At 60.6% G+C, this 112,686-nt stretch carries 106 protein-coding genes, 5 tRNA genes and 1 pseudogene (1 of these 112 only partly in view); 43 read left to right on the top strand and 69 right to left on the bottom strand.

Annotation, left to right across the window (positions count from 1 at the left end; genetic code table 11):
• Positions 1 to 167: 167 nt before the first annotated feature.
• Positions 168 to 1,196 (top strand): zinc-binding dehydrogenase, encoded by a 1,029-nt coding sequence (locus WKI89_RS03130; protein WP_337867771.1) that lies wholly within the window; start codon positions 168 to 170, stop codon positions 1,194 to 1,196.
• Positions 1,197 to 1,290: 94 nt separating this feature from the next.
• Here the strand turns inward: WKI89_RS03130 and WKI89_RS03135 are convergent, their stop codons facing one another.
• Positions 1,291 to 1,470, bottom strand: a complete 180-nt coding sequence (locus tag WKI89_RS03135) for a hypothetical protein (protein ID WP_337867772.1) — start codon at positions 1,468 to 1,470, stop codon at positions 1,291 to 1,293.
• Positions 1,471 to 1,675: 205 nt separating this feature from the next.
• Between WKI89_RS03135 and WKI89_RS03140 the strand changes: the two genes are divergently transcribed.
• Positions 1,676 to 2,248 (top strand): NYN domain-containing protein, encoded by a 573-nt coding sequence (locus WKI89_RS03140; RefSeq protein ID WP_337867773.1) that lies wholly within the window; start codon positions 1,676 to 1,678, stop codon positions 2,246 to 2,248.
• A 134-nt stretch (positions 2,249 to 2,382) separates the two neighbouring features.
• Here WKI89_RS03140 and WKI89_RS03145 read toward each other — a convergent pair whose 3' ends face one another.
• The 3 genes from WKI89_RS03145 to WKI89_RS03155 form a co-directional block, all read right to left on the bottom strand.
• A complete protein-coding gene (locus WKI89_RS03145; RefSeq protein ID WP_337867774.1) occupies positions 2,383 to 2,670 on the bottom strand; it encodes a hypothetical protein in 288 nt (95 codons plus the stop codon).
• Between the two features lie 122 nt (positions 2,671 to 2,792).
• On the bottom strand, positions 2,793 to 3,281 hold the full coding sequence (locus tag WKI89_RS03150) for a YbaK/EbsC family protein (RefSeq protein WP_337867775.1): 489 nt from the start codon (positions 3,279 to 3,281) through the stop codon (positions 2,793 to 2,795).
• Between the two features lie 69 nt (positions 3,282 to 3,350).
• A complete protein-coding gene (locus tag WKI89_RS03155; RefSeq protein WP_337867918.1) occupies positions 3,351 to 4,472 on the bottom strand; it encodes a M20 family metallopeptidase in 1,122 nt (373 codons plus the stop codon).
• A 206-nt stretch (positions 4,473 to 4,678) separates the two neighbouring features.
• On the opposite strand from WKI89_RS03155, the gene WKI89_RS03160 reads away from it, so the two are divergent.
• The 4 genes from WKI89_RS03160 to WKI89_RS03175 all read left to right on the top strand — a co-directional run bounded on the left by WKI89_RS03160 (position 4,679) and on the right by WKI89_RS03175 (position 9,328).
• A complete protein-coding gene (locus tag WKI89_RS03160; RefSeq protein WP_337867776.1) occupies positions 4,679 to 6,520 on the top strand; it encodes an arginine--tRNA ligase in 1,842 nt (613 codons plus the stop codon).
• A 318-nt stretch (positions 6,521 to 6,838) separates the two neighbouring features.
• Positions 6,839 to 7,897: a trypsin-like peptidase domain-containing protein gene (locus tag WKI89_RS03165; RefSeq protein WP_337867919.1), complete on the top strand. Its 1,059-nt coding sequence runs from the start codon at positions 6,839 to 6,841 to the stop codon at positions 7,895 to 7,897.
• A gap of 92 nt (positions 7,898 to 7,989) precedes the next feature.
• Positions 7,990 to 8,643 (top strand): deoxynucleoside kinase, encoded by a 654-nt coding sequence (locus WKI89_RS03170; RefSeq protein WP_337867777.1) that lies wholly within the window; start codon positions 7,990 to 7,992, stop codon positions 8,641 to 8,643.
• A gap of 64 nt (positions 8,644 to 8,707) precedes the next feature.
• Complete coding sequence (locus WKI89_RS03175) at positions 8,708 to 9,328, top strand: deoxynucleoside kinase (protein WP_337867778.1); 621 nt, start codon at positions 8,708 to 8,710, stop codon at positions 9,326 to 9,328.
• A gap of 354 nt (positions 9,329 to 9,682) precedes the next feature.
• Here WKI89_RS03175 and WKI89_RS03180 read toward each other — a convergent pair whose 3' ends face one another.
• From WKI89_RS03180 to dnaB, 5 genes are all read right to left on the bottom strand, one after another.
• Positions 9,683 to 12,034: a hypothetical protein gene (locus tag WKI89_RS03180; RefSeq protein ID WP_337867779.1), complete on the bottom strand. Its 2,352-nt coding sequence runs from the start codon at positions 12,032 to 12,034 to the stop codon at positions 9,683 to 9,685.
• Position 12,035: 1 nt separating this feature from the next.
• Positions 12,036 to 12,380 carry a hypothetical protein gene (locus WKI89_RS03185; protein ID WP_337867780.1) on the bottom strand — a complete coding sequence of 115 codons (345 nt, stop codon included), beginning with the start codon at positions 12,378 to 12,380 and terminating at the stop codon, positions 12,036 to 12,038.
• A gap of 317 nt (positions 12,381 to 12,697) precedes the next feature.
• The gene (gene uvrA / locus WKI89_RS03190) at positions 12,698 to 15,637 is read right to left on the bottom strand and encodes an excinuclease ABC subunit UvrA (protein ID WP_337867781.1); all 2,940 of its coding nucleotides are present in this window, start codon (positions 15,635 to 15,637) and stop codon (positions 12,698 to 12,700) included.
• Positions 15,638 to 15,713: 76 nt separating this feature from the next.
• Complete coding sequence (locus WKI89_RS03195; RefSeq protein ID WP_337867782.1) at positions 15,714 to 16,316, bottom strand: hypothetical protein; 603 nt, start codon at positions 16,314 to 16,316, stop codon at positions 15,714 to 15,716.
• A gap of 36 nt (positions 16,317 to 16,352) precedes the next feature.
• Positions 16,353 to 17,705 carry a replicative DNA helicase gene (gene dnaB, locus WKI89_RS03200; RefSeq protein WP_337867783.1) on the bottom strand — a complete coding sequence of 451 codons (1,353 nt, stop codon included), beginning with the start codon at positions 17,703 to 17,705 and terminating at the stop codon, positions 16,353 to 16,355.
• A gap of 151 nt (positions 17,706 to 17,856) precedes the next feature.
• On the opposite strand from dnaB, the gene WKI89_RS03205 reads away from it, so the two are divergent.
• Positions 17,857 to 17,932: transfer RNA gene (locus WKI89_RS03205), tRNA-Asn, on the top strand.
• Between the two features lie 33 nt (positions 17,933 to 17,965).
• On the opposite strand, the gene WKI89_RS03210 is transcribed toward WKI89_RS03205, so the two are convergent.
• The 5 genes from WKI89_RS03210 to WKI89_RS03230 form a co-directional block, all read right to left on the bottom strand.
• Positions 17,966 to 18,709, bottom strand: a complete 744-nt coding sequence (locus WKI89_RS03210; RefSeq protein ID WP_337867784.1) for an amino acid ABC transporter ATP-binding protein — start codon at positions 18,707 to 18,709, stop codon at positions 17,966 to 17,968.
• A 32-nt stretch (positions 18,710 to 18,741) separates the two neighbouring features.
• On the bottom strand, positions 18,742 to 19,860 hold the full coding sequence (locus WKI89_RS03215; protein ID WP_337867920.1) for an amino acid ABC transporter permease: 1,119 nt from the start codon (positions 19,858 to 19,860) through the stop codon (positions 18,742 to 18,744).
• 180 nt (positions 19,861 to 20,040) lie between these two features.
• Entirely contained in the window at positions 20,041 to 20,880 is an 840-nt protein-coding gene (locus tag WKI89_RS03220; RefSeq protein ID WP_337867785.1) for an ABC transporter substrate-binding protein, read from the bottom strand.
• 64 nt (positions 20,881 to 20,944) lie between these two features.
• Complete coding sequence (locus tag WKI89_RS03225) at positions 20,945 to 21,295, bottom strand: type II toxin-antitoxin system PemK/MazF family toxin (protein WP_337867786.1); 351 nt, start codon at positions 21,293 to 21,295, stop codon at positions 20,945 to 20,947.
• Positions 21,289 to 21,525 carry a hypothetical protein gene (locus tag WKI89_RS03230; protein WP_337867787.1) on the bottom strand — a complete coding sequence of 79 codons (237 nt, stop codon included), beginning with the start codon at positions 21,523 to 21,525 and terminating at the stop codon, positions 21,289 to 21,291. The genes WKI89_RS03225 and WKI89_RS03230 overlap by 7 nt, the downstream gene beginning before the upstream one ends.
• An 87-nt stretch (positions 21,526 to 21,612) precedes the next feature.
• Between WKI89_RS03230 and lepA the strand changes: the two genes are divergently transcribed.
• Positions 21,613 to 23,412, top strand: a complete 1,800-nt coding sequence (gene lepA, locus WKI89_RS03235; RefSeq protein ID WP_337867788.1) for a translation elongation factor 4 — start codon at positions 21,613 to 21,615, stop codon at positions 23,410 to 23,412.
• A 15-nt stretch (positions 23,413 to 23,427) separates the two neighbouring features.
• Here lepA and WKI89_RS03240 read toward each other — a convergent pair whose 3' ends face one another.
• From WKI89_RS03240 to WKI89_RS03310, 15 genes are all read right to left on the bottom strand, one after another.
• On the bottom strand, positions 23,428 to 24,243 hold the full coding sequence (locus WKI89_RS03240) for a type II secretion system protein (RefSeq protein ID WP_337867789.1): 816 nt from the start codon (positions 24,241 to 24,243) through the stop codon (positions 23,428 to 23,430).
• Positions 24,244 to 24,250: 7 nt separating this feature from the next.
• Positions 24,251 to 24,625 carry a prepilin-type N-terminal cleavage/methylation domain-containing protein gene (locus WKI89_RS03245; RefSeq protein WP_337867790.1) on the bottom strand — a complete coding sequence of 125 codons (375 nt, stop codon included), beginning with the start codon at positions 24,623 to 24,625 and terminating at the stop codon, positions 24,251 to 24,253.
• Positions 24,615 to 25,067, bottom strand: a complete 453-nt coding sequence (locus tag WKI89_RS03250) for a prepilin-type N-terminal cleavage/methylation domain-containing protein (RefSeq protein ID WP_337867791.1) — start codon at positions 25,065 to 25,067, stop codon at positions 24,615 to 24,617. Before WKI89_RS03250 ends, WKI89_RS03245 begins: the two co-directional genes overlap by 11 nt.
• The gene (locus WKI89_RS03255; protein WP_337867792.1) at positions 25,064 to 27,211 is read right to left on the bottom strand and encodes a pilus assembly PilX N-terminal domain-containing protein; all 2,148 of its coding nucleotides are present in this window, start codon (positions 27,209 to 27,211) and stop codon (positions 25,064 to 25,066) included. Before WKI89_RS03255 ends, WKI89_RS03250 begins: the two co-directional genes overlap by 4 nt.
• 103 nt (positions 27,212 to 27,314) lie before the next feature.
• Entirely contained in the window at positions 27,315 to 27,899 is a 585-nt protein-coding gene (locus WKI89_RS03260) for a response regulator transcription factor (protein WP_337867793.1), read from the bottom strand.
• 876 nt (positions 27,900 to 28,775) lie between these two features.
• On the bottom strand, positions 28,776 to 29,558 hold the full coding sequence (locus tag WKI89_RS03265) for a prepilin-type N-terminal cleavage/methylation domain-containing protein (RefSeq protein WP_337867794.1): 783 nt from the start codon (positions 29,556 to 29,558) through the stop codon (positions 28,776 to 28,778).
• A gap of 12 nt (positions 29,559 to 29,570) precedes the next feature.
• Positions 29,571 to 30,011, bottom strand: coding sequence for a prepilin-type N-terminal cleavage/methylation domain-containing protein (locus WKI89_RS03270; RefSeq protein WP_337867795.1), 441 nt, complete (start codon positions 30,009 to 30,011; stop codon positions 29,571 to 29,573).
• A complete protein-coding gene (locus WKI89_RS03275) occupies positions 30,011 to 30,436 on the bottom strand; it encodes a prepilin-type N-terminal cleavage/methylation domain-containing protein (RefSeq protein ID WP_337867796.1) in 426 nt (141 codons plus the stop codon). The genes WKI89_RS03270 and WKI89_RS03275 overlap by 1 nt, the downstream gene beginning before the upstream one ends.
• Entirely contained in the window at positions 30,433 to 30,768 is a 336-nt protein-coding gene (locus tag WKI89_RS03280; RefSeq protein WP_337867797.1) for a hypothetical protein, read from the bottom strand. Before WKI89_RS03280 ends, WKI89_RS03275 begins: the two co-directional genes overlap by 4 nt.
• Positions 30,769 to 30,773: 5 nt before the next feature.
• Positions 30,774 to 33,017: a hypothetical protein gene (locus tag WKI89_RS03285; RefSeq protein ID WP_337867798.1), complete on the bottom strand. Its 2,244-nt coding sequence runs from the start codon at positions 33,015 to 33,017 to the stop codon at positions 30,774 to 30,776.
• Positions 33,018 to 33,361: 344 nt separating this feature from the next.
• Positions 33,362 to 34,351 carry an ATP-binding protein gene (locus WKI89_RS03290; RefSeq protein ID WP_337867799.1) on the bottom strand — a complete coding sequence of 330 codons (990 nt, stop codon included), beginning with the start codon at positions 34,349 to 34,351 and terminating at the stop codon, positions 33,362 to 33,364.
• Between the two features lie 143 nt (positions 34,352 to 34,494).
• Positions 34,495 to 36,165, bottom strand: a complete 1,671-nt coding sequence (locus WKI89_RS03295; protein ID WP_337867800.1) for a pilus assembly PilX N-terminal domain-containing protein — start codon at positions 36,163 to 36,165, stop codon at positions 34,495 to 34,497.
• Entirely contained in the window at positions 36,165 to 36,842 is a 678-nt protein-coding gene (locus WKI89_RS03300; protein ID WP_337867801.1) for a prepilin-type N-terminal cleavage/methylation domain-containing protein, read from the bottom strand. The genes WKI89_RS03295 and WKI89_RS03300 overlap by 1 nt, the downstream gene beginning before the upstream one ends.
• Positions 36,843 to 36,851: 9 nt before the next feature.
• Positions 36,852 to 37,298 carry a type II secretion system protein gene (locus WKI89_RS03305; protein WP_337867802.1) on the bottom strand — a complete coding sequence of 149 codons (447 nt, stop codon included), beginning with the start codon at positions 37,296 to 37,298 and terminating at the stop codon, positions 36,852 to 36,854.
• Positions 37,299 to 37,306: 8 nt separating this feature from the next.
• Positions 37,307 to 37,813 carry a GspH/FimT family pseudopilin gene (locus tag WKI89_RS03310; RefSeq protein ID WP_337867803.1) on the bottom strand — a complete coding sequence of 169 codons (507 nt, stop codon included), beginning with the start codon at positions 37,811 to 37,813 and terminating at the stop codon, positions 37,307 to 37,309.
• A gap of 344 nt (positions 37,814 to 38,157) precedes the next feature.
• Here WKI89_RS03310 and WKI89_RS03315 point away from each other — a divergent pair, with 344 nt between their 5' ends.
• Together WKI89_RS03315 and WKI89_RS03320 are read left to right on the top strand one after the other, a co-directional pair.
• On the top strand, positions 38,158 to 38,931 hold the full coding sequence (locus WKI89_RS03315; protein WP_337867804.1) for a methyltransferase domain-containing protein: 774 nt from the start codon (positions 38,158 to 38,160) through the stop codon (positions 38,929 to 38,931).
• Positions 38,932 to 38,967: 36 nt separating this feature from the next.
• Positions 38,968 to 39,210 carry a hypothetical protein gene (locus WKI89_RS03320; protein WP_337867805.1) on the top strand — a complete coding sequence of 81 codons (243 nt, stop codon included), beginning with the start codon at positions 38,968 to 38,970 and terminating at the stop codon, positions 39,208 to 39,210.
• 353 nt (positions 39,211 to 39,563) lie between these two features.
• On the opposite strand, the gene WKI89_RS03325 is transcribed toward WKI89_RS03320, so the two are convergent.
• The gene (locus WKI89_RS03325) at positions 39,564 to 40,094 is read right to left on the bottom strand and encodes a dihydrofolate reductase family protein (RefSeq protein ID WP_337867806.1); all 531 of its coding nucleotides are present in this window, start codon (positions 40,092 to 40,094) and stop codon (positions 39,564 to 39,566) included.
• Positions 40,095 to 40,867: 773 nt separating this feature from the next.
• Here WKI89_RS03325 and WKI89_RS03330 point away from each other — a divergent pair.
• Complete coding sequence (locus WKI89_RS03330) at positions 40,868 to 41,299, top strand: hypothetical protein (RefSeq protein ID WP_337867807.1); 432 nt, start codon at positions 40,868 to 40,870, stop codon at positions 41,297 to 41,299.
• A 171-nt stretch (positions 41,300 to 41,470) separates the two neighbouring features.
• Positions 41,471 to 42,829: an FAD-binding oxidoreductase gene (locus tag WKI89_RS03335; protein ID WP_337867808.1), complete on the top strand. Its 1,359-nt coding sequence runs from the start codon at positions 41,471 to 41,473 to the stop codon at positions 42,827 to 42,829.
• Between the two features lie 271 nt (positions 42,830 to 43,100).
• Here the strand turns inward: WKI89_RS03335 and WKI89_RS03340 are convergent, their stop codons facing one another.
• Both WKI89_RS03340 and WKI89_RS03345 read right to left on the bottom strand, forming a co-directional pair.
• The gene (locus WKI89_RS03340; protein WP_337867921.1) at positions 43,101 to 44,513 is read right to left on the bottom strand and encodes a gamma-aminobutyraldehyde dehydrogenase; all 1,413 of its coding nucleotides are present in this window, start codon (positions 44,511 to 44,513) and stop codon (positions 43,101 to 43,103) included.
• Between the two features lie 169 nt (positions 44,514 to 44,682).
• The gene (locus tag WKI89_RS03345) at positions 44,683 to 45,060 is read right to left on the bottom strand and encodes a LysR family transcriptional regulator (protein ID WP_337867809.1); all 378 of its coding nucleotides are present in this window, start codon (positions 45,058 to 45,060) and stop codon (positions 44,683 to 44,685) included.
• Between the two features lie 102 nt (positions 45,061 to 45,162).
• On the opposite strand from WKI89_RS03345, the gene WKI89_RS03350 reads away from it, so the two are divergent.
• The 3 genes from WKI89_RS03350 to WKI89_RS03360 all read left to right on the top strand — a co-directional run bounded on the left by WKI89_RS03350 (position 45,163) and on the right by WKI89_RS03360 (position 47,830).
• The gene (locus tag WKI89_RS03350) at positions 45,163 to 45,864 is read left to right on the top strand and encodes a M23 family metallopeptidase (protein ID WP_337867810.1); all 702 of its coding nucleotides are present in this window, start codon (positions 45,163 to 45,165) and stop codon (positions 45,862 to 45,864) included.
• Positions 45,865 to 46,032: 168 nt separating this feature from the next.
• The gene (locus tag WKI89_RS03355; protein ID WP_337867922.1) at positions 46,033 to 47,475 is read left to right on the top strand and encodes an NAD-dependent succinate-semialdehyde dehydrogenase; all 1,443 of its coding nucleotides are present in this window, start codon (positions 46,033 to 46,035) and stop codon (positions 47,473 to 47,475) included.
• A 73-nt stretch (positions 47,476 to 47,548) separates the two neighbouring features.
• The gene (locus WKI89_RS03360) at positions 47,549 to 47,830 is read left to right on the top strand and encodes a DUF427 domain-containing protein (RefSeq protein WP_337867811.1); all 282 of its coding nucleotides are present in this window, start codon (positions 47,549 to 47,551) and stop codon (positions 47,828 to 47,830) included.
• A gap of 518 nt (positions 47,831 to 48,348) precedes the next feature.
• Here WKI89_RS03360 and WKI89_RS03365 read toward each other — a convergent pair.
• Together WKI89_RS03365 and WKI89_RS03370 are read right to left on the bottom strand one after the other, a co-directional pair.
• Positions 48,349 to 51,045: an MDR family MFS transporter gene (locus WKI89_RS03365; protein WP_337867812.1), complete on the bottom strand. Its 2,697-nt coding sequence runs from the start codon at positions 51,043 to 51,045 to the stop codon at positions 48,349 to 48,351.
• A gap of 6 nt (positions 51,046 to 51,051) precedes the next feature.
• Complete coding sequence (locus WKI89_RS03370) at positions 51,052 to 51,474, bottom strand: MarR family transcriptional regulator (RefSeq protein WP_337867813.1); 423 nt, start codon at positions 51,472 to 51,474, stop codon at positions 51,052 to 51,054.
• Positions 51,475 to 51,583: 109 nt separating this feature from the next.
• Between WKI89_RS03370 and WKI89_RS03375 the strand changes: the two genes are divergently transcribed.
• Entirely contained in the window at positions 51,584 to 51,994 is a 411-nt protein-coding gene (locus WKI89_RS03375; protein ID WP_337867814.1) for a DUF3197 domain-containing protein, read from the top strand.
• Positions 51,995 to 52,003: 9 nt separating this feature from the next.
• Here WKI89_RS03375 and WKI89_RS03380 read toward each other — a convergent pair whose 3' ends face one another.
• The 7 genes from WKI89_RS03380 to WKI89_RS03410 all read right to left on the bottom strand — a co-directional run bounded on the left by WKI89_RS03380 (position 52,004) and on the right by WKI89_RS03410 (position 59,464).
• Positions 52,004 to 52,330 carry a metal-sulfur cluster assembly factor gene (locus WKI89_RS03380; RefSeq protein WP_337867815.1) on the bottom strand — a complete coding sequence of 109 codons (327 nt, stop codon included), beginning with the start codon at positions 52,328 to 52,330 and terminating at the stop codon, positions 52,004 to 52,006.
• An 82-nt stretch (positions 52,331 to 52,412) separates the two neighbouring features.
• Positions 52,413 to 53,231 carry an ABC transporter ATP-binding protein gene (locus WKI89_RS03385; RefSeq protein ID WP_337867816.1) on the bottom strand — a complete coding sequence of 273 codons (819 nt, stop codon included), beginning with the start codon at positions 53,229 to 53,231 and terminating at the stop codon, positions 52,413 to 52,415.
• Between the two features lie 57 nt (positions 53,232 to 53,288).
• On the bottom strand, positions 53,289 to 54,497 hold the full coding sequence (locus tag WKI89_RS03390) for an ABC transporter substrate-binding protein (RefSeq protein ID WP_337867817.1): 1,209 nt from the start codon (positions 54,495 to 54,497) through the stop codon (positions 53,289 to 53,291).
• 97 nt (positions 54,498 to 54,594) lie between these two features.
• Entirely contained in the window at positions 54,595 to 55,671 is a 1,077-nt protein-coding gene (locus WKI89_RS03395; RefSeq protein WP_337867818.1) for a branched-chain amino acid ABC transporter permease, read from the bottom strand.
• A 111-nt stretch (positions 55,672 to 55,782) separates the two neighbouring features.
• Entirely contained in the window at positions 55,783 to 56,691 is a 909-nt protein-coding gene (locus WKI89_RS03400; RefSeq protein WP_337867819.1) for a branched-chain amino acid ABC transporter permease, read from the bottom strand.
• Between the two features lies 1 nt (position 56,692).
• A complete protein-coding gene (locus WKI89_RS03405; protein ID WP_337867820.1) occupies positions 56,693 to 58,633 on the bottom strand; it encodes a long-chain fatty acid--CoA ligase in 1,941 nt (646 codons plus the stop codon).
• Between the two features lie 63 nt (positions 58,634 to 58,696).
• Positions 58,697 to 59,464, bottom strand: coding sequence for an ABC transporter ATP-binding protein (locus tag WKI89_RS03410; protein ID WP_337867821.1), 768 nt, complete (start codon positions 59,462 to 59,464; stop codon positions 58,697 to 58,699).
• 403 nt (positions 59,465 to 59,867) lie between these two features.
• Between WKI89_RS03410 and rpmH the strand changes: the two genes are divergently transcribed.
• The 8 genes from rpmH (at position 59,868) to WKI89_RS03450 (ending at position 64,787) form a co-directional block, all read left to right on the top strand.
• The gene (rpmH, locus tag WKI89_RS03415) at positions 59,868 to 60,026 is read left to right on the top strand and encodes a 50S ribosomal protein L34 (RefSeq protein WP_337867822.1); all 159 of its coding nucleotides are present in this window, start codon (positions 59,868 to 59,870) and stop codon (positions 60,024 to 60,026) included.
• 82 nt (positions 60,027 to 60,108) lie between these two features.
• Complete coding sequence (gene rnpA, locus WKI89_RS03420) at positions 60,109 to 60,441, top strand: ribonuclease P protein component (protein WP_013012432.1); 333 nt, start codon at positions 60,109 to 60,111, stop codon at positions 60,439 to 60,441.
• A 47-nt stretch (positions 60,442 to 60,488) separates the two neighbouring features.
• Positions 60,489 to 60,746 (top strand): membrane protein insertion efficiency factor YidD, encoded by a 258-nt coding sequence (gene yidD, locus WKI89_RS03425; protein WP_337867823.1) that lies wholly within the window; start codon positions 60,489 to 60,491, stop codon positions 60,744 to 60,746.
• Between the two features lie 16 nt (positions 60,747 to 60,762).
• A complete protein-coding gene (locus WKI89_RS03430) occupies positions 60,763 to 62,139 on the top strand; it encodes a YidC/Oxa1 family membrane protein insertase (protein WP_337867824.1) in 1,377 nt (458 codons plus the stop codon).
• Between the two features lie 124 nt (positions 62,140 to 62,263).
• The gene (locus WKI89_RS03435; RefSeq protein WP_337867825.1) at positions 62,264 to 62,878 is read left to right on the top strand and encodes a R3H domain-containing nucleic acid-binding protein; all 615 of its coding nucleotides are present in this window, start codon (positions 62,264 to 62,266) and stop codon (positions 62,876 to 62,878) included.
• Positions 62,865 to 63,761, top strand: coding sequence for a peptide chain release factor N(5)-glutamine methyltransferase (prmC, locus tag WKI89_RS03440; RefSeq protein ID WP_337867826.1), 897 nt, complete (start codon positions 62,865 to 62,867; stop codon positions 63,759 to 63,761). The genes WKI89_RS03435 and prmC overlap by 14 nt, the downstream gene beginning before the upstream one ends.
• Positions 63,762 to 63,791: 30 nt before the next feature.
• On the top strand, positions 63,792 to 64,568 hold the full coding sequence (locus WKI89_RS03445; protein WP_337867827.1) for an inositol monophosphatase family protein: 777 nt from the start codon (positions 63,792 to 63,794) through the stop codon (positions 64,566 to 64,568).
• Positions 64,569 to 64,589: 21 nt separating this feature from the next.
• Complete coding sequence (locus tag WKI89_RS03450; protein WP_337867828.1) at positions 64,590 to 64,787, top strand: hypothetical protein; 198 nt, start codon at positions 64,590 to 64,592, stop codon at positions 64,785 to 64,787.
• A 14-nt stretch (positions 64,788 to 64,801) separates the two neighbouring features.
• Here WKI89_RS03450 and purD read toward each other — a convergent pair whose 3' ends face one another.
• Entirely contained in the window at positions 64,802 to 66,043 is a 1,242-nt protein-coding gene (gene purD / locus WKI89_RS03455; RefSeq protein WP_337867829.1) for a phosphoribosylamine--glycine ligase, read from the bottom strand.
• 364 nt (positions 66,044 to 66,407) lie between these two features.
• On the opposite strand from purD, the gene WKI89_RS03460 reads away from it, so the two are divergent.
• A complete protein-coding gene (locus WKI89_RS03460) occupies positions 66,408 to 66,857 on the top strand; it encodes a DsrE family protein (RefSeq protein ID WP_337867923.1) in 450 nt (149 codons plus the stop codon).
• Positions 66,858 to 66,939: 82 nt separating this feature from the next.
• Here WKI89_RS03460 and purN read toward each other — a convergent pair whose 3' ends face one another.
• The 12 genes from purN to WKI89_RS03520 form a co-directional block, all read right to left on the bottom strand.
• Positions 66,940 to 67,539 carry a phosphoribosylglycinamide formyltransferase gene (gene purN / locus WKI89_RS03465; RefSeq protein WP_337867830.1) on the bottom strand — a complete coding sequence of 200 codons (600 nt, stop codon included), beginning with the start codon at positions 67,537 to 67,539 and terminating at the stop codon, positions 66,940 to 66,942.
• On the bottom strand, positions 67,536 to 68,189 hold the full coding sequence (locus tag WKI89_RS03470; RefSeq protein ID WP_337867831.1) for an HAD-IB family phosphatase: 654 nt from the start codon (positions 68,187 to 68,189) through the stop codon (positions 67,536 to 67,538). The genes purN and WKI89_RS03470 overlap by 4 nt, the downstream gene beginning before the upstream one ends.
• Positions 68,190 to 68,471: 282 nt before the next feature.
• Complete coding sequence (locus WKI89_RS03475) at positions 68,472 to 69,080, bottom strand: dihydrofolate reductase family protein (protein WP_337867832.1); 609 nt, start codon at positions 69,078 to 69,080, stop codon at positions 68,472 to 68,474.
• 81 nt (positions 69,081 to 69,161) lie between these two features.
• Positions 69,162 to 70,058 carry an MBL fold metallo-hydrolase gene (locus tag WKI89_RS03480; RefSeq protein ID WP_337867833.1) on the bottom strand — a complete coding sequence of 299 codons (897 nt, stop codon included), beginning with the start codon at positions 70,056 to 70,058 and terminating at the stop codon, positions 69,162 to 69,164.
• Positions 70,059 to 70,077: 19 nt separating this feature from the next.
• The gene (locus tag WKI89_RS03485; protein ID WP_337867834.1) at positions 70,078 to 71,439 is read right to left on the bottom strand and encodes a M20/M25/M40 family metallo-hydrolase; all 1,362 of its coding nucleotides are present in this window, start codon (positions 71,437 to 71,439) and stop codon (positions 70,078 to 70,080) included.
• A gap of 73 nt (positions 71,440 to 71,512) precedes the next feature.
• A complete protein-coding gene (locus WKI89_RS03490) occupies positions 71,513 to 71,971 on the bottom strand; it encodes an RES domain-containing protein (protein WP_337867835.1) in 459 nt (152 codons plus the stop codon).
• Positions 71,968 to 72,375, bottom strand: coding sequence for an antitoxin Xre/MbcA/ParS toxin-binding domain-containing protein (locus WKI89_RS03495; RefSeq protein ID WP_337867836.1), 408 nt, complete (start codon positions 72,373 to 72,375; stop codon positions 71,968 to 71,970). Before WKI89_RS03495 ends, WKI89_RS03490 begins: the two co-directional genes overlap by 4 nt.
• Before the next feature lie 71 nt (positions 72,376 to 72,446).
• The gene (locus tag WKI89_RS03500; protein WP_337867837.1) at positions 72,447 to 74,060 is read right to left on the bottom strand and encodes a long-chain fatty acid--CoA ligase; all 1,614 of its coding nucleotides are present in this window, start codon (positions 74,058 to 74,060) and stop codon (positions 72,447 to 72,449) included.
• Positions 74,061 to 74,503: 443 nt separating this feature from the next.
• The gene (locus WKI89_RS03505; protein WP_337867838.1) at positions 74,504 to 75,418 is read right to left on the bottom strand and encodes an MBL fold metallo-hydrolase; all 915 of its coding nucleotides are present in this window, start codon (positions 75,416 to 75,418) and stop codon (positions 74,504 to 74,506) included.
• 305 nt (positions 75,419 to 75,723) lie between these two features.
• Complete coding sequence (locus WKI89_RS03510; RefSeq protein WP_337867839.1) at positions 75,724 to 76,470, bottom strand: diguanylate cyclase; 747 nt, start codon at positions 76,468 to 76,470, stop codon at positions 75,724 to 75,726.
• 61 nt (positions 76,471 to 76,531) lie between these two features.
• Complete coding sequence (locus WKI89_RS03515) at positions 76,532 to 77,239, bottom strand: endonuclease V (protein ID WP_337867840.1); 708 nt, start codon at positions 77,237 to 77,239, stop codon at positions 76,532 to 76,534.
• Positions 77,240 to 77,487: 248 nt separating this feature from the next.
• Positions 77,488 to 77,563 (bottom strand) — tRNA-Arg (locus tag WKI89_RS03520).
• Positions 77,564 to 77,606: 43 nt separating this feature from the next.
• Here WKI89_RS03520 and WKI89_RS03525 point away from each other — a divergent pair.
• Positions 77,607 to 79,469: a peptidyl-prolyl cis-trans isomerase gene (locus WKI89_RS03525; RefSeq protein ID WP_337867841.1), complete on the top strand. Its 1,863-nt coding sequence runs from the start codon at positions 77,607 to 77,609 to the stop codon at positions 79,467 to 79,469.
• A 183-nt stretch (positions 79,470 to 79,652) separates the two neighbouring features.
• The gene (gene ndk / locus WKI89_RS03530; RefSeq protein ID WP_337867842.1) at positions 79,653 to 80,069 is read left to right on the top strand and encodes a nucleoside-diphosphate kinase; all 417 of its coding nucleotides are present in this window, start codon (positions 79,653 to 79,655) and stop codon (positions 80,067 to 80,069) included.
• Here the strand turns inward: ndk and uvrB are convergent.
• Entirely contained in the window at positions 80,066 to 82,069 is a 2,004-nt protein-coding gene (uvrB, locus tag WKI89_RS03535) for an excinuclease ABC subunit UvrB (protein WP_337867924.1), read from the bottom strand. The genes ndk and uvrB overlap by 4 nt on opposite strands.
• Positions 82,070 to 82,180: 111 nt before the next feature.
• Between uvrB and WKI89_RS03540 the strand changes: the two genes are divergently transcribed.
• Both WKI89_RS03540 and WKI89_RS03545 read left to right on the top strand, forming a co-directional pair.
• On the top strand, positions 82,181 to 82,420 hold the full coding sequence (locus WKI89_RS03540; RefSeq protein WP_337867843.1) for a CopG family transcriptional regulator: 240 nt from the start codon (positions 82,181 to 82,183) through the stop codon (positions 82,418 to 82,420).
• On the top strand, positions 82,420 to 82,827 hold the full coding sequence (locus WKI89_RS03545) for a PIN domain-containing protein (protein ID WP_337867844.1): 408 nt from the start codon (positions 82,420 to 82,422) through the stop codon (positions 82,825 to 82,827). The genes WKI89_RS03540 and WKI89_RS03545 overlap by 1 nt, the downstream gene beginning before the upstream one ends.
• Positions 82,828 to 82,873: 46 nt before the next feature.
• Here the strand turns inward: WKI89_RS03545 and WKI89_RS03550 are convergent, their stop codons facing one another.
• Positions 82,874 to 85,657 (bottom strand): S-layer homology domain-containing protein, encoded by a 2,784-nt coding sequence (locus tag WKI89_RS03550; RefSeq protein ID WP_337867845.1) that lies wholly within the window; start codon positions 85,655 to 85,657, stop codon positions 82,874 to 82,876.
• Between the two features lie 715 nt (positions 85,658 to 86,372).
• Here WKI89_RS03550 and glmS point away from each other — a divergent pair.
• A complete protein-coding gene (gene glmS / locus WKI89_RS03555) occupies positions 86,373 to 88,187 on the top strand; it encodes a glutamine--fructose-6-phosphate transaminase (isomerizing) (protein ID WP_337867846.1) in 1,815 nt (604 codons plus the stop codon).
• An 80-nt stretch (positions 88,188 to 88,267) separates the two neighbouring features.
• Complete coding sequence (locus WKI89_RS03560; protein WP_337867847.1) at positions 88,268 to 89,077, top strand: DUF72 domain-containing protein; 810 nt, start codon at positions 88,268 to 88,270, stop codon at positions 89,075 to 89,077.
• 5 nt (positions 89,078 to 89,082) lie between these two features.
• Here WKI89_RS03560 and WKI89_RS03565 read toward each other — a convergent pair whose 3' ends face one another.
• The 6 genes from WKI89_RS03565 to WKI89_RS03590 all read right to left on the bottom strand — a co-directional run bounded on the left by WKI89_RS03565 (position 89,083) and on the right by WKI89_RS03590 (position 93,595).
• A complete protein-coding gene (locus tag WKI89_RS03565) occupies positions 89,083 to 90,261 on the bottom strand; it encodes an MFS transporter (RefSeq protein WP_337867848.1) in 1,179 nt (392 codons plus the stop codon).
• A 388-nt stretch (positions 90,262 to 90,649) separates the two neighbouring features.
• Positions 90,650 to 90,744: transfer RNA gene (locus WKI89_RS03570), tRNA-Ser, on the bottom strand.
• Between the two features lie 215 nt (positions 90,745 to 90,959).
• Positions 90,960 to 91,049 (bottom strand) — tRNA-Ser (locus WKI89_RS03575).
• 54 nt (positions 91,050 to 91,103) lie between these two features.
• Complete coding sequence (locus WKI89_RS03580; protein ID WP_337867849.1) at positions 91,104 to 92,321, bottom strand: MFS transporter; 1,218 nt, start codon at positions 92,319 to 92,321, stop codon at positions 91,104 to 91,106.
• Between the two features lie 73 nt (positions 92,322 to 92,394).
• A tRNA-Arg gene (locus WKI89_RS03585) sits at positions 92,395 to 92,471 on the bottom strand.
• 119 nt (positions 92,472 to 92,590) lie between these two features.
• A complete protein-coding gene (locus WKI89_RS03590) occupies positions 92,591 to 93,595 on the bottom strand; it encodes a tagatose 1,6-diphosphate aldolase (protein ID WP_337867850.1) in 1,005 nt (334 codons plus the stop codon).
• A gap of 205 nt (positions 93,596 to 93,800) precedes the next feature.
• On the opposite strand from WKI89_RS03590, the pseudogene WKI89_RS03595 reads away from it, so the two are divergent.
• The 7 genes and pseudogenes from WKI89_RS03595 (at position 93,801) to WKI89_RS03625 (ending at position 101,450) form a co-directional block, all read left to right on the top strand.
• Positions 93,801 to 94,615: pseudogene (locus WKI89_RS03595) on the top strand (carbohydrate kinase).
• Positions 94,616 to 94,829: 214 nt separating this feature from the next.
• Positions 94,830 to 95,852 carry an ABC transporter substrate-binding protein gene (locus tag WKI89_RS03600; RefSeq protein ID WP_337867851.1) on the top strand — a complete coding sequence of 341 codons (1,023 nt, stop codon included), beginning with the start codon at positions 94,830 to 94,832 and terminating at the stop codon, positions 95,850 to 95,852.
• Positions 95,853 to 95,927: 75 nt separating this feature from the next.
• Positions 95,928 to 96,767 (top strand): ABC transporter permease, encoded by an 840-nt coding sequence (locus WKI89_RS03605; RefSeq protein WP_337867852.1) that lies wholly within the window; start codon positions 95,928 to 95,930, stop codon positions 96,765 to 96,767.
• The gene (locus WKI89_RS03610) at positions 96,764 to 97,543 is read left to right on the top strand and encodes an ABC transporter permease (RefSeq protein ID WP_337867853.1); all 780 of its coding nucleotides are present in this window, start codon (positions 96,764 to 96,766) and stop codon (positions 97,541 to 97,543) included. The genes WKI89_RS03605 and WKI89_RS03610 overlap by 4 nt, the downstream gene beginning before the upstream one ends.
• Before the next feature lie 2 nt (positions 97,544 to 97,545).
• Positions 97,546 to 98,544, top strand: a complete 999-nt coding sequence (locus WKI89_RS03615; protein WP_337867854.1) for an ABC transporter ATP-binding protein — start codon at positions 97,546 to 97,548, stop codon at positions 98,542 to 98,544.
• Between the two features lie 48 nt (positions 98,545 to 98,592).
• Positions 98,593 to 100,281: an adenine deaminase C-terminal domain-containing protein gene (locus tag WKI89_RS03620; protein ID WP_337867855.1), complete on the top strand. Its 1,689-nt coding sequence runs from the start codon at positions 98,593 to 98,595 to the stop codon at positions 100,279 to 100,281.
• A complete protein-coding gene (locus tag WKI89_RS03625; protein ID WP_337867856.1) occupies positions 100,278 to 101,450 on the top strand; it encodes a M20 family metallopeptidase in 1,173 nt (390 codons plus the stop codon). The genes WKI89_RS03620 and WKI89_RS03625 overlap by 4 nt, the downstream gene beginning before the upstream one ends.
• Positions 101,451 to 101,512: 62 nt before the next feature.
• Here WKI89_RS03625 and WKI89_RS03630 read toward each other — a convergent pair whose 3' ends face one another.
• From WKI89_RS03630 to WKI89_RS03640, 3 genes are read right to left on the bottom strand one after another with little or no spacing between them, the layout of a single operon-like run.
• Positions 101,513 to 102,442, bottom strand: coding sequence for a nucleoside hydrolase (locus WKI89_RS03630; protein ID WP_337867857.1), 930 nt, complete (start codon positions 102,440 to 102,442; stop codon positions 101,513 to 101,515).
• Between the two features lie 2 nt (positions 102,443 to 102,444).
• Positions 102,445 to 102,849, bottom strand: coding sequence for a cupin domain-containing protein (locus tag WKI89_RS03635; protein WP_337867858.1), 405 nt, complete (start codon positions 102,847 to 102,849; stop codon positions 102,445 to 102,447).
• A 28-nt stretch (positions 102,850 to 102,877) separates the two neighbouring features.
• On the bottom strand, positions 102,878 to 103,924 hold the full coding sequence (locus WKI89_RS03640) for an NADH:flavin oxidoreductase/NADH oxidase (protein ID WP_337867859.1): 1,047 nt from the start codon (positions 103,922 to 103,924) through the stop codon (positions 102,878 to 102,880).
• A gap of 207 nt (positions 103,925 to 104,131) precedes the next feature.
• Between WKI89_RS03640 and WKI89_RS03645 the strand changes: the two genes are divergently transcribed.
• The 5 genes from WKI89_RS03645 (at position 104,132) to WKI89_RS03665 (ending at position 107,874) form a co-directional block, all read left to right on the top strand.
• Entirely contained in the window at positions 104,132 to 105,277 is a 1,146-nt protein-coding gene (locus WKI89_RS03645) for an acyl-CoA dehydrogenase family protein (protein WP_337867925.1), read from the top strand.
• A gap of 89 nt (positions 105,278 to 105,366) precedes the next feature.
• The gene (locus tag WKI89_RS03650) at positions 105,367 to 106,113 is read left to right on the top strand and encodes an electron transfer flavoprotein subunit beta/FixA family protein (RefSeq protein ID WP_337867860.1); all 747 of its coding nucleotides are present in this window, start codon (positions 105,367 to 105,369) and stop codon (positions 106,111 to 106,113) included.
• Positions 106,114 to 106,132: 19 nt separating this feature from the next.
• Positions 106,133 to 107,074, top strand: a complete 942-nt coding sequence (locus WKI89_RS03655) for an electron transfer flavoprotein subunit alpha/FixB family protein (protein ID WP_337867861.1) — start codon at positions 106,133 to 106,135, stop codon at positions 107,072 to 107,074.
• A 189-nt stretch (positions 107,075 to 107,263) separates the two neighbouring features.
• Positions 107,264 to 107,530, top strand: coding sequence for a hypothetical protein (locus WKI89_RS03660; RefSeq protein ID WP_337867862.1), 267 nt, complete (start codon positions 107,264 to 107,266; stop codon positions 107,528 to 107,530).
• Positions 107,527 to 107,874 (top strand): type II toxin-antitoxin system PemK/MazF family toxin, encoded by a 348-nt coding sequence (locus WKI89_RS03665; RefSeq protein WP_337867863.1) that lies wholly within the window; start codon positions 107,527 to 107,529, stop codon positions 107,872 to 107,874. The genes WKI89_RS03660 and WKI89_RS03665 overlap by 4 nt, the downstream gene beginning before the upstream one ends.
• 43 nt (positions 107,875 to 107,917) lie before the next feature.
• On the opposite strand, the gene WKI89_RS03670 is transcribed toward WKI89_RS03665, so the two are convergent.
• The 4 genes from WKI89_RS03670 to WKI89_RS03685 form a co-directional block, all read right to left on the bottom strand.
• Positions 107,918 to 108,202: a nucleotidyltransferase family protein gene (locus WKI89_RS03670; RefSeq protein ID WP_337867864.1), complete on the bottom strand. Its 285-nt coding sequence runs from the start codon at positions 108,200 to 108,202 to the stop codon at positions 107,918 to 107,920.
• Positions 108,203 to 108,403: 201 nt separating this feature from the next.
• Positions 108,404 to 111,574 carry an ExeM/NucH family extracellular endonuclease gene (locus WKI89_RS03675; protein ID WP_337867865.1) on the bottom strand — a complete coding sequence of 1,057 codons (3,171 nt, stop codon included), beginning with the start codon at positions 111,572 to 111,574 and terminating at the stop codon, positions 108,404 to 108,406.
• A 181-nt stretch (positions 111,575 to 111,755) separates the two neighbouring features.
• Positions 111,756 to 112,472: a cytochrome c biogenesis CcdA family protein gene (locus tag WKI89_RS03680; protein WP_337867866.1), complete on the bottom strand. Its 717-nt coding sequence runs from the start codon at positions 112,470 to 112,472 to the stop codon at positions 111,756 to 111,758.
• An 84-nt stretch (positions 112,473 to 112,556) separates the two neighbouring features.
• A protein-coding gene (locus tag WKI89_RS03685; RefSeq protein ID WP_337867867.1) for a thioredoxin family protein crosses the window boundary here: on the bottom strand, positions 112,557 to 112,686 show its end. Its footprint extends 269 nt past the window's final position; only the last 130 of its 399 coding nucleotides appear in the window; the start codon falls outside the window, past its right edge; the stop codon is at positions 112,557 to 112,559.

Genomic DNA, 112,686 nt, shown 5'->3' on the forward strand with positions numbered 1-112,686 from the left:
CACCCAGACGTAGGTAGCCACCAGGAGGGTTTCTGCGTCAAGATAGTACAGGGGGTGCTCTCTGTGGGTTTCCATAGCACCCCCTCTTTTTTACATCCCCTGGGGTAGGTCAAGTAGCACACGAAGGGATTTGACGGTCTGTAGCCCCCAATGGCACAATCGCCCCTATGCAAGCCGTGTGGATGGAGTCCAGGGGCGGCCCTGAGGTTTTGCGTTACGGTGAGATGCCAGCGCCCTCGGTGGAAGCCGCACAGGTGCGGGTAGCGGTCAAGGCGGTTGCCCTCAACCACCTCGATGTCTGGGTACGTAAGGGGGTTGCCAGCCCCAAACTACCCCTTCCCCACATCCTGGGTTGCGACATTGCCGGGGTGGTGGAATCGGTGGGGGCCGGTGTGGAGGGGCTCCGTCTGGGCGATGCCGTGGTACTCAACCCTGGGGTCTCCTGTGGCCGGTGCGAGCGCTGCCTCGAGGGCCGGGACAACCTCTGTCCGCAGTACCAGATTCTGGGAGAGCATCGCTGGGGGGGGTATGCCGAACTGGTTACGGTTCCATCTGCCAACGTAGTGCCCAAACCCGCCGCGCTGGGCTGGGCCGAGGCCGCCTCGATACCGCTCACCTTCCTGACGGCCTGGCAGATGGTGGTGGATAAGCTCCAGGTCAGGCCCGGCGAGGACGTGCTGGTGATGGCTGCGGGGTCGGGGGTTTCGGTGGCGGCTATTCAGATTGCCAAGCTCTACGGGGCACGGGTGATTGCCACCGCCAGCAGCGAAGCCAAGCTGGCCAAAGCCCGCGCCCTGGGGGCAGATGAAACGGTCAACTACACCCACCCCGACTGGTTCAAGGAGGTGCGCAGGCTCACCGGGGGCAAGGGAGCCGATGCCGTGGTAGATCACACCGGAGCAGAGTACTGGGAAGGGGTCATCAAGGCCACAGCCTGGGGTGGGCGCATCAGTCTGGTAGGGGCTTCTTCGGGTTACGAGGCCACCACCCCGCTTTCGCACATCTTTTACCGCCAGCTTTCCATCTTTGGCTCCACCATGGCCTCCAAAAGCCGCCTCTTCCCCATTTTGAAATGGATCGGCGAGGGGAAGCTAAAGCCGGTTGTGGGAGCAACCCTACCGCTGGCCCAGGCCGCCGAGGGACACCGGCTGCTGGAGGGGCGCCAGGTATTTGGCAAGGTGGTTTTAGAGGTTTAGCGCTTTGGAAATTGGGTCAAGTTTTATTCACAGTCTTGTACCCAGTTTGCTTAACGCTGGCCCCAACCATTTGCTCAGGCTGCGCTTTGCGACCTCACAGACAGGCGGTCTGGTTTTTGTGGCTTTGTATGTAAATCAGCGCGGCCCGTACCGAATGGCGCGTAGCTTGCAGGGGTTTGCATGGGTGGGGATTCAGTAAATAGACCTCGACACCCTGCCACAGCAGGGCCTTGAAAAGCTCTTCTTTTTCCCGCCAGTCCTGGGTTTTTTGCACCTCGAGGCCAGCCAAATCCGTTACAGCGCTTGGAAATTGCCGCGCAATGTCGCATGATGTAAAGAGCAGAGCTAGGGGTGGCCCTGTCTGAACAAGCAACGGTCGCTCTAAGGGACCGATGTAGTAGATTGGGTCGTCTAGATGTACCATACACATCTAGCGTAGCGGATAACCCCTCCGCTAAATAGGAAGAGAGACAGAAACGATGAAAACGGCTTTGTTTATTGACGGCTCCTACATGTACGATGCGGCCAAGCGTTTGGGGTGGAACATTGATCACCGGAAGGCCATTGGGGTTTTCTCCACACCCGAAGACCTCTACAACGCCTTCTATTACGTGCCCGTCACCGACAGCAACGATGAGCGTCAGCAAAAATTTCTGGATGCCCTGGTGTTTATGGGCTACACCGTGCGCAGCCGCGAAGCCCACGGCGACCCCCGTTTCGAGGCCATGATCGCCACCGATTTGCTCATCACCGCGCCCCGTTGGGAACGGGCCGTGGTGGCCAGTGGCTCCGGCGACCTGGCCCATACCCTTTCGGCCTTGCGGGCCCAGGGCAAGGAGATTCATCTACTGGGTGTGCCCGAACTAACCGACCTCGAGCTGCGCAACCAGAGCGACCGCTACCTCGACCTTCGCGAGCTGCAATCCCAGCTCGAGCGCACCGGAGGCGGACGGCGCGCCTATCCCAGCGTCAGCGAGGAAAGCTTTAGCTCCGAAGAACAGCCCGGCGTCGCGCGGCGGCTGATGGAGAACCTCGAGGACGAGCTACAGTAGCCGCCTAGGCTCGTTCAAAATAGACCCTTGCCCCAGGGCAGGGGTCTTTTCATTGGGCTACCAAGACGCCATCCCCCACAACCATTCCCACAAATAATCGCTGCCCGGTGAGGGTTGGCTTCGATGGGCAGGGGCTACGTCCACTCCTTGATGGGGACGAGCTCGCCCCCTTCCACCACTTTGCGCTTGGGCCGGTAGGCGTTGTCGAACCAGATCTCCAGCACGGCCCGGTCTAGGTGCTCCGAAGATACAATCGTCTTGCGCACATAGTACCCGCCCTCGTCGGAGGCCGAGATTTCGTTGCCCTTGGTGATGCGCAACTCCACAATATCGCCGCTGCGCGCTGTGCGAACCCGTACCCGAAAAGCGCTATCCCCCTCGCGCTGGACGTGTTCATCCGGTTTGCTGAACCAACCAAACATACCCTTAGCTTATCGCACCGCATACCCGTCCTGGCTTTATACGCGTTTCTCCTCCCTTCGGTCGGCTTGAACACCTCAGCTTTGATTACACCCAAAGGTGCAGGGTTCAAGCGGAACCGGTATTACCCCGCCTTCCCCTGGGCAAGCTGCACAATGCGGCCCTGGGTCAGGGCCAGCAGCTCATTGGGGGAAAGTTCAAATACTGCAAAAGGGGTTCCGGCAGCGGCGTAGATGCGCTCATACTGCAATAGATCGGGATCAATCAGCGCCTCTAGGTGCTGGGCATGGCCCAGCGGGGGCACACCCCCAATAGCGAAACCAGTGATGGTACGCACATACTCGGCATCGGGCTTGATGAGCTGCTCGCCCAGGCTTTCCTCCACCTTGTGAACATCCACCCGGTTGACCCCCGAGACCAGCAGCAAGTAGGGTTGCCCGCTGGTAGCTCCGCGAAAAATCAGCGATTTGACAATCTGGCCTACCGTGCAACCGACCGCATCGGCGGCTTCCTGGGCGGTGCGGGTCGAAGCCGAGAGCTCGAGCACCTGCAGGTGAGCAAACCCCCGTTCGTTCAAGGCATCCTGTACTTTTTGGGCACTGGGACTTAGCATCGAATTCTCCCCGACCTTGGCGTAGCGAAACTGGCTTGCCTGAGAGATAAACTCAGGAAACAGGGGGCCTTAACCCCTGGATAGTTCGTCCAGGATTCCACAAAGCAGGGCAATACGGGCCGGAATCTGTGGGATGTATACGTTCTCGGTGAGCTGGTGGGCGGCCTCGCCAAACAAGCCCAGGCCGTCCAGGGTAGGGATGCCCAGGGCCGCGGTAAAGTTACCGTCCGAACCACCGCCCACCCGCCCAGGGCCAAGCTGCAGCCCCACCTCCGCGCCGATGCGCTGGGCCATCTCGAAGAGTTTGGTAGAGGCCGGGGTGGGTTCCATGGGGGGTCGGTTCAGGCCGCCCTCCACCGAGAGGGTGGCTCCTGGCAGCACCGGCTGCAGCGCCCTGATTTCGCGCTCTACCCGCTCGGCTTCGGCCATCGTCCAGACCCGGACATCTATGTCCACCGTGGCCAGGGCCGCCACCACATTGCTGGTGGTACCGCCCTTGATGACGTTGGGCCCTAAGGTGGTGCCCTTGTCCCAGTCCTGCATCGCCACAATTTTGGGAATCTGATGGGCCAGCTCGACAATGGCATTGATGCCCTTCTCGGGCTCTACCCCCTGGTGGGCGGGCTTGCCGTGGGCGGTGAGCCGGTACTGGCCCACCCCCTTGCGGGCTACCTTGAGGTCGCCATTGCCCATCGGGGCTTCCAGCACCAGCACCAGGTCGCTGCGCAGGGCTGCGCTCTCAATGGCCGGGCGGCTGGCCATGGAGCCCACTTCTTCGTCGGGGGTGAAGAGCAGCTCCAATTGCGGCCGGCCAAGCCCCAGGGCCTGGTTGGTGCGCAAAGCCCACAGCAGTTGCACAATGTTGCCCTTCATGTCGTAGATGCCGGGGCCATAGGCCCGGTCACCCTCGACCTTCCAGGGCTCCTTGAAAGCCCCGACCGGATGCACCGTATCGAAGTGGCACAGCACCAGTACCTTCCGGCCCGAACCCTGCAGCGAAACGCGGAGGAGGGGGCCATTGGGGGTCTCCTCGCGTTCCAGGGGGCCAAAAGGGCTGAAGTGCTGGGCAATCCACCGGGCTACCCGGTCGAGGCCCGCAAGGTCGTAGGAGGGGGCCTCGAGGGTGACGATGGCCTCGAGGTCCTTGAGAATCGCCGGCAGTTGGGGTTGGAGGTGCTCGAGGGGTTTCATACGCATTTCGGTAGTATCGTTCACTTTGACAAGTCTAAACGATACCACCAAAATGCTTTTCTACTCCCTTCGGTCGGCTTGAATCCTTCATCTCTGGCTGCGCATGGCGGTGAAGGATTCAAGCGGAAACGGCATCACAGCCCCAATACTATCGCGCCAGGAGGCTATGGCTCAAAACAGCCCTGCGGTTCTGCTATCCTATTGCGGTGCTAGAACCGCGCCTCGACCTCAAAACCCAGCTCAAGGAAGCCATTGCCCAGGCCCTGGCCGCCCTGGGCCTCAGCGAGATACCTGAAATCATCGTGCAGGAGACCCCGCCGGGCAAGGAAGGCGATTACGGCACCCCGGTTGCCATGGGCCTGGCCCGCACCCTGCGCAGGGCACCGCCCCAGATTGCTGCCGACCTGCTGCAAAACATTCCGCTGCCCGCCTGGGTTCGGCGCACCTTTGTGGTAGGGGGTTATCTCAACTTCGAGTTGGACCCCGCCTTCGTAGTGCAGACGGCCGTTCAGCCCGTGCAGCCCTTCCCCCCTGCCGGGGGCAAGGTGCTTTTGGAGCACACCTCGGTCAACCCCAACAAAGAGCTGCACGTGGGCCACCTGCGCAACATCTGCCTGGGCGACTCGCTGGCCCGCATCCTGCGCTTCGCCGGGCGCAGGGTCGAGGTGATGAACTACATAGACGACACCGGGCGGCAGGCGGCGGAGAGCCTGTACGCGCTCGAGTACTTCGGCCTGGGCAGCTCCGAGGGGTCCGGTAAGTACGATCACTGGGTCGGCGATGCCTACGTGCGGCTGCACCGTGAGATGGAAGACCCCCAGAAGAAGGCCCTGATTGAGCAGGGCGTGCAGGCGACGCTGCACCGGCTGGAGGCGGGCGAGCTGCGCGGCGAGGTGGACAAAATCCTGCGGGCCCAGCTCCAGACCATGTACCGTCTGGGGGCCGAGTACGACGCTTTGGTATGGGAGTCGGACATCGTTCGCGAGGGACTGCTGGGCAAGGCCATGCAGGCCCTGGAAGGCTCCCCTTACGTCTCGCGGCCTACCGAGGGTAAGTATGCCGGGGCCTTGGTAATGGACACCAGCGCCTTTATTCCGGGCCTCGAGGACCCCTACCTGGTGCTGATTCGCTCCAACGGAACCAGCACCTACACCGCCAAGGACATCGCCTTGCAGTTCTGGAAGATGGGCCTCCTGGAGGGCATCAAGTTCCGGTACTACGATACCCAGCCTAGTGGAAAGGAACTTTACAGCACCCACCCCGAGGGCACCCCCATGCCGTTTGGCGCGGCCAGCGAGACCATCAACGTGGTGGACGCCCGGCAGAGCCACGCGCTGCGGGTGGTACAGGCTTCACTCGAGGTCGAGGGCCGCCACGACCTGGCCGAGGGATGCTTCCACCTGGCCTACGAGACCGTGCTGCTCGAGGGCAAGCAGATGTCGGGGCGCAAGGGCATTGTGGTCTCGGTGGACGAGGTGATGGACGAGGCCGTGAAGCGCGTTCTGGCAGTGATTGCCGAGAAAAACCCCGATCACCCCAACCCCCAGGAGGCTGCCGAGCAAATAGGCGTAGGGGCGGTGCGCTTTGCCATGCTCAAGACCGAGGCCAAAAAGCAGATTGATTTCCGCTACGACCAGGCCCTGAGCTTCGAGGGCGATACCGGCCCCTACGTCCAGTACGCCTATGCCCGCGCCGGCTCGATTCTGCGCAAAGCCGAAGAGCAGGGTGTTTTGCAGGAAGAGCCCGACTTTACCCAGGCCACCCCCCACGAAATAGCGCTTTCCAAGGCCATTCTGCGCTTCCCGGAGGTTGTGCAAGACGCCGCCCGCAACAAGGCCCCCCACCTCCTGGCCCAGTATCTGCTGGAACTGGCCGCCGCCTGGAGCAGCTTCTACAACGCCAAAACCCCCGATGGAAAGCCCGCCACCCCGGTGCTGACCGCACCCGAAGGCTTGCGGGGGGTGCGGCTGGAGCTGGTAAAAGCCCTGCGCCATACCCTCAAGCAGGGCTTGGAACTGCTCGGTTTGCAGGCCCCTGAGGTGATGTAGGGGTTCGGTCAGGCTGAACTTACCTCCATCCCGGGCGAAATGCGTGTTTGAACGGGAAAACGCCGTTGCTGCAAAGAGCCACTTCCCATGGGGTATTCAGCGCGCCTCCAGGAGCCTCGTAGGGGCTCGTTCGACGGTTTTCTGAAACCAGATGGGGCGCAACTTAGAGCAGATTAAGGTTTCTTGAACACCCAAAAGGGGCTTTTTGTACAACAAAAACCCGTTGCAGAGGGATAGAACCTCACTTTTCGGGCTTCCTTGGGAACCGCTATTGATTACTCACCCTTGGCGTATGAGAATGAGAACGGTTTGCTGATGATGCGCACGGTTGCCCTTCTAATCCTGCTGGCCCTGACCCCGGCCCTGGCCCAGGCCCCCCGCCTCACCACCCCCGAGGAGGTGGCTCGAGTGGAGGTGATTCGCCGGGCTTTACCGGCAGTGGTCAAGATTTTTGGCATCCTGCGCGACCCCCAGACCGGCAACGAGGGCCCCACCAACGGCTCCGGCTTTTTTTATGCCCCCAGCCGCATCATCACCAACTACCACGTGGTGCAGGATCTGCGCGACATCAGCGTGGAGCTGTTCGACGGACGCACCTTTCCGGCCCAGGTGTTTGCGGTGGACAAGGGCATTGACATCGCCATCCTGACCGTGCAGGGCGTGACCGCCCCGGCCCAGCTCTCGTTTGGCAGCTCACAAAACCTGCCCGTTGGGATGGGGTTGGTGGTTATTGGCAGCCCTTTCGGGCAGCGCAATTTGTCGTCTTATGGCATCCTGGCTGGCATTGGCCCCACTTCGGCCGAGAAAAACGACCTCGACCCCGAGATTGGCGCGGAAATTGGCGACCTGCTCTTTACCGATGCCCGCATCGTGCAGGGCAACTCCGGTGGCCCGGTGCTCGATTTGCAGGGCCGGGTGGTGGGGGTGGCCAACGCCACCCTGGGCGACCTGAGCGGCGTGGGTGGGGTGGGGGTGGCCATTCCGGGCGACCTGGTGCGGCAGAGCGTGAACGACCTCGAGCGCTTCGGCGTCCCACAGCGCGGCAACCTGGGGGCCACCTTGCTCGACCTGGGGGAGCTCGACCCCATCCTGCTGGGGCGGGTGGGCCTGCTCTCCACCCGCGGGGCCATGATCGAAAAGGTGCAGCCCGGCTCCCCGGCAGCCCGTGCCGGACTGCGCCCGGCCCAGCGCGACCAGCGCGGCAAGCTGGTTAGTCTGGGCGATATCATCCTGGCTGTGGGTGGCCGCACCATGCGCAACGCCAGCGAGGTCACCCAGACCATCGCCCGCTACCGCCCCGGCGACCGGGTGAATTTGACCATCTGGCGCAACGGACGGCGGCTGGATGTGGCCGTGACCATGATCGCCCGGCGCTAATCCATCGTGCCGACCGCCTGGGCGGGGAAAAGGCTTCTGCCCCCGCTTGTCAAGACTTCCGCTTTGGGACTTTAGCTCTTAGCCTTAAGCAGATGTATGTAGCCATTGAGGGTGTGATTGGGGTGGGTAAGACCACTCTGGCCAAGCTGCTGGCCCAGCGGCTGGGGGTCGAGAGTTTACATGAGGTAGTGGAGGATAACCCCTTTTTACCGATGTTTTATCAAGACCCCGTCCGCTATGGCTTCAAGGTGCAGGTCTTCTTCTTGCTCTCGAGGTACAAGCAACTGCTGCCCCTGGCCCAGCCCAGCCTGTTTGCCGGTGGGGTGGTGGCCGACTACCTCTTCGACAAGGACGCCATTTTCGCGGCCATGAACCTCTCCGGGCCCGAGTGGGACTTGTACAACGACCTCTACCGGAACCTATCGCCCAAGATTCCCACCCCCGATCTGACCCTCTACCTGCGGGCACCCTTGCCGGTGATTCTGGAACGCATTCGCCGGCGGGGGCGGGTCTTCGAGAAGCAGATGGAGCCGGAGTACCTGGCCCGCCTCCACGAGTTCTACGAGCGCCATTTTGCCACCTACCCCCACCCGCTCTGGATCCTCGACACCCAGGAGTTCAACTTTGCCGAGCGCGAGGCCGACCGCGACTGGGTGGTACGGCGCGTGCAGGAACGGCTGAGAATCGCAACGCCTAACAGCGAAGAAGGTCTCGATACCATCCGCAAGCTAGAATCGCCCCTCTGACGGTAGCCTGTCCAAGGCCCGTCAACCCTCAGCTCTCGAGCCCGAACATTGACGCCAGACTGCTATGTACATCGCTATTGCAGGCAATATTGGCTCCGGCAAGTCTACCCTGACCGGATTGCTAGCCGAACGCTACGGGCTTTTGCCGGTCTACGAGACCGTGGACGAGAACCCCTACCTGGCCGACTTTTATTCCGACATGGGGCGCTGGTCGTTTCACTCGCAGGTGTTTTTTCTGGCCGAGCGGCTCCGGCAGCACCTCGAGCAGATCAACCCTGCCCAGCACGTGGTGCAGGACCGCACTATCTACGAGGACGCCTTTATTTTCGCCCAGAACCTGCGGGTCTCGGGCCACCTGGCCGAGCGCGACTGGCAGACCTACCTGGCCCTCTACGAGGGCATTGCACCCGCCCTGCGCAGGCCCGACCTGCTCATCTACGTGCGGGCCTCGGTCGAGACCCTGCAGGCCCACATCGCCCGCCGGGGGCGGGACTACGAGCAGCGCATCCCCCCCACCTACCTGGCCTCGCTCAACCGCCTCTACGAGGCCTGGATTGGGGCCTACGACCTCTCGCCGGTGCTGGTAATTTCCAGCGACAGCGTCAACTACGCCGACGACGAAGAGACCCGCGAGCTGATGTACCGGATGCTCGAGGCCTACGGCCTGAGCACACCGCTGGTATGAAGCTGTTTTGATAAGAACGTGTCCAAGCTCTTATTGCCGAAACAGCGATCGTGACTGGCTTCACTGCCCCCGACGTGACAGGTATTTGGGTACGGTCACGGTTCCTACAAATACCCAGTGCAACGTTTTTTGTTCAACTGGGTAAATTACACCACATGGCATATGGCATAATTGCGGGAACTGCGACGAGGATGTGTTTAGCGTCCTTCACGCGCAGAGTTGGTATAGCACCGGGTATCTGCAGTCGAAAACTTCACCGAGGGGGCGGTTCGCGCACCGTAGAGGACGTAGAGGAGTGGAATCCATACGCGAACCCCCTATCATGGCAGAGTTCAGGCTTTTTTGAAAAGCACTCTATTTCCGCTTACGGCTGGCGGTCTTGGAAGGTTGTTTGACTATGGGTTCCACAGTTGGCTCGAGGATTGCCAAGGGTAGCCGCACTACCGAGAAGTGCTGATGGAAAGTGTCCACCTGCAAATCAAACACTGGAATCACGCCAACCTCGCTTTTGCAAAACGGCGCGAACTTGACGCATTTGGAGGCGCTGATGGCATTACCGGCCTGGTCGTTCACCGTCACCTTGACCAAGAATTCCAGCGCTCTGGGTAATTTCTGGGCTTGCAGGGTCAAGATCAGGTTATCCTGGTCTATCTGGTAGGTAGCTTTATGGCTACCTATATCCACGGTACCCTGTTTTTTCAGCAGGTCGGTTCCAGCCACGTGCCAGTGGTAACGAAGGGTTCCGCTAAAGTTCTCTACTGTAGCCCGGAAATGGCCGGTTCGGGAGGTCTGGCGAATCACCGTTCTTCTCCAGCGCCCCAGCCGTGCCAGGGCTGGGTGAGGGACCTTGGAGGGCTGAAAACGCAGATTGGCGCGTGGGGTCGCTTCGAAGCGGATGTTTTCCAGGTCAGTTACCACCTCGGGGAGCTGCCAGCCATCGCAGGCAAACTCACCGGAGAGTTGCACCGAGGGCATGAGTTTTTCGTAGGTTTTGTAGCGCAAGCGGATGCGGTCATCGAAAACCTCGCTAACCTGTACCACGCTGTAACGACCCTCGGCGGTCTTGAGGGCATAGACCAGGCGGGTCTCGAGGTATTTTTGCGACTCCGGCAAAAAGGGCAGGTCGGGGAAGGGCAGCGGGATGGCTAATTCGTACAAGGGAACTGTGGCATCCGCATAGTGAAGGGGGTACAGTTTCCAGCGCAAAATCCCAGCAAAATCTTGAAGGCCGGTGCGGGCCAACCGCGCTCCACAACGGGTGCGAAGCTGACGACCAAAGCCACTGCCACGCCACTCCAGATCGGCGCTGCCCATGCTTTCCGAACCCACCTGGCCGTTGTCGAGGTCAATCAACTGCCCGTTGCGCACCTCGAGCACCCCCGAGGCCCGAATCGGTACTTTTTCGATGGGCCTAGCATCAAAGTTGATAGCCACATCATCAATAAAAACCCGCTGAAAGATCAGGTTCAGGCCAATGGCGGGAACCTGGAGGTCTTGTCGGAGCTTGTCGGCTAGGTTTCCAGCAATGCCCTCCACCGTTGTTTCGATCACATTTTCGGCGATGGCCAGCAGCACCGGTACCAGGATGCCGATCAGGATGGCCCCCACAATGCCTCCCACCACGACACCGCCCACCACACCCCCCACCACGGCTCCACCCACTGCGCCCACCACGGCCCCCACCAGCACCCCCACCAACCCACCGGCGATGGCCCCGATCACGGCTGCCCCCAGCCAGCAATACCAGGGGATATCAATATCCACATCGGGGTCATCAATCTCGGCCTTGAACACCAGTTCGCCACCCACCACCTCGGCCCGGATGCGGCCTGCAATCTTGCCGGTAGCATCGTAGCAAAAGCCCGACTTGGCAATTTCGCCCTTCAGTTCGATGAAACCATTCCGCAGGCGCAGCTCGAGTTTGGTCAGGTCGGCGGTTTCGCCGCCCCCGGAAACCTGGATGGTGCGGTTGAGCCGCAGAAAATCGTCGCCGATGTCAAAGTTGGCCTGGTCGGTTTGGAGCGCACTGGCCACCCTGGGTCTGAGGATGCGGGCCAGCCAGCGAAAGAAAATGGCAATGGCCCCGGTGTCGCCGGGGTTGATAAAGTGCTGTAGGCTCGCCGCATTGCCTACACTACCTCCGGCAAAAGTCAGCATGATCGCCAGCGCATCGCGATCGGCAGCAGAGGTGTCGTCAATAATGCGAATATCTCCTCGGGTAGGCAAATCTGCCGGGTCGGTAGCAGTACGTTTGACCGGAACCGGAAAGAGCGGGATAGCCCCTACCTGGTTGCGCAAGAAGTTGGCAAACAAATTGGGCAATAGTGGAATTGAAATGCTACCAGCGGTAAATCCTGTAAAGTGCAGCTGGTTGCGGAAATCTACCTCGGCAATATCAAAGTCGTTGGAGGTGGTGCGGTTCACGCGGAGCCCTGCCACCGCCCGCAGCTGCCCCAGGCTTCCATCCGGGCCAATATCAAAGCGCAGGTCAATTATGTTGCTGGCCCCACCAGGCAAGGGCACATCGCTGGGCCGATCAAAAAGCATATCCAGCGAAAAAGCCCCCTCGGCCGAGCCCAGCCCCACTGCATTCAAGAAACTGGACAGCAGGCCGCCCGAGTCGAAAAAAGTGGAGATCACATCGTTCACACTTTGCTCGGTAAACTCCATCACGGCATCGAAGCGTTGGGTTTGATTACCTGGCATCTCAACCCTCCTTGGGCCCCTGGGTGAAGCGCACCCGGATGTGGGCGGTGACGGTCTGGCCATTGGGCAAGGCATAAGTCTGACGGCTCAAGTGCTGTGCCAGGTTGGGGTCGAACTGCTGCAGACGCCGCTTGAGCAAGGTAGGCACCTGAATTCCTCCAGCTTGCAGCATTTGCAGTGGATGGGATAGATACTGCTCGGCCTTGTGGGGATCGCTCAATAGCTTTAGAATCTTGGCTTCCTGTTTGCGGAGTTCCCGCATCTCGCGTTGCAGGCTGGGGCTGAGTTGGGCAATGGACTGATCGAAATGACTCTGCCCGCTCTTCTGAGATTTGGTCTTTGCCATACGCTACTCCTGTTCGGCTTGCATGAAGACAACGACTCCCGGTAAGGCCAGGGTTAAGCAGGACTATGCAGGCTTCACAAGGGTAGCAGGGCTTCCGTTACACCAGCGTTATTTTATCGCGGTGCCCACGCTTACGCTCCGGTGCGGTAGTAGGTGTTGCTGAGCTTTGTGCAGCATCCTTCCGTGCAGTAGCAGGTGTTGCTGAGCCATACAGATTGCAATTGGGCAGAACGGCTTAGGTGCAGCGGCGCTCGAGGCCACGTGACCCAGCGACGGTTTCCCAAGCCATCAGTTGTGCGATTTATTCGAAAACCACCCTAGTCGGCTGCCACCCCCACCTTCTGCCCAATCTCGGGGATGCGGGCCAGGAAGTGCCCGGTGGGGCTTTGGGTCTGGGCCACGTCCTCGGGGGTGCCTTCGGCCACAATCTGGCCGCCCCGCGCACCGCCCTCGGGCCCCAGGTCAATCACCCAGTCAGCGGTCTTGACCACATCCATGTTGTGCTCGATCACCACCACGGTGTTGCCACCATCCACCAGGCGGTGCAGCACGTTGAGCAGTTTGGCAGTGTCCTCGAAGTGCAGGCCGGTGGTGGGCTCGTCCAGGATGTAGAGGGTGCGCCCGGTGGAGCGGCGGCCCAGCTCGGTGGAGAGCTTGATGCGCTGGGCCTCGCCGCCCGAGAGGGTGGGCGAGGGCTGGCCCAGCTTCATGTAGCCCAGGCCCACATCCACCATCAGTTGCAGTTTGCGGGCAATGGTGGGGATGTTCTCGAAAAAGCCCAGGGCCTCCTCCACCGTCATGTCCAGCACATCGGCGATGTTTTTGCCCCGGAGTTTGACCTCGAGGGTCTCCTTGTTGTAGCGCTTGCCCTTGCAGACCTCGCACTGCACGTACAGGTCGGGCAGAAAGAGCATCTCGATCTTCTTGGTGCCGTCGCCGCTGCAGGCCTCGCACCGCCCGCCCTTGACGTTGAAGCTGAAGCGCCCGGCCTCGTAGCCGCGCTTGCGGGCCTCGGGGGTTTTGGAGAAGAGGTCGCGGATCTCGTCGAAGATGCCGGTGTAGGTGGCCGGGTTGGAGCGGGGGGTGCGCCCGATGGGCGACTGGTCAATCTCGATCACCTTGTCGAGGTGCTCGAGGCCCTCGAGGCCCTCAAAGCGCCCCGGAATGGCCTTGGCCCGCATCAGGTCTCGAGCCAGCGCCGAGTAGAGGATGTCGTGGACAAGGGTAGACTTGCCCGACCCCGACGGTCCGGTAATGGTCACGAACTTACCCAGGGGGATTTTGAGGTTGACGTTTTTGAGGTTGTGCTCGCGGGCCCCTTTGACCAGCAGCGATTTACCGTTGCCCTTACGCCGGGTCTTAGGTACCGGGATGTGCTTGGTGCCTTTGAGATAGGCTCCGGTTAGGCTTTCGGGGTGGGCAATGATTTGGTCGAGGGTACCTTCAGCTACCACGTGCCCACCGTGTACGCCAGCGCCCGGCCCCATGTCCACAATCCAGTCGGCCTCGCGCATGGTCTCTTCGTCGTGCTCCACCACCAAGAGGGTGTTGCCCAGGTCGCGCAGCTTCTTGAGGGTGCCCAGCAAGCGCTGGTTGTCGCGGGGGTGCAAGCCAATCGAAGGCTCGTCCAGCACATAAAGCACCCCGGTCAGGCCCGAGCCCACCTGGGTGGCTAGGCGAATGCGCTGGGCCTCGCCGCCCGAGAGGGTGTTGGCCGCACGGTCGAGGGTTAGGTAGTCCAGACCCACATCTTCTAAAAAACCCAACCGGCTGTATATCTCGCGCCAGATGGGGGCCGCTACCTGTACCTGAAACTCGTTGAGATTGCGTTTCTCGACAGGTTCGGCCATATTGTCTAGATGAATGCGGAAGGGCTCGAGTTTTTCCCCTTCCTGCACAATATTGTTGTGGGCTACCGCCTGGAAAAACAGCTTGGCCTCGCGCACTGGCAGGTTGGAAACCTCGGCAATGTTGAACTGCCCCACCCGCACCGAGAGCACCTCGCGCTTGTAGCGCGTACCGCCGCAGGCCGGACAGGCCTTGAGGGTCATGTAGGCTTCCAGGGCCTCGCGCAACCCTTCCGACTCGGTCTCGTGGTAGCGGTTCTCCAGCCAGGGGATTACCCCCTCGTAGCTCACCATAAAGCGCATGGTCTCGCGCCCGTTGCGCCGGAACACCACCTCGAAGGGCTCGGGCAGGCCGTGCAACACCGCCTGCTGGGCCTCTGGCGAGAGCTGCTTGAAGGGGGTTTTCATGTCGAAGCCCAGGTGCTCCGAGAGCGCCCGTAGCCGATCCCACAGGTAGCCCTTGCCGTTGTCGCGGCCCTTGCTCCAGGGGATGATGGCCCCTTCGGCCAGCGAAAGCTCGGGGTTCACAATCAGCTCGGGGTCGAAGACCTGGTTGTACCCCAGGCCCGAGCAGTCCGGGCAGGCCCCGTAGGGCGCGTTGAAGGAGAAGATGCGGGGCTCCAACTCCTCGAGCACGCTCCCGTGCTCCGGGCAGGCGAACTTCTCCGAGAAAAGCTCCTCGGCGCCGCTGTCGGGGTAGAGCACCCGCATCAGCCCCTCGCCCCGTAACAGCGCCAGCTCCACCGACTCGGCAATGCGCGCGCGCTCCTCCGGCTTCAAGACCACCCGGTCTACCACCAGGTCAATGTCGTGTTTCTCGTACTTCTCCAGCTTCAGGCCCAGGGCCTCCTCGATGGTGTAAATCACCCCGTCTACGCGAACACGCGCATAGCCCTCTTTCTGGAGTTGCAAGAACTCCTTGCGGTACTCGCCCTTGCGCCCCCGCACCACCGGGGCCATCAGGATGGCCTTGGTGCCCTCGGGCTGCTTGAACAACCGGTCGGTGATCTCCGTGGCCGACTGCCGCTCGATGGGCCGCCCGCAGTGCGGGCAGTAGGCCGTACCCACACGGGCAAACAGCAGGCGCAGGTAATCGTGCACCTCGGTCACGGTGCCCACCGTGGAGCGCGGGTTGTGCGAGGTGGTTTTCTGGTCAATGGAGATGGCCGGCGAAAGCCCTTCGATGCTCTCCACATCGGGCTTTTCCATCACCCCCAAAAACTGCCGTGCATACGACGACAGCGACTCCACATACCGCCGCTGCCCCTCGGCATAGATGGTATCGAAGGCCAGGGTGCTCTTGCCCGAGCCCGAGACCCCCGTAATGACGATGAACTGCCCCCGGGGCAGTTCAACGGTAATGTTCTTCAGGTTGTGCTCTTTAGCCCCGCGGACGATAATCCTGTCCATCCGTGGAGTATAACACCGGCCCTTGGCTTATGTAAATAACATAGCCACACGCCGCAAATGGTGTATGATTGAGGTTTTATCGCACCATCAGGTCGGCCACCCAGACAATCTCGCAGGCCCCGTTGCCGGTGTCGGCGCGAACGGTGGAGGTGCGCCAGAAAAAGCCGTTGGGGCCGGTCACGTTGACCAGAAAACCTTTGATATGCACGATATTGCCAGGCTTAACGCGCCGGAGACGCTGCTCGAGGCTGGCGTTGGCGGGAATCAGGTGCATATTGGCGCTGTTGGCGACAATCTCGCCAACCGGGATGGGGGGGTCTTGGCGCCAGGCGTAAAAATAAAAGCGATCCGACTGGCGGATGCTAAGTTTGCGGATCACCGCCGTATCGGACATACGGCCCCAACCCAGGGCCAGGTCTACCGGGGAGATGGCGGCGGCGGCATCGTAGCGGTAGAGGCGTTTGGACAGCACCCTGGCTTCAATTTCGAAGTAAGCCACCGGTTTGAACTGGTAACCCGGTTTTTCCAGGCGCACCTCGCTTTCGGGGGTCAGTTGGGCCTGAAAGGGCGCGTGGGGGGCCAGCACCCCCGGTGGACGGGCTACAAGGCGAGCCTGCACATCCCGGATGAACCAGAAGGTTCCACCCGCTAAGATTAGGAGCAACCAAACCAGCCGCACCCTTGCAGTTTATGCGGCGGTGGCCTCGAGGCCGGTTCAAATTTCGTCTTTGGCCAGGTCGTTGAAGCGCACATGCTGGGCGTGGAACTGCAGTTCGGCCACGCCGGTGGGGCCGTTGCGCTGCTTACCCACGATAATCTCGGCAATCCCGGCCTTCTCCGAGTGCGGGTTGTAGTACTCGTCGCGGTAGATGAACATCACCAGGTCGGCGTCCTGCTCGATGGACCCCGACTCCCTCAGGTCGGAGAGCATGGGCCGCTTGTTGGGGCGCGACTCCACCGCACGGGAAAGCTGCGAGAGCGCCACCACCGGAATGTTTAGCTCGCGGGCCAAGCCTTTGAGGCCGCGGGAAATCTGGGCAATTTCCTGCTGGCGGTTCTCACCGCCGTTTTTATTGCTGCTGGGGCCCGACATCAGTTGCAGGTAGTCAATCACGATCAGGCCCAGCCGGTGCTGGGCGTGCAGGCGGCGGGCTCGAGCCCTGAGCTCCATCAGGGTCATGTCGGAAGTATCGTCTATCAGGATCGAGGCCTCGGAGATGCGGCCCGCCACGTCTACCAGCCGGGAGAAATCGCGGTCGGTAAGCTGGCCCTGGCGCAGTCGGTTCATGTCTATGCGGGCCTCGGAGCAAAGCATGCGGGTGACCAGTTGAACTGCTGGCATCTCGAGCGAAAACACTGCCACCGACCCGCCATCACGCAGGGCCACATTCTGCGCCATGCTCAGTGCCAGCGCGGTTTTCCCCATCGAGGGCCGGGCAGCAATGATGTTGAGGGAGCCCGGCGTAAGGCCCCCAATCATGCTATCCAGCTCGCGGAAACCGCTCTTGACCCCGTCTACTTGGCCTTTGTTCTCGTAGAGCAGTTGAATGTGCTCGAAGGTCTCGTGCACGAGCTCCTTCATGCTCTGGAACTCGGACTTAGCCCCCTGGGTGGAGACCTCGAGCACCTTGCGCCCGGCGGTATCGAGAATGTCCTCGAGGCTCCCCTCCTCGTCGTAAGCCATGCGCATGGCCTCGCCCGCCGCAGCAATCAGCTTGCGCAGCGTCCACTTTTCGGCCACGATGCGCCCGTAGTAGTCGGCATAGGCCGCCGTGGGGGTGTGCTCCGAAAGCCCAACCAGATACGAGAGTCCCCCCACGTTCTCGAGCTCTCCCGTCATGCGGAGCTGTTCCGAGAGCGTCACCAGGTCTACCGGGTCGCGCCGGGCCCGCAGCGCCACCATGGCCTCCCAGATTTTGCGGTGGGCTTCTTTGTAGAAGGCATCGGCGGCCAGCAGGCCCTCGAGCCGGTCTAGCACCTCGCTGTCCAGCAGCACCGAGCCCAGCACGCTGGCCTCGGCATCCAGGTTGTGGGGGGGTACGCGGCCCTCGAGCGGTATGGTTGCCATACGAATACTCCTATCCACTTCCGATATATCAGCAGGTTCTTACTGTATTCAATCCGGGGGGGGTTTGGCAAAGGCCATCCAACAATCGTCCGGCCACGCTTGCCAACTCCCCCAAGCTCTGCTATATTCTTACCTGCTATTGGCGAACCGTTCCGCGATAGCTCAGTTGGTAGAGCGTTCGACTGTTAATCGAATGGTCGCAGGTTCGAGCCCTGCTCGCGGAGCCAGCAAACCCAGGGAAACCTGGGTTTTTTACTGTTTTACAGCCGCCCCGCCTCGATGATGCTGGACAGAAACTGCTGGGTGCGCTCGTGCTGGGGGTTGGTAAAAATCTGCTCCGGGGGGCCTTCCTCGTGCACCACTCCACCGTACATGAAGCAGACCTTGCTGGCCACCTCCTTGGCAAAGCCCATCTCGTGGGTAGCCAGAATCATGGTCATGCCCTCGCGGGCCAGCTCGCGCAGCAGGTTGAGCACCTCCGAGACCAGCTCGGGGTCGAGGGCCGAAGTAATCTCATCCAAAAGCAAAAGCATGGGCTCCATGGCCAGTGCCCGCACGATGGCTACGCGCTGCTGCTGCCCGCCCGAGAGCTGGTCGGGGTAGGCCTGGGCTTTGTGCTCGAGGCCAATCCGCTTCAGGAGGGCCAGGGCTTTGGCCTGGGCTTCGGGCTCGGGCATCCGCAGCACCTGGGTGGGGGCCAGGGTGATGTTTTGCAGCACGGTCATGTGGGGGAAGAGGTTAAAGCTCTGGAAGACGATCCCCACATCGCGGCGCAGGGCGTTGAGGTCTACCCCTGGCCCGGTGATGCGGTCGCCGTGCAGGCGAATCTCGCCCGCCTGGATTTCCTCGAGGCCATTGATGCAGCGCAGCAGCGTGGACTTGCCACAGCCCGAAGGCCCAATCAGGCAGACCACCTGGTGCTCCTCCACCGTCAGGTTGATGCCGCGCAGCACCTCGTTGGCGCCAAAGCGCTTGTGCACGTTGCGGATTTTCAAAAAGCTCATAGGTCTTCTCCCTGGGCCAGCAGGCTACCCGGCTACGACCCTTGCCTGAAGCGGGCCCGGTCGCGCTCGACCAGCCGATCTACCAGGCGGGTCTGGGGGATGGTAATCAGGATAAATAGAATGGCCACGGTGGTCACCGCCGACAGGTTGAAGTCGTTGGAGGCGATGATGCGGGCCTGGTTGAAGGCGTCAATCACCCCCACCACGTTCACCAGGGCGGTGTCTTTCTGCATCCCGATAAAGTTGTTGAGCAGGGGCGGGACGATGCGCCGCACCGCCTGGGGCACCACCACAAAGCGCAGGGTCTGCCCGTAGGAAAGGCCCAGGCTGCGGGCCGCCGCCCACTGGCTGGGGTGGATGCTCTCGAGGCCAGCCCGGTAGACCTCGGCCATGTAGGCCCCGTAGGTCAGGGTCAGGGCCAGCACCGCCAGGGCCTCCAAGGGCAGGTTGCGGAAAAAACCAATGCCGGTGAGGGGCAGGCCAAACCCGATCAGGTAGATCACGATGATGGAGGGCAGGCTCAAAAAAGCATCGGTGTAGAAGGTCGCGATAAAACGGATGGGCTGGGCCGGTTTGCCGGGCAGCAGCTTGGCGATGGCCACCACCAGGCCCCAGATCAGGGAAAAAACCCCGGCAAACAAGAAGATGACCACATTCACCCAGAAGGCCTGCAAAATGAGGCCAAAGGAGTTGCGGATGAGCTCGAGCTGGAAGAAGGTGCGCCCAACCGCCACATTGTTGGCGATAAAAAACAGCACAAACAACAAAAACAAGACCAGCGCCCCGGCATAGCCCAGGGTGAACCAGGCCCAGGTATGGGCTTCGGAGCTGTGTACCCTGGCCGCAATCAGGTTTTCGCTCTGCAAGGCCAGCCGGGCCGCGCGCGACTCCTGCAAACTGCGGCTGGCCGGGCGCAGCAACCCCAGCGGAACCAGGGTCAGCAGCACCAGCACGCCATCGGCCCACAGCGCCCGGAAGTTGTTGGCGGTCATGGTCTGCTTGACCCCCCACATAACCGCCGCTGTAGCTACAATCAGCAAAAGCGCCAGTACCAGCGCACCCAACGCAAACCTGAAACCATCCCTGGGGGGTGTGGGGGTACGCCGGCGTGCTTCCCTGGAATTCGAACCCGACTCCATCATGGATATCACCGGATTCAAAAAGACAGTCAAAAAACTTCAGGTGGCTATCTTTTTGAATCCAAGAGCACTCCCTTCGGTCGGGGCAATCCATCACCATTCGGCAACGGATTACCCGAATCTGGTATTAGCGATTGTACCGAAAAAACCAGGGGCGCGTCCTTTTGCGCCCCTGTTGGCAGCCCCCAGAGATCAGGGTTTCCAAACCGGCACGGTGGTGGGGTCAACCCCCCATTCCTTGGCCAGGTAGGTCTGGGCCAGCTTGGTGAGGGTTCCGTCTTTCTCCAGGGCTTCCATGATCTTGTCAATCTGGGCCCGGTTGGCGTTGCCCTTGGCAAAAAGCGCCCCGTAGTTCTCGCCGGTCTTGAACTGGCCCACCACCGCCAGCGCCCCACCCGACTTGGCCGCCTCCGAGAGCACGATGGAGGTATCAATGACGAAGGCATCAATCTGCCCGGCCCGCAGGGCCGTGAAACCCGCAGCCACATCCGGGAAGACCCGGGTCAGGTTCTGGGGGTGCTTGAGGGTCTCGCTCAGGAACTTGGCCGCCGTGGTGGCCTGTTGCACGCCCAAGCGGGCCGTCTTGAGGCTGGCCGGTGCGTTGAACTTGGCTTTGTCGGCTGTCCGCACCAGCACGCCGATATCCGAGGAGAAGTAGGGCCTCGAGAAGTCCACCACCCGCTTGCGGGCCTCGGTGATGGTGATCTGCGAGAGGGCAAAGTCGAAGTTGCGGGTCTGGCCGGCAATCAGGGCATCCCAGGCTACGTTCTGCACCACTACCTTGTCCAGCCCCGCACGGTGGGCGATGTTGGCGGCCAGGCAGTACTCGAAGCCGTCCTTGATGGTGGCGGGGCTGTCACCGTTCCAGAAACCCGGCCCCGGCAGGTTGGTCTGCACCGTGAGCTGGCCGGCCACCGCCGGGCGGATGGGGAACTGGCCCTTGGGGCCGGTGACCTCGCAGTTGCCAATCTTGGTCTGGGCCATCCCCAGCGAGGCCAGAACCGCCAGTCCTAGAATCCCGATTTTTTTCATGGAAACCTCCTTAGCTACCCGGTCTATGCGTTCTGCTCAACTTTACAGAACCCCAAAGGGGGCGTCAATGCAGGGCGAGTATGAACCGCAGGCCGTCGTCCACCTGGGACATCACCTCGAGCGGCACCAGGCCCACATAACCCTCGAGGTCGTTCTTGTCAAGGGTGAGCAACTGCGAGACGTTGATGACCGCGTCCCGGTTCAGGCCCGACTCGCTCGAGGCCAGCAGCACATTGCCCGGAGCCTGGCGCAAAGCCAGGTTGGAGGTTATGACCGCCGCAATGGTGGTGGCCAGGCGGCTTCGATTGGCGGTGTCCCGTTGAACAACCAACACCGGATAGCGCAAACCCGGCCCCGAGCCTTCCGGTTCGCCGAGGTCGGCCCACCAGATCTGACCCCGCCGTACCTCTACCACTCGCTGGCCTCGAGGCGGCGCTTGGCTGCACGCCGCAGGACAGGGTCAAGATGACTGTTCGCCTCGCCGTAAACACGGTTGAAAGCCTCGATCTCGGCCTGTTCAGAGTGTACGCGCAAGAAGTGCTCGAGGGCGCGGGCATACAGCTCGCTGCGCGAAATGCGCAGGCGTCGGGCCAGCTTCTCGGCCTCCTGGAAGGTCTGGTCGGGCAGGGAGATGGCCGTCTTCATGGCATGAGTATAACTTGGTTATACCCCGACTCAAGCGCCCGCTGTGATTACAGACTTTCCCACCGCATCGGCTACAATGGGTAGGCTGTGCAGGAGAGGATTCGCAATTTTTCCATCATCGCGCACGTAGACCACGGCAAGTCTACGCTGGCCGACCGCATTCTCCAGATGACCAAAGCGGTCTCGGATCGCCAGATGCGCGAGCAGTTTTTGGACTCGCTGGAGCTCGAGCGCGAGCGCGGCATCACCATCAAGGCCAGCGCAGTGCGGCTGTTTTACCAGAGCAAAGCCGGGGAGACCTACATCTTCAATCTGATCGATACCCCCGGCCACGTGGACTTCGGCTACGAGGTGAGCCGGGCCCTGGCCGCGGTGGAAGGGGTGTTGCTGGTGGTGGATGCCTCGCAGGGGGTGGAGGCCCAGACCATTGCCAACTTCTACCTGGCCATGGAGCACGAGCACACCATCATCCCGGTGATCAACAAGATTGACCTGCCCGGCGCCCAGCCTTTGGAGGTCGCCCTGGAAGTGGAGGAAGTGCTGGGGATTCCCGCCGATGACTGTGTATTTGCCTCGGGCAAGACCGGGCAGGGGGTGGAAGACATCCTAGAAGCCATCGTGAGGCGCATCCCTGCACCTAAGGGCCGGCCCACCAACCCCACCCAGGCCCTGATCTTCGACTCCATCTTCGATGCCTACCAGGGGGTGATTCCCTACGTGCGGGTGATGGACGGCCGCATCCAGCCCGGCGACAAAATCCGTATCTGGTCTACGGGCAAGGAGTTTGAGGTGGACAAGGTGGGGGTCTTTCGGCCTGGCGCATTGGAACCGGTGACCCAGTTCGGCCCCGGCGAGGTGGGCTGGATTACCGCCGCCATCCGCGAGATTGGCGATGCCCAGGTAGGCGATACCATCACCTCGGCCCAGAACCCCTGCCAGGCCCCCTATCCAGGCTTCCAACCGGCCAAACCGGTGGTGTTTGCTGGCCTCTACCCCACCGACACCCAGGAGTACAACCGGCTGCGCGAGGCCCTGGAGAAGCTCAAGCTCAACGATGCGGCACTTTCGTTTGAGCCCGAGACCTCCGAGGCGCTGGGCTTTGGCTTTCGCTGTGGCTTCCTGGGGCTCTTGCACGCCGAGATTGTGCAGGAGCGGCTCGAGCGCGAGTTCGACCTCGACCTCATCTCCACCGCCCCCAGCGTGATTTATCGGGTCAAGCTCACCAGCGGCGAGGAAATCGAGATTCACAACCCCTCCGAGCTGCCCAACCCCGACAAAATCGAGGCCATCTACGAGCCGTACGTCAAGCTCACGGTCTACACCCCCGAGGAATATGTGGGCTCCATCATGCAGCTTTTGCAGGAAAAGCGCGGCAAGATGGGCAATATGCACTACATCGGCAAACGGGTGGAGCTGGTGTACGAGGTACCCTTCGGCGAAATCTTGTACGACTTCCACGACCGCCTAAAGTCCATCAGCCGGGGCTATGCCTCGATGGATTACGAGCAGATCGGCTACCAGGAGGGCGAGCTGGTCAAGGTGAGCATCCTGGTCAACGAGGAGCCGGTGGACGCTCTGGCTTTTATCTCGCACAAAGACAAAGCCTATGGCATCGGGCGCGAGATTGTGGACAAGCTTGGTGAGGTCATTCCTCGCCAGCAGTTCGCAGTGCCCATCCAGGCGGCCATTGGGGGCAAGATTATTGCCCGTGCCACCGTCAAGGCCTTGCGCAAGGATGTGCTGGCCAAGTGCTACGGTGGCGACATCACCCGCAAGAAAAAGCTATTGGAAAAGCAAAAGGAAGGCAAAAAGCGCATGAAGGCCATCGGCAAGGTGGACGTGCCGCAGGAGGCTTTCCTGGCGGTGCTGTCGGCCGGGCGGGAATAAGGCGTAGGGTTGCTGCTAGTTGCGGGTGATATCTGAAAGCCGTTTGGCCAGGTTGCGGGGCGCGGCCTGGAAGCTCAGGGGATTGGCAGGCACCCGCGAATCGCGTCCGCCCTGGCGGATCTCCCCCTGCAAGGAAAAAACAACCCGAGCAGCGCTACTGGCTGCTTGCAGGGGACTGGGGGGCGCAGCAGGGCAAGCGATCAGGGTGGCGATGCCCTCCTCGTCGAATCCCAGACAGTCGGGGTAGCTGACCACAAAACCGCCCGGCTGCACGTAGTCGGCCAGCAGTCGTCCGCTGGAGTCACCGAATACGGTGGGGATGGTCTGGGGAAGGCCGTTGGGCAGGGCCACACCGCTTGTTGCGAAGGAATCTTCGTATATGTACAGCAGCCACTTGTCGTTGTTCTGCGGATCAAGGCCGGGGTTAGCTGCGCCGCTGGCACGGCTGGTGACCCAGCCCCTGGGTAAGGCATAAACCATAACGAACCTGAACTCTCCCGCACTGGGATTGACGGGCCTCAGCATGGCCACCGCCGGGTCCCGACCAATCTGCCAGGTGTTGTTGTTGGTTCGTTGGTTGCGCACCGTGTAGCCACCGGCGCTGCCGATGGTCAGGGTGGTTCCCGGTGGGTAGACGAAGGCGGCAGTGGATAGATAGTCGCTAACCAGGTTGCCCGCGGCGCGGAGGTCTTCGGTCAGCAGTTGGGAGTTCTGTACGAAGCGCAGGCTGTCTGTACCACTGCGCAGACCGCTAGCAATCAGGGCCAGAATGGCCACGCCGATTAAGGCGGCAATCAGCATCTCGATGAGGGTAATGCCGTGGTTGCGCATGGTACCTCTACAGGGGCGGCAGAGCTACCTCGGTAGCGAAGCGGTAGGTGCGGTTTTGCGGTCCGGTGAACTGGATTGTCACCCGGCGCACCACCACCTGGGTGCCCACGGTTTGAACCGTAGCGAGGGTTGGGGTAGGGTTGCTGAACCCACGGGGAGGGGTTACCGTTGGCAGCACGGCCGCGTTGTAGGCCGCGCGGGTGGACCAACTGGCCCGCACGTTGTCAAAGTAGCTGCGGGCAAAAGCCTGGGCCTGGGTATCTACCTGGGCATTGCGGGTGAGAGTAAAGCTCGAGCCGAAGTAACTCAGGATCACAATGGTGATGGAAAGGATGGCCAGGGCCACCATCACCTCCACAAAAGAGAAACCGCTACGGCGCACGGACTACCACCTTTCCGGTACGGCCCACCACGTACACGTTGAGCCGGCGACCCCCAGGGCCTTCCAGCAAAAAGCCCTGGTCCGACACCAGCACATCCCCGTAGGGCGCGCGAAAGGTTACAGTGCTACCTCCCACCGTTCCTGCGAAGCGCACGTTATCCGGCAGCGTTTTGAAAGGAAGGGTAGCCAGGCTGTCTTCCCGGCCAACACGGTAGGTGTCGCCGCCAGGCGTAGCTTCGAAAGCGAAGTTGAGCGACTGACGACGGGCCTGCTGGCGGATAGTTTGAAGTTCGGTGGCAACCTGCGCCGCCGCCTCGCGGATGACCAGGCTTTGCTGGTAAGAACGCAGCGAGACAAAGCCCACCCCTAGCAGGATGCCCAACACGACCAGCACAATCAAAAACTCCACCAGGCTCACGCCGCGTTTGACCAACCCTTTCACTGCCCCACCACTTCCCAGATGCCCCGGTTGAGCTGGGCCTGCTGCCCTGTGGCAATGCGGGGGCGCAGGCGGTTGTCGTGGTAGATGGTTAGGCCCGAGGTGCCGCCTCCAGGCCCTGGCACAAATATCCCGGTGTCGGCAGCTACCAAAGCCCCGCGCAGATCCCAACGCCCATTGAGCTTGGGGTATTTGCGCTGGGAGAGGCCAAAAATTGCATTGGCGGAGTAGAGCAGCCCATCGGTGCGGAGTGGGCCGGTACCTCGAGCGTTCATGGTGCTAGCCCAGAGGTTTTTGAGGGTGGCGTTGTTGAAGGTGCTCGAGGTCACCTCGTAGCGGGCCGCGCGGGCCAGAATGCTGCTGGCCTGGGCTGCCGTGAGGGCAGTGGTGCTTAGTATCGTGTCACCCCGGCAAAAGGAGACTCGAGCGCCATCCCTTATGGTGCTGTAGCTGGCATAGTTTTGCGGATCGTGGCTGCAGCCGGTGGAGAAATAAATCTCGTTTTCCCCGAAGGTATATAGACGTGGCCGGTAGCTACTGTCGCGCAGGTAGCGTTGCAGCTCCCGCCGGTTGAAGTTGGCAATCTCGGTGAGGGCTAGGTTGGGCCGCTGGCTGGGACCTATTGGGTTACTTGTAACCCAAGGCTGAGAGCGGATCTGGGAGCAGGCCTGGTTGGTGGGGTTGGCCCGGCAAAAGCTCATGGTTTGCTGGTTGCGGCTGGTGCTGAGCATGTCCACATTGTCGCGGCTGGGAATGTTGTTGAAGGTATCAATGGTCATGTAGTCGCCCACCACAGTATTACCGCCCGCAATCACGTTGAGCTGGGGCAAGCGGTTGGGGGTACTGTAATCACAGGCCGCTAGGGTGCTTCCCGTACCGCAATCGTAGGTCAGGTCGCCCATCACGTACACGTTGCCGCGGGCCAGAATGGTGCCGGTGCCGCGCACGCGGCCCCGGATGACCACATCCCCATTGATAAAAACTGTACCGCTCAAGTTGATGGGCGTGACCGAGCCGTCCAGAATCACATTGCTCGGGCTTTGGCCCAGGTTGGCCGAGGTCTGGGTCTGCACCGAGCCCCCGCCCGGCCAGGCGATGCTGCCGCTGGGGTTGATGCTCATGGCCGCCGTGAGGGTGCCCGCACTGTAGCTCTCGTTGGTTCCGGCCAGGCTCGAGCTCACCTCGGCATTCCACTCGGCATCGTCAATGAGCCGGTTGTTGTTGGTGTCGGGAATGGGCAGGGGAAAACGATCGGGCAGTTCGCCGTCGGGGTAGCGGTTGCCAAAAGCCGCCAGGTTGTTGGCATCGGGGTAGTTGTAGTACAGGTTCTGCGGCGTGGTGCAGTTGCTAGGGGTTGAGCAGTCGGCAGGTGTGACACTGATCTGGGTGGTGGAGCGAATACGGGCATCGCCCGGGTTCATGGTGGTGCGGTAGCGATTGGAGGGGCCGATGGTGCCGCTGTATTGCTGGCTGACAGTACCCCTGGCTACCAGCGAGCCGTGCACCACGCCCGCTTCTTCGTCGTCGCGCATGATCAGGCTTTCCAGCACCCCCACCTTGGCCCGCCGCCACCAGGTACTGGGGTCGCTGGGGTTGGGGTTACCCCGCAAAGCATCCAGGCTTTTTACGTCCAGGTGGCAGAAAATGCACTCGGCATTGTTGGTCAGAAGGGCATAGTCGAACGGGAAGAAAGCCCGGTCTACCCGGAAAACCTGCCGCAGACGCCGGGTGGTTCCATCGGCCAGGGTGCCGGTGGAGGTTACGGTCAGCACGATGGCATCGGGGTCGGTGCTGGTATCGTCTTGCCGTAAGACCTGTACCACAAAAGTAGAGCCATCCCCCAGGCTTTGCGGGTCGCCAAACAGGCTGGAAATGGTGGCGCCGTTGGTCAGGCCCATCCGGTCTAACTCGATGCCATAGGCCGTTACGCTGGGAGAGGAAGCACGGGCCAGCACCTGGTGCCATAGCCGACCCACGGCCCGCTCGAGCCCCGCCTCGGCAGCAAACTGGGCCTGGGAGGTGCGCAGGGCATCCTGGGCGTTGCGGCGGTTGGAGAGCGAGGTAAGCGTCGAAATGCTGACCAAAATAATGACGATGAACATGAAAACCAGCGTTGAAACCAGGGTAATTCCTTTGGTATTTGGCATGAAAGTCCCCCAAACCTTATAAACCTACTTGAATAATTTGCAATTACCTCGCATTGTAACACCCCCATTTGGGGGTACTGGGGCGTTTATCCAGCAAGACACATCAAATACTCAGTAGCCCAAGGCTGCGGGCCCGCTCGAGCGCCTCCACACGGTTGCGGGCCTCGAGTTTCTCGTAGAGCCGTACCAGGTGATCCTTGACGGTTTCGGGCGAGATGTGCAGATGGCGGGCGATTTCTTTGGTGGAGAGCCCCTGGGCCATCCACTGCAACACTTCTTGCTCGCGGGCAGTCAGTTTGGGCAGTTCGGGGGCCCGCAAGCGGGGTTCTTGCCCCAGGCTAAGCCTGCGCAGCCGCTCGGCCAGGGCCTCGGGGGGCAGCTCTTTGGACCAGTAGGCGTCGGCCCCAGCCAGGGCAGCCTGCTGCACCAAAACCGGCTCGTTGAAGGTGGTGAGCAGGGTAATCAGGCCCCTATAACGCTGTTCACGCAACAGCCGGGCTGCCGTAATGCCATCCATGTGCGGCATCCGCACATCCAACACCACTACATCCGGTACCAGTTGCAAGCTTAGGCTCAGGGCTTCCTGACCATCGCTGGCCTCCCCCACCACCTCGAAGCCTTCGCGCTCGAGGGCAGCCCGCAGGCCCACACGAAACAGGGGGTGGTCGTCGGCGATAAGGAGTCTCATGGTATCTCATACGCATTTCGGCAGTATCGTTCACTTCGGCAAGCCTAAACGATACTACCGAAATGCTTTTCTACTCCCTTCGGTCGGCTTGCATCCTTCACCTCTAACTGCGTCCAACGGTGAAGGATTCAAGCGGAAATGGTATCACAGGCTCAAGACTAATGCCATTAAGCTGCGCCATAGTCCGTTTGTCAAACTCCGAAGCAAGCCACCAACCCAAAAGCACCTGCTTGCGAACGGTAGCAAGCTGAGTGCGGCTCAGCAACACCTATAATGATTTACAGAAGTGTCAAGTTGGACAATGCTATCAGATCCCCCTATCGCGGCCTTCGCTATTTTTGCCGCCGCACGAAAACGAGATGCGTCTGGGCCTAGACGCATGTTGCGCACCCAAGCCTGGGCCGGGCGCGGCCCACGGGTGCTTGGGGTTCGAGTTTCGAAAATGAGAAGAGACCAGAGACGTGTCTCAGCTCGGTGTGACGCTTTCTTCGCCGCGAAGCGGGGTGGCACGCTGGTCTGCGTAGGTCTGGGCTAGGTTAGCCACATAGTGGCAATGGCTTACGCCACCCCCTGTAGGTTCGCCACATAGTGGCAATAGCTTACGCCATTCCCAAGCAGACGCATTCTCGTTTTCGCCGGGCGGCAGCGTTTGTGAAACGCGCGATAAGCCTGGGAAAGCACTTCTCATGACTAATACGCATTTCGGCAGTATCGTTCACTTCGGCAAGCCTAAACGATACTACCGAAATGCTTTTCTACTCCCTTCGGTCGGCTTGCATCCTTCACCTCTGACTGCGTCCAACGGTGAAGGATTCAAGCGGAAATGGTATAAGATTGTGCCCTTTTTCTGAAGGCCGCTCTAAATACCTTCAACGGTCAATTGCCAGGTGGAACTGCTCTGGGTATTCCCCTGGCCAGAATGTCGGACTGTCGAGTAGCCTGTAGGCCATTGGAATACGCAATGCCGATTCTAACCCGCACCGATCCGATTAGGGCATTGGTACTGTTTAGGCTCACGCTAACGGTGCTGGTCGGGATGGCTAGTATTCGGTCTACTTCGCTTGTTATGCCTGCGAACGCAAGGAGGCTCAGATCGGTATCATTATCGGTCACTGAATCTACCACTACGCCGCGTGAACTAAAGCTCGCCGAGGCCCAGTTGCTGGCCACACTGGAAGGGTTGGTGTTGGCATTCCAAGTCAATCCCCTGGCCTGGTATTCCACCAACACCCACCCGCTGTTGCCGGGGGTATTGCCTAAATCGGTGGCATAGGGCGCACGGGCCTCGAGGCGGTACAGAAAACCACAGTACTGGGTCGTGGTCAGGGGGCAGTAGGCGGTTCGGGGGGGAACCAGAACTGCCAGAGCATCGTCGCCCGTGACCACAGCGGTGGTGGTTGCGCCCGTTTGCACGGTGATGGTGGCATTATTCGGAAAGATATAACTGGCTTGTGAGACCACATCGCTGATGCGCAAGATGGCTAGGCGCGCATCCTCATTGACCCGCCCTGCCAGCACTTGGCGGGTGGTGATGTCCTGGTTTTGAAAGATTAGACGGCTCGACAGGCTCAAAATCAGGGCCAACACCGCCATGGCAACCAATAACTCCACCAAGGAGATACCCTTGGAGTCTAGGTACTTGATGTGCCTTGTATCCATCGAAGACTCCACTTAGCGCAACCCCGTAGACTGCGGGTTGCCGATATCGGTTACTAGACGAGCACGGGTATTGGAGCCCTGCCGCACCTCCACCACAATACGCCGAAGAGGCGGTTGACCGGTGCCGGTAAACGCCGTGCCGTCGGGGTTGATCACCTGTGTAGCGTTGATGGTAGCAGTAAGGTTAGCTGATGCGAGCTTGCTGGCGAGTGCAGCCAAATCGGGCGGCGTCGAACCTGCTGTGTAGTTGGCCGGAATGCTCCAATGAGCACGGTAACGCTCGGCCACGCTTTGCACATACTCCGATGCAAAAGCATTGATACGGCTTTGTCGGCTGATCTGGAGGCTCGAGCCAATACTAGCTGCCACTATCCCCAACACAATGGTCAGAACCGCCAGCGCAACCAATACTTCCACCAGGGTAAAGCCCTTCCACTTGTGGTTAGGTTCCATCAGGGAGTCACCACCTTTCCGGTGGGCAAGAGCACCACCTCCCGTACAGGCCTCGAGCCGAGCTGCAAGCCAATGCGGTACTGGTTGATGGGGAAACCCCGACCTGCATATTGAATGGTCGAACCCGTGGGTGTCAGCGAAACAATCTGAACTCCATTTGGAATAAGCAAACTACCCACGTTCCCATCCGAGTTGGCCCACTCGAGGCGACTGGCTGTGCCGGTGGTGAGGGTTACGGTATACCCCCGGCTTTCAGTCAGTGCACGGTTTCCTACCGCACGCAGAGCTTCGGCCACCTCCTGCCGGGCCTGGTTAAGTCGGCTGCTCTGCACGTAGGCATTCAAGTTGGCTATAGCCAGTACCCCCAGGATGGCCAGCACAGCCAGCACAACCAGCATCTCGAGCAGGGTAAACCCCAGTCTCACGACCCACCCCGTTGATAGCCCATTTGAAACTTTAGCTGCTCGGGTAACTGGTTGATTTCAAATGGATATACTTCGCGCTTGCTGCCATCCTGAAAGCTCAGCACCCATCTACCATTTTGCTGGGTCATATAGCTCACCATCTCGGGTCGGATTTCCTCCAGCGCTAGGCTGCTCATAGGCTTGCCGGCAGTGATTTGCACCGGTAAGGCTTCCTGTATGGTCACGGCGGCAGGGGCGGAAACAGGCCTGGTGGCCTGGCTCCTGGGCCACAGCATCCAGATTAGGTAGCCTCCTATTCCCAGCAGCACAACAGCTATCAGCCAACGGGGCATGGGTCTCACCTTACCCTTTCGCTGGGATCAGCACTCAGTCGCCAGGAAACCGTTTGTCCGGGGTTGCCCACCACTAAATTGAAGCCGTAGCCCCCGTTACGCAAGCGGTAATCATAGTTGACCGTCAGGGCACAGTCCTCGGTATCCGCAACCCAATACACCTGACCTGGGCGATTGCACTCGCGCCTGTCATCGGTAGGGCTGGAAAGGAAGTTATAGCGGCTGCTCTTCCACCACCCCTTGTAGCGTCCAGGGGCCAGGATGCCCAGTTCCTTGGCAATCAAACCCCCGTTCATGGCTGTACCCAGCATGCTGGTCTTGCCGGCGATGCGGTAGTTGCTGTAGAGGAAAGCATCCACACGGGTCACCTGGGTTTCGTAGGAAAGCGGCTGGTCACGCACCACCCGCAAGGTGGTTCCATGTTGAATGTGGAAGTAGCCAATTACGTTGCCCGAGTTGTCTCGAAGATCCTGTCCCCCATTGGCGCCAGGTATGGAGGAGGGGCAGCCATTGCTGGTACCTGAAATCCCCGCCAGCCTGCACGCAATCGCTAAGGCCGCGTTGGAAGGAATCCGGGCTGCGACAAGTTGATTGCGGATGTTGTCCCGGTTGGTTCTGCGCTGCGCGGTAGTTCCACTGGGGCTGGGAAATCCCCAGCGCCAGGTGTTGTAGGTGAGGTTGGTGGTGCCCAGCAAGATGTTCCGATAAAAATCATCGGAAATCCAAGCGTTGAAATTGCCAGAGGTATCCACTGAACCGGGGCGGAAGCTGTACGAATAAGCATCCTGGCTGGGGTTGGATTGGTCGGCGGCACGGGTTACAACACGGCTGGCAGTAATTTCCTCGCCTTCGACATTGTAGTAGCGTCCGCCTCGCAGCACCAGCTCATCGCCGTTCTGGGTGTCGTAGTAGCGGTTGCCACCCCAGAAGCCAAACTGGGCCCGGTAGAAGTCGGAAGATTGGCGCAGGTCGTAGGGCAACAGGTTTCCACTAGCATCACGTTCGGTATAGTCGCCCACAACAGTGTTACCCCGCGCCGCTAAGCGCAGCTCATCCCGCCCGTTGGCAATGTTGAGCCGGGCGCATTGGTTGGGGTCGGTTACGCCGGTACAGATCCCTTGCCCTGGTTTGGAGGGCGGGTTCTGGTAGGTTACGTTGCCCGCAATGTAGAGGTTGCGTCCGGTGTAGATTGCACCACGCCCCCGCACCACCCCCTTGATCACCACATCCCCGCTCACATATATATCTTTGTCCAACACGATGGGATTGCTGGGGGTGCCAATCAGCACCAGGTTGCCGTTGTGGGTTCGGCTAATGTTGCCTACTTGGCCAGCGGTAAGGGTGGTGGAGTTGAGAACCTGGTTGGAGTTCAGCGCCACAATGATGCCACCACTAAGGCTGCCATTGGCACTGGCCAGGGCCACCGCGCGCTTAATGGGGGGGAAATCGGGAATACCGTCTCCATCGGTGTCTTGGGGCAGGGCCGAGTTGGTGGAGTTCGATTCCACATCGCCCGTCACCAGTGAGCCATTGATGCGATAGGCATTGAGCGTACCCGTTCCATTGGCCGAGTGGTTACCACGTGTCAGAGCCCCTTGAGCGTTGCGGGGCGTGTCGTCGTTGGTGATGGTACGAGCGGCATACAGATTGCCCCGAATAACCGAGCCACCCTCGTTAGCACCCGAACCCTGCCCTCTAACTCCCTCGCTTCCCCAGCCAGGTCGGTGGTGGAACAAAGCTCCCACATCTCCGTTGACCCGCAAATGGCAGTACATGCAGTTGGTGGTTTCGGACAGCATGGCCAGTTTGAACACGTCGTTTTGCCCAAAGCTGACCCGTCGCACCACGGTCTGACTCTCATTGCCCCGGCTGGCGGTGGAGGCCACCTCAATCCAGCCATACTCCGCACTCACCCCAGAAACTCCCACCACCCGCCAGCGCCCAGTAATTCCGTTGCCCAGATCCACCGTGGTGGTGGTGGGGTTTTCGCTGACCTGGGCAATATAGGCCGGTACGCCGATACCCCGGCTCCGGTAATCCAGCACCAATTGCAGCCGGGCACGTTCCGAGAGTCCATCGGCAGACTGGGCCAGCTCATCTCGGATGCTTACGGTACGACCATTGCGCAGCTCACTGAGCACACTTGCACTGAGGGTGGTGAAAATCGCAACTACGATCACCACCGCTACCAACACGGTAACAAGCGCGATTCCTTTTGGGGAGAAGGGGTTGGTTTGATCAGGGTTCATGGCAGCTCCTCGCTAATTTCCTGATTAACCAGTGTGCACAGACCCAACCAGTCGCTACACCCCCATTTGGGGGCTTCGGCGTTACGTTAATAAGTTGTTAATACATCGTCTCAGACTGTTGTTAGTGAACATTTATTCGTGTCCGAGAGGGTTATCTGCTTCTTTCCAAGACCCCCGTCGCCCGTGGTCAAATATCACAATCCAATCCTGTTTAGAGCAACCATTTACAAAGAAGGATTCTTGATTCGATCGCAGTTCCCTCCGTTACTCGACCCAACATGCAGCACAATTGATCCAGTGCCATAAAAACTGTTGTAAAGGTGTTCGTGGGAACGGCTCTGGCTTTATGACACCCTAATGCGCAGCCGGGTTCCCTGCCCCGGCAAGGCCAGGCTTTCTAGCTGCCCGCCGTGTACCTCGGCCACCCGCCGGGCCACATATAGCCCCAGCCCCGCACTGCCCGCCCGCACCCCGTGCAGGCGCTGGCTGCGGAAAGGCTGGGAAAGGGCCTCGAGGCGGTCGGGCAACCCCGGCCCGTCGTCTTCAACCTCGAGCCAACCATCTCCTGCCCGCAATACCACCCGGCTTTGGGCATGCCGCAGGGCATTCTCGACCAGGTTGGCCAGCGCCCGCTCGAGCAAGAGTCGCTCGGCGCGGACCTGTCCAGCGCACTCAATCTCCAAGCGCAGGCCGCGCTTCTGGGCTTGCTGGGCGTAGCGCAGGCGGAAGTCTTCCAGAATCGAGCGCAGGTTGAGGTTTTCCGGCTGGATGCGCTGGGCCTCGAGGCGGCTGGCCGTGAGCAGATTCTCTACCAGCAAATAGCTACGGCTCAATTCTTCCTGCAGGGTACGCAACATCTCCTTGCGCTTCTCTGGCCCGATCTTGTCGGCTTCTTCCAGGTATTCCAGCGCCCGCAGGCTGGCCAACAGGGGGGTTTTGAGGTCGTGGGTTAGGGCGGCGTAGGTGGCCTCGCGGGCTTCCAACAGTTCTCGCAGGTGATCGAGCACCTCCTCGAAGCCCTCGCGCAGTTGTCCAATCTCGGCAGGCGGGCGTTGTTTGGGTGAGGGCAGCGATAGTTCGGCCAGGGTGCGATTGGCTCCACGCAAGTAGTACAGGCCACGGGTGAGCTCGTCCATGGGGCGCAGGAGGGTGTTGGCCAAGATGTAACCCACACCGGCGGCAATCAGGGCCAGCACCAGCACCCAGATCAGCAAAAAAAGCGAGGTCTGCAAAGGCTGCTCGCGGGCCGAGACCCAGAAGGTCACCACAATCACCAGGTTTGGAACGAAAGCCAGTAAACCAATGACCCAGGCCAGTTGATGCTTGAGCGGCATGGCCTCAGTCTACCGATCCGCCGACTCGGGTTCTGGTTTTACATTCTCTTCGACCCAAACAAAAACCCCACATTCCAGGTGGGGGTTCAGTTAAACCACAGATTGCACTACCAACCCCAAAAACGATAAGCGCGACCCTCGCTTTAGCGGCGCTCGTAGGACATGATCTTGAAGGAGGCGATGATGGTGTCTTCGGGAATTTGAGCCGCTACCGGGATGTTGCCCATGGTCGGGACGTAGGTTACTTCGGCCCGTTGCCCGGCGTTGCACTGGCTACCACCGGCACTGGTGGTGCAGAACTCGTTGGTCACCACCGTGCCCAGGGTGCGCTGATCGCGCTGGGTGCGGAAGCGGCCCCCCGCGTAGAAGATGCCCATGGTATTGTTGGTGAGTTGCTCGATGTTGTTCTGGGCCAGCAGCCCCAGCACCTGGTTGGGGAAGGTGGCCGAGCTGGCGTCGGGCAGAAGGTCACCGTTTAGGGTAATGCTGCCACCCTCAACAAAGATGGAGGCATTGCGCTCGGTGGGGTCGGTGAAGTCGAAAGCCCGGTAGTTTACGGCATTGCTGAATCTCACGTTAATTCCGCTGGTGTGCAGGGTTCCATAAATCTCCAGCGTACCCGGATTGCCGCTTATGTAACGGAAACCGCCGGTCTTGCCGCTCAGGCTATAGCGGCAGTCCACGCTGGTACTTCCAAAACGCAGCTCACCCCCACTTAGCAGGTTGCCCAACACGCACGACAGCGGGCTGGTTGGAACTGCGCCCGTAGGGAAAAGAACAGCCGCACTGGTAATCCGAAGGCCTCGAGCCGCCGCCTCATCGCGCACGCAGGCCGCCCAGGTTCGGCTGGGGTCGCTGGTGCAGGGGGTGGTGTTGAACTCGGGGAAGCGGGGCGCCAGAGCGGGAGGAAGGTCAAAAGCACCCCGGTCGTCGGTGCAAATACCCCGGTTGGACTGGCAAACATTGGAGGTATTACCGAAGATGTCACTGGCTGCGTCCCCCACATAAGCGCCCAGCAGGGGGTTGCTGGGATCGCCGTACTCGGAGCTGCCGCCCACTTCCACGCGCCCGTACTGCACCCGCAGCGTCGCGCAGAGGTTGGAGAGGCTGCGCATGTCGGTATTGAGGCGGCTGCCGAACACGCTGTCGGTGGTGTAATTGTATTCGTTCTCCATGCGGAAGTTACCGTTGGAGTCAATTACAACCCGGTCGGGGTCGCTGCTCTGGCCTTGCACATAGAGCCCCCCACGTATGAGGGCCCCGCCGTTGAGGTGGCGGTTGGCTGAACCACGCCCACTAAAGATGGCATAGTTCCAGGGGCCGGTGTTGGAGAGGTCGAAGGTGGCCTGGGCAATGGCCTGGGAACCATTGAACCGGCCCACCGAGCGCACCAGCATAAAGCGGGAGCGGGTGGGGTCCTGGGCTACCGTAATGGTATAGGTGCCGGTGCTGGAACCCATGTGTACGCTACCGGTGCGGGTGGTGGGCAGGGTTTCGTTGGTTTCGATGGTTCCGTTGCGGTTCCAGTCCACCCCGCCGGCCAGGACGTTGCCGCACTCGCTGCGGGTGGGAACACGGTTTCCACCCGCATTGCTCACCGTCTGGTAAAGCTGCCAGCGATAAGCCTGGAACAATCGGGTTTTCCACTGTTGCAGGCCGGTTTCGGCCACATAGTAGGCTTCGGTGGCGCCCCGCTCGTTGCGGGCGCTCCACTGGCTGATCATGGTGGTAACCGAGGAGGCAAAAGCCAGCAGCCCCACCGCGACCAGGATGGCCAGCGTAACGACCAGGGCAATTCCTTGGGGTTGTCGCATCACAGCACCTCGTCGGTTTTCAGGTTGCGGATAGGTACCCGCTGGGCGATGGTGTAGGTGTAGGTATTCTGGGGCGAGACCGCCGTAACGGTGACCAGGGCAGCCCGCACAAAACGCTCGGTGGGGTTCGCAACGGTAATGCAGCCACTGGGCAGCCCTACTTCGGTGGCCGCCGAATCGCCGCAGACATAGCGAATATTGAGCTGGGTGATGTGGGTGGCGAACTCACGGTAGCTACTAGCAGCAATGTTGTTGGTGGGCGCCTGGCTACAAGGCACATCCGCCCGGAACAGGGTGGTGCCACTAAAGCTATAGCCGATGGAGCGGCATTCCTGGCCGCTTGGGTAGAGGCTGGTGTGGTAGCGGGTCACAAAGGTGTCGTTGCTGGTGTTGTCGGTGCCCGTGAGGCAGGGGGTTCCGGGTGCACAGGAAACCCAGTTGGCAGCGTCAAAACGCACCTCGTTGTTGCGAATGAAGCGGCTCGAGCCCGCCAGAATCAAATCCTGGCTCACCATCTGCAAGACCAGCCGGGCGCGGTCTTGTACCTCGTTGCGCTCCTGAATAATGCGGGTGTCCTGCGATTGGCCAGCAAAGAAGCGTGTCGCAATGGCCAGCACCGCACTGAAAATTGTCAATACCACCATCAGCTCGAGGATGGATAAACCTTTAGCTCTCATAACCCTCTCCTAGTTGACCTGTGGGCACGGCTCGAGGCTACCGGCCCCGATGGCGGCGGTACGCGAAGCAAAGCTGTCGTAGCACGAAACCTTGGTAGCTAGGTTGATGGTGATGCCCTGGCTGGCTGCCGAAGATTGGATCAAAATTTGCCCTTCGCCATCCAGACCTTCGTCAATACCGCTGTTGATGATGAATCCGGTGCCTGAGCAGACAAAGTTGCTTGCGGTTTCGTTGCCAGTGGGGCAGCCGTTGTAGTAGCGGGTAAAGTTGGCCAGTACCACCCCCACCTGGTTCTCGAGAATCTGGGTAGCGGTATCTTTGACCTGACTCACCACCCCGGCCCTGGCGGTCGCCTGGTAGTTGGTAACTTGCGAAAACACCAGCACCCCAAACGCCACGGCCATCACAGCCAGGGCAATCAGCAGTTCTACCAGTGTGATACCTCGATTCTGCATATGCACTCCTATGGACAGGCCGTGCGAATCTGGGCCCGGCCTTGCTGGTTGATGTTGACAAAACGGCTATAGGAGCCGATGGAAAGTTGCACGCTGCGGCTGGTAGCGAGCTGGTAAACCCCTCGAGCATCGAAAACCACTTCGGCGCTGCTCGAAGCTGCTACGTCGGCAGCGGTACACTGCACCAAGCTGCCCTGTACCCGGCCCCACTCCCCGGCCCCAAACTCGGTACGGCTAATGACAGGGTCGCTGTTGTCGAGGCCGTTTTGGTTTGTGTCGGCCACAATTTCGTAGCGGTTGGTTCCACTGGCAAAACTGAAACGAAGCCCTACCGGCACATTGCGTCGGAGTGCTTCCAGACGGGCTCGAGACACATCGGCACTCAACACCTGGGCCGCTTGATTGACCCGCATCCGATCGGAGCTAAACCACCCGCCCCCCAGGGCAATCAAAATGCCCAGTATCACAGTCACCACGATCAGTTCGATCACGCTCAGGCCGCTGGCTCGTTTCATAAGACCCCTTGCCTGGACATAGCGAGTATGTTTGGGTTATGGGCAGTATTGGCGGAAGATCTCGTACTCTGCACGTCCAGTGTTTGGCTCACTGGGTGCATCGTAGAAGCCAGAGGAAGAGCTTATGGTGACCTATGAACTAGAAACTTGGTTGTATGGTAACGCCAAGTAACGGTCAGATTAATGAAGATTGACTTGTGCAGCAAAGCAACTTTTTTACAACAGGCACATGCGAAATTAATTAAACAACCCCCCATTTAGGGGTGCTGGAGGGCCCGTGAAATAACCGCTTAGCCTGCTGCAAGTTTGACAGGCACCCCCACTCAGCCGCTACGCTAAACCCCATGAACTACGGCGACTGGGCCCTGCTGCAAGACCGGCGGGGCCGGGTGTATATGTTTCGTTTGCAAGAAGGGGGCCTGTTCAACTACCACCGGGGCTCCATCCGCCACGAGGCCATCGTGCAGGCCGGGGCCGGCCAGTTTGTGGCCACCCCCCAAGGCGAACGCTTCAGCATCCACCACCCCACCCTGGAAGACTACGTGCTCCAGATGCCCCGCGAGGCCACCCCCACTTACCCCAAAGACGCCGCCACCATCTGCTTTTTGCTCGACCTGGCCCCAGGGATGCGGGTGCTGGAAGCAGGCTCGGGCTCGGGTGGCCTGACCCTGTACCTGGCGCGGGCGGTGGGGCCCACAGGCCGGGTCTGGAGCTACGAATCCCGCCCTCGACACCTCGAGCGGGCTAAACGCAACCTGAGTGAATTTGAGGATTGGGGCATCGTAAGCTGGGTAGAAGCCGATGTCGGCCAGGCCCAGTTGCAACCCGATTCTTTCGATGGCATCGCGCTGGACCTCATGGAACCCTGGACGGTGCTCCCGGCCCTCACCCCTGCCCTCAAGCCAGACCGCTTCTTAGTCTGCTACCTGCCCAACCTGACTCAAGTAATTACGCTGCTCGAGCAGCTCAAAACCCTACAACTGCCTTTTTTGCTCGAGCGCACCCTGGAGGTGCAGCACCGGGAGTGGGATGTGCGACCCCCCATCGCCCACCCCAAGTTTCAGCAGGTGGGGCACACGGCATTTTTGGTGCAGCTCAGGCGGGTTGGAAAGGAATAACGGTCGGGTTCAGCCGCGCCGCGAAGCGGCGTCGGCTTGGACGAATTGTTAGACCACGCCAAGAAGGATCTCACGAAGCGGGTCACCGCCATCTATGAAGAGCGGGCCACCCTTTCGAAGCGCGGCTCGGATCCGAGCGAGCGCAACCTGTTGCTTCTCCGGGTGCCGTTCATCCAGGACGCCGACGCGCACCGCGAAGGCCAAATCATACAGCCGCTCGCCGGGCTGGAGCACGAAGTCTTCGATTGCGACCTGCCGGAAGCTCAGGACACCTGTTGAAATCAGCGCCTGGGAGCCCGAGATGGCTTGCGCAATAGCCTTCGCAGAGCGATCTATACCCAGCACATGCCCACTGCCAATGCGCTCAGCGACCGCACGAGCCGCGACACCGGGCCCGCAACCAATCTCCAGGACCCTAAGCCCGCGCTTGAGGGGCAGGGACTCCACAACTTCCAGCAGTCTTGGGGAAATGTTGCCAGGCACAAGGTACCTTCAAGCGTGGCCTAACGGTGGGCTTCAGGCGCTCCGCGAAGCGAGCGCAGCGGAGTCGCCTGCAAGCCGTGTTAGGCCGCACCCCCTACACTACAGGGCCGATGCCCCAAAGAACCTTAACTGCAAGCAGCCAACCCGGACTAGGAAGGAACGTAGATCAACCTGATCACATCCTCGTCAATCCGATCATTAGCTACAAGGTGGAGCGGTGGCCGGGGTCCGGCGAAATATGGCTTGCCGTGACCAAGCACGACGGGGTGCAGGTAGATTCGATACTCATCGATCAGGCCAAGTTCGGTGAGGCTTTGCGCCAAGGTCGGGCCAGCAACTTCGATCTCCCCGTCGCGCTTGGCCTTCAGCTCGCGGATCGCGCCCTCAAGATCATCCTCAATAAGCCTGGCGTTGGGGCCAACCGACTTCAACGAGCGCGAGACGACCCATTTCGGCTGGTTCCGCCACGCCGCCGCGAAGGCGTGTTCCTCTGCATCCCATTCCGGGTGATCGTCGTCCCAGTACCGCATGACCTCATACATCCGGCGACCGTAGACACTGCCCGCCTGCCCCTGAGCTTCCTCGATGAAGTAGCGGAAGAGCGTGGGGCTTGGTGCAAACGCCATATGGTCGACGTAGCCGTCCAGGGACTGGTTCATTCCGAACACGAGTTTAGCCATACCACTCCCTTTCCTCACGTAGTTATACCGCTGGTGCGGTATAACACTCTCTTGAGAGGAGTTATGCTGAAGTGACGAATGCTAATAGACCACCAAAGTTTTATTCACCCAAAAACTCCTCCATTCCGAAACTCGGCGCGCGAGGCCACCAGGGTTCGTCATTTAACCCGTAGTTCCAAGTAATCATAATCTACATTACATCTGATCATACGCGGTAGGAGTTTATGGGCATAAAATAGGGCTTCCTGCGGACACAGGAGGCCCGAGATGAATCTACCACGCCCGATGATGAAAGCTGTAGCGGCGATGATGAAGGCGGCAGATGCGCGGAGCTGCTTGGGGATGGCGGAAGGATGCAAGTACGCCCATGACGGCATTTACCGAGCTTTAGAGGTGGGACTTGAGCAGTATTTTGGTTGTTGTCTGCTGGTGCTGAGGTTGCTGGGCGGGCTGGGTCGGGGGAGTCTGGTGATTGACGATGTGGTGATCGCCCCCTGGCAGCCAGGCTTGTTGAACTTGCCCAGGATCAAGGACAGCTCGACGGGGCCGTATGTGCGGGGGTTCAGCGTGGTGGCGTTGCTGTGGACGGACGGGCTGATCCGGCTGCCGCTAGCCTTTCGGGTCTGCTGGGGCGACGATGCGGCCAAAGGTAAGGGGGTTCTAGCCCTGGATTTGCTGGAGTGGGCCGCAAGGCAAGGGTTCAAGCCGGAATACGTGCTGTTTGATGCCTGGTACGCCTCCAGAACGCTTTTGAGCAGGGTTCATGGACTCGGGTGGTCTTTCGTCACCAGACTACGCAAAAACCGACTGCTGGACAGCCGCCAGCTCAAACACCATGGCCCGCCCTTCTGGGCAAACTCAAAGGTCTTGGCTTTCTGGTCAAGGTTCTGCCTCGGGGTAACTTCTACCTTGCTACCAACGCCGTCCGACTCTCCAAGGAGCAGATCCTCGCCGCCTACAAGCTCCGCCCCAACACTGAGGAGCTCTTCCGTGGGCTCCAGCAGGAACTCGGCTGGCAGGGCCACCGCCACCACAAGCGCGACCGGCTCGCCGCCCATCTGGCCCTGGGCTTCCTCGCTTACGCCCTCATCGAGTTCAACCGCACACGACCCAAGCAGACCATGACCTTCTACCAGCACCGCCGTAAGCTCATCTCCTACAGCATCACCCCCGATCTATCCCCTCTAGCACAGATCGCGGCCTGACTGCGTAAAATCAGTCCAAGATCAATGGAAGCAGCATCGAAAAACGGGGAAAAACCTTGAAAAAATCAGCCATTTATAGAGTTAGAGCAACGCGCGTATGAATCTTATTGCAGTATACAGATCACCCGACAAGTGCCATTTCGTGGTTTATTTGTATACTGTATACACCTTATGCTAGAGCAAACAGCCGAGGTCGTGATCTGTGGGGCCGGCATTGCCGGGGTGGCGGCGGCCTATCACCTGGCGGTAAAGCGGGGTCTGAAGGATGTAGTGATCGTTGAGCAGGGCGACCCGCTCTCGCTCACCTCGGACAAGTCCACCGAGGCCTACCGCAACTGGTGGCCCGGCCCCGACGGAGCCATGCTGGCCTATATGAACCGCAGCATCGAGCTGCTGGAGGGGATGGCCCAGCAGTCGGCCAACCGCATCCAGCTCAACCGGCGCGGCTACCTGTACGCCACCGCCGAGGCCAGCAAAATTGAGCGGCTGGCCCAGGCCGCCGAACAGGCCGCCCAGCAGGGTGCGGGGGCCCTGCGGGTGCACAGCCGCCCTTCTGCGGCCTACCCCGGTGGCCCCCAGGACGGGGCCGACCTGATTACCTCGCAAAGCCTGATTCGCCAGCACTTCCCCTACCTGTCCCCCGACACCCAGGCCGTGCTGCACGTGCGGCGGGCGGGGTGGCTCTCGGCCCAGCAGTTGGGGATGTACCTGCTGGAGGAGGCTCGAGGCCACGGGGTGCGGCTGGTGCAGGGCCAGGTGGTGGGGGTCGAGACTGCGGGGGGCGCGGTGCAGGGCGTGCAGGTGCAGCAGAAGGATGGCAGTCTGCTGTTCATCCAGGCTCCGGCCTTCGTCAATGCCGCCGGGCCCATGCAGCGGGAAGTGGCGGCCTTGCTGGGGGTCGAGCTGCCGGTGTTTGCCGAGCTACACCGCAAGATGAGTTTCAGTGAGCACCTGGGCGTGGTGCCCCGCGAGGCCCCCATGCTGATCTGGCTGGACGAAGTGGAACTGCCCTGGAGCCCCCAGGAGCGCGCCCTGCTGGCCGAGGACGCCTCCACCCGATGGCTGCTGGAGCGGCTGCCTTCGGGGGTGCATGGCCGGCCCGACGGCCACGGGGAAAGCACCACCTTAATCGTGCTGTACAACTACCACACCGAGCCCCATACACCCACCTTCCCCATCCCCCCGGAGCCCCACTACGCCGACGTGGCCCTGCGCGGCTTCTCGGTGATGCTGCCCGGCCTGCGGCAGTACTTCGAGAAAGCCCCCAGGCCCTGGATAGACGGCGGTTACTATCTCAAGACCCAGGAAAACCGCCCCCTGATTGGCCCGCTGCCGGTCAAGGGGGCCTATCTGGTGGGGGCTTTGTCGGGCTTTGGGGTCATGGCGGCCTGCGCGGCAGGGGAACTGCTGGCGGCCCATCTGACCGGCGCGCCCCTGCCCAGCTACGCCCCGGCCTTTTTACTGTCGCGCTACCAAGACCCGGCCTACCAGCAACGGCTACGGGACTGGGGCGATACCGGCCAGCTTTAGCCCCGAATCGGCGTTGGCATGGGTGAGGGACGCTCTCCCCCGGACTCGAGCAAGCCCTCTCCAGGCTCCCAGCCCCATGAAGGGGATGTTCTCATCCTAGGCAAGGGTGCGTACTCTAAACCCTCGCTCGCCATTGAGCAGCAGGTCTCTCATACTCCCGGCGATATCATTCGCTCTTACGAGTCTAAACGTCGCCACCGGAACGCACGCCTACTCCCTTCGATCGTCTTGAACCGCTTCACCTTTGATTACACCGCAAGCGAAACTGGTATCAATGCTTGACCATAATATGCCGCGCCACGGTGTAGTCCTCGAGCGCGTACAGGCTCATATCCTTGCCGTAGCCCGACTGCTTGAGCCCGCCGTGGGGCATCTCGTTGACCAGCATGAAGTGGGTGTTGATCCAGGTGCAGCCGTACTGCAAGCGGCTGGCAATGCGCATGGCCTTGCCCACATCCTGCGTCCAGACCGAGCTGGCCAGGCCGTAGTCGGAGTCGTTGGCCCAGGCGATGGCCTCCTCGGGGTCGGAGAAGCGGGTAACCGAGACCACCGGCCCAAACACCTCGCGCCGCACAATTTCGTCGGACTGCAAGGCCCCGGCCACCACCGTGGGCTCGTAGAAGAAGCCCCGGCCCTCCACGGGGTGTCCACCGGCGGTAATCTCGATGTGCTTCTGCATCTTGGCCCGCTCCACGAAGCTGGCCACCCGGGCCCGCTGCCGCTCAGTAATCAGGGGGCCCATCTCCACCCCTTCGTCGGTCTGGGCCCCCACCTTGATGGACTTGACCGCATCGGACAGCTCGGCCACAAACTTATCGTAGATTTTCTTGCCGGCATACACCCGGCAGGCCGCGGTGCAGTCTTGGCCGGCGTTGTAGTAGCCAAAGATTTTGATGCCCTGCACGGCGGCCTCGAGGTCGGCGTCGTCCATCACGATCACCGGGGCCTTGCCGCCGAGCTCGAGGTGGGTGCGCTTGAGGCTGCTGGCGGCGGCCTCAAGCACCCGCTTGCCGGTGGCCACATCACCGGTGAGCGAGATCATCCGCACCGCCGGCTGGTGGGTAAGCGCGGCACCCACCGTCTCCCCTACCCCGGTGATCACATTCACCACTCCCGGCGGGAATATTTCCGCCATAAACTCAGCAAGCTTGAGGGTGGTTAGGGGAGTCTGCTCGCTGGGCTTAATGACCACGGTATTTCCGGCTGCCAGCGCCGGGGCTAGCTTCCAGGCCGCCATCATCAGCGGGTAGTTCCAGGGTGCAATGCTGGCCACCACCCCAATGGGATCACGGCGAATCATGCTGGTATGGCCGGCCAGGTATTCACCAGCCAGCGCACCCGTCATCGAACGAGCAGCCCCCGCAAAGAAACGATAGCAGTCCGAAATGGCCGGGATTTCATCATTCAGCGCCGCCAGGTAGGGTTTGCCACAGTTGAGCGATTCCAGCCGAGCAAACTCCTCGGCCTGCTCGTCAATTTTGTCGGCCAATTTCAAAAGCAACAGTGAACGGTCTTTAGGAGTGGTTTGCGACCATGCATCGAAGGCTTTTTCAGCCGCTGCCACCGCCTGTTTGACCTGCTCTACCGACGCCTCCGGCAGCTTCAGCAATACCTCGCCAGTAGCCGGGTTCAGGATGTCCAAAGGTGTACCTTCCCCAGCCACAAATTCCCCATCAATCAGCATCTTGCTTTGTCCAATCAGTGTTTTGGTTGCCATGGTTGGTTTCCTTTCTTCTGGTAGAACTGGTTGTATCCGGCCTTTCCACAACTAGATTTGACCTCTGCCACAATTCTTGCTTACTGACTCCTCGCATTTTGCGTTTACCGTTGTACCGCATACCCTACACCGACCCTCATGCCGTTTTTCCTCCCCCATGCAGATCGTCTGTATCGCGGGTCAGCCACTGGGCCAACACAATCGGCAAGAAGGTTATGAGCATCACGAAGACCGCCACCACGTTGGTAATGGGGCGTTCACGGATGGCCTGCTCGGCGTTGCGCAGCGCGGCCAGCACCTCGTGGGCGTGGCGCAAAAACTGGTGCCCGGCGTGGGTTAGAATCATCCCACGGGCATGCCGGGTGAAGAGGTCGGTCCCCAGGCTAACTTCTAGCTTCTTGATGGCCTCCGTTACAACTGATTGGGTCACGTTCAGAGAGGTCAAGGCCCTGGATATCGAGCCCGATTCGGCTACCGCAATGAAGTAAACCAACTGCTTGAGCGATATTTGCACCAAAAGCTCCTATTGGCAGAACCGATAGTTTTAGTGTAGTCATTTTAGCAACCCCTGAATAGCTCTTTTGCAAAACTAATCTCGAGGAAGCAAACTAAATATATGCCTTTGATCCAGCAGATGGGTGGCTACGCCCTGATACTCACACTCACGTTCGGAAGTGGTGAAGTCCTAGCGCAAAGCAGCAGAGGCGAGCTCGATACACAGCCTGGAAGTGTATGTAAGCCTCCAACCTGGAACCGTCCCGAGCCTCGCACCGAAGCCGAACGAAAAGAGCGGGAACGCTGGGCGGCCTACCGGGAAAAGCTACAAAGCTATCTGGCGCTGCTGCCCAAAGAGCCCGACCGCCGACTGGCCATGCCGGTGCAAGGTGCACGTGTGCGACAAGTCGCCAACACTTTTGGCGCAGCCCGCAGCGGTTGGCGAACCCATGAAGGGCAGGATATCTTTGCCCCCAGGGGAACCCCCGTCTACTCGGCCACCAGCGGGTTTGTTTGGCGCATCGGTCAGGGGCAGTTGGGCGGGTTGTATGTGTTTGTGGTAGGGCCGGGCGGGCGGCGCTACTATTACGCGCATCTGGAGCGCTACGCAACAGGTCTTATGGAGGGCCAGAAGGTCACGACCCGTACCCTCCTGGGCTATGTGGGCAATACCGGCAATGCCCGCACCACCCCTCCACATCTGCACTTCGGGGTGTACTCGGGTAGTAGGCGCACCTGTGACTACAAGGTCATTGACCCTCTTCCCCTGTTGGCCGATCGTGACTGGCGAACCATTAGCGTAAACCCTGCCCGCAACCCTTAGGGTTTTTATCGCGCGCTTCCCTCGAGCCGTGTCTGTTGAGGAATGGTCTATCCCTACCCTGACGCCATTCATTGCCCATTAACCGGCTAAGCCAATATGAAGAGGGCTCTAATTGCGAGCCTCCCCCTATCACCGGTCTGGTAGCCCAGGAGTATGCTAGGCATTGCTATGGTCAAAGATTTCGATTTTCCAAGTCTCGCGTATGTGGGCGGTCGGTGGCACAAAACCTCCAAAACTTTTACGGTCAAGAGCCCCTACAACGGCCAATTGGTGGCGGACGTGGCCGATTGTGGAGAGGCCGAAGCAAAAATGGCTGCCGACGCCGCTGTGGCAGCTTTTAAGGAGTGGAAAAAGCTGACCGGCTTTGAGCGGGGCAAGATTCTGCGCAAGTGGAACGACCTGCTCGTCGCCCACCAAGAAGAACTGGGGCGGCTAACGGCTTTGGAAATGGGTAAGCCCATTACCGAGGCCAAAGGGGAGGTATTATATGCCGCCAGCTTTGTGGAGTGGTGCGCCGAGGAAGCTACCAGGGTCAACGGTGAGCTGATTCACTCGCGTTTCCCTCACAAGCGCCAGATGGCAGTCTATGAGCCGGTAGGGCCAGTGTATGCCGTCACCCCCTGGAACTTCCCTACCAGCATGATTACCCGCAAGGCCGCACCCGCGCTGGCAGCGGGTTGTACCATCATCGTCAAGCCCGCCGAACAGACCCCCCTCTGCGCGCTCTATCTAGCCAAGCTATGGGAAGAAGCCGGCGGCCCTGCCGGAACCCTGCAAGTGCTACCTGCACTCGATCCGGTGCCGGTTTCTAAGGTCTTGATGGAGGATATGCGCATCCGCAAGATCACCTTCACCGGCTCCACGCCGGTGGGCAAAATCCTCTACCGCCAGGGGGCCGATACCCTCAAGCGGGTCTCGCTCGAGCTCGGCGGCAACGCCCCGTTTATCGTCTTCGAGGACGCCGACCTCGAAAAGGCCGTGCAGTTTACCCTGCTCTCCAAGTACCGCAATGCTGGCCAGACCTGTGTGACCACCAACCGCATCTATGTGCACAAGAAGCTCGAGGCCGACTACGCCAGTGCCCTGGCCGAAGCAGTAAGCAACCTGAAGGTAGGCGATCCCCTCGATGCCAGCACCAATGTAGGGCCACTGGTCGAGCAACAAGGCCTGGATAAAGTAGTGTCCCATGTGGAAGATGCACTCTCCAAAGGAGCCAAGGTAGCTACTGGAGGCAAGGCTCTGGGTGGGCTATTGTATGCCCCTACCGTCCTTACGGGTATCCAGCCCGGAATGCGCATTCTGGAGGAAGAAACCTTTGGGCCAGTAGCCCCCCTGATGCCCTTCGAGGACGAAGACCAAGCCATCGCCTGGGCCAACAACACCGACTACGGGCTGGCCGCGTATGTGTGGACGCGCGACCTCTCCCGGGCCTTCCGGGTGGCCGAGGCCCTGGAATATGGCATTGTGGGCGTGAACGACCCTGTACCCAGCGCGATGGGCTCCAACCTGCCCTTTGGCGGCTACAAGAACTCCGGCCTGGGTCGGGAAGGTGGGCACTGGGGCATGGAAGAGTACCTGGAAACCAAGCTCATCTCTTTCTTGCTGCCCTGAACCCAGCCTTACCGGCCTTCCATCTGTATGTTGCGATACCCCCCGGCTCGATTGACTGCACTAACCTCGAGGCATGAAAGCCATCTGGAACGGCCAGGTAATCGCAGAAAGCAACGATACAGTGGTAGTGGAGGGCAACCACTACTTTCCCGCCGAATCGGTAAAGCGGGAGTTCCTGCGCGACTCCTCCACCCGCACCACCTGCCCCTGGAAGGGCGTAGCCAGCTACTACCACCTCGAGGTAGACGGGCAGACTAACCCGGACGCGGCCTGGTACTACCCTGAACCCAAGGAAGCGGCCAAGCAGATCGTCGGGCGCATTGCGTTCTGGAAGGGCGTTAGCGTTATCGAGTAGCGCTACTGAGACCATAGCCTTCCTTGAGCAGAGGTAACCGTGTCTGATGTATTGGGCGAAAACCGCCTACCCGCGCAACGCTGCCTGGGGACAGGGCGTTGTAGCTGATACTCTGATAAGAAATCTTCAATACTCTTTCCACTAAAGTGGAGCCATGCAACTGGCCCAACGTCAGCGCCGCCCCCGGTTGGAACTCCGACTACAACACCATTTAACCCAGCCAGCGCTTACCCAGGGCTACACCCTATTCCACTGGTGGCCGGGGGATATTAAGGGAATAACTCAAAAGGACTTCTTATGATACGCATTTCGGTAGTATCGTTCACTTCGGCAAGCCTAAACGATACTACCGAAATGCTTTTCTCCTCCCTTCGGTCGGCTTGAATCCTTCACCTCTGACTGCGGCGGGCGGTAAAGGATTCAAGCGGAAACGGTATGAGATGTGGCGGCCATAAAAACCCAGCACCGCCGAAGCCGCTGTGCTGGGTGTATTGCAGGTAGGCCAGTTCAAGGTTGTTTCAGGCTCGAGCCCCCCGGCTGCGCAGTTCTTCGTTGGGCAAGGGCAGGATAAAGGCCATTGAAAGCAGGACGAACAGGGCCGCGTAGAGGAAAATATTTTTCTCCGCGTTGGTAATGCCGTTGCTGAGGGCCTGGTGCAGCTTGAGTTTGGTTTCCTCGAGCTGCGCTACCACCTTGCGGGGCACCTCCTCGAGGGCCTGCTGCTCGGCTTTAGCCAGGTTCTCGTGGGTGGCCCGCACGGCCTGCTCCAGCGCCTGGGCCTGGGCTTTGTGCAGGTTTTCCCGGACTGCCGCGATGGCCGCCGCCTGGGCTTTGGCCTGGGCCTGGGCCAGACCCGCCTTGACCCCGGCGATGGCCTGGGCAAGGGCCTGGGCCTGAGCTTGCTCTAGACCCGCTTTAATCTGGGCTGTTGCCTGCTGGAAAGCGGCTGCCTTGAGCTGAGGTGCCTGGGCCTCGAGGCTAGCCCGCACCTGGGCCAGCACCCCTGCCCGGGCCTCAACCGGCGGCGGGTTGTCGAGCAGGCTCCGCAGGCGGGGGTCGAGCCTGGGGTTCTGGCGCAGGGCTTGTTGTGCGCTTTCATCCCCCTGCCAGGCCGCCTCGATCAAGCGCGTGGTTGCTTGTAGCTGGGCCTCGACCTGCGCAGCCAGGCCGCCCTGCGGAATCTGGCTTTTGAAGGCAGGGGGTATCTGCGGGCTCTGCTGCACCGCTTGATAGGCCTGAGCATCCCCATTCAAGGCCGCCAAAAGCAGCTTCTCTAGCTGCGCAAACTGGGCGGGAATGCCGCCTTTCACCAGCCGGGCCTTCAGGTCGGCCGGAATCTGCGGGTTGTGGATGAGCTGGTTGTAAGCGGCCGCATCCCCCTCGAGGGCCGCAAGCACCAGACCCTGCACCTGAGCAAACTGCGCCGGGATGCCGCCTTTCACCAGCTTGGCTTTGAACTCCGCCGACAGGTTGGGGTTGTTCATCAGAGCCTCGTAGGCTTTGGGGTCGCCTTTGAGCGCTGCTACCATCTGATTTTCTAGCTGCGCAAACTGGGCCGGGATGCCGCCTTTCACCAGCTTGGCTTTGAACTCCGCCGGCAGATTGGGGTCGCGCATTAGAGCCTCGTAGGCCTGGACATCGCCTTTGAGGGCTGCTATTACCTGGCCCTCGAGCTGCTGAAACTGCGCCGGGATACCGCCTTTGATCAGGCCTTCCTTCACCTGGGCAGGCACCTGGGCATCCTGCAGCAGGGTTGCGTAGGCCTGGGTGTCTCCCTTAAGGGCGGCCACGATCTGGGCCTCGAGCTTGGCAAACTGCTCATCAAGATTAAGACCGGTTCCTGCTTCGTTACTCTGCTGCACCAAAGCCCCCGGACGGCAGGCCGCGTCATCGGGGAACACCTTGCAGGTCTCGGCAGTAAGGTTCTTGGCTAAAAGCGTGCCCATCAGGGCGATGCCCACCGTTGAACCAATCTGCCGCATCAACTGGGTAAAAGCCGTGGCCGAGCCCAGGCGCTGGGGCGGTACGTTGTTCTGGGCAGCAATCTGTAGGAGCGACTGAGCAGGACCCAGCGCCAGCCCCAACAGGAAGAAAAACAGCACCGCCAGCCAGAGGGGGGTATCTACCTTAATCAAGAAGTGCAGGGTGAGGAAAATAGCCAGCAGCCAGCCGGTTCCCAGCAGCAAGAGGGGCTTGAAGCGGCCCAGCCGCCCCGAGAGCAGCCCACTGCCGGCGGACCCTAAGACCACCCCCAGCGTGAGGGGCAGCACCGTCACCCCCGAAGCCGAGGCCGAGACCCCCTTAACCACCTGTAAGTACAGGGGCAAGAAAGCCACCGCTCCCAGGAAAGCGGGGCCATAGAAAAAGGTCGCCGCCGAGGCCAGGCTAAAGCTACGCACGCGCAGAATCGAAAGGTCAAAAAGCGGCTGCTGCACACGGTTCTGCGACCAGACCCACAACACCAGGGCCAGCGCGCTCAACCCCAAAAGGCCCAGAATCGGAGCGCTCAGCCAGGGGTAGGTACTGCCCCCCCAGGAAAAGGCCAGCATCAGCGGTACCGTCCAGGCCACCAACAAGGCGGCCCCCAGATAGTCAAAGCGTTCGCGGTGTTCCGGGCTCAGGCGGGGCATATAGCGCAGAATGAACCACAAAGCTACCGCCCCCACGGGCATGTTGATGTAGAACACCCAGTGCCACGAGAAGTGGTCGGTCAGGAGCCCCCCCAGCCAGGGCCCCACCGCACTGCTCACCCCAAAGATGGCTCCGAAGAGCCCCGCCACCCGTCCGCGCTCGCGCGGGGGGAAGAGCACCGCGATGGTGGTCAGGGCGAGGGCAAATAAGGCCCCACCGCCAATCCCCTGAAGCCCACGGAACGCGATTAGCTCTGGCATGTTCTGTGATACACCCGCCAGCGCCGAACCCAGCAGGAAGATGGCTATAGCAATCAGCAAAATAGCCTTACGGCTGAAAAGCTCGGTCAGGCGGCCAAAGATGGGGGCCGAAACGGTAGAGGCCAGCAGGTAAGCGGTGGTCACCCAGGCGTACAGCTCGGCGCCGTTGAGGTCGGCGATAATTTTAGGCAACGCCGTCGAGACGATGGTCTGATCGAGCGCGGCCAGGAAAAGCCCCAGCAGAATCCCGATAAGGGTGAGCCGGTTTTCCCGGGAAGTGCTGCTAGGAGGTGTGTAGGAAGCAGTTTCAGGTGAGGGGTTCATGGTAGCTTACTCCTTTAGAACAGGGGCTTCTTCCCGTGCTAGAATCTCCAGCCATTCGGCAAACTGCCGGCGCTGCTGAGGGTTCAGCCGTTCCAGGCGGCGCTCCAGGGCCTTTAGGATGTGCTGGCGGCTCTCCTCCAGCACGGTTTGGCCTGTCTCGGTCAGCACAAAGCGGTAGCGGCGCAGGTCGGCAGGGTCGAGCGAGCGCACCACCAGCCCAGCCTGCTCGAGCCGCTTCAACATCTGGCTGATGGTAGGGGCTGGCATCTGCATGGCCCGCACGGCCTCGGTGGGGTAATGATGCCGCTCAATTTCGGCCAAGAGCCAGGGGTCGGTCGGGGCTAAACCGAGGTGCTCGAGGTAGGGCACCGCCTCTTCTCGCAAACCACGGGATAGTCGCCATAGGTTGGTCAGTAAGCCCCAGGTCATACTTTTATCAATATACTTCCAAAATAAAGTATTGTCAAGCAAAATATTTGTATAACAACTTTTCATAAATAAAACACCGCCACGGCAAAGGCCGCTTTAGAATGAGGGCATGGAAATTGTTGGCCTTCGCGGCGCTCCCCAAGAAACCCTTCAAGCCCTCAAAGAGGCCCTGAAAGGCTTCGATTTTCCCGAGGCCACCGTAACCTACATCACCGACTGGCAAGACCAGCGGGCCAGAGCCCGCTTTGCCCTCTTTGTGCAACAAGGTAAACACCGCGTCCTGAGCCGGGATGCTTTCGGCCCGCGGTTCGGCCTCGAGGGCGACACGGCCCTCAAAGAGCTAACCCTTTGGTTTATCGAGCGTGGTGTAACCGAGTTTAGGGAGGCTGTGATTCCTCCCTCCGAGTACGCTGCCTTGTTTGAGCTCGAGGCGGATGAAGCACCAAAGCGCATCATGGCCAGCGCCAACCCCACCGACCCCGTGCTCTACGTCAAGCGGGAGTTCACCAGCCGTATGTAGGGCAGGTCGTCAGACGTTAAAGCCAAACATCCGCATCTGGCGCTTGCCGTCCTCGGTCATGCGGGCCGGTGTCCAGGGGGGCGTCCAGACAAAATCCACGTTCACCGCATTGACGCCTTCCAGCCGCATGACTGCAATCTCGGCATCGGCCTTGACGATATCCTGCGCGGGGCAGCCAATGGAGGTGAGGGTCATGGTGATGTCTACCATGCCCCCCTCCTTAACTTCGGCGTCGTAGACCAGCCCCAGGTCCACCACGTTTACCGGAATCTCCGGGTCGCGCACAACCTTGAGGGCCTCCAGCACCTGTTCTTTGGTGGGCAGTGTGGTCTCCATGGCCCCATGGTACTTTAGGCCAGGGTTGCACAAGCTGACCTACGTTCCAAAAAAAGAGCGAGCTTGTGCTCGCTCTTCCCCTTCACATAAAGCGCTTGCGTCGTCGGTAGCTTTTGACATCCTTAAAGCTCTTACGCCCACCCGACTTGGCTACCCCCAGATAGAACTCCTTTACATCCGGGTTGGTCTCCAGGTAGTCCTTGGTGCCTTCCAGGGCAATCCGGCCCGACTCCATGATGTAGCCATAGTGGGCCACCGAGAGGGCCACTCGAGCGTTCTGTTCCACCACCAGCACCGTCACGCCTTCCTCGGCGTTGATCTGGGCTACGATGTCAAAAATTTCCCGCACCAACATGGGGGCCAGCCCCAGGCTGGGTTCATCCAGCAGCAGTAGCCGTGGATTTGCCAACAGTGCCCGCCCGATGGCCAGCATCTGCTGCTCCCCCCCCGAGCAGTAGCCCGCCAGGCGGGTCTTGATCAGGGCCAGCTTGGGGAAGTAGTGGTAGATGCGCTCCAAGTCCTCCTTCACCCTGGCTCCATCCCGCCGGGTGGCCGAACCCACCCGCAGGTTTTCCTCCACCGTCAGGTGCTTGAACACCCGCCGCCCCTCCGGCACCTGCACAATGCCTTTTAGCACAATCTGCTCGGGCGGCTTGTTGGCAATGTTCTCACCCCGGTACAGGATGGAGCCCGAGACCACCTGGCCGTCCTCGGGCACCAGCAGCCCCGAGATGGCCCGCAGGGTGGTAGTTTTTCCGGCGCCGTTGGGGCCCAGCAAGGCGGTGATCTGCCCCTCGGGTACCTTCAGCGACACCCCGCGCAATACCTGGATGATGTCCTTATACACCACCTCGATGTTGTTAACTTCCAGCAAAATAGGGCCCAGGTCTTCAGGGTGCATATAACCTCGCTGGTCACCCATAGCCGGTACCAAGCTACCGGCCATGGGGCATTGGTACTACTGGTTGCGCACCTGACGGAACAGCGCCGAGGTGAAGGGGTCGGTCACCGAAACAAACTTGCCGCCCTTGGCTTCCAGCACCCGCAAACCCTCGGCTCCGGTTTGCTCGCTACGGGTAAAGTCAATCTCGATACCGGCCTTGGTCGAAACCGCAAAGCCGGGCTTGAAGGCGTTGGGGCCGTTCATACCAATCAGGGCCTGGTAGACGGTCTCGTTGTCAATGCGCCCATTAAAACGCTGCCCAGCCCGGCGCATGGCCTCCACCGCGATGGCCGCCGCCAGCATCCCGGCAGTGTAGTTGGTGGAGTTGAGGATATCGGCGCTGCGGTTGTATTTTTGGGCCAGTTGTTTTTGTAGGTTGATGCCCGGTGCGTTCTCGTCCAGGGTGAAGTAGCTGCTGGCCCACAAGAAACCCTCAGCGGCCTCCCCCGCCAGGCGGATCAGATCGGCGCCACCGGTATACACGGCCCCCATTTGTCTAATCTTCTTGTCCAGCCCCAAGCGCTTCGCATCCTTGAGGATGTTGGCCACCGGCCCGGCCACGTTCTGGTGGATGACAAACTGAGCCCCTGCCGCATCCAAGGCCCGCAGCAAAGCGGTATTGTCCAGGTTGCCGCCCCCCACTTCCCGCACATCCACAATGGTCTGCCCCAGTCGCTGGGCGGCCCGGCGGGCATGATCTACCACCGCCCGTCCAAAGGGACTGGGGTTGACCACCAGGGCGATCTTGGCATTCTTCTCGGTGCGGTTGATGTACTCCATCAAGGCCACCACTTGCTCGGAATAACTGCTCACCGGCAAGAACATGTACTGGTTGTTGGGCGGGTCAATCAGTCCGATATGGGCCGAGGCCGGAAGGGTGGGCATCTTCACCTCGTTGATAAGGGGCTTGAGTTGCAGCATGGCCCCGGTGGAGTAGCCCAGGTACATGGCCGGCTTGGCCCGATCCAGGGCTTCTTCAAAGATGCGCTGGGTGTTGGGGTTCTGGTACTGGTCGTCGCGCACCGTGCAGTTCAGGGTTACGTTGGGGATCAGCTTTTGCTCGTTGGCGTACCTGCAGTAGTCCTCCACGCCCGCCCCGTAAGGCCCCCCCACGTCCGAGGTCGGGCCGGTCACAGCCCCCGACCACAGCAGGTTCACCGTGCGCCCCTGGGCCATAGCCAGCCCCAGGCATGCCACCGTTGCTAACACTATTGCTCGCTTCATGTTGCCTCCTCTGCTCTGTTTACTTCAGCTCTGATTGCAACGCGCTTAACGCGGTGTTGCCCTACTTGCAAGGTGGAAAAAGCCTCTCCCATGCCCCCTAGTACTTGAAAGGCCACGTTCGGAAATAACTTCGCAAAAGCCGCCACCAGTTGTAGAGGCCCCTCGGCTCAAAAATCAAAAACAGCACAATCACCAAGCCGAAGGAGAGCGGCAACAGGGCCGAGGCCACATCCACCCCAGCCGGGGTGATGCTTTGGATGAAGGCATTGGACTTCATCCACTCGGAAAGCCGCTCCATGTAAAGCCGCAAGAACTCGATAAAAGCCGGGCCCAGCATACTGCCCACCACGGTTCCCAACCCACCCACAATGGCCATGGCGAGGAGTGCCACCGAGCGGCCTAGGGTAAACTCTTCCACCACCACCGCCCGCTGCATATAGGCCAGCAAACCCCCGGCCACCCCGCCATAAAAAGCCCCCAGGGCAAAGGCTATCAGCTTGGTGCGGCCCGGATCCATGCCCATGGCATCGGCAGCACGGTCGTTGTCGCGTACGGCGATCAGGGCCCGGCCATACTTGCCCCGCAAGAGGTTACGCCAGGCCATCACCATCAGCACCAACACGAACAAAATGACGTAGTACCAGAAGTAGTTATGGTTGCGAAAGCCGATCTCCAGACCCAAAAAGTTGCGCATCTCTACCGGAATGGCCGCCCCCTGGGCCAGGGCCGGGCTACGCCCCACCACCCAGACAAAAATCTCCTGAAAAGCCAGCGTGGCCAGCGCCAGGTAGAGGTGCTTGACCCGGAGGCTGGGGATGCCCACGATAAAGCCGATGATGGCCGCCGCAAAACCCCCCAGGGGAATGGTCAGCCAGAAAGGCAGGCTGGGTGCGCTCAGGGCCACCGTATAGGCCCCTACCCCCATGAACACCGCCTGTCCCACGCTGATCAGGCCCGCGTAGCCGGTGGTGATGTTGAGCCCCAGCACCGCAATGGCGTAAATCAGGATGAAGTTGAGCACCAGCACCTGCGAGCGCTCCAAAAACGTGGGCAGTACACAAAGGGCCACCAGCAGCAACATCACCGAGACAATCTCGCGGTAGTTGGCAAAAATGGTGGTGTCCTGCACGTAGGAGGTGCGGTAGTTGCCGGTCTGGGCCCAGGGGTTACGCATGGGCACCTCCGGTGCGGCAAAGTGCAAGCTTCGATGGTTGGCTCATACCAACTCTGCGCGTCCGAGGGACGTTTTCCCAACCTTTTGAGCCACTCATTACCAGGCTTGGAATCATACCCGCTCGATCTCCTCGGTGCCAAACAGTCCGTGTGGCTTGAACCACAGCATAACCAGCAGCACCACAAAGGGCATCACGTACTGCGAACCACCCCCCACCAGGCCAATCTGACTGAAAAGCCCGTCCAGGTAGGCAGTGGAAAAAGACTGCAGGATACCGATGACAACTCCCCCCACCACCGCCCCCGGTACCGAGTCCAAACCGCCCAGAATTACCGCCGGGAACACCGCCAGACCAATGGCGATCAGGCCATCCTGGTTCAAGCCCGAGACTGTCCCCACCACAATACCGGCTGCGGCTGCAGTCAGACCGGCCACGGCCCAGGCCAGGGCAAACACCCGCTGCACCGAGACCCCCACGCTCATCGAGGCCATCTGGTCGTCGGCCACGGCCCGCATCGAGACCCCCAGCACTGAGCGCTGGAAGAACCAGCCAAAAAGTAGCAAGAAAACCACGGTAAAGCCAATGGCCAGAAGCTGCGGGTACGAGATGTTGATGGCCCCCAGATTGAGCCCTCCTGCGGGCAAAAAAGCCGGGAAGGTAAAGTTGCCTGAACCAAACGGAGTTAGATACATTAGCCCATCTAGCACGCTGGCCAGGCCGATGGTCACCATGATGACCGAGATAATCGGCTGCCCCACCATCCGGCGCAAAAACACCCGCTCCACCAGAAAACCCAGCCCCGCCGTCAGCAGCATGGAGGCCAGCGCCGCCAGCCATATGGGCAGCTTGACCCACACGGCCAGGGCATAGGCCAAAAAAGCCCCAATGGCGATAAACTGGCCGTTGGCAAAGTTGATAACCCGGCTGGACTTGTAAATTAGCACAAACCCCAGCGCCGCCAGGGCGTAGATGCAGCCCACAGCCACACCGGAAATGAGGTTTTGCACAAAGTCAACCACACTACACCCCCACCAATTCGGGCTTTCCGTCGGCCTCGAGCACCCCTACCTCTACCGAGACCTTTTGCACCGTGCCGTCCTGGTATTTGAACTCGGTATCTACCTGTACTTTGTCGGTGCCGCCATACAGCGCATCCACAATGGGTTGGTAGCGCTGCATGATGAACTTCCGGCGCACCTTGCCGGTGCGGGTTAGCTCGTCGTCGTCGGCATCGAGCAGCTTATACAGCAACACAAACCGCCGGATGCGCAGGGGGTCGGGCAGCCCCTCATTGACAGTCTGGACTTCCTTGCGGATAAGTTCGGCCACCTGCGGTTTTTGCGAGAGGTCAATGTAGGTGGTGTAGGCAATCCGGCGATCCTCGGCCCATTTGCCCACGGTCTGGGGGTCTACGTTGATGAAGGCGGTCAGGAAGGGCTTCTGGTCGCCAAACACCACCGCTTCCTTGATATAGGGGCTGAACTTGAGCTTGTTCTCGATAAACTGCGGGCTGAACATCTGCTGGGCGCTGGTGTGCATCACGTCCGATACCCGGTCAATCACCACCAGGTGCCCCTCGGGCGTAAGGTAGCCAGCGTCGCCGGTGTGCAGCCAGCCCTCGGCGAAGGTCTCAGCGGTGGCCTCGGGGTTCTGCCAGTAGCCCGCCACCACCGCGTCTGAGCGGCACAGAATTTCGCCGCGTTCGCTGATTTTGACCTCGCCGCCAGGAATCGGAAGCCCCACCGTATCGGCCCGCACATCGCCGTCGCGGTGTACAAAGGCAATCCCGATAATCTCGGTCTGGCCGTAGATCTGCTTGAGGTTGACCCCAATGGCGTGGTAAAAGCGGAAGACATCCGGGCCCAGTGCCGCCCCCCCGGTATACGCCCGGCGCAGCCGTAAAAAGCCGAGCTGGTCGCGCAGGGGCTTGAACATGATCTGGTCGGCTAACCAGTAGGCCAGGCGCAGCCCCAAGGGCATGGGTTTACCGTGCATGCGGTAGTCGGCGGCGCGGTAGCCAATTTTGAGCATCTGCTGGTAGACCCAGCGGTTGAAGGGGTAGGTCTCGGAGATGCGCACCCAGATCTGGCTCTGTGTACCCTCCCAGACCCTGGGCGGGCTGAACATCACGTGCGGCCCAATCTCCTTGAGGTCGCTCATGGCGGTTTCCACCGACTCGGGCATGTTGACTGCAAAGCCACCGGCCAGGGCCATCCCCACCGACATCATCTGCTCGCCGATCCAGGCGAAGGGCAGGAACGACAGGTAGTCGTCGGTGGGCTTTAGGGGGTCAATCTCCTGTAGCGCCACCCCCATGTGCAGCAGGTTACGGTGCATCAGCATGGCAGCCTTCGGGCGGCCCGTGGTACCGGAGGTGAGGGAGAGGTGGCAGACCTCCTCGGGCCGGCCCTGGGCGATGCGTTCCTCGACGGCCTGGGGGTGCTTTTGCAGGTATTCTTCGCCGAGCCGCTCCACCTCGTCGAAGCCGACAATCCAGGGGTCGTCCCGGTAGGCCCGCATTCCCCTAGGATCTTCGTAGATGACCTTGCGCACGCTGGGAATTTCGCTGCGGATTTCCAGGAGCTTGTCTACCTGCTCCTGGTCTTCGGCCACCACAAAGGCCGCTCCAGTGTAGGAAAGCACGTAGGCGATCTCGGGCGCTAGCGAGGACTGATAGACCCCCACCGAGATCCCGCCCAGCGACTGGGTTGCCAGTTCAGCGTAGAGCCACTCCGGGATGTTGTCGGCAATCACCGCCAGCCGCTCACCTTTCTGAAAACCCAGCGCGAGCAGCCCGGCAGCAAAACGGGTTACATGGTGGAAGTACTGGGCGTAGGTGATCTCGTTCCAGATGCCCAAGTCCTTCTCGCGGATGGCTACTTGCTTGGGCATGGCTCGAGCCCGCATCTGAAGCACCTGCGGGAGGGTATATTTCTTGAGTTCGTAGCCGGAAGGTATCATGGGCGGCCTCCGGCGGGTTTGTGGCGCAAAAGCCGAAGGCCTGGGTCGCCGGCCTTCGATACATCAGGCCACATGGTCCACCCCCACATAGGCCTCCTGCACCCGCGGGTTCTGGCTAACCTCATCGGGGAGGCCCGAGGCGATTACCTGGCCGAAATCCAGCACATACACCCGGTCGGAGATGTCCATCACCACCCCCAGGTCGTGCTCGATGAGGATGATGGTGGTGCCCCGCTCGGCCCGGATATCCAGGATGAAGCGCACCATGTCCTCTTTTTCTTCCAGGGTCATGCCGGCCATGGGCTCGTCCAGTAGCAAGAGTTTAGGCGAGAGGGCCAGCGCCCGCGCCACCTCGACCCGCTTGCGTACCCCATAGGGCAGGTTGCCTACCAGGGCTTTGCGGTAGGGCTCGAGCTCCATGAAGTCTATGATCTCCTCACAAAAGCGGCGGTTCTCCACCCCGATGGGCATGGCCCTGCCATAGATTAGTACGTTGTCCAGCAGGTTGTAATGACCGAAGGTGTGGCGGGCCATCAGCAGGTTCTCCAGCACCGACATGCCGGTAAAAAGTTCGATGTTCTGGAAGGCACGGGCGATGCCGAATTGGGTGACCTGGTGGGGCGAGGCGTGGGTCAGGTCGTGGCCCTCGAAGGTAATGCGGCCTGCGCTGGGGTGGTAGAAACCGGAGATGCAGTTAAGCAGGCTGGTCTTGCCAGCGCCGTTGGGGCCAATCACCGAAACCAGCTCGCCCTGGGCGACCTCGAGGGAAACATCGCTAAGCGCTTTCACGCCGCCAAAGCTGAGCGTCACATTCTCTACCTTGAGCTGCACCGGGCCTCCTTAACAACATCGGGTTTGCCACCAGCCTCCATCCAAAAGCCAACAAATTTCGTTGCTTGCACTACTTTTGGGTAACTAACAAACGAGCGTTTGGTTGGGCCTGAGTATAACTACGCGCCCCCCGTATGTCAACGTTTTGTGACGGTATTTGCAAAAAAACGTCATATTACAGCTATTGCACAAACAAGCCGTTTTTGGTCGGGCAAGGGGTGGGGATACTTCACCCCGCCAAACCCAATATCTTTTGGCTCGAGGGCAGCTTTTTCGACGGTTCAGCAAAACCTGACTCCCCCGCTACCCGCTTTCGCCTAGTTGTGCTACACTTTTAGGGTTGCCTGGCTCGACCCGGCAGTATATTTATCTGGCTCCTTAGGCCAGTTCTCTGGAGGAAGCGATGAAACGCACTTGGCAACCCAACAAGCGCAAACGGGCTAAAACCCACGGTTTTCGGGCCCGCATGAAGACCGCCGATGGCCGCAAAGTGCTGGCCCGCCGCCGCGCCAAAGGCCGCGCAAAGCTGACCGTCAGCAGCGAGCCCCAGCTCCGCCGTTAGGCCCAGGTTGTTCTCTCGGCTCCCCCTTGCTGGGGAGTTTTTTCCTGCCTCGAGCAGCTTCATTGACTCCTTTAGCGCGCCCATGCCATTCTCTTCCCTTAAAGGTGAAAAGGCCTTCCAGCGCCTTCGCGGGGGGCGTGTGGGGCGCGGGAAGTATCTGACGGTGCGCTGGTTTCCGTTGCGGCCTACCGCCTTCAACCCGGTGCGGGTGGGCATCGTGGTCTCGAATAAAGTCTCCAAAAAGGCCACTGTGCGAAACAAAATCCGCCGTCGCCTGCGGGAAATTCTGCGGAAAATGCATCTTCCACCGTGTGAGATGGTGGTCGTGGCCCAGCCCGAGGCGGTAGAGGCGTCGTACTGGGACTTGCTCAAAGATTTAACCCATGCCCTAAAAAAGAGCGGGCTGGTACAATGACACAGGTTGGTTTGCCCTATCTTGGGATTCTGGAGCGTCGGTCCGAAATGTTGAATCAATTCCTGATGGGAAGTGTGCGTTTCTACCGGCGCTTTATTTCGCCGCTAAAGCCGCCCACCTGCCGCTTTTACCCCACCTGTAGCCATTATGCGCTGGAGGCGCTCGAGCGTCACGGGCCTTTTTGGGGTCTGTACCTGAGCGTCAAGCGCATTCTCAAGTGCCACCCCCTGCACCCCGGTGGGTTGGACTATGTACCCACAGAAAGACCTCGAGTCCGTTGGAATCCCTTGGACTCGGTTAAGTAAACGAAGGAGCAACTGAATGAGACGCTGGTTCTGGATAAGTTTGGCTGTGTTTGCCCTGGCCCCCGCCCTGGCCCTCTCCCCCGAGTGGCGCGATATAGACGTGAACAAAGACGGCAAGCCCGAGAAGGTGGCCGTCACCAACCTGGCCGACATCGCCTTCAACGAGCAGGGACAGATTGTGGGCTGGTACATCAAAACTGTGCGCGCCACCGATTTCAAGGGCAACTACGACCGCGCCCCCAACCTGGTGCGGGCCGGCCAGACCCCGCCCGGAACCCTCGAGGGCTTCACCCCAACCAGCCGCGAGTTTACCCGCCGGGAACCGGGCAGCCCCGACGCCGACTTCATCGCCCGCTTCAGCGACGGCAGCACCACCCTGACCTACACCGTCCACCCCCGTTTCCTGACCATAGACGTAGACGTGCAAAGCCCCACCCCGCGCAAGCTGGTCTGGACGGGCATCGGCGGCACCGACACCCCCATCACCAAGTGGCTGGGGCAGGGCAACAACCAGCCCCTCAATGCGGGGCAGGGCCCGGCGGTGTATGTGGGCTGGCAGACCCAAAGGGGCGCGGGTTTTGCCATGTTTGTGCGCCCACAGACCCCCACCCCCATCACCCTCACCCAGCTCAACGGGGCCGGCATTGCCGAAATTAGCGTTCCAGCAGGTAGCCTCAACCTTAAGGTATACGGCGGGGCCAACGAGCTGGTGCGCCTGAGCGTGGAGAACTTCTACGAGCTGCCGGGGGTTTTCCAGCCCAACATCTGGGGCCAAATTTCGCTGGGCCTGCTGTGGCTGCTGGAGGAAGCCCAGCGCCTGGTGGGGGGTAGCTGGGTACTGGCTATTGTTCTGGTAACCATTTTGATCCGGCTCTTGATGTGGCCCCTGATGCACCAGCAGTTCAAGAGCATGGCCGAAATGCAAAAAATCCAGCCCCTGATCAAGAAAATTCAGGAAAAGTACAAAGACAACAAAGAAAAGCAGCAAGAAGAGATGATGAAGCTCTACCAGGAACACAAAATTAACCCCCTGGGCGGCTGCTTCCCCTTGCTACTCCAGATGCCCATTTTGTTCCTGATGTACAAGATTATGGTGGGCTACGAGTTTGGGCAGGGCTTTTTGTGGATCAGAGACCTTGCACTGCCCGACCCCTTGTATATCCTGCCCTTTTTGTACGTGGTGGTTTTGCTGGCTTCCACCTGGCTTTCAGCAGCGGGCAACAAAGATGCGTTGCGACAAGGCATCCTCATTAACCTGATTTTTGCCTTCCTGCTCTTTAGCTTCCCGGCAGGGGTTACCATATACTGGCTGCTCTCGACGATTATCAGTGTGGGGCAGCAGTGGTTCATCAACAAGCAACTGGGCCTGCCCATGTACCCAGCCAAAAGCTAATCGGGCTGTTCACGCACACCGGTACGGCACATGCGCCGTACCGGTGTGCTTTTTGAAAAATTCTGGACGCCCGCCCGGTTACGGTGTTTCTTATGCCTGGTAAGCTATAATCGGACGATTAGTTATGGATGACAAAAAGCGCGGACTCGACGATCTGTTATCCGACCTGGGGATTGGGGAAAACGAAACCGCCCCCGAGGTCGTGCTGAAGGAGGAGGAGACAGCCCCCATCGTGACCCAGCCCGCCCCGTCGCAAGACCCCAAGAGTGTCCTCGAGCACTTCATGGTAGGGCTTTTGTTGCGCCTCGACCCGGCCTACTCGGTGGATATTGTTCAGGAGGACAACCTTTTCCGGGTAGAGATTCTGGGGGGCGACTCGGGGCGGGTGATTGGGCGCGAGGGCAAAACCCTGCAAAGCCTCGAGTTTATCGCCAACGTGGCCATGGCTAAACACTTTGGCTCGGCCTACCGGGTGGTGCTGGACGCTGCCGGTTACCGCCGCCGCAATGAGGAGCGCATCCGGCGGATGGCCTCCGACGCGGTATTACAGGTGGAGGTGAGCGGCCAGCCCATCGAACTGCCCCCCATGCGCCCCAGCGAACGGCGTATGATTCACGTAATGCTCAAACAGCATCCCAAGGTGACCACCACCTCCATTGGCGAGGGGGAGGAGCGCCACGTGGTGGTGCTGCCTCGCACAGCCACCCCTCCTGCCTCCCCTGAGAATGACCTCGAGTAAAAGCCACCTGGCGCTTTTACAAGCCTTGCAGCAAAAGCTGGTGGCCGCCGGAAAGCCTGCTGTCGAGTCTCGCTGGATTCTAACCCATGCCGCCCGGCTGAACGATGCGCAATTGGCTGCCCGTCTGACACAGCCGGTTCCACCGGACGTAGAAGAGGCGGCCTGGGCCATGCTTGATTTGCGCCTGAGTGGCCACCCCCTGCAACTGCTGCTGGGCGAGACCGAGTTTTATGGGCTCCGGCTCAAAGTAGCGCGGGGGGTTCTGATCCCCAGGCCCGAGACCGAAGGGCTGGTCGAGCGGGCCCTGGCGCATCTGCCGCTGGATGCGCCGGCACGGGTTCTGGACGTCGGCACAGGCAGTGGGGCCATCGCACTGGCCATCAAGGCCATGCGGCCCCAGGCCACAGTCTGGGCCACCGATATTAACCCCAAAGCCCTCGAGCTCGCCAAGGAAAATGCCCTGCGCCTGGGGCTCGAGGTCACCTTCCTCGAGGCCCCCTTTACCGCCAACCTAACGGGGCTCGACCTGGTAATCTCCAACCCGCCCTACCTGCCCGATAGCTACCGTGAGGAGGCCCCGCCCGAGCTGGCCTACGAGGATGCCCGCGCCCTCTACGCCGGCCCCGAGGGGCTCGACGTGGCTCGAGCGCTCCTGCCCCAGGCCTGGGACGCCCTCCAACCCGGCGGCTGGTTGTGGCTGGAACTGGCCCCCGAGAACGTCTACATGCTGCTCGAGGAAGCCACCGCCCATGGCTGGCGCGAAGCCAGGGTATTCCGCGATCTGGCCCAGCAACCCCGCTACCTGGCCTGCCAAAAACCCTCCCATACCCCCTCTGAACCCCAAGACGAGGAGACGGGCTTGCTGGTCTGGGACAACGAATAGCCCATTAAAAACCGCGATAGAATCTGGAATATGGACTTGCGTGCCTTCCTGCAAACCGCGCTCGACGCTGCCCACTTAGCCAAAGGCATTCACCAGTACTACCAGGAAAAAGGCTTTACCCAAAGCACCAAATCCACCCCCACCGATGTCGTAACCCAGGCCGACCACGAGTCGGAGGCGGCCATTCGAGAACTCATCGCCATGCGCCACCCCGACCATGTGGTGCTGGGCGAGGAGCAGGGCCAGGACAAGGAGGGGGCCTTCCGCTGGATTGTAGACCCCCTGGACGGCACCGTAAACTACGCCCATGGTTTTCCTTTTTATGCGGTGAGCATCGGCCTGGAAGTCCACGGCGAGGTAGTGCTGGGGGTGGTTTTGGATACCGCCCGGGGCGAGCTGTTCACCGCTACCAAGGGGGGCGGGGCCTACCTGAATGGTCGTCCCATTCGGGTCTCCAACCGTTCAACCCTGGTGGGCAGCCTTCTGGCCACCGGATTTCCCTACGACGTGAACAAGGACACCGAAAACCTGACCTACTTCCAGCGGGCCTTGACCAAGGGGCTCATGGTGCGGCGGCCCGGTGCTGCCGCCCTCGACCTGGTGTATGTGGCCGCCGGGCGCCTGGATGGCTTCTGGGAGGTGAAACTCAACCCCTGGGATGTGGCCGCGGGCTGGCTCATCGTCAGCGAGGCCGGGGGGCAGGTAACCGGCCTCCAGGGCGAGGCGTATCGGCTGGGCAACCGCTACCTGGTGGCCTCCAACGGTCTAATTCATCAGCCCTTGCTGGACACCATCCACGGGCGATAGGCAGAAGCAGGGGGTTGGTAGGTGAAATCCTCCAAAGATGAGGAAGCTCGAGGGTACACAGTACCCGCTGCCGATGCAGAGGTGTTCCTCGACCCAAACCGGCGCGTCTGCCTGGCCTGCGGGATGGAGCTACCCAAGAATTTTGTAGCAGCCTGCGGGTTGCAGCGGCGCTGCCCCTACTGTGCACACAAATACCCACTGGGCGACTGCGCGGACTGATACCGGCAAGCCATTCAGATTACCTTCCGGCCAATATCCCGCCGGTATATGGCGTGCTCAAACCTGACCGCCCCCACCCCGGTGTAGGCCTGCTCGAGGGCCTCGCGCAAGTCGCGCCCCAAACCCACCACGCTCAGCACCCGGCCCCCGTTGGTGAGCAGACCCTGCGGGCTCTTGCGGGTTCCGGCCTGGAAATATAAAACCCCATCGGGTGAATGCGGTGGCAGGGAGAGCGGCAGACCCTTATGGGGGTCGTTGGGATAGCCCGGCGCGGCCATCACCACACAGGCCGAGGCCTGGGCCCGCCACCTGATCTCCAGTTCGTGCAGGCGGCCTTCCACCACTGCCAGCGCCAGCTCGACCAGATCGGTCTCCAAGAGCGGAAGAATGGCCTGACACTCGGGGTCGCCAAAACGCGCGTTGAACTCCAGAACCTTCGGCCCATCGTCGGTGAGCATCAGCCCGGCATAGATGACACCCTTGTAGAAGATACCCTCGGCCCGCAGCCCATCCACCAGCGGCTGGAGCACCCGCTGCTCAATTTCAGTAAGCACCCCTGGAGCCAGCGGGTAGGGGCATACCGCACCCATCCCACCAGTCATGGGGCCGGTGTCACCATCCAACAGGTGTTTGTGGTCTTGAGAGGGCAATAGGGATCGGATGGTCATTCCATCGGTAACCGCCAGCACCGTCACTTCGGGGCCGCTCAAAAACTCCTCAATCACGATCTCGGCCTGCTCCGGCCCCGAAAGGATGTTGGCCGCTGCCTGCTTGGCCTGCTGCAGGCTGGTTGCCACCGTCACCCCCTTACCGGCTGCCAGGCCCGAGTCCTTGACCACAATGGGCGCCCCCACCGCCTCGAGGTAGGCCAGGGCATCAATGACATCGCTAAAACTTCGGTGCTTGGCGGTGGGAATACCAAAACGCGTCATCAGCCCCTTGGCAAAGGCCTTGGAGCCTTCGATCATGGCGGCCTTCTGGGTCGGCCCAAAAATTTTGAGCCCCCTGGACATAAAGGCATCGGCAATCCCTTCCACCAGCGGCCCCTCCGGCCCCACCAGGGTCAGCTCGATGCCCTCTCGAAGGGCCCAGTCGGCCAGCCACTGCACGTCGCCATCCCAGGGAATACACTCGGCCAGCTCGGCCATGCCGGGGTTGCCCGGCGCGGCATATAGCTCGTGCACCAGCGGCGACTGCGCCACCTTCCAGCAAATCGCGTGTTCCCGCCCACCCGAACCCACAACCAAAACTTTCACGGAGCTAAGAATAACAGGGGGCGGGGTCTAAAGGGATAGGGCCTAGAAGACAACCGGCCCAAAATAGACCCCATCTTACGCACGCCTACTCCCTTCGGTCAGCTCGAGCCCTTCACCTCTGACTGCGTCCAACGGTGAAGGGTTGGAGCGGAACCGGTATCAAACCACTCACATCGGCACATCCCGATGGGCGGGGGGAGGTTGGTTGCCCTAGGGGGCTACATCCCCGAATCTAGCTTCTGGTTCTCCCTCTTGCACTTCGGAAGCTGTTGCCTTACCTTACTTCTCTAAGGAGGAAAAAATGAAAGAGATTAGCCGCAGGTAGCTTCTCCGGGTATCGGCGCTTGTGGGGGCTGCTTCTTTGATGAAGGCCCAGGCCAATGACCGCGTAGAATACAGCCAGTTCAAGAAAGAAACGCCGATGGCCGTGGTCTATCATGTGGACTTTGGCGACCCCGCCCGTTTCGGCCAAATGCTCACAAATATCTCCAACCACCTTTCCGTCTACGACAACGACGCCTTCAAGATCCGGATTGCCGTAGTGGCCCATGGGGCAGGGGTGCATCCGTTTTTGAAGGATCTGGAAGGAACCCCCTGGTCTACCATCCAGTATGACCGGGAAGCCCTTTTTAGCCGTATCAAGCAGCTCGCCCAGCTAAGCATCGAGTTCTACATCTGTGAAATTACCTTTACCCGCAACAACATCCCCAAGGATAAGCTTCGCCCGGATGATTTCATCAAGTGGGTTCCTTCGGGGGTAGGGGCCTTGGGAGAGCTACAGGCCAAAGGCTACGCCTACATCAAGGTGGGGTAGTCTCGAAGGCTACAGTTGACAGACCACGGGCTGCTGGCATCCGCCCGACACGTACCCATATCGTGGCTTACGCCGACTGGCTTCACGACACCTCCCCCTTCAACACCCGCCGCACAGCCTCGGGGTAGGCCAGGTGTTCCTGTTCCAGAATACGAGCGGCCAGGGTTTCTTCGGTATCTCCCGGTAAAACCGGCACCCGGCGCTGCAGCACGATGGGGCCGGTGTCCATCCCGGCGTCCACAAAGTGCACCGTGCAACCCGTCTCGCTTACCCCGGCCTCGAGGGCCTGGCGCTGGGCGTGTAGGCCCGGAAACTGCGGCAAAAGCGAGGGGTGAATGTTGAGGATGCGCCCCTCCCAGGCCTGCACAAACCCCGGTGACAACAGGCGCATAAAGCCTGCCAGCAACACCAGGTCGATGCGGTGGTCGTGTAAAAGCTGGCCGACCACCTGCTCGAACTGCTCGCGCCCGCGGCTTTTAGGCCAGGGCACATATTCGGCTTCTATCTGTGCCTCGACGGCTTTTTGCAAGGCCAGGGCCTCCCGCCTATCGGAGATTACCAGCACGATGTGGCCCAGGGGGTTGTCGTGGGGAAAAGCCTTGAGCAGGGCCTCGAGGTTGCTCCCGCGCCCCGAGGCCATCACCGCGATGCGGGCAGGCCGTCCCAAAGGAAAGTAGCTCATCCGATCACCCTCCAGTTACGCTCTACGGCCAGTACACGCAGCTTCGGTTCGGGGTATACCGCCACCGGCTCTTCGGCCAGCTCGAGCATCGGTACGTCGGGCAGGCTGTCGCCATAGGCCGCAAAGAGCGCCTCACCGCGCAAGAATTTGCGCAGGTGCTCGGCTTTGTGTGTCCCCGAGCGCACCGGCCCCCGCAGCCGACCGGTAAAAACACCCCCTTCGACCTCGAGGGGCGTACCCAGGGCCACCACCCCTGCCCCCATCCGCCGGGCAAAGGCCTCCAGAATGGGCTGGTAGGTAGCCGAGCACAGCACCAGCCGCCGCCCGCCCTGCCGCAGTCCAAGCAGTTCGTCTAGCATGTCCAGGCGCCGCTTGGGCCAGAGTTCGTTGGTCACCACCCACTCGCTCAGCGCGGTCAGCTCGGCCTGCCCCAACCCCGCCAGCAGCCCTGCGGCCCCTTCCATAAAGCGATCCTGAAAGGCCCGTTTATCCTGCAGGCCCAGCCGTGCGGCCACAGCACCCGGCAGGTTCCGATAGAAAAACCGCTGGTACTGCCCTGCCCGCCCGTGCGCCTGCATCCAGGCGGCCATGCCCCGCCAGGTCTCGCCGGTGGTCAGGGTGCCCTCGAGGTCTGCGGCAATGGTGTTCATAGCTCTTTGCTCAACATACCATCTGCGCAGGCCCAGAGTGGTTCCCAAAAATGCCCGGTATCGAAAACCGCTGTACGGGTCAATTGCTTCGGCGGTGCGAAGTGATACCGTTTCCGCTTGAATCCTTCACCGTTGGACGCAGTCAGAGGTGAAGGATTCAAGCCGACCGAAGGGAGTAGAAAAGCATTTCGGTAGTATCGTTTAGGCTTGCCGAAGTGAACGATACTACCGAAATGCGTATGATTGTACGCAGCACGAACAAGACCTCGTTGGAGGCGATGTTCAGGGCATGGAGGACGGGGCAGGTTTTTGGCCTGTGGGCTCATAGGTGGCAATCACCACACCCGTAGTCGAAACCACGCTACTCACCAGCTTCAAACCAACGGGCAGCGTACCCTCGCCAAAAAGCCGCTTGCCCCGGCCCAGTATCACCGGATAGGTCTGCACGATGAGTTTATCCAGAAGGCCCGCTTGCAGCAGTTGGGGGTAGAGCGTCGAGCTTCCCTGCACCAGCAGGTCGGGGCCTTGGGTGGCCTTGAGCTCCCGCACCGCCTCGAGGCCGGGCAGGCGGTGGCTGTTGTGCCAGTGGGGGGTAAGGTCGTGGCTCGAGAGCACGTACTTGGTCGCAGGATTGAACCGGGCCGCAATGGGGTGTTCGGGGGGCATCTGGGGCCAGTATGGGGCGAAAATCTCGTAGGTTTTACGCCCCAGCAAGAGCGCATAGGGTGCACCCAGCAGATAGCCCCGCACGGCCTCGCGGGTAATTTCGTCTGAATACGCCCAGATCCAGCCGCCCAGCGCAAATCCCCCGCTGGGGTCTTCCTCCGGCCAACCGGGGGCTTGCATCACGCCGTCCAGCGATACAAACGCAGCTCCGACAATCTTTCGCATGGGGGAACCTGGCCTAAAAAATTTTCAGATGGTACAAACACCCCGTAGAATTCGTCCCACTTCCCAAGGTTTAGCCAAACCTTAGCTCATCACCTCTTCCGGGTGGTGCTTGTTCCAGTAACGCACCAGCCCATCCACGCTCATCCAGGCGGGGTCGGCAAACTCGTACTCCTGTACCTCTTCCTCGGAAAGCCCTGCAGCTCGGAGGGTAGCGGCCACGTAGGCCTCGAAGGCCTGCACCATCTGTTCGCGGGTGAGGCCGGCCTTGAGTTGTTGTTTGATCCAGTCGGCCCACTCCAGCAAGCGCGCTTCCAGCGCGTCCAGGTGCGGCCCGACTTCCTCGGTCTCGCCAAAGTGGGTCAGGTAAATCCTGTGCAGCTTCAAGGCCCGTATCCGGGCGATGGACGCCCGCCAGGCTTCGATGTGAATTTCCGGCGGGGGGCAGGGGGGCAGCACCGGGCCGCGCCCGATCTTAACTCCGGTTACATCGCCGCCAATCAGCACGTCGCCAATCCGGTAGGCGTGGTGGTGGTAGGCATGGCCGGGGGTCTCGAGGGCCTCGATCTCGGCCTCGCCAATCCGGATCACCTGGCCGTCCTGAACGATCTCGATCTGGCTCTCGGGTACGTGGCCCATCTGGCCCCAGAGTTCTTCCATCCGGTCACCGTAGATGCGGCTGGCCGAGGCCCAGAGCTTGCTAGGGTCTACCAGGTGCGGTGCCCCCTTGGGGTGGACGTAGATGGTCGCGCCCCGCTCAGCCAGGCGCCAGGCCGCACCGGCGTGGTCGAGGTGGATGTGGGTCACGAAGACGTGCTTGACGTCGGAAGCGGCGTAGCCCAGCGCGTTGAGGCCATCCAGCAGCACCGAGAAGCGCGACTCCGGCCCGGTCTCAAAGAGCACCGGCCCCTGGCTGGTTTCCAGCAGAAACGAAGCAATGACCCTGGGCGCCCGGTCGTGAAGGTCGAGGATCTGGATCACAGGCCTATTGTATGCCGCCCTAAAAGATGCCTGCAAAGCCGTCCAGAATGCGGGCGATATGCCGGGCGGCGTTGTGGAAGTCCTGGATGCGGATGTTTTCGTTGGGGGCGTGGGTGCGGTTGGTGATGCCGTAACCCACCCCGGCGTCGATGACCGGGATGCCCAGGGGCCCAGCAAAGGCATACACCGGCGAACTGCCGCCGGTTAGGGGAATGAGCTGGTAGGGTTTTTGGTAGACCTCTTCAGCGGCCCTAGCTGCCAGTTGCACCAAGGGATGGTCGGCCCCCGACTTGGCGGGGAACATGTAGTCGGTATAGGTGATGCGCACATCGGTAAAACCTTCAGCGTCCAAGTGGGCGCGGAGCTTTTTGAGGATGTCGGTGGGGTCTTGATCGGGCACTATGCGGAAGTCGAGCTTAACCGAGGCCTTGGCCGGAATCACGGTCTTGTTGCCCTCGCCCTGGTAGCCAGTGGTAATGCCCTGGATGTTGCAGGTAGGGTTGAAGACGGCCTTCTTCAGCTCGTAGCCGGTCAGCCCATTCACAAAACCCCGCACCCCGAAGGTCTCGCGCAGATACTGCTCACTGTCGGGCAGGCGGCGGAACAGTTCCAGATCGAGTTCGGAAATAGGCTTTACGTCATCGTAAAAGCCTGGAATCAGGATACGCTCGTTTTCGTCCTTCAAAGAAGCCAGCACCCGCACCAGCCGCCAGGCGGCGTTGGGCAAGATGTGTGCACTACCGGAGTGGGCGTCGCGGGAGAGGGTTTGGACTTCCAGCTCTATCGCCAGAATGCCCCGACGGCCCAGCGAACTACCCGGCCGCTCCTCGAAGTCAATGCCCCCCTCTTCCCAAATAGCACCGTCGCATTTCAGCAAGTTGAGATGGTCTTGCACAAATTTTGCAATGCCAGGGCTACCCACCTCCTCGTTGCCCTCCACCACGAAGAGCACCCCGCAGGGCAGCTCGCCCCCATGCGCGGCCCTCACCGCCTCCACTGCGGCCAGGCGGGCCATAAACTCGCCCTTGTCGTCCTTGGCCCCTCGAGCGTAAAGAACCCCCTCGCGGATTTCGGGCTGAAACGGGGGCGAGTCCCACAGCTCGAGCGGCTCAGGCGGCTGCACGTCGTAGTGGTTGTAAAAGAGCAGGGTGCGCTCCGATTTCCCGGCGGCCCGGCCCACCACCACCGGGTTGCCGTAGCCTTCTATTTTCCAGGTCTGAAAACCATGGTTTTGCTGGATTTGCTCCACTAGGTTTGCACACGCAACCATCCCCTGGCCCCTGGCCGAGACGCTGGGCTGGGCGCAGAGCTTGATGGTTTCCTGCAGATAGGCCTCGAGGTGCTCTTGCAGGTAGCGGTCTATGGCTTCGGTTCTGGACATGGTTAGACTATACGCCTTCCGCACAATAAGCTGGCCACCTTCTCCAGCCGACAGCAGGCCCACCTGGACGCTGCTACCGCAGCAGCCGAGGGTCGAGCCATAGGGCTTGGGGTTCGCCGACCCTTAACTCAGACATCGCCGGATGTCTGGGGTTGAGCAGCAAATTGAACTCGACAGGCACGACCGCTGAGGGCACTTTGAGCGCCAGCGAACGCAAGCTTTGCGCCCACTCGCTACCCAGTTGCTGGGCGGATACTGGGTAGGGTTCGGGCAGTTGCTGCCAGTCCGGCGGTAGATGCTGCAAGGTCTCTATATGCGCGTCGGGGACTTCAACCTCAATGGCCACAAAAGCGGCCAGATACGACCGTTCGTTGACGTGCACCAGGATTTCCAGAATTCCCGTGGCAAGGCTCCCCGCTAAATACACCACCGGAACCCCACTCTGGTTCCAACGGCCCGGACTTCGCGCCGCTCCCTCGCCGGTGAAAGCCGCATGGGCATACCTGCGCGAGGTGATCCGCCAGGCCCTCATGTCACCAGACCGTCTTCGAGGCGCCCCAACAGATGCTCGACGGCCCTAAAACCGGGCTCGGTATCGAGGTATTGCAGCGGGCTGGCACCATGTAAAAACAGCTTGGGGCTATTCATCCACCCTGCTGCCAGCAGAGCAGAGCCGAAGAGTTCCTCCGCCCTCCGGAGCAGATACATCACCTTGTACAGGCGGTTGGATTGCTCCCGGTTCAGGCGCCCAAACCCCTTATAGCGGTGCGCACTGCTGCGCGGGATACCCGCAGCCTCGAGCACGTCCTGCTGGCTCAGGCCATACCGCTGCGCGATTTCCCCGATGAGTTCAACCGGCAGGCCCTCCCGCACGCGGGCCACCTCATCGGGAGAAAAGTCAAAGCGTAACCCAACGGTCTGTTCCATAAAGAACATAGTAGTGTTCCATATGGATATTGTCAAAGGTGTATGCCCTCATCTGGGGTTGAACGCGGCTGTACGGCCCCCTACTGCGGTACTTGCCGGTAGCTCCTAAACTGCTCGCGCAGCTTGGACTTGAGGAACTTGCCGGTGCTGGTGCGGGGAATCTCGTCCAGGAAGACATAGGCATCCGGCAGCCACCACTTGGCAAACCTGGGCTGCAAAAACTGGGTCAGGTCTTCCGAGGTAGCGCTGGCTCCTTCCTTGAGCACAATGGCAGCCAGCGGGCGCTCGTCCCACTTGGGGTCGGGTATGGCGATCACCGCGGCCTCCTTGACAGCGGGGTGGGCCATCAGGGCGTTCTCCAGGTCAATCGAGCTGATCCACTCGCCGCCGGACTTGATCAGGTCTTTGGTACGATCGGCAATGCGGATATAGCCCTCGGGGTCAATCGCCACCACATCGCCGGTACGAAACCAGCCATCGGGGGTCCATTTGTCGGATTCTTCTTCCAGGTTGTAGTAGCTCGCTGCCACCCAGGGCCCCCGCACCTGCAACTCCCCCAGCGACTGCCCATCCCAGGGCACAATACCCTGCTCGCCCACCGCCCGAATTTCCACCAGGGGCGTGGGCACCCCCTGCTTGGCGCGGTAGCTGTACTCCACTTCGCCGTCTCCCCGCAGGTGGCGTTTGAGGCGGCTGGTAGTGCCCAGCGGGCTCATCTCGGTCATGCCCCAGGCATGCAATACCTTCAAACCAAACTGATCGAAGGCCCGGATCATGGCTTCGGGGGCTGCCGAGCCGCCCACCACCATCTCCATGGGTTCCAGCTTCCAGCGCCCAGGCTCTTTTTGCAGGGCTTGCAAAACCCCCATCCAGATAGTCGGCACACCCGCCGTCTTGGTGACGTGTTCCGATTCGTACAAATCCAGCAAGCTCACCGCATCGAGGTGGGGCCCTGGCATTACCAACTTACTCCCAGCCATAATGCCAGTGAAGGGCAGCCCCCAGGCCAGCACGTGGAACATCGGCACCACTGGCAACATCACATCGCTATTCGCTAGGTTGAGGGCATCCGGCAGGGCCGAGCCCAAGCTGTGCAGCACAATAGAACGGTGCGAATAAACCACCCCCTTGGGCTTGCCGGTGGTGCCGGAGGTGTAGCACATCCCGGCGGCGTCGCGCTCGTCGAGGGCGGGGTAGACAAAATCATCATCGCCGGTGGCCAGGAAGTCCTCATAGCTCATCAGGCCCGCCGGCACCGGCTGGTCCGAGAGGGGCACCACGATTACCCGCTCGAGGTTCACCTGCTCTTTGACCGCTTCATACAGCTTTAGGAGCACGTCATCTACGATCAAAAACCTGTCCTGGGCGTGGTTGATGATGTAAGCGATATCGGAGGGGTGCAGCCGCAGGTTCAGCGGGTGCAGCACTCCCCCGGCCACCGGGATGCCAAAGTAGGCCTCGAGGTGGGCGTAGGTGTTCCAGGAGAGGGTGGCTACGCGGTCGCCTTTTTGCAGCCCGGCCTTTTGCAAGGCCGAGGCCAGCCTGCGCGAACGCTGGTAAAAATCGCCAAAGGTGTAGCGGTGAAGCGACTTGTCGGGCAGCCGGGTCACGATTTCTTCCTCGGGGAACAAGGTGCCGGCCCGCTCGAGCAGGTGGATCAGGGTGAGGGGAAAATCCATCATGGTGGATTGCATCGTCTTCTCCTTTGATTGGCTAGATTGTATGTCAAGCGTCGTAACAAAAGTATAAAACCCTCCCCGGCAGGGAGGGTTTAAGCTGCCGCATAGTAATACCCAATGCGCAACAAAGTGACCCAAAAGTGCTGGAAGAGACCCTCGCTCGCGCCCGATGGTGTGGCAAGTGAGTGGCGCTTTATGCGCCACTCACGCGCAGAGTGGGTATAAGTTTGTCGAACCCTGGAGACCTATCTTTCAGGTTGCATCTTCCAAAGCACAGCACCCCGATGTTTACAAAGCTGGTTACAGCGACAAACGTACCGTGGAAAAACCTCGAGCGGTTTGCTGTCTTCGCACTGCCCTCTGAGCTGGGCCAATGCATGTTGGTCAACCCTATAAAGCCAACCAGCCAAACCGTACACTCACCGGAGCAGTACCCTCACCCTAGAACCGCTCAACCCCTAGCTGAAGGTGAAGAAAGCTGGCACATACTCGTAGGCGTTACCTACCCGGCGCACATTGCCCACTGCCGGCCAGGCGAAGTGGTAGCCCACCACGGTGATGCGATCCGCTGCGGCTGCCTGCCACAGCCGCGCCCGGGTGGCTACAGCCTGTTGGGGGTTGGCGTCAAAGCCTAGGTAGTGATCGGGGAAGCGGAAAGACAGGATATGGTGTCCGCCCGCATCGCCCAGATGCCAGAGGGTCTGGTTGCCCGAGGTAACTTGCACGGCCAAGTGGCCCACCGTGTGGCCTGCAGTATCCACGGCGGTAAGGCCGGGGGCAATCTCGGCTCCTGGGCGAATCAGGGTGAAGCGTTCGCGCAAAGCAGCCAAATTGGCCGGGGGCGTCGCCTGAGACAGCCAAAACTGCATCTCGACCTCACCGATCAGGTGCCGTGCATTGGCGAAGGTCGGCTGGCCATTGGTGACCAAGCCGCCGATATGGTCGCCATGGCCGTGGGTAATGAAGACCGTATTGATGTCAGCTGGCCGGATACCCGCATTGGCCATGTTGGCCAGCAGTTGTCCCGCTTGTCCCCGCCCGGTATCAATAAGGATTTTGGCCCGCCCCGTGTCCACCACCATCGGGTTGAAGTTGTTGATAAAGCGAGTGGGGTCGAGGAAGTTTTCGCGCAAGGCCGCCTCGAACTCGGCTTGCTTGCCGGGGGTTGCACCCCAGTTGGGGAAGGCATTGCCTGGGGGGGTCTGACCATCGCTCAATACCGTGAGGGTGAAATCCCCCAACTTGAACCGATAAAAGCCTCCCCCATTGGTAGCTGGAGCAGCTTGGGCCATAGCAGGTAGTGTACCGGCTGCGGCGACTGCACCTGCGGCACCCACGAGCTTGAGGGCTTCGCGTCGAGAAACTTTACCCATAACAACCTCCTTAGGATCTTCTCATTTTAGTTGACGAAATAAAGTACAAAGAAAACCATAGTGCAAATAGGCCTACAAAACTTGGTTACACTTCACATTCACCCTGCACTTGGAGGGATTCCGATCCAATCAAAGTCGCTTCAGCAAGAAATCGTCTGTATCCGAGCACTGTAAATTCCCGGCTTCCCAGCACCACAAATGTGTTGCTGTTTGGAAGTGTGCACTGGGGGTAAATTGTGTGGATACAACACACTTTCCCTAATGGCTGTGAGGAGAACTGTCAACGTCTATGTAGAGCTGCTTCTTCAACCTGTGGAGGCCAGCTCGATGCGGTTCTTGCCAGCGTTTTTGGCCTGATACTGAGCTTTGTCGGCCAGGGAGAGGATGTCATCAAGCGACTGCATAATGGGCTTGAAGGTCGCGACCCCAATACTGACCGTGACCTTTAGGGGTATACCGTTGACCTCGGCAGGGTTGTGCAAAATAGCAACGCGGATGCGCTCGGCGACCTCGAGGGCCTCCTCCAGGTGGGTATTAGGCAACAACACGATAAATTCCTCCCCGCCATAGCGGGCCAGTAGGTCGTGTTTTCGGATGCTTTTGCGGATGTTCTCGGCCAATTGGCGCAAAACCTCATCGCCTGCCAGATGTCCGTAGCCATCGTTGACCTGTTTGAAATCGTCGGCATCCAAAAGTACCACCGAAAACGGCCCTTTACCCCGCTGGGCCTGCAAAAACACAATCTCGGCAGCCGCCATGAAATGGCGGCGGTTAAAGGTCTGGGTTAGCTCGTCGGTGATGGCGAGGCGCTGCAGTTTTTCGCGGGCCTCCTCGAGCTGATAAACCAGCCGAAGCTGCAACCAACTAAACAGCGGGGCCACAATGGCAGGTACGATAAAAGCAATGGTCATACTGCTCCACCCTACCTGCCCATCCGCCGCATAACTCACGATAAAGTTGACCATCTCCGAAACCAAAATCGAGGCCACGGTCATCAGCAAAATGGTGCGTCCCAACCCATAGGTCAGGAGCAGGCGACGCATTATGCCCATAAATAGTCCAACTATAGCCGCAGCTTCGGCCTCAAGGAGTCAAATTAATCACAAGCAGTCGTTATTTATCGTTAACTACCACCGAGTTTCGCCGGGCTTCCCCAGCTTTTAGGTGTGCAGTGCGCAAAGGCTCTGGCAAGCGGGTCTTGCCCACCAGCGAACGCAAAAAGACCAGGCTTTCTTCCATCCCGACGCGGTGCCCAGGCGAGACAAAGAGCGGTTGCACCCCTTTGCGGCTGCGGTAGACCCAGCCGATTTGCACACTTCCATGCATCAAACGCACTGCCGAACCGGCTTCTTTGGACAGTTCGCGCTCCGGTTTGCCAAACAGCAAGGTCTTGGCTACCCCAATGGCCGGAACATCCAGGTGCACCCCCAGGTGGGCGGCGATACCCAACCTCCTGGGGTGGGCCACGCCCTGCCCATCCACCAACAGCACCTCGGGGAAGCAGGATAGTTTGGCCAGTGCAGCCAGATAGACGGGGGATTCGCGGAAGGATAAAAAACCAGGCACGTAGGGAAAAAGATCGGCCTCGTCCATCCAGGCGGTCGCTACCTCGAGCACCCCCCCGGCCTGCCTGTTCCACAAGACCGCTGCCGCCACCGAAACGCCTTGCACCTTGGAGAAGCGGGTAGGGTGGGAAGCATCCAGGGCGGCCACGTAGCGAGCAGACCCCACATCCCCTTGCAAGATTACAGCCTCCGCCAGCGACTTTTGGATGGCGGCAGCTTCGCGCAGATCTTTGGGCCGGGGAAAGGATTGCAGCATGGGTGGCTCCGGGGTGTGCCTGGGGGGAAGCTTACCAAAATCCACCCACTCACCGGGCCTCGTTCGGTTGGTTTGGGATGCAACCTGGAGCACAGGGGTATCTCCTGACCAATCGCCGGATATGCTACAATCGGCCCTTGGTGTAGGTTCGCTGACACTTAACCCGGGTCTTACCTTATCGGGGTACAAAGAGTTTAGTGGCGCGATGCTACCGGAAAAAGGCCGGGCCAAGCCCGACCATTGAAAGATGGCGCACCCGACAGGACTCGAACCTGTGGCCTTTCGCTCCGGAGGCGAACGCTCTATCCACTGAGCTACGGGTGCAATAGCACACAGAAGGGTAGCACCGCACAGAGGAGGCAGTCAAGTGTTTGGAATCAACAGAAAGGTTGTTGCCGTAATCTTCGGGGTTCTCGCCCTGGCCTTTGTGGCGGGTTCGGTTCTGCTGTTCACCCCCCAGGGCCAGCGTAGTACCCAGGGCAAGACCGAATTCACCGTGAATGGCCGCCCGGTCTATGAGCTCGATCTGGCCAGGGCCCAGCAGAACGACCCCATCTTGAGCACCAATCCCCAGGGTCTTTTGAAGAATCTTGCAGACGTTAACTTTGGTGAGCGCTTTGTCATCACCAACGCGCTGTTGCAAGATACAGCCCGTGTTGGGGTCTCGGGCGGGGAGCTCAAGAAAGAACTGGATACCATCAAAGAACGCTTCGGGCTGCAAAAGAAGGAAGACTACGACCGCTTCCTGACCCAGGTGGGCTATACCGATTCGCAACTGCGCAACGAATTGCGCGACCAGATTCGCATTAACAAGCGCATTGAGGATATCCAGAAGAAAGCGGAGCCGACCGAAGAGGAGATGCGGCTGTACTTTGAGCTGAACCGCGACCAGTACAAAAACGAAGAGCGGGTGCAGGCCCGCCAGATTGTATTGGACGACAAGGCCACCGCCGACAAAATCTACGCCGAGGTGACCGCAGCAGGGGCCGATTTTGCCGCCATCGCCAAAGCCAATTCTAAGCTGAACGCCGAGCAGGGCGGGGCCCTGGGTGCCGAGGCGGGCAAGAGCGAGCCCGGCCCGGTGACCCGTGTGGTCTTCCCCAACGCGGTGGCCGACGCGGTCTTCAAGCTGCGCGATGGGCAGATTAGCAAGCCCATCGAGGCCGGGGGCCGCTTTTACATCGTGAAGGTAGAAAAGTACCTTCCGGCGGGCGACGTGAAGTTTGAGGAAGTCAAAGACCGGGTCAAGGAAGACGCCAAGCGCATCAAGGGCCAGGGCGCCCTGGAAGCCTACATCGAAGAACTGCGGGCCAAGGCCAGCGTGAAGTTTGCCGAAGGGGCCACCTTCAAGTTTGAAAATCCGGTAGTGGCCAAGGTCGGCGGTACCGAAATTAGGCTGGCCGAAGTCACCCAGTCGGTCTTTGCCAACCCCCAGGTGCCCCAATTGCTGCAACAGGGCCTGGGGGAGCTGGCTGTGCAGTTCTTCATGCCCCAGACGTTGGAGCAGCTCATCAGCCGTGAGGTGATCTACCAGGCTGCTAGGTCGCTGGGCCAGCCTTTCTTCGGTTCCAAAAGCGATGTGGCCAACCAGGCCCAGCAGTGGAAAACCCGCGACATTACCGTAACCGATGCCGAGGTGCGCAAGTACTACGACTCCAACCTGGCCAATTTCACCATCCCGGCCTCGGCCAGGGTACAGGCGGTAAACTTCAAAAAGGAAGACAAGGCCAAGGCCGATGCCTTCCGGGCCGCGGCCCTCAAAGGTGGCAAACTCGAGGAGCTGGCCAAGGCCAACAGCGGCACCGTGCAGGACTATGGCGTGGTCAACCCCGGCACCATGCCGCCGGTACCCAACCGCCTGGTTTTCCTGACCCGCGGCAGCTTCCCCAGAGGGCCGCTGGGTGAGGTGAGCGAGGTGGTGAAGCTCGAGGATGGGAGCTTCCAGGTGCTTATTGTGGGCGAACGCAAGGCCGAAGTCCTGCGGCCCTTCGAGGAGGTCAAGGACGAAGCCCGCCAGCAGGTACTCGCCACCCGCCGGGCCGAGGCCGCCCAGAAGTGGGTGGAAGAGGTGCGCAAGGCCGCCAAGGTAGAAAACAACCTGCAAAAGGTTCTAACCGCCCTAACCCCCAAGGAAGAACCCAAGAAAGAAGAACCCAAAACCAACGAGAACCAGCCCAGCGGCAACCAAACCAACCCCGCTACCCCAGCCAACCCTCCGGCCAACCGCTGATGTGGCATGGTTTATGGCCCTCCCCGTTTTGGGGAGGGTTTTTTCGTGCAGCAGGAGTGTACATCCAGAGCTCATCTCGGGGTTGGTCAAGATTTTGCCGTGGTTTCTGGCTGTATTCCAGCTTGAGCATCCTCTATGCTGCCCTTCTGCATTTGACCGGTAGCGTGTAAACTCTAGTGCGGTATGGAACGCACCTACATCATGGTCAAACCCGACGGCGTGCGCCGGGGCCTCACTGGCGAAATTATCAACCGCATCGAGCGCAAGGGCTTCAAGATTGTGGCGATGAAGAAAATGGTCATATCCCGTGAGACCGCCGAGACCCACTACGGCGAGCACAAAGGCAAACCCTTTTTCGAGGGGCTGGTCAACTTCATCACCAGCGGCCCGGTGGTGGCGATGGTGGTGGAGGGGCCGGGGGCCATCGCCGAGATGCGCCGGCTGATGGGGGCCACGCGCCCCTGGGAGGCTGCCCCCGGCACCATCCGCGCCGACTTTGCCACCACCGTAGACGAAAACATCATCCACGGCTCGGACGGTCCGGAGAGCGCTGCCCGCGAGATTGAGATTTTCTTCAAGCCCGAAGAAATTATTGGTTAGCGTCGGCGCCGGCGTTTACCCTTCCCAGCGGTGGTGGGTTCGGGCAGGCCTTTGATGCGGGCCTCGAGGCTTCGCATCTGGTCACGCAGCCCGGCGGCCTTCTCGAAGTCGAGGGCCTCGGAGGCCGCCCACATCTCGGTCTCGAGCTGCTCCAGCAGGCTTTGCAAGAGTGCCGGGTCGTCCAGCGCCACTTCGGCGGCCTCGGCCTCGTAGTCCTCGGGCTTAATCACCTTGCGCACCGACTTCTGGATGGTGGCGGGGGTAATGCCGTGCTCGAGGTTGTAGGCTTCCTGCAAGGCCCGGCGGCGGTTGGTTTCGTCAATGGCGGCCTTCATGGCGTCCGACACAGCGTCGGCGTAGAGAAACACCTCGCCCCCCACGTTACGCGCGGCCCGCCCGATGGTCTGGATGAGGGAGCGTTCGGAGCGCAGGAAGCCCTGCTTGTCGGCGTCCAGGATGGCCACCAGCGAGACCTCGGGCAAGTCGAGGCCCTCGCGCAGCAGGTTGATGCCCACCAGGGCGTCGAAGTGGCCCAGCCGCAGATCGCGCAGCAAGGCCTGGCGCTCGAAGGCATCCAGCTCGTGGTGCAGGTAACGGGCCCGCACCCCGTGCTCCACCAGGTAAGCCGTGAGTTCCTCGGCCATCCGCACCGTCAGCACCGTCACCAGGGTGCGCTCCTTGCGGGCTGCTCGAGTGCGAATGGCCCCCATCAGGTCTTCGATCTGCCCAGTAGCGGGTTTCACCGTTACCTGGGGGTCTAAGAGGCCAGTGGGGCGGATGATCTGCTCGACCACCCGGCCCGAAACTTCCAACTCGTAGGGGCCAGGGGTTGCGGAGACGAACACAAGCTGCCCGGCCCGCTCCAGAAACTCATTGAACTTGAGCGGGCGGTTGTCGAGGGCGCTGGGCAGGCGGAAGCCATAGTCCACCAGCGTCCGCTTGCGCATATAGTCGCCGTTGTACATCCCGCGCAGTTGAGGAGCCGTGACATGCGACTCATCCAGCAGCACCAGATAGTCGTCGGGGAAGTAGTCCATCAGCGTGTAGGGCGCTTCGCCGGGTTCCTTGCCCGACAAAAAGCGGCTGTAGTTCTCGATGCCGGGGCAGGTACCCATCACTTCCAGCATCTCGAGGTCATAAAGGGTGCGCTCCTTGAGCCGCTGGGCCTCCAAGAGTTTGCCCTCCTCCTCGAAAATCTTAAGCCGCTGTTCCAACTCCTTCTTGATCTGTGGGATGGCCTCCTTGAGCCGCCACTCCGGGGTGGCGTAGTGGCTAGCCCCCAGCAGCACAAACCCCGGCAGATCTTTCAGCCGGTCGCCCGTCACCGGATGCACCACCGTCACCCGGTCAATGGTGTCGCCGAACAGCTCAATGCGGATGGGCTCCTGCTCGTAGGCCGGCCAGACCTCGAGCACCTCGCCCCTGGCCCGGAAGCGGCCCGCCTCCAACTGCAAATCGCCCCGCTCGTACTGCAAATCCACCAGCCGCTCGATAATCGCGTCGCGCGGGATCTCCTGCCCCACCTCCACCACCAGGCTCATGTTCTTGTAGTCTTCGGGGCTGCCCAGGCCGTAGATGGCCGAAACCGAGGCCACCACGATCACATCGCGCCGGGTCAGCAGGCTGCGGGTGGTGGAGTGGCGCAGCCGCTCGATCTCGGGGTTGATGGCGGCATCCTTCTCGATGAACAAATCGCGTCCAGGTACGTAGGCCTCGGGCTGGTAGTAGTCGTAGTAGCTGATGAAAAACTCCACCGCGTTCTGGGGGAACAGCTCCCGGAACTCCGCCGCGAGCTGGGCCGCCAGCACCTTGTTGGGGGCCATGACCAGGGCCGGGCGCTGCAACGCTTCGATCACCTTGGCCATGGTCACGGTCTTGCCCGTGCCAGTCGCGCCCAGGAGGGTGACAAAGCGCTCGCCATCGCGCAGGGCTTCGCTGAGGGCGGCAATGGCCTGGGGCTGGTCGCCTTTGGGTTCGGGGCCTTGGTAGCGGAACATCAGGGTAGTTTACCGAAAAACCGGCACGTTCTGCCTACATCAGAATACAATCCCCTTTTGACCGACTTTTACAAGCCTACTCGGTGTGGAAAACATATATGCTAACATAAACATATGAAGCGGACGACCATCTACCTGGATCCCGAGCTCGAGCTCCTACTCAAGCTCGAGGCCCGGCGTTCAAAAAAGCCCGTGGCCGAGATTATCCGCGAGGCGGTTCGGTATAAGCTGTACAAAAAACCCCGAGGGCTCCCCGTTGGGGTGGGTGAATTCGATAGCGGCCACAGCGATGGCGCCGAGCGTTTTGAGGAGATCTTGGACGAACTGGGGTTTGGCAACCCGGAGAATAGCTGATGGCCCTGATCCTGGACAGCGGCGTGCTAACCGCTCTTTACGATCGGCGAGACCAGTGGCATCTTGCAAGCAAAGATTTACTGCTTCGCGAATCAGGCCCGCTCGTTATACCAGCCCCAGCGATCCCAGAGGTGGATTACTTCCTTGGTAAAAGGCTGGGCCTTCCAGCCCAGCTTCGGTTCTACCAGGGCATTACCGAGGGTGCCTATCTGGTAGCCGATCTATCCGAAGCCGGATACCAGCGGGTTTTTGAGCTGAACCAGCAGTACCCAAGCCTCCGCCTGGGCTTCGTGGATGCCGCCGTGATCGCCATCGCCGAGGAGCTGGGCATCGGGCAGATTGCCACCCTCGACCGCCGGCATTTTGGGGCGGTGGAGGCCAGAATCAAGCTCGATCTGCTGCCCTGAAAAAGAACCCCCGCCCAGATGGCGGGGGTTGAAGTGGGTTCGATACTTAGAACTTCACTTTGTAGCTGATCTTGAAGCCCGAGCCATTGCTGACGGTAGCGCCGCTGCCATCCGCCAGGGTGGCCGAGGCCGCCGCCATGGTCAGGTTGCCGTACTTCCACTCGAGGTACAGACCGGTCACGCTACCCGAGTTGGTGCCGAAGCCGGTGGTCAGGTTCCAGGGGAACCGTACTTCGCCGGGGTAGTTGAACACGCGGTCGGTGGTGAGGCTCAGGGGGAAGTTGCCGAAGCCGCGGGCCGGGGCACCACCCACCGGGTTGGGCGATACCACGTTGGTCGCGCTGTAGCTGGCATAGCCCACCTTGAAGACGCTGCCGGTGGCCAGGAACTCGTTGAGGTTCAGGCCCACCCGCCAGTACTGCTCGCTCGAGGAGGTGCTACCCGGTGCAGTCTCGGTGATGGACTGGGTCACGAAGGCACCCTCGAGGCTGGGCTTGAGGAAGATGCCCAGCGGGTCGGTGCTGGCGCCAATGCCGAACTTCAGAGCGCTGGTGGACAGGTTGCCCGGCGCCGGCGCAGAAGCCGCGAAGCTGTGGTAGCGCACGATGGGGTTGAGCGAGATAAAGCCTAGTTTCAGGTTGTAGCCCGCGCTGGCCAGGATATCGGTGCCAGCGTTGGGGCCCGCGAAGGACTGGTACCACAGGTTGAGGTCAAGGCCAGAGATCAGAGCGTTGCTGGCACGGCCGTTGTGGATCAGCTTGACCCCGAAGCCACTCGACCAGCGGGCATCCTGGTTGTTGTAGACGTAGAAGTTGTAGTTGCCGTTCAGGCCCGACTGGCCACCAGTGGCACCGGAGACCTGCACACCGTTCACGTTGGTGTTGTTGAAGAAGCCGTTCAGGCTGAAGCCGGCGAACAGCGGGATGGTAGCACCCACGCTGAAGGTATCGGCGGTCTGGGCGCCGGTGGTGAAGTCGGCGGAGTTATCGTAGAAGCCACGCACCTCGATGCCGCCCAGGATAGGCAGGGTCAGCTTGCCGTCGAGGCCAAACCCACGGTTGTTGGCGCCGTAGGGGGCCTCGCCGTTGCCACCCATCCCGAAGTAGTAGAAGCTAGAGGCCGACGACAGACCAGCCTGACCGTTGTTGTACTGCGGGTCAATGGCGCGGTAGTTGGCATTCAGTTCGATAATGCCCAGCTTCACCCCCAGCTTGGTGTAGAAGGCCTGGTCGGTTACGAGCTGGTTGGAGAAGTCAATGGGGTTACCGAAGGGCGTGGAGGCCACAAAAGCGCCTTCCAGGTTCACAAGCCCAAAGAGGCTGCCTTTATAATCCACCCCAAAGGCCGAGCGGTTGCGGCGGTTCTCAGCGTAGCTAAGGCCGGTGGTGATACCCAGCAGGTTGAGTTCGGCCCGCAGACCACCGTAGGTGGCGTCCGCTCCGAAGACACGGCTTGCAAGAGGAATTGCAGCGCTGTCAATCCCCTCGCCCGCCACAACAGTGAACTTCGGAGACAGCGGGAAGGCTTTGGCATCCAGGGTAGCCACGAAGCCACGGGTGGTGATCAAGTCCCCTACGGTGCTGTTGTTGAAGAGGTAGGGGTTGAAGCTGAAGGTGCTGTCGTCGTTGTTGTAGGTGATGCTAAAGGCCTGGCCGGAGAGGCTGCCCTTGACGCTGGCGCTGTTCAGTTTGATGGCCCGGTCGGGGTCGGTACCGCCATTGAACAGGCCCGCGCCCATACCCAGGGTGACCTCGCTGATGGCGCCGCCGGTGGGCTTGAGACCGAAGTTCAGGCTGGCACCACCACCGGTGAAGGTCTGGTTGAAGTCGCCGCGGCGGAAGGCGTTGCGGATGCGGTTGCCCGTTACATCGTCCGCGCCAGTGCCGGAGCTGAGGGCGTTGCCGGGGAAGAGGCGGTCGAGGTCGAAGTCCCCGCCGGTGTTGGTGGAGTAGCCATAGGTAGCCGAGAGCGAGCCGGTCAGGGTCGGACGGGTGGCTTCAACTGCAGCCAGGCGGCTGTCCAGGGCGCTCACCCGGTCGGACAGGCGCACCAGGTCGCTGCGCAGGGCGGTGGCGAATTCCTGGATGGCGCTGACATCTTCCTTGTTGGCGAAGCTGTCGAAGTCCACGTCACCCAGTTGCTTCTCGAGGGCGGTCACGCGGTCTTGCAGCGCGAGCACGTCCTGGTTCAGCAGCACGGCCAGCTCGTTGAGGGCACGGATGCTGTCGGCATCGGCTTCCACTTGGGTCTTGAGAGCAGCTACGTCGCCTTCAACTGCATCGAGGCGCTCGGCCAGCACCTGGGCCTGGGCCAGGGCGGTGTCGGCGGCCACGCTGGCGGCCTCCACCCGGTCGGCCAGGTCGGCCAGGGCGGCCTCATCCATGCCGGGGGCCGGGGCGGGCGCAGCCTTCAGTTCTTCGATGGCGGCCTCGAGGCGGGCGATGTCGTCCTTGGTAGCGGCATTGTCTTCCAGGGCCGATACGCGCACACCCAGGGCAGCCAGCTCGGCGGCCAGCTCCTGCACCGCGTTGCGGATGGCGGTCATGTCCTCATCGCTCATGCCGCCGCCTTCACCCTTCACGCACTCGCCACCCTGCTGGATCTCGTTCAGCAAGCGCTGGAAGATCAGGGCGGCCTGATAGCGGGTCAGGTTGGTGTTACCACGGTAAGTCCCATCGGGGAAACCCGTGATAAGACCGCAGGCTGCGATGCGCTCGACGGCTTCTTTGGCCCAGTGCCCGGCGGGTACGTCGGAGAACTGTGCCTGACCGAAGCCTAAACCGAGCACGGTCAGCAACCCAGCCAAGTAAACTACTAGCTTCTTCTTCATTCTGCCTCCTCAAACTCTCATGTTATGCCCAGATGGACACCCCACGAGAACCTGATGTTGCGGAGGCGCAGGATTTTTTTTAGGGGGCGAGTTGCCGTGTTTCCTCTCCCAAAAAAACCCCTTACATCCGCAACGGACGCTCGGCAAGAGGCGACCCCTTCAAGGGGCTCAAAAAACTCTCACCTTGCGCATCCGGGGGACATCATACCCGTGTATTTATCGGGCTGTCAAGTATGGACAGGCCCACCAGACGAAAAAACTGTACAATGAACAGGGGTTTATTAAACCCAGAAAGGAGAGCTAAGTCACAAAGCGAGGAGCGCAGGGGGTAAGGTGGGCTAAAGGCGAGCAGTTAGCAAAAGCTAATGGTGCTCCCACCATTTGGCAAGCCACACTTACCTTACGAGGTGGCGGTCTCAAAATAGAGATAAGCAGCAGACCTGCGAAAGATCGAAGATATCCGCGGATGCCGCCAGGGTGTGAACCTCACCCTCTCCGCTGGCCCTAAGCCAGATCAGCCCTACGGGAAAGCCAGTGGCGTGAGCACTGGACAATCAAGGGGCAAGGTTCGCGTGCGATAGAGCATTGATCCGCCCGCAAGCTACAGTCACCCTCTTTACCGACCTAGCTGGGGGTGGCTTTCGAGGTTTGGTGCAAATAGCGGTGGGTCGGCCCGCAATTTGAACTATGGTTTGAAGAAGAGCGAGGTGGGAAAATGTGTGGAATCGTGGGCTATGTGGGTTTTCGGGACGCATCGGACGTAATTTTGGATGGACTCAAACGCCTAGAGTACCGGGGCTACGACTCCGCCGGTATTGCAGTAAAGGTCAATGGGCACCTCGAGGTCGTCAAAAAAGCCGGTAAGCTTCAGGTACTGGCCGATAGCCTCAAAGAGCATCGCTTGAGTGGCCAGTTTGGGGTGGGGCACACCCGCTGGGCGACCCACGGGGCCCCTACCGACCCCAATGCCCACCCTCACCTGACCGAAAAGGGCGATATTGCCGTTATTCACAACGGCATCATCGAAAATTACCTACCCCTCAAGGAGGGGCTCATCGCCCGGGGGCACCTCTTTACCTCCGAGACCGATTCGGAAGTCCTGGCCCACCTGATCGAGGAAAAATACCAGGGAAACCTGGTCGAGGCCATGCGGATGGCCCTCTCGGAAGCCTACGGGGCCTACGCGCTGGTGGTAGCCCATCAGAACCACGATGAGATCGTGGTGGCCCGTACCGTGAGTCCGTTGGTAGTTGGGCTGGGCGAGGGAGAAAACTTTGTGGCCTCGGATGTGCCGGCCCTGCTGCCCTATACCCGTCGGGTGATTTTCCTGCACGACGGCGATATGGCGGTCGTGACCCGCGAGGGCGTGGCCGTGACCGACCTAGCTGGCAACCCGGTAGAGCGCGAGGTGGTGACGGTGGACTGGAGCCTCGAGGCCGCCGAAAAAGGTGGGCATCCCCACTACATGCTCAAGGAAATCTACGAGCAACCCCGGGTGCTGGAGAACACCCTGGGGGGCCGCCTGCACGAGGAAGAAGCAGGGGTGGAACTGGGGCTGAAGCTCGAGCCTGCTAAGTACGACAAGGTGCATATCATCGCCTGCGGAACAGCCTACTACGCCGGTTGGGTGGGGAAGTACCTGATTGAGACCCTGGCCCGCGTACCAGTGGAGATTGATGTGGCTTCCGAGTACCGCTACCGCGACCCGGTGGTGGACGACAAAACCCTGGCCATCTGCATCAGCCAGTCGGGCGAGACCATCGATACCCTGGAGGCCATCCGCGAGGCGGGACGCAAGGGGGCGGGCACCCTGGGGGTCATCAACGCCAAGGGCAGCAGCATCACCCGCGAGGTGGACGACACCCTCTACATCCACGCCGGGCCCGAGATCGGGGTGGCCTCCACCAAGGCCTACATCGCTATGCTGGCCGCGATGGGCATGGTGGCGGTGTGGATGGGACGGGCCAAGGGTACGCTGGACGAGAAAACCGCACGGGAGTTTCTAGGGGAGATGCGCAAGCTGCCCCGGCAGGTCGAAGAGATGCTCGAGCAGCGCCCCCACATTGCCCACATTGCCGAGAAGTACCACCAGGCCCAGGACTACCTGTTCCTGGGGCGGCACATCCAGGCCCCTACCGCCTTTGAGGGGGCCCTCAAGCTCAAGGAGATTAGCTACATCCACGCCGAGGCCTACCCCGCCGGCGAGATGAAGCACGGCCCCATCGCCCTGATTGACGAGCGCCTGCCGGTGGTGGTGCTCACCACCCAGAGCCCCTTCTACGAGAAAACCGTCTCCAACATCCAGGAGGTGCGGGCCCGGGGCGGGCGGGTGATTGCCATAGCGACCGAGGGCGACACCGAGGTGAAGAAGTTTGCCCAGGACGTGATTTATGTCCCCCAAATCCATCATCTGCTGGCTCCGGTGGTGAGCGTGGTGCCCCTGCAACTGTTGGCCTACGAGACGGCGGTGTTTTTGGGGCGGGATGTGGATCAGCCCCGCAACCTAGCCAAGAGCGTGACGGTAGAATAATTTTTCTCTCATTGCCCACGCGCCACCTTCGGGTGGCGCGTTTTTGTTGGGCGAATTGGGCTTGTGCCACAATAGAAAGCGTGGAAATCTATTTGGGCACCGGCGGCTACACCAACGACGACTGGGTAGGTCTTTTGTATCCGCTCGAGGCCAAAAAAGACCAGTGGCTCTCGATATATGCCCGCCACTTCAACGCCGTGGAGCTGAACTCCTCGTTCTACAACCTACCCGGCCTCAAAGCCTTCGCCGGGATGCTCCGGCGCAGCGAAGGGCGGGTGCACTGGGCGGTCAAGATTCACCAAAGCATGACCCACGAGCGCAACGCCAGCGACGAGGATTACCGGCGGCTTTTTGAGTCGGTGGCCCCCCTGCGGGATGCCGGGGTGCTGGGGCCTTTTTTAGCCCAGTTTCCCCAGAGCTTTCACCGCACCCCCGAGAATCGCCGGTATTTTGCGGCGCTGGCCCAGCGTTTCGCCGACAAAACCCTGGCCCCCGGCGGGCTGGCGGTGGAGTTTCGCCATACCTCCTGGGACAACGAGGAGGTGCGCGAAGCCTTCCGAAAAGCAGGCCTGACCTGGGTCAGCACCGACTACCCGCCCCTGCCCGGCCTGCCCAAAAACCAGCTCCACATCACCGGTGAGACCGCCTATATAAGGCTTTCGGGGCGCAACAAGGAAAAGTGGTACGAAGGCAAAGATCAGGCCGAACGGCACGACTACCGCTACAGCGAGGAAGAGCTGCGCTTCTGGGTGCGGTCACTGCAAGCCGCTTTGGAGCACGAGACCCTCACCCAGGTCTGGTTCATCTTCAACAACACCACCAAGGGCCACGCCCTGGTCAATCTGGAAATGCTAAGGCGGTTGCTGGAGGAAGCGGGTCTATTTGGGTAAAAGCCCTACCGCTGGCTGGCCAACTGTGGCCGGGCCAGGAAAAACGCAAGCGCCAGCCCAACCAGGGCAGCCGAAAAGATATAGGGATAGGCCGGGGAGAGCCCGTACAAAGAAGTGCCCACCACCGGCCCCAGCATCCGGCCCAAAGCCTGCACGGCGCTGGACAAGCCCGCAACGGCCCCTTGCTCATCGTCGGAAACCGCCAGCGATTGTGCAGCAGCCAGGCCGGGATTGGTGAGAGAACCCAGACCCAACAGCACCAACGAGAGCGTGAGCCATCCAAAATTGGGGGCAAACACTAGGCCCAGATACCCCAGCAACAAAAGCGGCAATCCCAGGCCAATCAGGGTTCGGGGGGGCCATCTGACCCTGCGCACCCAGACTCCCTGTACCAGCACCCCCACAATCCCAAATATCACCAGGGCAAGGCCCACCGTCTGGGCGGTCTGGGCCGGGCCAAGTGAGAGGCGATCCTGGTAGAGAAAGGCCACGGTTTGTTCCATCGCGATGGACGCCAGGTTGATACTGAGGCCCACCACCAGCAGCGGCAGGATGCGGGGGTCTGTCCAGGAGAGACGGGGCGGCTTTGAGAGGCGGGTCTCGGGCTTGCGCGACTCGGGCAAGGCCCGCCAGACAAAGATGGCATTCAGAAGGGCCAGCCCTGCCGAGAAAAGCACCGGCACCAACAGTCCAAAGTGGGCCAGACCTGCCCCTATGGCTGGGCCAAAAATGATACCCAGACCAAAAGCGGCCCCCAGCACAGCAAAATTCTGGGTGCGCTTATCCCTGGGGGTGATATCGGCCAGGTAGGCCTGGGCAGTGGGCAGGGTCGCGGAGGAAAAAGCCCCGCCTAAAAGCCTGCTTGCCAGCAACGCGCCAAACAGTCCCCCGCCCAAAAGCACCTTCTGGTAGCCCAACCAAGCAAAAAAGGCGAACAGAAAAAAACTGGCAGCAAAACCCACAATTCCCAACAACAGGATAGGTTTGCGCCCCACCGCCTCGCTCTTTTGTCCCCAGTAGGGCGACAGAATAAACTGCATAAGGGCATAGCCGGTAGAGAAAAGCCCGACCTGCACCTCACTCAAACCCAGTTCGCGGGAAAGCGGCCCCAGGATTGGGAACAAGACCGACAGCCCCAGAATGCTGTTGAAAAGAGTCAGAAAAAGTAGCGAGAGCGGACGCACCACCGAATAGTCTATCGCCTCGAGGGAGCAGCAAAAATGGGAGCGTCAAGACTGAACCTGCAACAATTTGCAGTTATGCGCTTAAACCCTGTGCATAAGCTGTGGATAAGTCTGTGGATAACCTGTGGATAACTTGGCCGGTCTTGCCGCGGGGTGCCGGGCCTCGAGGTTGCCGGTAGCATGAATACCCCGTAATACGCATTCCGGCAACATCGCTTGCTTTTGAAAGCCGAAACGATACTGCCGGAATGCTTTTCTACTCCCTTCGGTCGGCTTGAACCCTTCACCTCTGACTACATCTAGCGGTGAAGATTCAAGCGGAAACGGTATAAAAGCCAAGGGGCCAGAGCATTGCTTCTCCGGCCCCTACGACCTGCCTACTACCTTTTGGCGGAGGAGGGGGGATTCGAACCCCCGATAGGGACTTTCGTTCCCTATAACGGTTTAGCAAACCGCCGCCTTCAGCCACTCGGCCACCCCTCCATCGGGTTGTGGGTTTGGGGTGTTTCCCCGAAACCGCAAACGATACTTTAGCACAAAACCAGACTTTTGAAACGCCTATACCCAGATGCGGTTGGTTCGTCACCGAATGGTGGCGAACTAACCCGACCAACGGGTGTGCTCTAGGATTCAAAAAGACAGCCCCTTGAAGTCTTTTTGTTGATGACTGTCTTTTTGAATCCGGTATAACGTACATCTGGCGGAGGGAGAGGGATTCGAACCCCCGGTAGGCTTGCGCCTACAACGGTTTTCAAGACCGCCGCTTTCAACCACTCAGCCATCCCTCCAGGCGAAAGCGCTTCATTACTATGGGACGGGGCCTCGAGCTTGTCAAGCAAAAGCTACCGCACCGAGCGAATCTGCCGAACCAGAAGGGTCCCCAGCACGAAACACACCGCAGCAATCAGGAACAACACCGTATAGCCCGATCCTGCGCTCTGGCGGTTAAAGGTATCGAGCATGGCCCCAAATCCGCCTGCCAGCACCTGCGGCAGCACAATTGAGGTTTGCCAGATGCCCATGTCGGTAGCGTGGGCCTGGGGGTTGGGCAACACGTCCGAGACCAGCGCCCAGTCTACCGCCAGGTAGGCCCCATACAGCAGTCCAAACACCAACGCCAGCACGATGAGCACATCGTAGCGGGGCAGCAGCAGGATGGGCAGCATCAACACTGCCAGCCCCACCCCTGAAATGTAGATGATGGGTTTGCGGCCCTTTTGGTCGGAGATACGCCCTGCCGGAACCGCCGAAATGGCGGCGCCAATCGAAATCAGCAGGCCCAGCAGGGCCACCGCCTGGAAGGCCTCCGTGGCCAGGGTCTGGCCGAAAGCCTGAAAGGTTTGCACTACGTCGGCCAGGTAGTATTGCAGATAGGTCTGTACCATATATTGCGCCAGCATGACCAGGAACCGGGTAAACCAGACCCAGCGAAAATCGGGATTGCGCCAAGGGGCCAGCATACTCTCCATGAGCCCCCGCCGCTGCGGTTGCAACCCCGGCACCTCCCGAATCAGACTCAGAACCATTACAGCGGCCAGCAGATTGACCAGCGCGATGAGGAGGAACTGCCATTGCAGGTTGGCCAGCAAAAAGCCCACCACACCCGCCACCACCTGGCCGCCCACCTGGAGGGTTCCCAGCCACCCCGAAGCCACCCCGCGCTCCCGACGGGCCGTGAGGTCGGGAATCAGGGCCGAATAGGGGCCGGTGGCCATATCATCGGCCAGTTGCAGCAGCAAATAGGCCACAACCAGTTGCCAGTAGCTGCCGGCATAGGCCATCCAGACCAGCGAACCGGCCGTCAGAATAGCCCCTGCTGCCAAAAAGGGCATTCGGCGGCCCACCCGGTCGGAGATGTAGCCCCAGATGGGCGGCCCGATGAAGGCCATCACCGCGCCCAAGGCAAACAGCAATCCCAGCCGGGTGGCCCTTTCGGGCTCGGGTACTAGCTCGGCTACCCTAGCAGGCAGCAGTACCAGGAGAATCAGAAACCACTTGAAGCTGCTGGCAAACCAGTAGGAGGAAAGCACCAGATACCAGGGGTTGGTGTGGGCACGCATCCTGTTCAGTATACGGGGGGCGGACAGGCTGCAAAAAAGCGAACAGCCAGGGGCAGGTCCCTGGCTGGCTTCGTGGCGGGCGCGGCAGGATTCGAACCCACGACCTACTGATCCGTAGTCAGTCGCTCTATCCAACTGAGCTACGCGCCCAAGAGCTGCACTGGTGAGTGCCACCAAATGCGTCCTGTAGGGTAGCACAGGCATACAAAGCTGTCAATCAAGGCTTTTGGCTTGCTGGCTACCCTACGCTGCGGCTTGCAATCTTGGAATCAGGCCCGTGCAGCTTCCAGGCTTCCATAGTGCGTCCACCAGGGCTTCGCACCCTTGGCCAGCACCTCGTTGAGCATCTGGATATTCTTTACGCCCTGGTCACTAAGCCAGGCCTCGAGCGCTTGCCCACCTTGCTTGGCATACACCGGAATCCCGTCTTGCCAGGTAGCCCGCCCACACAGCACGCCGCTGAAGGGCACCCCAGCCTCGGCGGCCATCTCCAAAGACTCGCGGAAGACCGCATCGCTGACCCCCGCCGAGAGGTAGATGAAGGGCTTACCGGCCGCACTGGCGGTATCTTTGAGGAACTGGAGGGCCTGGGTGCGGGTGTAGGCTTCCTCACCCTTAAAGCCCAGGGTGCCGCTGGTATAGGCGATATTGAAGGGCAGCTCCACCTTGAGCACGTCCACCCCGTAGCGGTCTTTGGAAAACTCCTCCATGTACTTGGCTACGTAGCGGGGCTTGGCTTTGGCGAGCTCGAGGCCCTCGCCGAGTTGGTCGTCATAGGCGATGGGCTCCAAAAAGAAGGGCACTTCCAGCGCAGCGCACTCGGCCCCTACTCGCTCGATGAAAGCGTGCTTGATGGTATTGATTTTGGCATCATCTTCGGGGTTGTAGTAAAGCAAAATCTTGACCGCATCCCCTCCCAGCTCCACAATGCGCCGCACGCTGAGCTCGGGCAGCAGGTCGGGCAGGCGGCCTACCGAGCTGGTGTCGTACCCCGATTTTTCATAGGCCAGCAGCACACCGGTGCCAGGGGCTTTGTGTTTGAGTGCCGGCAGCCCATACTCGGTGTCCATCAGAATGGCTGAGGCGTAGGGGGTGAGGATTTTGACCACCGCGGTTTTGAACTCGGTTAGATCGGCGTCGCTCACCTCGGCGCCGCGGGCCTTGGCAATGGCTTTGCGCAAGGAGCCCCGCTGATCCATGGCAGCGGCCGCAATCACACCCCGGTCGTCGGCACAGGCCTGTATCCGCTCAAACTTTCCTTTGCTGAGTCCCATAGTTTTCTCCACCCACAAGTCTACCCTACCGGTGGGCTTTTGCTGGAGGTGCAGAAAGCGTGGGCCTGTTAGACTCTTCATTAAGTTTGGTGGGAGGAAGCATGCTGATTGTTGCCGGTGAAGCGCTGATCGATATGACCCCATAACGCACAACGGCGGTACCGCTTATGTACCACATCCCGGGGGCTCCCCCTACAACGTAGCCATGGGCGCGGGCCGCCTGGGTACGCCCACCGCCTTTCTGGGGCGAATCTCGCAGGATGCCTTTGGGCAGCGCCTGCGAAGCCATCTGGCCGCCAGCGGGGTCAGCCTGGAGTACGTAAAAGAAAGCGAGCACTTGACCACCCTGGCCCTGGTGACCCCTTCCGAGTCGGGCGAGTTTTTCTCGTTTTACTGCGAAAATACCGCCGACCGCTTGCTTTACCCTGAAGACCTGCCGGCTTTGCTGCCAACCAATGCAGCCCTGCACTTTGGCTCCTACTCGTTGGTGCTGGAACCCGGGGCCTCGAGCCTCGAGCTCCTAATGCGACGTGAGGCCCGCCGCCGCCTGATCTCGCTCGACCCCAATGTGCGGCCCTTTTTGATTCCTAACCGGGAGGCCTACCTCGATCGCCTCTTGGGCTGGCTCGAGCAGGTTGATCTGGTCAAGGTGAGCCAGGCCGACCTCGAGTGGCTATATCCGGGGGCAAACTTAGAAACCATCGCCCAGGAGTGGAAGCAGCAAGGCCCCGTGCTGGTGATAGCAACCCAGGGGGTCTGGGGGCTTTGGCTGCGACCGGGCAGGCCATCCTGCGCGTGCAGGCCCCCCGGGTGGAGGTGGTGGATACGGTGGGGGCTGGGGACGCTTTCATGTCGGGTATTTTGAGCTGGCTGTGGCGCTCTGGCGTTTGGTCTCGATCTGCGCTGGAATCGCTAGACACCGAACAGGTAACTTCACTGCTGGGCTTCGCCGCCCGCGTTGCGGCCATCACTTGCACACGGGCTGGGGCCAATCCCCCTTGGCAAGCAGAGATGGGATAATTTGCACGCAATCCCAGTGCCGGATTCGGTTGCTTCGCCAGCAGATGGCGGAGTGTTTTACACCACTATCGCTCTTTTCTAGGTAATGTGTGTATGGCAACTGCTCAAAGTTCACAGCCAGCTCGAGCACTCCACCCCGGACAAACAGAAGTTATATTTATGCGAAAAATGTTGTATGGTATGAGGCAATTTGCTTTGTCAAAGGAGGCAGCTCATGCGTGTTTGGCTTGGTTGGTTGGCTTTGGTTCTCGTTCTGTCGGTAGGTTTGGCGCAACAGCGCACCCTCACGGTCTCGGGTTTTGGCTTGAATCAAAACCTCATTGATAAAAACATCACTCGCCCTTTCGAGGCCCGCTGCAACTGCAAAATCGTCTGGGAGGTGGGCAACAACGCCGACCGCCTCGCCAAGCTGGCCGCCCGCAAGGACAACCCCAACGTGGACGTAGCCCTGCTAGGCGACTACTTTGCCCAATTGGCCGCCAATCAGGGGCTTCTGGAGCGCCTTGATACTTCCAAGCTGAGCAACCTGAACGAGCTTTACGACTTTGCCAAGAACCCCTTGGGTGGCAACTTTGCGGTGGCTTTCACCACCTATGCGATTAGCATCGCCTATCGCACCGACAAGATCACCACCCCCATTACTTCCTGGCGCGACCTCTGGCGTCCCGAGCTCAAAGGCCGTATCGCCCTACCCAATATCACCACCACCCAGGGGCCCCCGGTGGTCTGGCTAGTAAACCGCGCCTTTGGTGGTACCGATACCAACGTGAATCCTGGCTTTGAACGTTTGAGTGCCCTCAAGGCCAACGTGGTGACCTACTACAACCAGTCGGCCCAATTGGCCGGGCTGTTCGCCCAGGAAGAGGTATGGGCCGCTCCCGTCGGGCGCTTCGCCTGGGGCAACTTGCTGGCGACCGGCAAACCTCTGGCCTGGGCCAGGCTCTCCGAAGGCCAGGCTGGGGTTTCCAATGTAGCTGTCCTGGTCAAGGGCAGCCGTAACCAGGAACTGGCCTATCAGTTTATTGACTTCATCATCTCCCGTGAGGTTCAGACTGCGCAGGCCAACGACCTGGTAGATTCTCCTGTCAACCGCAATGTCCGCGTTTCTGCCGACAAAGCCGCCCAGCTCACCTACGGGCTGCAACAGATCGCTTCATTGCGCACTGTAGATCCTGACTACATCATAAAAGTGCGTGATGCGTGGATTCAGCGCTGGAATCGCGAAGTCGCACGATAGAAAATCTAAGAAAGCGGGTTCAGGTTGTGACTTCCTGAACCCGCTTTCAAGGCGCTTCAAACAAAGGAGAACTGCTTGCTGAGTCAATCCCCTGCACGGCTGGCTGCATGGATTCTACTGAGTCCGGCTTTGCTTTTCGTTGCAGTATTTTTTCTACTGCCGGTGGTTGCTTTGCTTTTGGAGAGCTTCCACGTCGGCCAGACTTACGGGCTTAATAACTACCTCGCCTTCTTTGCCGACGATTTCAACCGCGAGGTCTACTGGCGTACGCTGTGGATCTCCTTGCTGGTGACGCTGGTCAGTGCCCTGGTCTGTTATCCGGCGGCCTACGCGGTACTCAAAATCAATCCCCGCTGGCGAGGACTGATCATCGGGTTGATTATCCTCCCCCTCATGACCTCGCCCGTAGCCCGTACCTACACTTGGCTGGTGGTGTTGGGACGCGAGGGGATCGTTAATAAAAGCCTGATCGAAACGGGTTTGTTGCAAGAGCCTTTGCGCATTCTGTTTACAGAGTGGGCCGTGTTTATTGGACTGCTTCAATTGATGATGCCCTTGATGCTTTTATCGCTGGTTAGCGCGATGGAAAACCTGCCCAAAGACGTGGTTCCTGCAGCGCGCAGCCTGGGGGCCTCGGAGGGGCAGGTTTTCTGGCGGGTGATTCTTCCGTTGACCCGCGAGGGCCTGGTGGTGGGTGGAACATTGGTCTTTACCGGCTGCGTAACCGCCTACGTGACCCCCGCACTGCTGGGCGGCCCTCGGGTAACGATGTTGGCCACGTTGCTCTATCAGAAAGCGGGCGTAACAGTGGACTACGCCGCTGCTGCTGTGATCTCGGTGGTGATGCTGCTCACCACCCTACTGGTCAACTTTCTGCTACGCGGCCGAGCCGCCAAAACTGCGAGGGCCGCATGAGGGAGTCACGTTTCCCCATAGTGATGTTGGGGCTGGCACTGCTGTTTCTGGTGGGGCCTTTTGTGGTGGTGTTTATCTCAGCCTTTAGTGGGGATCGTACCCTGGCTTTCCCGCCCAGTTCGTTTTCGCTGCAATGGTTTGCCAAGGTGCTCACGGTAGAGGCTTTTCAGGCCAGCTTTGTGACCAGCTTGTGGCTGGGGGTACTCTCTACCCTGCTGGCGCTGCTGATGGGCATTCCGGTGGCCTATGCCCTAGCCCGCTACCAGGTTCCAGGCGCAGAGGTGATCCGGGTCATTCTGACCAGCCCGCTGATTCTGCCCGCACTGATGGTAGGGTTGGCACTGTTGCGCTACTTTGTGCTGATCGGCAATAACTCCATTAGCATCGGGCTTTTGATTGGACACACTGCCCTGCTGTTGCCCTACGCAGTACGGGTGGTAAGTGCCAGCTTGGCCAATCTGCCACGCGACATCGAGGATGCCGCCATGAGCCTGGGGGCCAACCGTTTGCAAACCTTCTTCAGGGTGGTGCTGCCCAACATTCGCGGTGGCGTTGCAGCAGCCAGCGTACTGGCCTTCATCACCTCTTTCAATCAAGTGCCGGTCTCGCTATTCCTGACTGGGCCAGGGGTCTCGACCCTACCAATTCAGATGCTCTTATACATGGAATATACCTACGACCCCACCATTGCCGCCCTTTCCACCCTGCTGATTTTGTTCTCGATTTTGTTTGTGCTGCTCACCGAGCGACTGCTGGGTATCTCTAAATACGTATGAATATGAGCGACTTTTTGAGCTTGGAAAACCTGACCCTGGCCTATGCCAAGGGTACCGCAGCCGTCGAAGGCCTCCACCTGGGTGTAGCGGAAGGCGAGCTGGTTTCGTTGTTGGGGCCCTCGGGCTGTGGCAAAACCACCACCATGCGGGCTATTGCAGGGCTATTGGTTCCACGGGCAGGGGTGGTGCAGCTAGCCGGGCAAAACATCACCCACCTGCCCACCAACAAGCGCGATATTGGCATGGTGTTTCAGTCGTATGCGCTGTTCCCCCATCTGAGCACCTTTGAGAACGTGGCGTTTGGATTGCGCTTGCGACGGGTCGAGAAAAGCGAGCTAGAGCACCGGGTTATGGAGGCCCTGCGCACGGTGGGGCTGGCCGATTTTGCCGAACGCTTGCCCGCCCAGCTTTCGGGTGGGCAACAACAACGGGTCGCGCTGGCTCGAGCCTTTGTGATTCGTCCGCGCTTGTTGCTTCTGGACGAACCTCTTTCCAACCTGGATGCCAAGTTGCGGCTGGAGATGCGGGCCGAGCTGCGCCGTATCCAGCGTGAACTGGGCATCACCATGCTCTATGTGACCCACGACCAGGGCGAGGCACTGGCCCTTTCGGATCGGATCGTCATCATGCGGCTGGGCAGGATTGAGCAGATGGGCACCCCGGAAGAAGTGTATGCCAAGCCCAAGACCTCCTTCGTGGCCCACTTCATGGGCTGGGATAACTTGTATCCCCTCGAGACCATTGCCGGGGTGGTGGGGCTGCCCGCCAGCACAGGTTACACCCACGCCTCCTGGCGGCCCGAAGCGGTGCTGACCGGTTCAGGGGATTTACAGGGCCGGGTACTGGCCCGCACCTACCAGGGCGAGAGCGTGGAGTATTTGCTGGAAAGCCCCTTTGGCTCCGTCAAGGCCGTGGTAGCTGTAGAACAAGCGCAGTGGCACGAAGGCCAGACCCTGAACTTTGCTTTGCCCGCCGAGAAGGCCGCTCTACTCAAAGGATGAGGTGTGAAAGTAACCGCAGGGTAAACCTTAGCAAAGGGGTTTTGGGTCATGAAGCCGCTGGATCTACTCATACACAACGTCCAGATTGCCGATGTGGTGCGGTTGCGACTCTATTTGGGCTGGGTGGGCATTGCACAAGGACAGTTCCAGTACGTCGAGGAAGGGCCACCTCCCACCCACCTTCAGGCACAGCAAATCCTAGATGGCCAAGGCCAGACCCTCACCCCAGGGCTGATTGATAGCCACATGCATATTGAGTCCAGCCTGGCCACACCGCGCCGCTTTGCGGAGGCGGTGTTGCCGCACGGCACCACATCGGTGCTGGCCGACCCCCACGAAATGGCTAATGTGCTGGGTGCGGCTGGGGTGCGCTACATGGTAGAGGCCGCCCAAGGTTTGCCGTTGCGGGTCTTTACTGCCATCCCGAGTTGCGTTCCGGCTACCGACGAGTTAGAAACGGCCCTGGGTTCCATCACGGCAGAGGATGTGCGAGCACTGACGCAACTCCCCGGTGTAATTGCCCTGGGGGAGTTGATGGATTACCAGGGGTTGGCCCGGGGCTCCCAGCGCCTGAAGCGCCTCATTGAAACCGCCAGGGAAGCGGGCCTCTTGCTGGAAGGACATACCCCCACGCTGGGCGGAACTATTTTGTCTGACTATGCCGCCCACGGCATCACTTCCGACCACACCCTCTCCACCCCCGAGAAATTACTAGAGCAACTGACCAAGGGCTTTACAGTGATGTTACAGGAGAAGTCGCTGAATGCAGCGGTGGTTGAGGCAGTGCGGGGGCTTCCGGATCGCTCCCGCGTGCTGCTCATTACCGACGACGTGATGCCCAATCGTTTGGTCTCGGGGCACCTCTCGCGCATTGTGCAACTGGCAATAAGCCTGGGCTGGCCAGCCATGGATGCCCTTGCATCGGCCACGCTGCGACCTGCCATGTACCTACGAAGACCCGAACTAGGCCTGATCGCACCGGGGCGCAAAGCCGATTTTTTGCTGATGGAAAGCTTAAGCGCGTTCCCGCCTCGAGCCGTCTATGTCGAAGGCGTTGAAGTTGCCAGGAGTGGTCAGTCCACTTTTGCCCTTCCTTCACCTCTTCCTTCACCCACTGGCGGGGAATTGAAGCGGCCTGGGTTCAGGCCAGAAGATTTCCAATTCCCTATCGCAGATGGTTCACACCCCACCAGGGTCATCCGCATGAACCCGCAGAATTCCTTCACCCGTTTGGAAACGCACACCACCACTTTCAAAAGCCGTGAACCCACCGACCCTCCCCTCGCAACCATTGGAGTGTTCCAGCGCCAGGGCCACAGGCCCGGTGCGCTCGGCTTGCTGGCCGGACTGGGCTTGCGCAGCGGGGCCTTTGCCAGCAGCTTGGCGCATGACAGCCACCACCTGCTGGTCGTGGGTCGTTCCACCCAGCGTTTGGCCCAGGCTGCCAATGCGCTGCTGGTTTTGGGCGGCGGGATGGTGTTTGCCGACGCTGAACAAACCCTCACCCTCCCGTTGCCCATCGCGGGCCTGATCTCGGATGCACCCACCTCCGAGGTCGCTGTTGCATTCGATAACATCGAAAATGCGCTGAGGGCCAACGGGGTAAATCACAAAAACCCGGTACTGTTCCTAACCCTATTGGCCCTTACAGTGAGTCCGGAGGTCAAGATGTCCGACCTGGGATTGGTGGACGTGGAAGCCCGGCGCATCATCCCCCTGTTTGAGCAAAGCCCATGAATCCACGGTTGCAAGAAACCCTTCTCAGCGCCGCCCAAGCGGTGTTTCCCCAAGCCCTCGAGCTCTCGCGCAGAATACATGCCCATCCTGAACTGCGCTTTGAGGAGTTCAAGGCCTCCGCCTGGCTGGCCGATGCATTGGAGCAAGCTGGCTTTGTGGTGCAACGCGGCGTGGGCTCACTCCCCACAGCTTTTATCGCTCGGCTGGAACGAGGCCCTGGCCCTCACATCGCCCTGCTGGCCGAGTACGACGCGCTGGAAGGCCTGGGCCATGCCTGCGGCCACAACTTGATTGGCAGCATGAGCGTAGGAGCGGGCCTGGCGCTGGCAAAAGCAAACCTAGACGATCTATCTGGAACCATCTCGGTGATCGGCTGCCCCGCCGAAGAAGGCGGGGGCGGCAAGGCCATCCTGATGGAAGCAGGTGCATTCGTAGGGGTGGATGCCGCTTTCATCATCCATCCCTACGACCAGAACCTGCTACACACCGCCTATCTGGCTCGAGTGGCCTACGACATCACTTATCTGGGCGTTCCGGCCCATGCTGCCGACAGCCCGCATGAGGGTATCAATGCCCTCGATGCGGCCAACCTGTTTTTTGCTGGGCTCAATGCACTGCGCCAGCACGTGACCCCCGATGTACGCATGCACGGCATCATTACCCACGGCGGCGACGCCCCCAACATCATCCCCAAGGAGACCCGTGTGCGGGTCTTGGTGCGGGCGGCCCAGGCAGAGTATCTGCAAAAGCTGATCCCCCGCGTACGGGGGGTCATCGAAGGCGCAGCGATGATGACCGGATGCAAGGTGGAGGTACAAGACTACTCGCCAGCCTATCTGGATATGCGCTCCAACCCGGTACTGATGGAGGTTTTTCGTCAAGCTTCCGAGCCCTTAGGGCGCACCTTCGCCCCCAGCAAAACCGAGGGAGGGGCTTCCACCGATGTGGGCAATGTCTCGCACGCCCTCCCCACCCTGCACCCCACCTACGCTATTGGAGAGGTCAAGCCCCACACTGAAGCCTTTGCACGGGCTGCCATCTCGCCGGAAGGTGAGCGGTGCCTGCGCGATGGAATTGCAGCATTAGCGCTATCGGTGGCAACCCTCTTGGAACAGCCTCAACTGGTACAAGCTGCTTGGGAAGCACACCGGGCCCAGGGCGAAGTGTAGACAGCTACTGCCTTCCTTGCCATTAGAGCGTTTTGATCCTGCCAGATGCTCGAGGATCCACTCTACATCTGGGCAAACGCTGCCATCACCAGCTCCATCACCCTTTCCCCATTGGCCTGGATAGCCACCTGAGCATTGGGTTCGGCTCTGCCAGGTACACGAAACTCACATACAGTCGCTCCCAAGGCATGGGTGCCGCTGGTCTCGACGCTCACGTGGGCCAGTTGTAGGGTGAACAGTTCAGGTGCGATCAAATAGGCCACGGTTACTGGGTCGTGCAGGGGCATCGAGCCCTGGCCGCTGCGATCGCGGATACGCAGGTAGTGATCCATCAGGTCGGCCCAGAGCTGTGCGTTCGGACTGCCACTACTCCGCACCTGTTCGACATGTTGCCAGCGCAGCAGCACCTGCCGGGTCAGGTTGAGGCCAAACATAGCGATATGGGCTCCACTGCCAAACACCACCGCAGCCGCCTCTGGGTCGGCATAGATGTTGAACTCTGCGGCTGCGGTATGGTTGCCCCGGTCGGTGGAACCTCCCATCAGCACAATCTCATGTAAGAGCTTGGGGAGGGCGGGCTCGAGGCGCATGGCCAACGCCACATTGGTCAGCGGCCCAATTGCCACCAACGTGAGCTCACCGGGGTTTTGCTTGGCTGCTTCGATAAGCTTCAAGACTGCATGTCCTGCTGCGGGTTGTCGTGCAGTCTGGGGCAGACTCCGCCCGGAGGTTCCCAGGGCTCCCGTCCCTAGTACTTTCTCCGCTGTTTCCCTAGGGCGTACCAGCGGTCGGTCGCAGCCAGCATAGATGGGGGTGGCTAACTCGATCAGGTCGGTCAGCCGTAGGGTGTTGTCCAGAACGCGCTCGAGCGGGGCGTTCCCCGCCACCACCCCCACCCCTTCAATCTGCAACTCAGGCTGTGCTGCCGCCAGTACAACCGCAGCTAGGTCGTCGAAACCCGGATCGGTGTCAATCCAAATTCGCCTGGCCATATTCAAAGCCGGTATTGCTCATCGGAGACCGGCTCGAGCCATTCGGTGCTCACCCCCTCCACCGCAGCCTGTATGGCCAGGTGAACCATGGCGTGGGTAGCGCTGGCCCCGTGCCAGTGTTTTTCGCCGGGGGCAAAGTAGAGGGTGTCACCGGCTTTCATCTCGCGCACCGGCTCACCCCAGCGCTGGAACCAGCCAATCCCCGCCTCCACGTGCAAAACCTGCCCTTGGGGGTGGGTGTGCCAGGCGGTGCGGGCCCCCGGCGCAAACATCACCCGCAGCACGTGCAGGTGCATGGGGGCGGGCGTGACCACCAGCTCGCTCAGGTACACCGTGCCGGTAAACCACTCAGGCTTGCCCAGGCGGGTGGGGGCCTGGGGTACGAAGGTTTTCCACGGGTTTTCCATGGCTTTAAGTTTACGGCCTCGAGGCCGCCTAAAAAGCCCGCTCATACTGCACCGGCCAGACCTTGGCCCCAAGGGCCTGGGCGGCCCGGTAGGGCCAGTACGGCTCCCGCAGCAAGACCCGGCCCAGAAGCACCAGGTCGGCCTGGTTTTCCTGAAGAATGGCCTCGGCTTGTAAGGGCTCGGTAATGAGACCCACCGCGCCTGTGGATAAGCCTGTGGATAAGCGCACCTGGGCGGCCAAGGGCACCTGGTAGCCGGGGCCCAGTGGTATTTTCACCCCCGGCACAGCCCCGCCCGAGGAGCAGTCCAGCAGATCCACACCGCGCTGCTGCAATTCCCCGGCAAACACCACCGTATCGGTGATGTCCCAGCCGCCTGCTACCCAGTCGCTGGCTGAGACCCGCACCAAAAGCGGCAGCTCGGCGGGCCAGACCTCCCGTACGGTCTCCACGACCTCGAGCGGGAAGCGCATGCGGTTTTCGCGGCTGCCTCCGTAGCGGTCGGTGCGCTGGTTGCTGAGGGGTGACAAAAACGAGTGCAGCAGGTAGCCATGGGCCATGTGCAGCTCGAGCACCTCAAACCCGGCAGCCAGGGCCCGCCGGGCGGCTTGCCCAAAGGCCTGGCGCACCTCCTCCAGGCCCGTTTGGTCGAGGGCCTGGGGTACGGGCCAGCCCTCTTGAAAGGGCAGGGGGCTGGGGGCTACCGGGGCCCAGCGGTGGAGGGGCTTCCCCCCCTGCCAGGGGCTGGCCGTACCCGCCTTGCGCCCGGCGTGGGCAATCTGGAGGCCTGGCACCGCTTCAGCGTAGCGGATGCGCCGGGTGAGCTCTTTTAGCCCGGCGATGTGCTCGTCCGACCAGAGGCCCAGGTCGTCCGGGCTGATCACCCCCCGGGCCTCCACCGCGGTGGCCTCCACGATCACCAGCCCCACCCCCCCGATGGCCCGGGTGGGGTAGTGCAGCAGATGCCAGTCGGTCACGTGGCCGTCTTGGGCCGAGTACTGGCACATGGGTGACATGGCGATACGGTTTTTGAGGGTGACGGAACGTAGCTCGAGAGGGCTAAAGAGCAGGCTCATAGCGCGGATTCTACGCCCTGGGCGGGCCGGGTTTGTGGACTTTTATACATAACGCTTTTTCTTCACCGGGCGCGTGATACGATAGACGAGAGCGAAGGAAAAAAGTTATACTAAGTACAAGAAGTTTTGTAAGGAGGTGAAGAAAAGCTGAATGCCAAAAGCCAGATGCCAAAAACTGTAGCGGCTTTGGGCCTTCTGCTTTCAGCCATGCCCATAGATTTCACCCTGACCGACGAGCAAAAAGAGCTGCAAAAGCTGGCCCGGCGCTTCGCCAAGGAGCAGATCGCGCCGGTGGCCGCCGAGTACGACCGTAAGGAGGAGGTGCCCTGGGGCCTGGCGGAAAAGCTCCACGAGGTGGGCCTGCTGAACGCCATCATCCCCGAGGCCTATGGCGGTTTGGGTTTGGGGATGCTCGAGGAAGTCATCATCGGCGAGGAGCTGGCCTGGGGCTGCATGGGCATCTACACCATCCCCATGGCCTCCGATCTGGGCATCACCCCCATTCTGCTGGCCGGAACCCACGAGCAGAAGCAGCGCTTCTTCAAGAAACTCACCGAAAAGCCGGCCCTGGCGGCTTTTGCCCTCTCCGAACCCGGCAACGGCTCCGACGCCGCGGCCCTGCGCACGCGGGCGGTGCGGGACGGCGACCATTACGTGCTCAACGGCACCAAGACCTGGATCTCCAACGGCGGCGAGGCCGAGACCGTGGTGGTGTTTGCCACCATCGCCCCGGAGCTGCGCCACAAGGGCGTGGTGGCTTTGGTGGTGGAGAAGGGCACGCCCGGCTTCAAGGCCAACAAACTGCACGGCAAGATGGGCCAGCGGGCCAGCGGCACCTACGAGCTGGTCTTCGAGGACTGCCGGGTGCCGGTAGAGAACCTTCTGGGCCAAGAGGGCGACGGCTTCAAGATTGCCATGAACACCCTCGATAAGACCCGCATCCCGGTGGCGGCAGGCTCGGTGGGCATTGCCCGACGGGCGCTGGACGAGTCGGCCAAATACGCCAAGGAACGCGAGGCTTTTGGCAAGCCCATCGCCGAGTTCCAGGCCATCCAGTTCAAGCTGGCCGAGATGCTGATGGGCCTCGAGACCGCCCGCACCTACACCTACTATGCGGCCTGGCTGGTGGACACCCACCAGCCCCACGCCCACGCTGCGGCCATCGCCAAAGCCTACGCCTCGGAGATGGCCTTTGAGGCGGCCAACCAGGCCATTCAGATTCACGGCGGCTATGGCTACATGCACGAGTACCCGGTAGAAAAGCTTCTGCGCGATGTAAAGCTGAACCAGATCTACGAAGGTACCAACGAGATACAGCGCCTCATCATCGCGCGGCATATCCTGAAAGGGTAGGTCGTAGGGACAGTAGGGACAGCCCTGGTGGCTGTCCGGTCGCAGCCAGGGTGTGAAGCTAAGAGTGTTTTGCAGAATATGGAGGAGAGATGAAGTTCGTTGCGGTTATCCGGCAGGTTCCAGACGGTGAGTCCCGCCTCAAGATCGAGGGGGGTAAGGTAGACCTGGGCGGGGTCACCATGATCCTCGACCAGATGGACGAGTGGGCGGTGGAGGAGGTCATCCGGCTACAGGAGAAGCACGGGGGGGAGAGCGTGGTGCTGGCCCTGGGCCTCGAGCGCTTCGAGGAGGCCGTCCGCACCGCGCTGGCCATGGGCATTGACCGGGCCATCCACCTGGTGGCCGAGGGCTACCTCGACCCCATCTCGCAGGCCGAGGCCCTGGCCGAGGTCATCCGGGCCGAGGCTCCCACCCTGGTCTTTACCGGCGGGCAGCAGGCCGACTGGGACTCGCAGGCCCTGGGGCCGGCCCTGGCCGAGGCCCTCTCGTGGCCGGTGGTGAGCTGGACGACCCAGATCGAGCTGGACGGCGAGACCCAGGCCAGAGCCAAGCACGACCTCGACGAAGGCGCCGAGGTGGTGGGGGTGGCCTTGCCGGCGGTCTTTACCAGCCAGCAGGGCCTGAACGAGCCGCGCTACCCCACCCTACCCGGCATCATGAAGGCCAAACGCAAGGAGCTGAAAAAGGTTCCGGTGAGCGCCAGCAGCAAGGTGGAGATTCTGGAACAGACCATCCAGGAGAAAAGCCGCCTGAACATGATGATTGACGGCAAAGACCCGGTGGCCGCTGCCCACGAGCTGGTGCGGCTTTTGCATGAAGAGGCAAAGGTTATCTAAGAGCCGCTTGGAGGATTGCATGATTCTAGTCGTATTGGAACACGACGGCCAGCGCCTGCGCAAAGGCGCTCTGGAAGCCATCAGCCGGGCCCGGCAAATCGGCGCTTTGGGGGCTATTGCCGGGGTGGTGATCGGTGAAAACACCCAGGCCGTAGCCCAGGAGGCGGCCCAGTACCTGCCCACGGTCTATGCCGCCGAGGTGGGCTCTTACACACCCGAGAAGTGGGCCGAGGCGGCCTACGCTGCCGCCCAGAAAAGCGGGGCGAAGGTGGTGGTGGCCAGCGGAGGCCGCCAGAGCCGTACCTGGACGGCCCGCCTGGCCTACAAGATGAAGGCCGGCTTGCTGGAAGACACCCTCGAGACCAGCGCGGACGGCCAGCACATCATCGGCGTGCGCTATAGCTTTTTGAACCGCGTGACCGAGAAGCAAAAAGCGGCGCTGCCGGTGGTGTTTACCGCCAAACCCAACACCACCCCCCTGGCCGAGCCAGCCGGTAGCAGCGGGGTGGTGGAGGCCCTCGAGGTCAGCCTGCCCCCTACGGTGGAGGTGCTCGAGCGCCTGAGCGAGCAGAAGAAGGGTGTCTCGCTCACCGAGGCCACCGTGGTGGTGACCGGCGGGCGCGGGCTAGGCAGCCCCGAGGCTTTTGCGGGCGTGGAGGAGCTGGCAAGCGCACTCGGCGCCGCCGTGGGCGCGACCCGCGCGGTGGTGGACGCGGGCTGGCGGCCCTACGGCGAGCAGGTGGGGCAGACCGGCAAAACCGTCCAGCCCAACGTCTACATCGCCCTGGCGGTTTCGGGCGCGGTGCAGCACCAGGCCGGCATGAACAAGAGCAAGTACATCGTGGCGGTCAACAAAGACGCCGAGGCTCCCATCTTCAAAATTGCCGACTACGGCGTTGTGGGCGACGTACACCAGGTGCTGCCCGCGCTGATAGATGCGGCCAAGAAGCTGAAGGACTAATATGCATTTCGGCAGTATCGTTTACTTTGACTAGCCTAAACGATACTACCGAAATGCTTTTCTACTCCCATCCGTCGGCTTGAATCCTTCACCTCGGACTACGCCCTACGGTGAAGGATTCAAGCGAAACTGGTATGAGGACTCCTTTCTTACATTTTCGTACACCAATCTGTACTACCATTTTGGAGTATGAGCAACACCAAACTCAGTGTCAGTGTGGACAGCCAACTGGCCCAATTCATCGAGCGCTACCAGGCGGCGCACGGTATGCCCACCAAGTCGGAGGTGGTAGAGCGGGCCCTGAGCCTCTTGCAAAAAAACGAGTTACGCCGGCAGTACACCGAAGCCTACCAAGAATGGCTCGAGAGCGGCGAGGCCGAGGTCTGGGAGGTAACCGTAGGGGACGGGCTGGACGAACCCGCCCCCAAATCCAGAAAACGGAGACGCCAGAAATGAGGCGTGGCGACATCTATCTCGCCGATCTGGAACCCACTAGAGGTTCCGAGGCTAACAAACGCCGCCCAGTGGTAATTGTGAGCAACGACGAATCGAACGAAGTGGTGGAGCAGATGGGCGCGGGTATGGTGACCGTAGTGCCGCTCTCCACCAACACCGAGCGCATCTACAACTTTCAGGTGTTTTTACCCGCCGAGGCTACCGGTCTCTCGCAGGACAGCAAAGCCCAGGCCGAGCAAATTCGTGCGATTAGCACCAACCGCATCTCACGGCTGATAGGGCACGTACCAGAACAACACATGCAAGCGTTAGACGCAGCACTCAGGCTTCATCTGGCACTGTAGGCAGTGCTCCGGGCCTGATAGATGCGGCCAAGAAGCTGAAGGACTAAAGCACAACTTCGCGCATCACCCGTTCACGGATGCGTGGTTGGAGGCTGCTGGGTGTCGCCAAATCCACCTTCTGGCCCAGCCATTTTTCCAATGCAAACTGAATGCTCAGAAACTCGAAATAACCCATCGGTCTGCTTAGTTCTACCAGAATGTCCACGTCGCTCCCCGCATGATCTTCGTCACGGGCTACCGAGCCAAACAGATAGGCCGCCGAAACCCCCAGGCTTTCCAGGTCGGCTTTGTGGGCTTTCAGGATGGGAAGAACTTCGGCACGGCACATGGACACCAGTCTAGCACCTGCTTCCAGAGTCACAGGAGCGGCCAAAAATCTAACTCTTTATTTTGAGCTTTGTCGTGACCGACTCTGCCTCGAAGAACAGAGCAGCAGGTAGGCTCTTGGGCCTCGAGGCCTAAACCACCCCGAAAGCCGCCAATAGAAAAACCCACCCCGTGATTGGGGTGGGTTCCGCCCCAGCCCTGCCTACTTCACAAAGTTGAAGTTAGCCCGGTAGGTAACGCCGTTGCTGAAGCGCACCACCACCTGGCGGCAGCTCCCCGCCCAGTTCTGCTCGGTTTTCCAGGGGTAGGTGTAGCGGTCCTGGAGGGGGTCGTAGCTCAGACCGCCTTTGCTGCTGGTGGGGTTGGTGCCATTGACCGCAGCGGTAGACCCACAGGGAATAGCCTGCCACCTGGGGTATCCCGGCGCAAAGATGTTGAGCCCCTGGTTGCCACCCAGGCTAAAGATGAGCGGGATAGACCGGCCCGCATTGGCGGTGTTGAAGGCCGGGAAAGGCGGAACGGGGCCAAAGAACCACGCACGCGGCGCAAACAGGTTCAAGCCCACCACCACCGGGTCGTGGTCGGAGGTGCGGTACTGATCGGGGGCGTAGAGCAGGGCCTGTAGGTTGGGGGTCTTGAAATCGGTGTTGTAGTCGAGCACGTTGGGTTCATCGGCGTTGATGTGGTACTCGGCCACCCCCGACACCTGGGCGTCCAGCGAGGCCGAGGCCAGCGCGTAGTCGAGGTAGCCCCACTGCCCGTCGAACACGTACGAATACGCATCGGGGCCCAGACGGGTCTCGAGTAGGTTGATAAAGCCTGCGTTTTTGAGGGCGGTAATGGGGTCTTCCTGGGCATAGGAGTTGTAGTCGCCAATCAGGAGAATGTCCGGGTCGGCAATGCCGGTGGGGTTCGTGGCCAGCCAAGCCGCCAGTTGCTGGGCGGCCCTGGTACGCACCGCATTACAGTTGCCCTGGCCATCGCCCTGGTCGGGCAGGTCGCAGGCCGAACCCTTGCTCTTGAGGTGGTTCACGTTCACGATAAAAATGGCCCCATTATCGTTTTGCTGGAAGGCTTGGGCCAGCGAGGCCCGGTTGCGCGGGGTCCTGTCGCCGCCGTTGATAAATTCCGGGGTGTTGAGCACCGCGGTCTGTCCCACCGGGGTCACACGGGCCGGCTTGTAAATCAGGCCCACCTTGATGGCGTCGGTACCCAGGGCGTTCACCTGCCCGGTGGCCGCGTCGGCATCAATAAAGGCATAGGTTCCGGGGGCGGTGGCTTCGTTGAGCTTGTTCACCAAAAAGGCAATGGCGCTATCGGGACCGTAGCCGTCGTTTTCCATCTCGTTAAAGCCCAGCACATCGGGGTTCATGACCAGGATGGCCGCCACCGTCTTGGGCCACTGGCGGTTGAACTCGGCCAGGGTATCGGCCCCGCGGCAGTCGGTGGCCGGGCCGCCAACGCCATTGGTGCAGTTGTCCACGGTGTCGGGCAGGCCATCAAAAGTGTTGAAGAAGTTAAGTAGGTTGAACCCCACCACCCGCAGCGTGCCACCCACACTGGGCACGGTGGTGGGGCGCGGGTTGGCCGCCACAAAATTTACCGAGCCATTCAAAGCCCCAATGGGCCGCACCCGGTAGGCATTCCCGCTGGCGGCATTGCCGGCCCAGGTGTAGGTCATCACCCCCACGATGCCGGTAGCGGTGTCGCCCCCGCGAAGGGTGTTGCTGGCGCTCAGGGGCTGGCCGTTCCGCCCAAACAGGATGGGGTCGGGGTTCTGGTTTTGCAGGGCATCGTCCAGGATGATGCGGTTGAGGTTGTTCTGGGCTTGCAGGGCGTTGGCGGCAGCGCCAGGGGTGGTGACATTGGTGGGCTGCTTCAGCCGCCCGCCTGAGGAGAGCACCATCTGTCCAAAGCGCCCAAGCTGGAAGTGCTCGGTTACATAAAGGGTCTGGGGCAGCCGCACCAGCATGCCCTCGTAGCGCTCGGCCTCGGTGGCCGAAGCGAAGGGCAGGGTCACGTCGGTGGGCGTGACGGTTCCGGTTCCGCACTTGGTAATGGAGGTCGCGCTAATCTGGGTCTGGTCCTGGAACTCACCCGCCGTTCCCACCACCCGCACCACATCGCCCAGGCTCACGCTATTGTTGTTGCCGTTGAACACGAAGATGCCATCGGAGGTACTCGCATCCCCGTCACCGCTGGGGTCTTGGATGTAGAAGCCGCGCAAGGTGGGGGAAGAACCTTCATAGTCGCCGACCACCACGCCTTTGGTCACCACATAGCCGGTGATGGCTGCCGACATGCCGCTGCCCTGAATCTGATAGATGGGAGTATGGGGCAGGTCACAGACCGAGACCGGGTTGAAGGCAAGCTCGAGGTTGGCGGTCATGGTGTCGGGGGGGTCGAGGGTATCCACATCCGACACCTGGGCCGCAAACACCGTAAGGGTGCAGCTCTCGCCCGAGGCCAAATCGGTGTTGGGGTTGATGACAAACTGCGTCGAGGTGGCGTTGGCCGTGACCACCGTATCGGCCAAGTTGCGGACACCACTGGTGGAGCAGGTAAGGCCAAACCACGCACCGCTCACGTTCACCGGCTCGCTAAAGGTGAGGGTCAGATTGTCGTCGGGGTTGATGGTGCCGCCCGAGGCCGGAACTGTGGAGACCACACTGGGGGCCGACTCATTGCAAAAGTTGCGGGCCGAGGCGGTGTTGCGGGGGCTGGGGGCGGCTGCTTCAAAATCGGCTGCGTTGTTGTCGGTCTCGGTGCAGCCGTTGCCCTTCCGAAGGGCTGCGGTGGTGTTGGAAAGTGTGGGGGCCGCGCCCGAGCCTTCAAAGAAATTGGCGCCGCCGTATCCCACCAGATCCACAATCTGAGCCAACTTGGCATCGGAGCAAGGGGTGGAACCCCCGTTACAGCCCAGCGGCGTGATGCTCGATACAAGAGCAACCTTCCCAGCCCCCGCCGCCATCGCAATCGGGGTGGAATCCACCAGATCCGGCGTGGGAAGCGGTGCGCCTGTCGTACCCCCTGCCTGCTGCACCAGGTAGTACTGTCCAGGCTGTAGGGTCACGTTGGGCAGTTCGGTAAACTGGGTGCTGCTGGCGCCAAAATTGCCGTTTCCGGTCGCACTGGCGTACTGGATAGACCCGCCGTTCAAAGACACCGGCGTGGTGCCGCGGTTGAACAGCTCTACAAAGTCGTGGGTATAGGGCGCCCCGCTGTTGCCACCCCCGCCGTAGACCTGGCTGATCACCACCCCATTCGAAACCGCCCGGGCGCTGAGCCTGGCTTGGGGTTGCGCGGGCGGAGCCTGCGTACACGCCGCTAGTACGATTAAGACGAGCGATAGAACACCCACATGTAGCTTCATTCATCCTCCTGGCCGAACTGTATTGATCCACCGTCAGGGCAGTGTCGCATCCCAGCCCCCATAAAAACGCTTTTGCCTAGCCTAACGCACCGGTGCGTTTCTTTCCTACATTACATGGGCATGTCTTTTGTCAAAAAATACCCCACTCCGGATATGGAGTGGGGTAGCAGAAGAGACGGGGCTATTCCGAGGCGCCAATGCCCTCGAGGCGGGTCAGGAAATCGGCATAGCCGGGGAAGACATCGAGCACCCAGGTCTGAAAGCTGCGATCTAGGCCGAAGAAAAAGCCCACCGCAAAAAGCACCATCACCAGCCCAAAGCCGCGCTGAATACGGGGCAGGTTGTTCATCAATCCGGGGACACGGTTCAGGAGCCTGCGACCCCCCAGCATCACCGCCAGCATCGGGATGGCAGTTCCCAGCGAGAAAGCCAGTGTCACCAGGGCAGCCTGTCCAGTCACGCTGCCACTCAGGGCAAGGGTAATCACGCTGGCCATGATCGGGCCGACGCAGGGTGTCCACAGCACCCCCAGGGTTGCACCCACAGCCATGCCACCCCCGAACCCGTCACCTTGCACCTGCTTCATGCTACTCAGGCTGCGGCTGGTCAGGCCCTCGAAACCTTTGTGTAGGGAAGGAACCAACAGCACCAACCCAAAACCCAGCAGCAGGGCAATCGAGACATGGCGCAGGGTGTCGGGTGGGATGTTCAGCGCGGTGACGATGGCGCTGAGGAACAGCGTGACTACCGTAAAAGACGTGATAAAGCCCAGGATGATGCCGTAGGGCCGCAGACGCCCACCTACCGCGCCCGAGAGCAGGAAGGGCAGCACCGGTAGCACGCAGGGCGAGGCCACCGTGACCATGCCGGACAGAAAGGCGAAGAAGGCGGTCAGCATAAAAAAATCAGGCTTGGGGCTTAGGGTAGGCGCTTTGCACCAAGAGGAAAGGGTGTGGAGCGCAGCTTACCCGGCCCGGCGCTTTTAGCGCGTATTCGTCACAATCTCGGCCAAGTTGCCGCCGCTCCACTTTTTCAAGGCATTGCCTTTGGCATCTACCCACACGAAGGTGTGTTGACGAACGATGCCATACTTGCTTTTGAGGGTGGTTTCT

This window comes from Meiothermus sp., assembly GCF_037443965.1.
GTDB lineage: Bacteria > Deinococcota > Deinococci > Deinococcales > Thermaceae > Meiothermus.

Excerpts from the sequence above, each read along its gene's own strand:
- WKI89_RS03130 (WP_337867771.1), top strand. The coding sequence starts at position 168 with ATGCAAGCCGTGTGGATGGAGTCCAGGGGCGGCCCTGAGGTTTTGCGT.
- WKI89_RS03140 (WP_337867773.1), top strand. The coding sequence starts at position 1,676 with ATGAAAACGGCTTTGTTTATTGACGGCTCCTACATGTACGATGCGGCC.
- WKI89_RS03145 (WP_337867774.1), bottom strand. The coding sequence starts at position 2,670 with ATGTTTGGTTGGTTCAGCAAACCGGATGAACACGTCCAGCGCGAGGGG.
- WKI89_RS03150 (WP_337867775.1), bottom strand. The coding sequence starts at position 3,281 with ATGCTAAGTCCCAGTGCCCAAAAAGTACAGGATGCCTTGAACGAACGG.
- WKI89_RS03155 (WP_337867918.1), bottom strand. The coding sequence starts at position 4,472 with ATGAAACCCCTCGAGCACCTCCAACCCCAACTGCCGGCGATTCTCAAG.
- WKI89_RS03165 (WP_337867919.1), top strand. The coding sequence starts at position 6,839 with ATGCGCACGGTTGCCCTTCTAATCCTGCTGGCCCTGACCCCGGCCCTG.
- WKI89_RS03170 (WP_337867777.1), top strand. The coding sequence starts at position 7,990 with ATGTATGTAGCCATTGAGGGTGTGATTGGGGTGGGTAAGACCACTCTG.
- WKI89_RS03175 (WP_337867778.1), top strand. The coding sequence starts at position 8,708 with ATGTACATCGCTATTGCAGGCAATATTGGCTCCGGCAAGTCTACCCTG.
- WKI89_RS03180 (WP_337867779.1), bottom strand. The coding sequence starts at position 12,034 with ATGCCAGGTAATCAAACCCAACGCTTCGATGCCGTGATGGAGTTTACC.
- WKI89_RS03185 (WP_337867780.1), bottom strand. The coding sequence starts at position 12,380 with ATGGCAAAGACCAAATCTCAGAAGAGCGGGCAGAGTCATTTCGATCAG.
- uvrA (WP_337867781.1), bottom strand. The coding sequence starts at position 15,637 with ATGGACAGGATTATCGTCCGCGGGGCTAAAGAGCACAACCTGAAGAAC.
- dnaB (WP_337867783.1), bottom strand. The coding sequence starts at position 17,705 with ATGGCAACCATACCGCTCGAGGGCCGCGTACCCCCCCACAACCTGGAT.
- WKI89_RS03210 (WP_337867784.1), bottom strand. The coding sequence starts at position 18,709 with ATGAGCTTTTTGAAAATCCGCAACGTGCACAAGCGCTTTGGCGCCAAC.
- WKI89_RS03220 (WP_337867785.1), bottom strand. The coding sequence starts at position 20,880 with ATGAAAAAAATCGGGATTCTAGGACTGGCGGTTCTGGCCTCGCTGGGG.
- WKI89_RS03230 (WP_337867787.1), bottom strand. The coding sequence starts at position 21,525 with ATGAAGACGGCCATCTCCCTGCCCGACCAGACCTTCCAGGAGGCCGAG.
- WKI89_RS03240 (WP_337867789.1), bottom strand. The coding sequence starts at position 24,243 with ATGCGCAACCACGGCATTACCCTCATCGAGATGCTGATTGCCGCCTTA.
- WKI89_RS03255 (WP_337867792.1), bottom strand. The coding sequence starts at position 27,211 with ATGCCAAATACCAAAGGAATTACCCTGGTTTCAACGCTGGTTTTCATG.
- WKI89_RS03260 (WP_337867793.1), bottom strand. The coding sequence starts at position 27,899 with ATGAGACTCCTTATCGCCGACGACCACCCCCTGTTTCGTGTGGGCCTG.
- WKI89_RS03265 (WP_337867794.1), bottom strand. The coding sequence starts at position 29,558 with ATGGATACAAGGCACATCAAGTACCTAGACTCCAAGGGTATCTCCTTG.
- WKI89_RS03270 (WP_337867795.1), bottom strand. The coding sequence starts at position 30,011 with ATGGAACCTAACCACAAGTGGAAGGGCTTTACCCTGGTGGAAGTATTG.
- WKI89_RS03280 (WP_337867797.1), bottom strand. The coding sequence starts at position 30,768 with ATGCCCCGTTGGCTGATAGCTGTTGTGCTGCTGGGAATAGGAGGCTAC.
- WKI89_RS03285 (WP_337867798.1), bottom strand. The coding sequence starts at position 33,017 with ATGAACCCTGATCAAACCAACCCCTTCTCCCCAAAAGGAATCGCGCTT.
- WKI89_RS03290 (WP_337867799.1), bottom strand. The coding sequence starts at position 34,351 with ATGCCGCTCAAGCATCAACTGGCCTGGGTCATTGGTTTACTGGCTTTC.
- WKI89_RS03295 (WP_337867800.1), bottom strand. The coding sequence starts at position 36,165 with ATGCGACAACCCCAAGGAATTGCCCTGGTCGTTACGCTGGCCATCCTG.
- WKI89_RS03300 (WP_337867801.1), bottom strand. The coding sequence starts at position 36,842 with ATGAGAGCTAAAGGTTTATCCATCCTCGAGCTGATGGTGGTATTGACA.
- WKI89_RS03305 (WP_337867802.1), bottom strand. The coding sequence starts at position 37,298 with ATGCAGAATCGAGGTATCACACTGGTAGAACTGCTGATTGCCCTGGCT.
- WKI89_RS03310 (WP_337867803.1), bottom strand. The coding sequence starts at position 37,813 with ATGAAACGAGCCAGCGGCCTGAGCGTGATCGAACTGATCGTGGTGACT.
- WKI89_RS03315 (WP_337867804.1), top strand. The coding sequence starts at position 38,158 with ATGAACTACGGCGACTGGGCCCTGCTGCAAGACCGGCGGGGCCGGGTG.
- WKI89_RS03325 (WP_337867806.1), bottom strand. The coding sequence starts at position 40,094 with ATGGCTAAACTCGTGTTCGGAATGAACCAGTCCCTGGACGGCTACGTC.
- WKI89_RS03335 (WP_337867808.1), top strand. The coding sequence starts at position 41,471 with ATGCTAGAGCAAACAGCCGAGGTCGTGATCTGTGGGGCCGGCATTGCC.
- WKI89_RS03340 (WP_337867921.1), bottom strand. The coding sequence starts at position 44,513 with ATGCTGATTGATGGGGAATTTGTGGCTGGGGAAGGTACACCTTTGGAC.
- WKI89_RS03350 (WP_337867810.1), top strand. The coding sequence starts at position 45,163 with ATGCCTTTGATCCAGCAGATGGGTGGCTACGCCCTGATACTCACACTC.
- WKI89_RS03355 (WP_337867922.1), top strand. The coding sequence starts at position 46,033 with ATGGTCAAAGATTTCGATTTTCCAAGTCTCGCGTATGTGGGCGGTCGG.
- WKI89_RS03360 (WP_337867811.1), top strand. The coding sequence starts at position 47,549 with ATGAAAGCCATCTGGAACGGCCAGGTAATCGCAGAAAGCAACGATACA.
- WKI89_RS03365 (WP_337867812.1), bottom strand. The coding sequence starts at position 51,045 with ATGAACCCCTCACCTGAAACTGCTTCCTACACACCTCCTAGCAGCACT.
- WKI89_RS03370 (WP_337867813.1), bottom strand. The coding sequence starts at position 51,474 with ATGACCTGGGGCTTACTGACCAACCTATGGCGACTATCCCGTGGTTTG.
- WKI89_RS03375 (WP_337867814.1), top strand. The coding sequence starts at position 51,584 with ATGGAAATTGTTGGCCTTCGCGGCGCTCCCCAAGAAACCCTTCAAGCC.
- WKI89_RS03380 (WP_337867815.1), bottom strand. The coding sequence starts at position 52,330 with ATGGAGACCACACTGCCCACCAAAGAACAGGTGCTGGAGGCCCTCAAG.
- WKI89_RS03385 (WP_337867816.1), bottom strand. The coding sequence starts at position 53,231 with ATGCACCCTGAAGACCTGGGCCCTATTTTGCTGGAAGTTAACAACATC.
- WKI89_RS03390 (WP_337867817.1), bottom strand. The coding sequence starts at position 54,497 with ATGAAGCGAGCAATAGTGTTAGCAACGGTGGCATGCCTGGGGCTGGCT.
- WKI89_RS03395 (WP_337867818.1), bottom strand. The coding sequence starts at position 55,671 with ATGCGTAACCCCTGGGCCCAGACCGGCAACTACCGCACCTCCTACGTG.
- WKI89_RS03405 (WP_337867820.1), bottom strand. The coding sequence starts at position 58,633 with ATGATACCTTCCGGCTACGAACTCAAGAAATATACCCTCCCGCAGGTG.
- rpmH (WP_337867822.1), top strand. The coding sequence starts at position 59,868 with ATGAAACGCACTTGGCAACCCAACAAGCGCAAACGGGCTAAAACCCAC.
- rnpA (WP_013012432.1), top strand. The coding sequence starts at position 60,109 with ATGCCATTCTCTTCCCTTAAAGGTGAAAAGGCCTTCCAGCGCCTTCGC.
- yidD (WP_337867823.1), top strand. The coding sequence starts at position 60,489 with ATGTTGAATCAATTCCTGATGGGAAGTGTGCGTTTCTACCGGCGCTTT.
- WKI89_RS03430 (WP_337867824.1), top strand. The coding sequence starts at position 60,763 with ATGAGACGCTGGTTCTGGATAAGTTTGGCTGTGTTTGCCCTGGCCCCC.
- WKI89_RS03435 (WP_337867825.1), top strand. The coding sequence starts at position 62,264 with ATGGATGACAAAAAGCGCGGACTCGACGATCTGTTATCCGACCTGGGG.
- prmC (WP_337867826.1), top strand. The coding sequence starts at position 62,865 with ATGACCTCGAGTAAAAGCCACCTGGCGCTTTTACAAGCCTTGCAGCAA.
- WKI89_RS03445 (WP_337867827.1), top strand. The coding sequence starts at position 63,792 with ATGGACTTGCGTGCCTTCCTGCAAACCGCGCTCGACGCTGCCCACTTA.
- WKI89_RS03460 (WP_337867923.1), top strand. The coding sequence starts at position 66,408 with ATGAAGGCCCAGGCCAATGACCGCGTAGAATACAGCCAGTTCAAGAAA.
- purN (WP_337867830.1), bottom strand. The coding sequence starts at position 67,539 with ATGAGCTACTTTCCTTTGGGACGGCCTGCCCGCATCGCGGTGATGGCC.
- WKI89_RS03470 (WP_337867831.1), bottom strand. The coding sequence starts at position 68,189 with ATGAACACCATTGCCGCAGACCTCGAGGGCACCCTGACCACCGGCGAG.
- WKI89_RS03475 (WP_337867832.1), bottom strand. The coding sequence starts at position 69,080 with ATGCGAAAGATTGTCGGAGCTGCGTTTGTATCGCTGGACGGCGTGATG.
- WKI89_RS03485 (WP_337867834.1), bottom strand. The coding sequence starts at position 71,439 with ATGTCCAGAACCGAAGCCATAGACCGCTACCTGCAAGAGCACCTCGAG.
- WKI89_RS03490 (WP_337867835.1), bottom strand. The coding sequence starts at position 71,971 with ATGAGGGCCTGGCGGATCACCTCGCGCAGGTATGCCCATGCGGCTTTC.
- WKI89_RS03495 (WP_337867836.1), bottom strand. The coding sequence starts at position 72,375 with ATGTTCTTTATGGAACAGACCGTTGGGTTACGCTTTGACTTTTCTCCC.
- WKI89_RS03500 (WP_337867837.1), bottom strand. The coding sequence starts at position 74,060 with ATGCAATCCACCATGATGGATTTTCCCCTCACCCTGATCCACCTGCTC.
- WKI89_RS03505 (WP_337867838.1), bottom strand. The coding sequence starts at position 75,418 with ATGGGTAAAGTTTCTCGACGCGAAGCCCTCAAGCTCGTGGGTGCCGCA.
- WKI89_RS03510 (WP_337867839.1), bottom strand. The coding sequence starts at position 76,470 with ATGGGCATAATGCGTCGCCTGCTCCTGACCTATGGGTTGGGACGCACC.
- WKI89_RS03515 (WP_337867840.1), bottom strand. The coding sequence starts at position 77,239 with ATGCTGCAATCCTTTCCCCGGCCCAAAGATCTGCGCGAAGCTGCCGCC.
- ndk (WP_337867842.1), top strand. The coding sequence starts at position 79,653 with ATGGAACGCACCTACATCATGGTCAAACCCGACGGCGTGCGCCGGGGC.
- WKI89_RS03540 (WP_337867843.1), top strand. The coding sequence starts at position 82,181 with ATGAAGCGGACGACCATCTACCTGGATCCCGAGCTCGAGCTCCTACTC.
- WKI89_RS03545 (WP_337867844.1), top strand. The coding sequence starts at position 82,420 with ATGGCCCTGATCCTGGACAGCGGCGTGCTAACCGCTCTTTACGATCGG.
- WKI89_RS03550 (WP_337867845.1), bottom strand. The coding sequence starts at position 85,657 with ATGAAGAAGAAGCTAGTAGTTTACTTGGCTGGGTTGCTGACCGTGCTC.
- glmS (WP_337867846.1), top strand. The coding sequence starts at position 86,373 with ATGTGTGGAATCGTGGGCTATGTGGGTTTTCGGGACGCATCGGACGTA.
- WKI89_RS03580 (WP_337867849.1), bottom strand. The coding sequence starts at position 92,321 with ATGCGTGCCCACACCAACCCCTGGTATCTGGTGCTTTCCTCCTACTGG.
- WKI89_RS03590 (WP_337867850.1), bottom strand. The coding sequence starts at position 93,595 with ATGGGACTCAGCAAAGGAAAGTTTGAGCGGATACAGGCCTGTGCCGAC.
- WKI89_RS03600 (WP_337867851.1), top strand. The coding sequence starts at position 94,830 with ATGCGTGTTTGGCTTGGTTGGTTGGCTTTGGTTCTCGTTCTGTCGGTA.
- WKI89_RS03610 (WP_337867853.1), top strand. The coding sequence starts at position 96,764 with ATGAGGGAGTCACGTTTCCCCATAGTGATGTTGGGGCTGGCACTGCTG.
- WKI89_RS03615 (WP_337867854.1), top strand. The coding sequence starts at position 97,546 with ATGAGCGACTTTTTGAGCTTGGAAAACCTGACCCTGGCCTATGCCAAG.
- WKI89_RS03620 (WP_337867855.1), top strand. The coding sequence starts at position 98,593 with ATGAAGCCGCTGGATCTACTCATACACAACGTCCAGATTGCCGATGTG.
- WKI89_RS03625 (WP_337867856.1), top strand. The coding sequence starts at position 100,278 with ATGAATCCACGGTTGCAAGAAACCCTTCTCAGCGCCGCCCAAGCGGTG.
- WKI89_RS03630 (WP_337867857.1), bottom strand. The coding sequence starts at position 102,442 with ATGGCCAGGCGAATTTGGATTGACACCGATCCGGGTTTCGACGACCTA.
- WKI89_RS03635 (WP_337867858.1), bottom strand. The coding sequence starts at position 102,849 with ATGGAAAACCCGTGGAAAACCTTCGTACCCCAGGCCCCCACCCGCCTG.
- WKI89_RS03640 (WP_337867859.1), bottom strand. The coding sequence starts at position 103,924 with ATGAGCCTGCTCTTTAGCCCTCTCGAGCTACGTTCCGTCACCCTCAAA.
- WKI89_RS03645 (WP_337867925.1), top strand. The coding sequence starts at position 104,132 with ATGCCCATAGATTTCACCCTGACCGACGAGCAAAAAGAGCTGCAAAAG.
- WKI89_RS03650 (WP_337867860.1), top strand. The coding sequence starts at position 105,367 with ATGAAGTTCGTTGCGGTTATCCGGCAGGTTCCAGACGGTGAGTCCCGC.
- WKI89_RS03655 (WP_337867861.1), top strand. The coding sequence starts at position 106,133 with ATGATTCTAGTCGTATTGGAACACGACGGCCAGCGCCTGCGCAAAGGC.
- WKI89_RS03660 (WP_337867862.1), top strand. The coding sequence starts at position 107,264 with ATGAGCAACACCAAACTCAGTGTCAGTGTGGACAGCCAACTGGCCCAA.
- WKI89_RS03665 (WP_337867863.1), top strand. The coding sequence starts at position 107,527 with ATGAGGCGTGGCGACATCTATCTCGCCGATCTGGAACCCACTAGAGGT.
- WKI89_RS03670 (WP_337867864.1), bottom strand. The coding sequence starts at position 108,202 with ATGTGCCGTGCCGAAGTTCTTCCCATCCTGAAAGCCCACAAAGCCGAC.
- WKI89_RS03675 (WP_337867865.1), bottom strand. The coding sequence starts at position 111,574 with ATGAAGCTACATGTGGGTGTTCTATCGCTCGTCTTAATCGTACTAGCG.
- WKI89_RS03680 (WP_337867866.1), bottom strand. The coding sequence starts at position 112,472 with ATGCTGACCGCCTTCTTCGCCTTTCTGTCCGGCATGGTCACGGTGGCC.